At 66.1% G+C, this 113928-nt stretch carries 91 protein-coding genes, 3 tRNA genes, 1 other RNA gene and 2 pseudogenes (1 of these 97 cut by a window edge); 59 read left to right on the top strand and 38 right to left on the bottom strand.

Going from position 1 to position 113928, the window contains the following annotated elements; translation table 11 throughout:
- Positions 1-491 precede the first annotated feature (491 nt).
- The 6 genes from M3I53_RS00745 (at position 492) to M3I53_RS00720 (ending at position 6871) form a co-directional block, all read left to right on the top strand.
- Positions 492-1730: a pyridoxal phosphate-dependent aminotransferase gene (locus M3I53_RS00745; RefSeq protein ID WP_069267526.1), complete on the top strand. Its 1239-nt coding sequence runs from the start codon at positions 492-494 to the stop codon at positions 1728-1730.
- 49 nt (positions 1731-1779) lie between these two features.
- Positions 1780-3111 carry a homoserine dehydrogenase gene (locus M3I53_RS00740; RefSeq protein WP_254314082.1) on the top strand — a complete coding sequence of 444 codons (1332 nt, stop codon included), beginning with the start codon at positions 1780-1782 and terminating at the stop codon, positions 3109-3111.
- A gap of 10 nt (positions 3112-3121) precedes the next feature.
- Positions 3122-4573: a threonine synthase gene (gene thrC / locus M3I53_RS00735; RefSeq protein ID WP_254314081.1), complete on the top strand. Its 1452-nt coding sequence runs from the start codon at positions 3122-3124 to the stop codon at positions 4571-4573.
- Between the two features lie 241 nt (positions 4574-4814).
- Positions 4815-6098: a gephyrin-like molybdotransferase Glp gene (gene glp, locus M3I53_RS00730; RefSeq protein ID WP_254314080.1), complete on the top strand. Its 1284-nt coding sequence runs from the start codon at positions 4815-4817 to the stop codon at positions 6096-6098.
- 13 nt (positions 6099-6111) lie between these two features.
- Positions 6112-6369 (top strand): molybdopterin converting factor subunit 1, encoded by a 258-nt coding sequence (moaD, locus tag M3I53_RS00725; protein WP_254314079.1) that lies wholly within the window; start codon positions 6112-6114, stop codon positions 6367-6369.
- Between the two features lie 19 nt (positions 6370-6388).
- Positions 6389-6871: a molybdenum cofactor biosynthesis protein MoaE gene (locus M3I53_RS00720; protein WP_254314078.1), complete on the top strand. Its 483-nt coding sequence runs from the start codon at positions 6389-6391 to the stop codon at positions 6869-6871.
- Between the two features lie 94 nt (positions 6872-6965).
- Here M3I53_RS00720 and M3I53_RS00715 read toward each other — a convergent pair whose 3' ends face one another.
- Positions 6966-7526 carry a group III truncated hemoglobin gene (locus tag M3I53_RS00715; protein WP_254314077.1) on the bottom strand — a complete coding sequence of 187 codons (561 nt, stop codon included), beginning with the start codon at positions 7524-7526 and terminating at the stop codon, positions 6966-6968.
- Between the two features lie 208 nt (positions 7527-7734).
- On the opposite strand from M3I53_RS00715, the gene M3I53_RS00710 reads away from it, so the two are divergent.
- Both M3I53_RS00710 and clpB read left to right on the top strand, forming a co-directional pair.
- Positions 7735-8235 carry an Rrf2 family transcriptional regulator gene (locus M3I53_RS00710; RefSeq protein ID WP_254314372.1) on the top strand — a complete coding sequence of 167 codons (501 nt, stop codon included), beginning with the start codon at positions 7735-7737 and terminating at the stop codon, positions 8233-8235.
- 253 nt (positions 8236-8488) lie between these two features.
- Positions 8489-11086, top strand: a complete 2598-nt coding sequence (clpB, locus tag M3I53_RS00705) for an ATP-dependent chaperone ClpB (protein ID WP_254314076.1) — start codon at positions 8489-8491, stop codon at positions 11084-11086.
- A gap of 111 nt (positions 11087-11197) precedes the next feature.
- Here the strand turns inward: clpB and M3I53_RS00700 are convergent, their stop codons facing one another.
- The 3 genes from M3I53_RS00700 to M3I53_RS00690 all read right to left on the bottom strand — a co-directional run bounded on the left by M3I53_RS00700 (position 11198) and on the right by M3I53_RS00690 (position 14570).
- Positions 11198-11638: a YidB family protein gene (locus tag M3I53_RS00700; protein WP_254314075.1), complete on the bottom strand. Its 441-nt coding sequence runs from the start codon at positions 11636-11638 to the stop codon at positions 11198-11200.
- Between the two features lie 125 nt (positions 11639-11763).
- Positions 11764-12342 (bottom strand): helix-hairpin-helix domain-containing protein, encoded by a 579-nt coding sequence (locus M3I53_RS00695; RefSeq protein WP_254314074.1) that lies wholly within the window; start codon positions 12340-12342, stop codon positions 11764-11766.
- Positions 12343-12560: 218 nt separating this feature from the next.
- Entirely contained in the window at positions 12561-14570 is a 2010-nt protein-coding gene (locus tag M3I53_RS00690) for a sigma-54-dependent Fis family transcriptional regulator (protein WP_254314073.1), read from the bottom strand.
- Positions 14571-14972: 402 nt separating this feature from the next.
- On the opposite strand from M3I53_RS00690, the gene M3I53_RS00685 reads away from it, so the two are divergent.
- The 6 genes from M3I53_RS00685 (at position 14973) to lipA (ending at position 21169) form a co-directional block, all read left to right on the top strand.
- Complete coding sequence (locus M3I53_RS00685; protein ID WP_302057508.1) at positions 14973-16115, top strand: NAD(+)/NADH kinase; 1143 nt, start codon at positions 14973-14975, stop codon at positions 16113-16115.
- 47 nt (positions 16116-16162) lie between these two features.
- Positions 16163-16939 (top strand): SDR family NAD(P)-dependent oxidoreductase, encoded by a 777-nt coding sequence (locus M3I53_RS00680; RefSeq protein WP_254314071.1) that lies wholly within the window; start codon positions 16163-16165, stop codon positions 16937-16939.
- A 68-nt stretch (positions 16940-17007) separates the two neighbouring features.
- Entirely contained in the window at positions 17008-17985 is a 978-nt protein-coding gene (locus M3I53_RS00675) for a thiamine pyrophosphate-dependent dehydrogenase E1 component subunit alpha (RefSeq protein WP_254314070.1), read from the top strand.
- A gap of 46 nt (positions 17986-18031) precedes the next feature.
- Positions 18032-19036, top strand: a complete 1005-nt coding sequence (locus M3I53_RS00670) for an alpha-ketoacid dehydrogenase subunit beta (protein WP_254314069.1) — start codon at positions 18032-18034, stop codon at positions 19034-19036.
- Positions 19037-19040: 4 nt separating this feature from the next.
- Positions 19041-20162 (top strand): acetoin dehydrogenase dihydrolipoyllysine-residue acetyltransferase subunit, encoded by a 1122-nt coding sequence (locus M3I53_RS00665; RefSeq protein WP_254314068.1) that lies wholly within the window; start codon positions 19041-19043, stop codon positions 20160-20162.
- 2 nt (positions 20163-20164) lie between these two features.
- Positions 20165-21169 (top strand): lipoyl synthase, encoded by a 1005-nt coding sequence (gene lipA / locus M3I53_RS00660; RefSeq protein ID WP_254314067.1) that lies wholly within the window; start codon positions 20165-20167, stop codon positions 21167-21169.
- A gap of 37 nt (positions 21170-21206) precedes the next feature.
- Here lipA and M3I53_RS00655 read toward each other — a convergent pair whose 3' ends face one another.
- From M3I53_RS00655 to trxA, 8 genes are all read right to left on the bottom strand, one after another.
- Positions 21207-22574: an MATE family efflux transporter gene (locus M3I53_RS00655; RefSeq protein WP_254314066.1), complete on the bottom strand. Its 1368-nt coding sequence runs from the start codon at positions 22572-22574 to the stop codon at positions 21207-21209.
- A 7-nt stretch (positions 22575-22581) separates the two neighbouring features.
- Positions 22582-24336, bottom strand: a complete 1755-nt coding sequence (locus tag M3I53_RS00650) for a glycosyltransferase family 39 protein (RefSeq protein ID WP_254314065.1) — start codon at positions 24334-24336, stop codon at positions 22582-22584.
- Between the two features lie 320 nt (positions 24337-24656).
- Positions 24657-24920: a type B 50S ribosomal protein L31 gene (locus tag M3I53_RS00645; RefSeq protein WP_254314064.1), complete on the bottom strand. Its 264-nt coding sequence runs from the start codon at positions 24918-24920 to the stop codon at positions 24657-24659.
- A gap of 116 nt (positions 24921-25036) precedes the next feature.
- A complete protein-coding gene (locus M3I53_RS00640; RefSeq protein WP_254314063.1) occupies positions 25037-25915 on the bottom strand; it encodes a M90 family metallopeptidase in 879 nt (292 codons plus the stop codon).
- Positions 25916-25950: 35 nt separating this feature from the next.
- Positions 25951-27507: an MFS transporter gene (locus M3I53_RS00635; RefSeq protein ID WP_254314062.1), complete on the bottom strand. Its 1557-nt coding sequence runs from the start codon at positions 27505-27507 to the stop codon at positions 25951-25953.
- Positions 27504-28046 carry a MerR family transcriptional regulator gene (locus tag M3I53_RS00630; protein WP_254314061.1) on the bottom strand — a complete coding sequence of 181 codons (543 nt, stop codon included), beginning with the start codon at positions 28044-28046 and terminating at the stop codon, positions 27504-27506. Before M3I53_RS00630 ends, M3I53_RS00635 begins: the two co-directional genes overlap by 4 nt.
- Before the next feature lie 162 nt (positions 28047-28208).
- Positions 28209-29471 (bottom strand): transcription termination factor Rho, encoded by a 1263-nt coding sequence (gene rho / locus M3I53_RS00625; RefSeq protein WP_027818379.1) that lies wholly within the window; start codon positions 29469-29471, stop codon positions 28209-28211.
- 302 nt (positions 29472-29773) lie between these two features.
- Positions 29774-30100 (bottom strand): thioredoxin TrxA, encoded by a 327-nt coding sequence (gene trxA / locus M3I53_RS00620; protein ID WP_027818380.1) that lies wholly within the window; start codon positions 30098-30100, stop codon positions 29774-29776.
- Positions 30101-30555: 455 nt separating this feature from the next.
- Between trxA and ffs the strand changes: the two genes are divergently transcribed.
- The 5 genes from ffs to M3I53_RS00595 all read left to right on the top strand — a co-directional run bounded on the left by ffs (position 30556) and on the right by M3I53_RS00595 (position 35798).
- Positions 30556-30654: signal recognition particle sRNA small type (gene ffs, locus M3I53_RS00615), an RNA gene on the top strand.
- 214 nt (positions 30655-30868) lie between these two features.
- The gene (locus M3I53_RS00610) at positions 30869-33256 is read left to right on the top strand and encodes a DNA polymerase III subunit gamma/tau (protein ID WP_254314060.1); all 2388 of its coding nucleotides are present in this window, start codon (positions 30869-30871) and stop codon (positions 33254-33256) included.
- Positions 33257-33338: 82 nt separating this feature from the next.
- Entirely contained in the window at positions 33339-33665 is a 327-nt protein-coding gene (locus M3I53_RS00605) for a YbaB/EbfC family nucleoid-associated protein (RefSeq protein WP_069267501.1), read from the top strand.
- 185 nt (positions 33666-33850) lie between these two features.
- Positions 33851-34447, top strand: coding sequence for a recombination mediator RecR (recR, locus tag M3I53_RS00600; protein ID WP_028204939.1), 597 nt, complete (start codon positions 33851-33853; stop codon positions 34445-34447).
- Between the two features lie 70 nt (positions 34448-34517).
- Entirely contained in the window at positions 34518-35798 is a 1281-nt protein-coding gene (locus M3I53_RS00595; RefSeq protein ID WP_254314059.1) for a CaiB/BaiF CoA-transferase family protein, read from the top strand.
- Between the two features lie 83 nt (positions 35799-35881).
- Here M3I53_RS00595 and M3I53_RS00590 read toward each other — a convergent pair whose 3' ends face one another.
- On the bottom strand, positions 35882-36853 hold the full coding sequence (locus M3I53_RS00590; RefSeq protein ID WP_254314058.1) for an NADPH:quinone oxidoreductase family protein: 972 nt from the start codon (positions 36851-36853) through the stop codon (positions 35882-35884).
- A 269-nt stretch (positions 36854-37122) separates the two neighbouring features.
- On the opposite strand from M3I53_RS00590, the gene surE reads away from it, so the two are divergent.
- The 5 genes from surE to M3I53_RS00565 are packed head-to-tail and all read left to right on the top strand — an operon-like array spanning position 37123 to position 41820.
- Positions 37123-37884: a 5'/3'-nucleotidase SurE gene (surE, locus tag M3I53_RS00585; RefSeq protein WP_254314057.1), complete on the top strand. Its 762-nt coding sequence runs from the start codon at positions 37123-37125 to the stop codon at positions 37882-37884.
- Positions 37881-38972, top strand: a complete 1092-nt coding sequence (locus M3I53_RS00580; protein WP_254314056.1) for a protein-L-isoaspartate(D-aspartate) O-methyltransferase — start codon at positions 37881-37883, stop codon at positions 38970-38972. The genes surE and M3I53_RS00580 overlap by 4 nt, the downstream gene beginning before the upstream one ends.
- 5 nt (positions 38973-38977) lie before the next feature.
- Positions 38978-39901, top strand: coding sequence for a peptidoglycan DD-metalloendopeptidase family protein (locus M3I53_RS00575; protein WP_254314055.1), 924 nt, complete (start codon positions 38978-38980; stop codon positions 39899-39901).
- 13 nt (positions 39902-39914) lie between these two features.
- Positions 39915-41021: an RNA polymerase sigma factor RpoS gene (gene rpoS / locus M3I53_RS00570; RefSeq protein WP_254314054.1), complete on the top strand. Its 1107-nt coding sequence runs from the start codon at positions 39915-39917 to the stop codon at positions 41019-41021.
- A 19-nt stretch (positions 41022-41040) separates the two neighbouring features.
- On the top strand, positions 41041-41820 hold the full coding sequence (locus tag M3I53_RS00565; RefSeq protein WP_254314053.1) for a 3'-5' exonuclease: 780 nt from the start codon (positions 41041-41043) through the stop codon (positions 41818-41820).
- Positions 41821-41835: 15 nt separating this feature from the next.
- Here the strand turns inward: M3I53_RS00565 and M3I53_RS00560 are convergent, their stop codons facing one another.
- On the bottom strand, positions 41836-42717 hold the full coding sequence (locus M3I53_RS00560) for an endonuclease/exonuclease/phosphatase family protein (RefSeq protein WP_254314052.1): 882 nt from the start codon (positions 42715-42717) through the stop codon (positions 41836-41838).
- 278 nt (positions 42718-42995) lie between these two features.
- Between M3I53_RS00560 and rlmD the strand changes: the two genes are divergently transcribed.
- Positions 42996-44414, top strand: a complete 1419-nt coding sequence (gene rlmD, locus M3I53_RS00555) for a 23S rRNA (uracil(1939)-C(5))-methyltransferase RlmD (protein ID WP_302057517.1) — start codon at positions 42996-42998, stop codon at positions 44412-44414.
- Between the two features lie 117 nt (positions 44415-44531).
- On the opposite strand, the gene M3I53_RS00550 is transcribed toward rlmD, so the two are convergent.
- A complete protein-coding gene (locus M3I53_RS00550; protein WP_375542442.1) occupies positions 44532-45371 on the bottom strand; it encodes an outer membrane protein assembly factor BamD in 840 nt (279 codons plus the stop codon).
- Positions 45372-45469: 98 nt separating this feature from the next.
- Here M3I53_RS00550 and M3I53_RS00545 point away from each other — a divergent pair, with 98 nt between their 5' ends.
- The 6 genes from M3I53_RS00545 (at position 45470) to phaR (ending at position 52889) form a co-directional block, all read left to right on the top strand.
- Positions 45470-46717 carry an RluA family pseudouridine synthase gene (locus M3I53_RS00545; protein WP_254314050.1) on the top strand — a complete coding sequence of 416 codons (1248 nt, stop codon included), beginning with the start codon at positions 45470-45472 and terminating at the stop codon, positions 46715-46717.
- Complete coding sequence (pgeF, locus tag M3I53_RS00540; protein ID WP_254314049.1) at positions 46714-47583, top strand: peptidoglycan editing factor PgeF; 870 nt, start codon at positions 46714-46716, stop codon at positions 47581-47583. The genes M3I53_RS00545 and pgeF overlap by 4 nt, the downstream gene beginning before the upstream one ends.
- Before the next feature lie 509 nt (positions 47584-48092).
- On the top strand, positions 48093-50027 hold the full coding sequence (gene phaC, locus M3I53_RS00535; RefSeq protein WP_254314048.1) for a class I poly(R)-hydroxyalkanoic acid synthase: 1935 nt from the start codon (positions 48093-48095) through the stop codon (positions 50025-50027).
- A 90-nt stretch (positions 50028-50117) separates the two neighbouring features.
- On the top strand, positions 50118-51299 hold the full coding sequence (locus M3I53_RS00530; RefSeq protein ID WP_254314047.1) for an acetyl-CoA C-acetyltransferase: 1182 nt from the start codon (positions 50118-50120) through the stop codon (positions 51297-51299).
- 97 nt (positions 51300-51396) lie between these two features.
- A complete protein-coding gene (locus M3I53_RS00525; protein WP_042269566.1) occupies positions 51397-52137 on the top strand; it encodes a 3-ketoacyl-ACP reductase in 741 nt (246 codons plus the stop codon).
- A gap of 146 nt (positions 52138-52283) precedes the next feature.
- Positions 52284-52889, top strand: coding sequence for a polyhydroxyalkanoate synthesis repressor PhaR (gene phaR / locus M3I53_RS00520; protein ID WP_035514475.1), 606 nt, complete (start codon positions 52284-52286; stop codon positions 52887-52889).
- Between the two features lie 143 nt (positions 52890-53032).
- Here the strand turns inward: phaR and M3I53_RS00515 are convergent, their stop codons facing one another.
- Positions 53033-53236 carry a DNA-binding transcriptional regulator gene (locus M3I53_RS00515; protein WP_254314046.1) on the bottom strand — a complete coding sequence of 68 codons (204 nt, stop codon included), beginning with the start codon at positions 53234-53236 and terminating at the stop codon, positions 53033-53035.
- A gap of 184 nt (positions 53237-53420) precedes the next feature.
- Here M3I53_RS00515 and rimO point away from each other — a divergent pair, with 184 nt between their 5' ends.
- The 5 genes and pseudogenes from rimO (at position 53421) to M3I53_RS00490 (ending at position 58908) form a co-directional block, all read left to right on the top strand.
- Positions 53421-54758: a 30S ribosomal protein S12 methylthiotransferase RimO gene (gene rimO / locus M3I53_RS00510; protein WP_254314045.1), complete on the top strand. Its 1338-nt coding sequence runs from the start codon at positions 53421-53423 to the stop codon at positions 54756-54758.
- Between the two features lie 5 nt (positions 54759-54763).
- Positions 54764-55712, top strand: a pseudogene (locus M3I53_RS00505) (sugar kinase).
- 37 nt (positions 55713-55749) lie between these two features.
- The gene (bktB, locus tag M3I53_RS00500; protein ID WP_254314044.1) at positions 55750-56934 is read left to right on the top strand and encodes a beta-ketothiolase BktB; all 1185 of its coding nucleotides are present in this window, start codon (positions 55750-55752) and stop codon (positions 56932-56934) included.
- A gap of 60 nt (positions 56935-56994) precedes the next feature.
- Positions 56995-57600: a hypothetical protein gene (locus tag M3I53_RS00495; RefSeq protein ID WP_254314043.1), complete on the top strand. Its 606-nt coding sequence runs from the start codon at positions 56995-56997 to the stop codon at positions 57598-57600.
- A 102-nt stretch (positions 57601-57702) separates the two neighbouring features.
- Positions 57703-58908, top strand: a complete 1206-nt coding sequence (locus M3I53_RS00490; RefSeq protein WP_254314042.1) for a cystathionine beta-lyase — start codon at positions 57703-57705, stop codon at positions 58906-58908.
- An 80-nt stretch (positions 58909-58988) separates the two neighbouring features.
- On the opposite strand, the gene serB is transcribed toward M3I53_RS00490, so the two are convergent.
- Positions 58989-59828, bottom strand: a complete 840-nt coding sequence (gene serB / locus M3I53_RS00485) for a phosphoserine phosphatase SerB (protein ID WP_254314041.1) — start codon at positions 59826-59828, stop codon at positions 58989-58991.
- Between the two features lie 534 nt (positions 59829-60362).
- Between serB and M3I53_RS00480 the strand changes: the two genes are divergently transcribed.
- Complete coding sequence (locus tag M3I53_RS00480; protein WP_254314040.1) at positions 60363-60932, top strand: DUF6013 family protein; 570 nt, start codon at positions 60363-60365, stop codon at positions 60930-60932.
- 65 nt (positions 60933-60997) lie between these two features.
- On the opposite strand, the gene M3I53_RS00475 is transcribed toward M3I53_RS00480, so the two are convergent.
- Positions 60998-61810 carry an ABC transporter permease gene (locus M3I53_RS00475; protein WP_254314039.1) on the bottom strand — a complete coding sequence of 271 codons (813 nt, stop codon included), beginning with the start codon at positions 61808-61810 and terminating at the stop codon, positions 60998-61000.
- A complete protein-coding gene (locus M3I53_RS00470; protein WP_254314038.1) occupies positions 61807-62553 on the bottom strand; it encodes an ATP-binding cassette domain-containing protein in 747 nt (248 codons plus the stop codon). The genes M3I53_RS00475 and M3I53_RS00470 overlap by 4 nt, the downstream gene beginning before the upstream one ends.
- Before the next feature lie 131 nt (positions 62554-62684).
- Here M3I53_RS00470 and M3I53_RS00465 point away from each other — a divergent pair, with 131 nt between their 5' ends.
- Positions 62685-65252, top strand: a complete 2568-nt coding sequence (locus M3I53_RS00465) for an AsmA family protein (RefSeq protein WP_254314037.1) — start codon at positions 62685-62687, stop codon at positions 65250-65252.
- Between the two features lie 82 nt (positions 65253-65334).
- On the opposite strand, the gene M3I53_RS00460 is transcribed toward M3I53_RS00465, so the two are convergent.
- Positions 65335-65835 (bottom strand): hypothetical protein, encoded by a 501-nt coding sequence (locus M3I53_RS00460; protein WP_028206958.1) that lies wholly within the window; start codon positions 65833-65835, stop codon positions 65335-65337.
- A 502-nt stretch (positions 65836-66337) separates the two neighbouring features.
- On the opposite strand from M3I53_RS00460, the gene M3I53_RS00455 reads away from it, so the two are divergent.
- The 3 genes from M3I53_RS00455 (at position 66338) to M3I53_RS00445 (ending at position 70712) form a co-directional block, all read left to right on the top strand.
- Complete coding sequence (locus M3I53_RS00455; protein ID WP_254314036.1) at positions 66338-67990, top strand: ATP-binding protein; 1653 nt, start codon at positions 66338-66340, stop codon at positions 67988-67990.
- 77 nt (positions 67991-68067) lie between these two features.
- Positions 68068-68568: a response regulator gene (locus M3I53_RS00450; protein ID WP_254314035.1), complete on the top strand. Its 501-nt coding sequence runs from the start codon at positions 68068-68070 to the stop codon at positions 68566-68568.
- Between the two features lie 146 nt (positions 68569-68714).
- Complete coding sequence (locus tag M3I53_RS00445) at positions 68715-70712, top strand: response regulator (RefSeq protein WP_254314034.1); 1998 nt, start codon at positions 68715-68717, stop codon at positions 70710-70712.
- Positions 70713-70790: 78 nt separating this feature from the next.
- Here M3I53_RS00445 and mscL read toward each other — a convergent pair whose 3' ends face one another.
- The 4 genes from mscL to mfd all read right to left on the bottom strand — a co-directional run bounded on the left by mscL (position 70791) and on the right by mfd (position 77312).
- Positions 70791-71237 (bottom strand): large conductance mechanosensitive channel protein MscL, encoded by a 447-nt coding sequence (mscL, locus tag M3I53_RS00440; RefSeq protein ID WP_254314033.1) that lies wholly within the window; start codon positions 71235-71237, stop codon positions 70791-70793.
- 177 nt (positions 71238-71414) lie between these two features.
- Positions 71415-72425 carry a threonine/serine dehydratase gene (locus M3I53_RS00435; protein WP_254314032.1) on the bottom strand — a complete coding sequence of 337 codons (1011 nt, stop codon included), beginning with the start codon at positions 72423-72425 and terminating at the stop codon, positions 71415-71417.
- 20 nt (positions 72426-72445) lie between these two features.
- Complete coding sequence (argE, locus tag M3I53_RS00430) at positions 72446-73669, bottom strand: acetylornithine deacetylase (RefSeq protein ID WP_254314031.1); 1224 nt, start codon at positions 73667-73669, stop codon at positions 72446-72448.
- 163 nt (positions 73670-73832) lie between these two features.
- Positions 73833-77312 carry a transcription-repair coupling factor gene (gene mfd / locus M3I53_RS00425; protein WP_254314030.1) on the bottom strand — a complete coding sequence of 1160 codons (3480 nt, stop codon included), beginning with the start codon at positions 77310-77312 and terminating at the stop codon, positions 73833-73835.
- A 237-nt stretch (positions 77313-77549) separates the two neighbouring features.
- Here mfd and ispD point away from each other — a divergent pair, with 237 nt between their 5' ends.
- The 3 genes from ispD (at position 77550) to M3I53_RS00410 (ending at position 80100) form a co-directional block, all read left to right on the top strand.
- On the top strand, positions 77550-78269 hold the full coding sequence (gene ispD, locus M3I53_RS00420) for a 2-C-methyl-D-erythritol 4-phosphate cytidylyltransferase (protein WP_254314029.1): 720 nt from the start codon (positions 77550-77552) through the stop codon (positions 78267-78269).
- A gap of 33 nt (positions 78270-78302) precedes the next feature.
- Positions 78303-78782 carry a 2-C-methyl-D-erythritol 2,4-cyclodiphosphate synthase gene (ispF, locus tag M3I53_RS00415; protein ID WP_254314028.1) on the top strand — a complete coding sequence of 160 codons (480 nt, stop codon included), beginning with the start codon at positions 78303-78305 and terminating at the stop codon, positions 78780-78782.
- Between the two features lie 172 nt (positions 78783-78954).
- Positions 78955-80100: an acyltransferase gene (locus tag M3I53_RS00410; RefSeq protein ID WP_254314027.1), complete on the top strand. Its 1146-nt coding sequence runs from the start codon at positions 78955-78957 to the stop codon at positions 80098-80100.
- Positions 80101-80118: 18 nt separating this feature from the next.
- Here the strand turns inward: M3I53_RS00410 and M3I53_RS00405 are convergent, their stop codons facing one another.
- From M3I53_RS00405 to ompR, 3 genes are all read right to left on the bottom strand, one after another.
- Positions 80119-80667 carry a peroxiredoxin gene (locus tag M3I53_RS00405; protein WP_069268103.1) on the bottom strand — a complete coding sequence of 183 codons (549 nt, stop codon included), beginning with the start codon at positions 80665-80667 and terminating at the stop codon, positions 80119-80121.
- 150 nt (positions 80668-80817) lie between these two features.
- On the bottom strand, positions 80818-82167 hold the full coding sequence (locus M3I53_RS00400) for an ATP-binding protein (RefSeq protein ID WP_069268102.1): 1350 nt from the start codon (positions 82165-82167) through the stop codon (positions 80818-80820).
- A 53-nt stretch (positions 82168-82220) separates the two neighbouring features.
- Complete coding sequence (ompR, locus tag M3I53_RS00395; protein ID WP_027814652.1) at positions 82221-82955, bottom strand: two-component system response regulator OmpR; 735 nt, start codon at positions 82953-82955, stop codon at positions 82221-82223.
- 263 nt (positions 82956-83218) lie between these two features.
- Between ompR and M3I53_RS00390 the strand changes: the two genes are divergently transcribed.
- The 3 genes from M3I53_RS00390 to M3I53_RS00380 all read left to right on the top strand — a co-directional run bounded on the left by M3I53_RS00390 (position 83219) and on the right by M3I53_RS00380 (position 86590).
- Positions 83219-83521: a hypothetical protein gene (locus M3I53_RS00390; RefSeq protein WP_254314026.1), complete on the top strand. Its 303-nt coding sequence runs from the start codon at positions 83219-83221 to the stop codon at positions 83519-83521.
- 259 nt (positions 83522-83780) lie between these two features.
- Positions 83781-85289 (top strand): DUF1800 family protein, encoded by a 1509-nt coding sequence (locus tag M3I53_RS00385; protein WP_254314025.1) that lies wholly within the window; start codon positions 83781-83783, stop codon positions 85287-85289.
- Positions 85290-85357: 68 nt separating this feature from the next.
- Positions 85358-86590: a DUF1501 domain-containing protein gene (locus tag M3I53_RS00380; protein WP_254314024.1), complete on the top strand. Its 1233-nt coding sequence runs from the start codon at positions 85358-85360 to the stop codon at positions 86588-86590.
- Positions 86591-86605: 15 nt separating this feature from the next.
- Here the strand turns inward: M3I53_RS00380 and M3I53_RS00375 are convergent, their stop codons facing one another.
- A complete protein-coding gene (locus M3I53_RS00375) occupies positions 86606-87526 on the bottom strand; it encodes a squalene/phytoene synthase family protein (protein ID WP_302057507.1) in 921 nt (306 codons plus the stop codon).
- 344 nt (positions 87527-87870) lie between these two features.
- On the opposite strand from M3I53_RS00375, the gene M3I53_RS00370 reads away from it, so the two are divergent.
- Positions 87871-87957 (top strand) — tRNA-Leu (locus M3I53_RS00370).
- Between the two features lie 132 nt (positions 87958-88089).
- Here M3I53_RS00370 and M3I53_RS00365 read toward each other — a convergent pair.
- Entirely contained in the window at positions 88090-88536 is a 447-nt protein-coding gene (locus M3I53_RS00365) for a MarR family winged helix-turn-helix transcriptional regulator (protein ID WP_254314023.1), read from the bottom strand.
- Between the two features lie 246 nt (positions 88537-88782).
- Entirely contained in the window at positions 88783-89940 is a 1158-nt protein-coding gene (locus M3I53_RS00360) for a glycerate kinase (RefSeq protein WP_254314022.1), read from the bottom strand.
- 415 nt (positions 89941-90355) lie between these two features.
- On the opposite strand from M3I53_RS00360, the gene tig reads away from it, so the two are divergent.
- The 8 genes and pseudogenes from tig to M3I53_RS00320 all read left to right on the top strand — a co-directional run bounded on the left by tig (position 90356) and on the right by M3I53_RS00320 (position 99570).
- Positions 90356-91702, top strand: coding sequence for a trigger factor (gene tig / locus M3I53_RS00355; RefSeq protein WP_254314021.1), 1347 nt, complete (start codon positions 90356-90358; stop codon positions 91700-91702).
- A gap of 159 nt (positions 91703-91861) precedes the next feature.
- Positions 91862-92515, top strand: coding sequence for an ATP-dependent Clp endopeptidase proteolytic subunit ClpP (clpP, locus tag M3I53_RS00350; RefSeq protein ID WP_028213090.1), 654 nt, complete (start codon positions 91862-91864; stop codon positions 92513-92515).
- A gap of 252 nt (positions 92516-92767) precedes the next feature.
- Positions 92768-94039 carry an ATP-dependent Clp protease ATP-binding subunit ClpX gene (clpX, locus tag M3I53_RS00345; protein WP_028216418.1) on the top strand — a complete coding sequence of 424 codons (1272 nt, stop codon included), beginning with the start codon at positions 92768-92770 and terminating at the stop codon, positions 94037-94039.
- 191 nt (positions 94040-94230) lie between these two features.
- Complete coding sequence (lon, locus tag M3I53_RS00340; RefSeq protein ID WP_254314020.1) at positions 94231-96657, top strand: endopeptidase La; 2427 nt, start codon at positions 94231-94233, stop codon at positions 96655-96657.
- Between the two features lie 327 nt (positions 96658-96984).
- Positions 96985-97263 (top strand): annotated as a pseudogene (locus M3I53_RS00335) (HU family DNA-binding protein); the annotation flags it as partial.
- 71 nt (positions 97264-97334) lie between these two features.
- Positions 97335-97410 (top strand) — tRNA-Val (locus M3I53_RS00330).
- A 33-nt stretch (positions 97411-97443) separates the two neighbouring features.
- A tRNA-Asp gene (locus tag M3I53_RS00325) sits at positions 97444-97520 on the top strand.
- Positions 97521-97623: 103 nt separating this feature from the next.
- On the top strand, positions 97624-99570 hold the full coding sequence (locus M3I53_RS00320) for a SurA N-terminal domain-containing protein (RefSeq protein ID WP_254314019.1): 1947 nt from the start codon (positions 97624-97626) through the stop codon (positions 99568-99570).
- Positions 99571-99663: 93 nt separating this feature from the next.
- Here M3I53_RS00320 and M3I53_RS00315 read toward each other — a convergent pair whose 3' ends face one another.
- Both M3I53_RS00315 and M3I53_RS00310 read right to left on the bottom strand, forming a co-directional pair.
- Positions 99664-100011, bottom strand: a complete 348-nt coding sequence (locus M3I53_RS00315; RefSeq protein WP_028206982.1) for a hypothetical protein — start codon at positions 100009-100011, stop codon at positions 99664-99666.
- A 206-nt stretch (positions 100012-100217) separates the two neighbouring features.
- Positions 100218-100853: an arylesterase gene (locus M3I53_RS00310; protein WP_254314369.1), complete on the bottom strand. Its 636-nt coding sequence runs from the start codon at positions 100851-100853 to the stop codon at positions 100218-100220.
- Between the two features lie 144 nt (positions 100854-100997).
- Between M3I53_RS00310 and M3I53_RS00305 the strand changes: the two genes are divergently transcribed.
- Positions 100998-101738: an ABC transporter ATP-binding protein gene (locus M3I53_RS00305; RefSeq protein WP_254314018.1), complete on the top strand. Its 741-nt coding sequence runs from the start codon at positions 100998-101000 to the stop codon at positions 101736-101738.
- Between the two features lie 54 nt (positions 101739-101792).
- Here M3I53_RS00305 and pgi read toward each other — a convergent pair whose 3' ends face one another.
- From pgi to M3I53_RS00290, 3 genes are all read right to left on the bottom strand, one after another.
- Positions 101793-103412 (bottom strand): glucose-6-phosphate isomerase, encoded by a 1620-nt coding sequence (gene pgi / locus M3I53_RS00300; protein ID WP_254314017.1) that lies wholly within the window; start codon positions 103410-103412, stop codon positions 101793-101795.
- Positions 103413-103665: 253 nt separating this feature from the next.
- On the bottom strand, positions 103666-105258 hold the full coding sequence (locus M3I53_RS00295; RefSeq protein WP_254314016.1) for an NAD(P)H-hydrate dehydratase: 1593 nt from the start codon (positions 105256-105258) through the stop codon (positions 103666-103668).
- 120 nt (positions 105259-105378) lie between these two features.
- Positions 105379-106674, bottom strand: a complete 1296-nt coding sequence (locus M3I53_RS00290; RefSeq protein ID WP_254314015.1) for an FAD-dependent oxidoreductase — start codon at positions 106672-106674, stop codon at positions 105379-105381.
- 342 nt (positions 106675-107016) lie between these two features.
- Here M3I53_RS00290 and purL point away from each other — a divergent pair, with 342 nt between their 5' ends.
- Positions 107017-111102: a phosphoribosylformylglycinamidine synthase gene (gene purL, locus M3I53_RS00285; RefSeq protein ID WP_254314014.1), complete on the top strand. Its 4086-nt coding sequence runs from the start codon at positions 107017-107019 to the stop codon at positions 111100-111102.
- A gap of 223 nt (positions 111103-111325) precedes the next feature.
- Entirely contained in the window at positions 111326-112441 is a 1116-nt protein-coding gene (locus tag M3I53_RS00280) for a Fic family protein (RefSeq protein WP_254314013.1), read from the top strand.
- 70 nt (positions 112442-112511) lie between these two features.
- Here the strand turns inward: M3I53_RS00280 and M3I53_RS00275 are convergent, their stop codons facing one another.
- The 3 genes in view from M3I53_RS00275 to M3I53_RS00265 are tightly spaced (at most 60 nt apart) and all read right to left on the bottom strand, a layout consistent with a single transcriptional unit that may run on beyond the window.
- Positions 112512-113291, bottom strand: coding sequence for a peptidylprolyl isomerase (locus tag M3I53_RS00275; protein ID WP_254314012.1), 780 nt, complete (start codon positions 113289-113291; stop codon positions 112512-112514).
- A 60-nt stretch (positions 113292-113351) separates the two neighbouring features.
- On the bottom strand, positions 113352-113660 hold the full coding sequence (locus M3I53_RS00270) for a BolA family transcriptional regulator (RefSeq protein ID WP_254314011.1): 309 nt from the start codon (positions 113658-113660) through the stop codon (positions 113352-113354).
- On the bottom strand, positions 113657-113928 hold the 3' portion of the coding sequence (locus M3I53_RS00265; protein ID WP_254314010.1) for a septation protein A. It continues 262 nt past the right edge of the window; 272 of the gene's 534 nt are visible here — the last part of the coding sequence; its start codon lies beyond the right edge, outside the window; the stop codon is at positions 113657-113659. Before M3I53_RS00265 ends, M3I53_RS00270 begins: the two co-directional genes overlap by 4 nt.

The raw sequence follows: 113928 nt of genomic DNA, 5'->3' as shown, positions 1-113928 counted from the left end.
CGAGAGGGCGCATATCCTGTGCCGACGCCGGCCTCGGCGCGAACTGCCGTGCAGGCCGCCGATCACCCGCTTCGCGACCCGCCTCCTGGCCGATTGCGCATTGCGGAAGTTGGTCAAAATCCGCTAAATTATAGCTTTTTAGCCGCCGCTGCGGCGGCGCCCGCGGGTAGACCGCGCCGGCACGCCGCTACGCGCGCCATCCGCGCATCGGGCGAGGGCAGCCACAAGCTGCCGGGGCGGTGTTGGGTTCTCGGGTTGGCCAACGCAGTCTTCTCTTGCGAAGCGTCGCGCGTGCCCCCCGGCTCCCCATCGCAATCGTGCACGGCTTTTGTCCCGCCAGGGGCGCCCCTCCGGCTCCCTTGCATGTCCTGTCCGCCAAGGCGCCATCCGCCGGCCGGTCGACGGCATTTCAGCCTGTTCCAGCCCTTTTACCGCGTCTTACTCGCTTCTGACGCTCTGACCGCTTCTCTGACCGATACCGATAGCCCGCCGTGAAACCGATTCTCAAATCCAACAAGCTGCAGAACGTTTGCTACGACATCCGCGGGCCGGTGCTCGAGCACGCGAAGCGCCTCGAAGAAGAAGGCCATCGCATCATCAAGCTGAACATCGGCAATCTCGCGCCGTTCGGTTTCGACGCGCCCGACGAGGTCATTCAGGACATGATCCTGAACCTGCCGGGCTCCTCGGGGTATTCGGATTCGAAGGGCGTGTTCGCCGCGCGCAAGGCGATCATGCATTACGCTCAGCAAAAGGGCATCAAGGGCGTCGAGCTCGACGACATCTACATCGGTAACGGCGCGTCCGAACTGATCGTGATGGCCATGCAGGCGCTCCTGAACGACGGCGACGAAGTGCTGCTGCCCGCGCCCGACTATCCGCTGTGGACGGCGGCGGTGAGCCTCTCGGGCGGCACGCCCGTGCACTACATCTGCGACGAGTCGAACGCGTGGATGCCTGACCTCGACGACATCCGCTCGAAGATCACGCCGAACACGCGCGCGATCGTCGTCATCAACCCGAACAATCCGACCGGCGCGCTCTATTCGGACGACCTGCTGCGCGGGCTCGTGGCGATCGCGCGCGAGCACGGCCTGATCCTGTTCGCCGACGAGGTCTACGACAAGATCATTTACGACGGCAAGACGCACACCGCGCTCGGCTCGCTCTCGGAAGACGTGATCACCGTCACGCTCAACAGCCTGTCGAAGAGTTATCGCGCGTGCGGCTATCGCGCGGGCTGGATGTTCCTCTCGGGCATGACGGGGGAAAACCGCCGTCGCTCGAAGGACTACACGGAAGGTCTCGGTATTCTCGCCTCGATGCGCCTGTGCGCGAACGTGCCCGGCCAGTACGCGATCCAGACGGCGCTGGGCGGCTATCAGAGCATCAACGAGCTGATCCAGCCGGGCGGGCGCCTCTATCGCCAGCGCGAACTGGCGTACAACATGCTCACGGCCATCCCGGGCGTGACCTGCGTGAAGCCGGAGGCGGCGCTCTACATGTTCCCGCGCCTCGACCCGAAGCTCTATCCGATCGAGAACGACCAGCAGTTCATCCTCGATCTGCTCCTGCAGGAGCGCGTGCTGCTCGTGCAGGGCACGGGCTTCAACTGGAAGCAGCCGGACCACTTCCGCGTGGTGTTCCTGCCGAACGTCGACGACCTGACCGATTCGATCAACCGCATCGCGCGCTTCCTCGACGGTTATCGTCAGCGGCACGGCACCTGAGCCAGTCACACGCATCCCCTTTTCAAACACTTGGACGAACACACGCTGCATGGATCCGATCAAAGTAGGTCTCTTGGGCTTCGGCACGGTGGGCAGCGGCACCTTCACGGTACTGCGCCGCAACCAGGAAGAAATCAAACGCCGCGCGGGCCGCGGCATCGAGGTGGCGCGCATCGCCGTGCGCAACCCGGCCAAGGCCACGACGGCGCTCGGCAGTGAAGCCGGCAGCGTCGAGCTGACGACCGACTTCAACGCCGTGGTCGACGATCCCTCGATTTCGATCGTCGCCGAAATGATCGGCGGCACGACGCTCGCCAGGGATCTCGTGCTGCGCGCCATTGCCAGCGGCAAGCATGTCGTCACCGCGAACAAGGCGCTGCTGGCAGTGCACGGCACGGAGATCTTCGAAGCGGCGCGCGCCAAGGGCGTGATGGTCGCGTTCGAGGCGGCGGTGGCGGGCGGCATCCCCATCATCAAGGCGCTGCGCGAAGGCCTCACGGCTAACCGCATCCAGTACATCGCCGGCATCATCAACGGCACGACGAACTACATCCTCTCGGAAATGCGTGAGCGCGGGCTCGACTTCGCGACCGCATTGAAGGCCGCGCAGGAACTGGGCTACGCCGAAGCCGATCCGACCTTCGACATCGAAGGCGTGGACGCCGCGCACAAGGCTACGATCATGAGCGCGATCGCGTTCGGCGTGCCCGTGCAGTTCGACCGCGCCTACGTGGAAGGGATCAGCAAGCTCGACGCCATCGACATCAAGTACGCGGAAGAACTGGGCTATCGGATCAAGCTGCTCGGCATTGCGCGCCGCACCGACCGCGGCATCGAGCTGCGCACGCATCCCACGCTGATTCCGGCCAAGCGCCTGCTCGCCAACGTGGAAGGCGCAATGAACGCCGTGGTCGTGCATGGCGACGCGGTGGGAACGACGCTGTACTACGGCAAGGGCGCCGGCGCGGAGCCGACGGCATCCGCCGTGGTGGCCGATCTCGTCGATGTGACGCGTCTGCACACGGCCGACCCCGAGCACCGCGTGCCGCATCTGGCGTTCCAGCCGGACAGCCTCTCGAACACGCCGATCCTGCCGATCGACGAAGTCACGAGCGGCTACTACCTGCGCCTGCGCGTGGCGGACCAGACCGGCGTGATGGCGGCCATCACGCGCATCCTCGCGGACAGCGGCATCTCGATCGACGCGCTGCTGCAAAAGGAAGCGGAGCAGGTCGACGCGCAAGGCAAGGCGGAAACCGACATCATCCTGATCACGCACGAGACGATCGAGAAGAACGTCAACGCGGCGATCGCGCAGATCGAAAAGCTCGCGACGGTGAAGTCGCAGGTCACGAAGCTGCGTATGGAAGGACTGAACTAAGGCAAGGGCTATGAATTACGTATCTACGCGCGGCGCGGGCGCCGGCGAGCATCATTCGTTTTCCGACATCCTGCTGGGCGGCCTCGCGCGCGACGGCGGCCTGTATCTGCCGGCCGAGTATCCGCAGATCAGCAAGGAAGAACTGGCGCGCTGGCGCGGCTTGTCGTACGCGGATCTCGCGTTCGAGATCCTCTCGAAATTCGCCGGCGACATTCCGGCGGACGACCTGCGCGACATCACGCGCCGCACCTACACGGGCGAGACGTACCGCAACGTGCGCCATGGCGAAGATGCAAGCAAGATCACGCCGCTCACCACGCTCGGCGAGGAAAACGGCGCGCCGCTCTCGCTGCTCGAACTCTCGAACGGCCCGACGCTCGCGTTCAAGGACATGGCGATGCAGCTGCTCGGCAACCTGTTCGAGTACGCGCTCGCAAAGGCCGGCCAGGAGCTGAACATTCTCGGCGCGACGTCGGGCGACACCGGCAGCGCGGCGGAATACGCCATGCGCGGCAAGAAGGGCGTGCGCGTGTTCATGCTGTCGCCGCACAGGAAGATGAGCGCGTTCCAGACGGCGCAGATGTTCAGCCTGCAGGACCCGAACATCTTCAATCTGGCCGTGGAAGGCGTGTTCGACGACTGCCAGGACATCGTCAAGGCCGTTTCGAACGATCACGCATTCAAGGCGCAGCAGAAGATCGGCACGGTCAACTCGATCAACTGGGCGCGCGTCGTGGCCCAGGTCGTGTACTACTTCGCCGGCTATTTCGCGGCGACGAAGTCCAACGACGAGCGCGTCTCGTTCACGGTGCCCTCGGGCAACTTCGGCAACGTGTGCGCGGGCCATATCGCGCGCATGATGGGCCTGCCGATCGAAAAGCTCGTGGTCGCGACCAACGAGAACGACGTGCTCGACGAGTTCTTCCGCACCGGCATGTATCGCGTGCGCGGCTCGGCGGAAACGTATCACACGACGAGCCCGAGCATGGACATCTCGAAGGCGTCGAACTTCGAGCGCTTCGTCTACGACTTGCTGGGCCGCGATCCGGCGCGCGTGACGCAGTTGTTCCGCGACGTCGAGGAGAAGGGCGGCTTCGATCTCGTGGCGAGCGGCGACTTCGTGCGCGTGAAGCAGTTCGGCTTCGTTTCGGGCCGCAGCAGCCACGACGACCGCATCGCCACGATTCGCGACATCTACACGCGCTACCAGACGATGATCGACACCCATACGGCCGACGGCGTGAAGGTCGCCCGCGAACACCTGCAGCCCGGTGTGCCGATGATCGTGCTCGAAACCGCACAGCCGGTGAAGTTCGGCGAGACGATCCGCGAAGCGCTGGACCGTGAGCCGGAGCGTCCGGCCGCGTTCGAAGGCCTCGAGGCGCTGCCGCAGCGCTTCGAAGTCGTGCCTGCCGACGCCCAGCGCGTGAAGGACTATATCGCCGCTCACACGGCGGACTGATCGACGCAGCCGGGGCCGGATCCGCTCGCGGTCCCGGCGCGCCGACATCGCATCAGGTTTTACGCGGCGGCGGGTTGCCCGAACCCGCCCGCTGAATCACTTCAGCCGGGCCTGCACACTCGCAGGCATTGCGCGCCAGGGATATCCACGGCACAAGGCACAGCGCGCCGGTCGCGCCGCTACAATAACGGCAGACCAACCGCTGCTGGCGGCCCCGCCGCCCAAGTCCGAGACGACCTCGATGTCCACGCCTACGTCCCCGTCTTCCGCTGCGCCGGCGCCCGCGCCGCGCGCGCCGATGCTCTCCACCGCCGACGCCCTTGCCGCGCTGCTTGCCGCGGCGGAGCCGCTCGCCGGCATCGAAACGATTTCGACGTTCGACGCGCTGAACCGCGTGCTCGCCGCAGACGTCGTCTCGCCGCTCGACGTGCCGCCGATGCATACGAGCGCAATGGACGGCTACGCGGTTCGCGTGGCCGATCTGGCGCAAGGCAGCCGCCATCTGCCGGTTTCGCAGCGCATCCCCGCGGGCCACGCGCCACAACCGCTCACGGCGGGCACGGCGGCGCGCATCTTCACGGGCGCGACGGTGCCGCCGGGCGCAGACGCCGTGGTGATGCAGGAGCAGACCGAGGCCGCGGAAGGCGCCGTCACCTTTCTGCATGCGCCCAAGGCGGGCGAATGGATCACGGCGCAGGGCGCCGATATCCGCAAGAACACGGTGATCCTGCCGGCGGGCACACGCCTCACGCCGGCGGCGCTCGGGCTCGCGGCGTCGGTCGGATGCGCCACGCTCACCGTCGTGCGCCGCGTGAAGGTGGCGGTGTTCTTCACCGGCGACGAACTGACGATGCCGGGCGAGCCGCTCAGGCCCGGCGCGATCTATAACTCGAACCGCTTCACGCTCACGGGCCTCTTGCGCAATCTCGGCTGCGAAGTCACCGACTACGGCATCGTGCCGGACCAGCTCGAGCTCACGCGCGCGACGCTGCGCGAGGCGGCTGCCGCCCACGACCTCATCCTCACCTCGGGCGGGGTCTCGGTCGGGGAGGAGGATCACGTGCGGCCGGCCGTCGAGGCCGAAGGGCGCATCAACTTGTGGCAGATCGCCATGAAGCCGGGCAAGCCGCTGGCGTTCGGCGCGGTGCGCCGGGCGCAGGGGGCGGCGGACGCGGAAACCGGCGAGGCGTTTTTCATCGGGCTGCCGGGCAACCCGGTGTCGAGTTTCGTCACCTTTCTTTTGTTCGTGCGCCCGTTCCTGCTGCGCCTCGCGGGCGCGACCCACGTGAGCCCGCGCGCGCTCTCGCTGCGCGCCGATTTCACCCAGGCGAAGAGCGACCGCCGCAACGAATTCCTGCGCGCGCGCGTCAACCCGGCTGGCGGTCTCGACCTGTTCCCGAACCAGAGTTCGGCGGTACTCACCTCCACGGTCTGGGGCGACGGTCTCATCGACAATCCGCCCAATCATGCGATCAGCGCGGGCGAGACCGTGCGCTTTATTCCGTTCACCGAATTGCTGTACTGAAAAGCCTCGAGCGATGAAGATCCAGTTGAAATTTTTTGCGAGTGTGCGCGAGGCGCTAGGCGTCGCGGACGAAACGGTCACGCTGCCGGACGGCATCGCGACGGTCGGCGACGTGCGCGGCTGGCTGCGTGCGCGCGGCGGAGTGTGGGCCGAGACGCTGGCGGAAGGCCGCGCGCTGCGCATGGCCTGCAATCACGTGATGACGGACCCCCGCACGCGTATCACCGAGGGCTGCGAAGTGGCGTTTTTCCCGCCGGTGACGGGCGGCTGAGCGCCACAGGAGACTCACGATGCCCGTGCGCGTACAAACGGAAGATTTCGACCTCACCACCGAGGTGGCGCAGTTGCGCGCGCGTAATCCGGCGATCGGCGCGGTGGCCTGCTTCGTCGGCACGGTGCGCGATCTGAACGACGGCAGCACAATCGCCTCGCTCGAACTCGAGCACTACCCCGGCATGACCGAGAAGGCGCTGGAAGCGATTGCCGGGCAGGCGCAGCGGCGCTGGCCGGGAATCGAGGTGCTAATCGTGCACCGGGTGGGCAAGCTCGCGCCGCTCGACCAGATCGTGCTGGTCGCGACCACGTCGAAGCATCGAGGCGACGCGTTCGCGTCATGCGAGTTCGTCATGGACTATCTCAAGACCGAGGCGCCGTTCTGGAAGAAGGAAGAGACGGAGCAGGGCGCGCGCTGGGTCGATGCGCGCGAGAGTGACGATACGGCGCTGGCGCGCTGGGGTGTGGCGTCGGGGAATGCTTCGCCGGAATCCAGCTAGGCTCTTGGGGGACTGAGGGGACGGATTTAGCTCGTCCATCCCTATCTAACGCAACTAACCGCCTAGTCCGCCACCGCGCTGAAGGCAGATACGGTCACTCTGCCGGCGTGCTTTCGTCGACATCCATCTGGCGGCCAACGAAACGGGCTGGAAACGGCTCGCCGGTCGGCCGCGTGGGCAAGTCATGGCCGTGCCCAGCGGGGCGCCTGCGAGGCGCTACGCGATCCAGAAGTGCCTGTTGCTCGGGCGGAATCGTGTAATCCCAGCCAAAGCGGCTCAGTTGCAGGCTTTGCGCAATGCGCAGCGCGGGTTCCATGAACTGCACGGCCGCCGCGGGCTCGTAGCGATCCTGCACCGTATCGAGGAAAAGGTAGAGCCAGCGGCTGAAATGCTGCGGCTCGACGCCGGGCACCGGATCGTGTGCCTGCTGCACATTGCCGCGGTAGCTTTTGGTGCCGAGCACGAGGCTCGACCAGAAGCGGCACATCTTGGGCAGATGTTCGTCCCAACGCCCGGCGAGCACGCCGTCGAACACCGAGCCGAGCATGGAGTCGTCGCGCACCCGGTCGTAGAACGCGTAGACGAGTTCCCGGATGTTCTCTTCAGTTGGCTGAGCTTGCAGCGCGGCAGCGGGGCGGGTGTCGGGGCGGGTCATTTGGGGCCTGGTGATGCGTGGAGCGCCTGGAGTGTATTCGGCGGCGGGGCGCCGGTACGATGCGGCAATGGGCCGCATGCAAGCTGCCAGGGACTGCGAAGCGTCCATCGAAGTGGCAATCATACCCAGTCCGGGCAAAACCTGCATGGTACCTGCATGTTATTGTATGGTTTCTGTCACCCGCACCACCCCTGTCATTGCGACCGCCATGAGACTGACCGACTACACCGACTATTCGTTGCGCGTGATGCTTTATCTCGCGCTGCGTCGCGACAGCTTGGCCACGATCCAGGAGATCTCGGACGCCTACGGCGTGTCGAAGAATCATCTGATGAAAGTCGTGCAGCGCCTGGGCGAGCTTGGCTGGGTCGATACCGTTCGCGGCCGCAATGGGGGCTTGCGGCTCGCACCGGCGTCGCTCGATCTCAGCGTCGGCGCGGTGGTCCGTGAGACCGAGAGCGACTTCTCGCTCGTCGGCTGCTTTCCGGACGAGCATGGCGACCGGCGCAGCTGTGTCATCGAGCCGCAGTGCCGGCTCAAGCACGCGCTGGCGGCGGCGCGCGATGCGTTTCTGGCGGAACTTGACCGCCATACGATCGGCGAGTTGGCGCAGCCGGCAGGCGAATTGATCGGCCTGCTCGGCCTGGCACCGATCCAGGTCATGCCGCGCGCGCAGGCGGCTCTCTCCGCGTCTTCGCGCGAGCATTAAAGGGCGCGTCAGCGTCACCTTTTCGTTTTTCTTCTCCTTCGTGCCGTGGCGCTTAGCCGTGGCGCGCTGCCTCTCGCGCTGCGGCCGCCCGCATACTTTCCCTGTTTCTACCGCCTGGGCAGGAACTGGTGGCGACGGACGCTGACCGCGCCTGAATCACAAAAATCGGAAAAAATGACGCCAGAGCGCTTGAAACCGGCGCGTCCCCCCTCAAATTTGGTGACAGTCTAGAAATCTGGAGGTCTCGCATCAAATGAGAATCGACAAACTCACCACCAAGTTCCAGGAAGCCATCGCCGACGCGCAGAGCCTCGCGGTGGGCCACGAGAACCAGTATATCGAGCCCGTTCACCTGCTGGCTGCGCTCGTCGCGCAGCAGGACGGCTCGGCGCGCTCGCTCATGTCGCGTGCGGGCGTGCAGGTCCAGGCGCTGCAGAACGCGCTGAATGACGCCATCAGCCGCTTGCCGCAGGTGCAGGGCACCGACGGCAATGTGCAGATCGGCCGCGAGCTCACGGGTCTGCTCAATCAGGCCGACAAGGAAGCGCAGAAGCTCAACGACACGTATATCGCGAGCGAGATGTTCCTGCTCGCCGTTTCCGAGGACAAGGGCGAAGCGGGTCGTCTCGCTCGCCAGCACGGCCTGACGCGCAAGGCGCTCGAAGCCGCGATCGTCGCGGTCCGCGGCGGCGCGCAGGTGCACAGCCAGGACGCCGAGAGCCAGCGTGAAGCGCTCAAGAAGTACACCGTCGATCTGACCGAACGCGCGCGTTCGGGCAAGCTCGACCCCGTGATCGGCCGCGACGACGAAATCCGCCGTTCGATCCAGATCCTGCAACGCCGCACCAAGAACAATCCGGTGCTGATCGGCGAGCCGGGCGTGGGCAAGACGGCCATCGTCGAAGGCCTCGCGCAGCGCATCGTCAACGGCGAAGTGCCCGAAACGCTCAAGGGCAAGCGCGTGCTTTCGCTCGACATGGCCGCACTGCTCGCGGGCGCGAAGTATCGCGGCGAGTTCGAGGAGCGCCTGAAGGCCGTGCTCAACGACATCGCCAAGGACGAAGGCCAGACCATCGTCTTCATCGACGAAATTCACACGATGGTCGGCGCGGGCAAGGCCGAAGGCGCGCTGGACGCGGGCAACATGCTCAAGCCGGCGCTGTCGCGCGGCGAGCTGCACTGCATCGGCGCGACGACGCTCGACGAATATCGCAAGTACATCGAAAAGGACGCCGCGCTCGAACGCCGCTTCCAGAAAGTGCTCGTCGATGAACCGTCGGTCGAGGCGACCATCGCGATCCTGCGCGGCCTGAAGGAGAAGTACGAACTGCACCACGGCGTGGAAATCACCGACCCGGCGATCGTCGCGGCGGCGGAGCTGTCTCATCGCTACATCACCGACCGTTTCCTGCCGGACAAGGCCATCGACCTGATCGACGAAGCGGCTTCGAAGATCAAGATGGAAATCGATTCGAAGCCCGAAGCAATGGACAAGCTCGATCGCCGCTTGATCCAGCTGAAGATCGAGCGCGAGGCCGTCAAGAAGGAGAAGGACGAAGCGTCGCAAAAGCGTCTGCAGCTGATCGAGGAAGAGATCGACCGGCTGAGCCTCGAATATAAGGACCTCGAAGAGATCTGGACCACCGAGAAGGCCGCGGTGCAGGGCGGCGCGCAGATCAAGGAAGAGATCGACCGCGTGCGTGCGGATATCAATCGCTTCCAGCGCGAAGGCAAGCTCGAGAAGGTGGCGGAACTGCAGTACGGCAAGTTGCCGGAACTCGAGGCGCAACTCAAGCAGGTGACGCTCGCCGAGGCGAACGAGCAGAACAACCCCACGCGTTTGCGCCTGCTGCGCACGCTCGTGGGCGCCGAGGAAATCGCGGAGGTCGTGTCGCGTTCGACCGGCATTCCCGTTTCGCGCATGATGCAGGGCGAGCGCGAAAAGCTGCTGCAGATCGAAGAGAAGCTGCACGAACGCGTGGTGGGCCAGGACGAAGCCATTACCGCCGTTGCCGACGCGATTCGCCGCTCGCGCGCCGGTCTCTCGGACCCGAACCGGCCGTACGGCTCGTTCCTGTTCCTCGGGCCGACGGGTGTGGGCAAGACCGAGCTTTGCAAGGCGCTGGCGGGCTTCCTGTTCGATTCGGAAGATCACCTCATCCGCATCGACATGAGCGAGTTCATGGAGAAGCACAGCGTGGCGCGTTTGATCGGCGCGCCGCCGGGATACGTGGGCTACGAAGAGGGCGGCTATCTGACCGAGGCCGTGCGTCGCAAGCCGTATAGCGTGATCCTGCTCGACGAAGTCGAAAAGGCCCACCCGGACGTGTTCAACGTGCTGCTGCAGGTGCTCGACGACGGCCGCATGACCGATGGTCAAGGTCGAACCGTCGACTTCAAGAACACCGTGATCGTGATGACGTCGAACCTCGGTTCGCATCTCATTCAGGCGATGGCGGGCGAGCCGCAGGAAGCCGTGAAGGACGCCGTGTGGAACGAAGTGAAGCAGCAGTTCCGCCCCGAGTTCCTGAACCGGATCGACGAGGTCGTGGTGTTCCATGCGCTCGATCGCTCGAATATCGAGTCGATTGCGAAGATCCAGCTGCAGCGTCTGCGCGAGCGTCTGGAGAAGTTGGACATGGAACTCATGGTGTCGGACGAGGCGCTGGGCCAGATCGCCAAGGTCGGCTACGACCCGCTGTTCGGCGCACGGCCGCTCAAGCGCGCGATTCAGCAGGAGATCGAGAACCCGGTCGCCAAGCTGATCCTCGCGGGCAAGTTCGGACCGAAGGATGTGATTCCGGTCGGCGTGCACGACGGCAAGTTCGTGTTCGAGCGCGTGGTGCACTAACGCGAGTAGCAAACCTCAGTTGAGACGCGTGCCGGAAGGCGCGCACTGAGCCGAAACGAAAAGGGCAGCGGAGTGATCCGCTGCCCTTTTTTCATTTCTGCCGAGAAGCGCTTAGGCCTGCTTGTTGCCGCCGCCAAACAGCGACGCCAGCCCGCCAAGCGTGCCGAGCACGCTTTCGGTGTTGATCTGGCCGCCTTGCGGCACTTCGCCGTTCGGCGTGCCCACGTTGACCACGTGCGGCAGCACCTGGGCGAGCAGCCCGCTCACCTGGTCAGGCTGCATGCCGACCTTCTGCGCGAGGCCCGAGACGGCGTCCGAGCCGAGCACGTTGTGCAGTTGATCCGCAGAAACAGGCTGGTTCTCGCCGTTGCCGACCCACGACTGCACGATGTCGCCGAGGCCGCCTTGCTGGAACTTCTCGATAAGGCCATTCAGCCCGCCGGGCTGGTTGTTGACGAACTCCATCGCCGCGGCGAGGAGCTGGGCCTGGCCGCCGCCTTGCTGTTGCGACTGCGAACCGAGCAGGGAACCGAGGGTATCTAGCAGACTCATGACGATCTCTCTGGGTGATGGCAGCGCCGGGAGACGCGGCCGGTAAGTCGGACGGCGCACGCGAAGGCGGCGCCGCGTTTTCGAGGTCCGGCGCCCGGATTGCGCGCGCCGGACGATGGCGGCAATCAGGCGCCGGAAGCGGCCGCGGCGGAAGCGGCCTTGTCCTTCTTCGACTTTCTGGGCTGTTTGCCCTTCGTATCGGACGCCGCTGCAGCGGAGCCCGCTTGGGGCGCGCTCGCAGCGGCGGCCGTCTTGTCCTTCTTGCTCTTGTGCTTCGACTTGCTCGCGGCCGTGTCCGAGGCGGCTTGCGCCGTAGTCGCGGCCGCCGGCGTCTGCGCCGTCATCGGATTGGCCGTGGTCGCAGCGGGCGCGGCGCTCGTGGCAGCGGCGCTCTTGCCGCTCTTCGCGCTAGCCGTCTTGCCCGCCGGCGGCGCCGAGGAGCCGTTGATCGTGAGCCCGGCCGCCTCGAGGTTCTGCACCGACTTCGGGCCGATGCCCTTGACGCGGTTCACGAGGTCGTCGGCGTCCTTGAACGGGCCGTTCTTCGTGCGCTCGTCGATGATCGCCTTGGCGTGGACGGGGCCGATGCCCTTGACCGATTCGAGCGCGGTTTCGTCGGCGGTGTTCACTTCCACGGCTGCGGCGAGCACGGCGGACAGCGACAGGCCGATCGCGAGGAACAGCATCAGCAGCTTCTTGAGCATGGCAATCACTCCATTGAGGGCATTTCAGTTAGCCGGGAACGGACGACGCATCCAGCGGAGGGGGCTGCGGTACAAGAATAGGCCAGATGGCGTATCCGTGGCTCGCGAGCGCTCGATTTATACCGGTCGAGGTGTGGCAAGTAAATCGCGCCGCACAATATTTAATACTTCTGTGCAATCTGGCGACGCGAAACGCGGGGTTGTCAGTGCAATCCGGCTCAAACGCGATGAGGCCCGACGATGGCGAGCTTCGCCATGCGCCGGTAGAGCGTCGCGCGCGAGATGCCTAGCGCCTGCGCGGCGGCGTTTGGACGCCAGCGGTGCGCCGTGAGCGCCGCGACGATGCGTGCGCGCTCGTCATCGTCGGAGAGCGGCGACGTCGGCGCAATGCCGGCTGGGCAGCCGCACGCGGCGGGCGCAGCGAGTTCCGGCAGGCGCGCCGCGAGGTCGGCGCTCAGGTGCCGCGCTTCGACCAGCACGGTGTCGCATACGGCGCATGCGTAGCGCATCGCATTGCGCAGCTGCCGCAGGTTGCCGGGCCACGCGAACTTCGCGAGCCGCGCCGCGAGCGTGGCGTCGAGTGCGAGCGGCCGGCCGGCGGCCTGCGCTTCTTCCGCGAAGACCGTGTCGATGAGCATGGCGATGTCGCGCCGCTCGCGCAGCGGCGGCAGCGTGAGCACCGCGCCGCTCAGGCGATAGTAGAGATCGTCGCGGAATGCGCCCGCGCCGGCCATCTGCGCGAGGTCCCGATGCGTTGCGCAGACCACGTCGATGTCGACGCGCACTGGCGTTTCGCTCCCGAGCGGCAGGACTTCGCCCTCGGCCAGCACGCGCAACAGGCGGGTCTGCAGCGCGAGCGGCATGTCGCCGATCTCGTCGAGAAAGAGCGTGCCGCCATCCGCCATCGCGATCTTGCCGCGCGCACCGTGGCGGCGCGCACCCGTGAACGCGCCCGGCGCATAGCCGAACAGCTCGCTCTCGATCAGCGACTCGGGCAGCGCCCCGCAATTGACCGCGATGAACGGGCGATTGCGTCGTGCGCTCGCGTCGTGAATGGCGCGTGCGAACACTTCCTTGCCGGCGCCGGTTTCGCCGAGCAGCAGGATCGGCAGGCGCTTGCCCGCCACGCGCTGCGCGATGCGCGCGTTCTCGGCCACCCGCGGGTCGGCGCTGCGCAGGAAGGGGCCGAGCGCGCTGCGATCGTATTTGTGCGCGTCGGCGGCGTCGCGCCGCAGCGGCATGGCGCCGTGCGCCGCGCTGCCGCCGCTGTGGCCGCTGCGTAAGCTGTGTCCGCCGTAACCGTTCGCCCCGAGCGGAGCGCGAATGCGCGCATACAGCATCGAGCCGTTCGCACGCAGTCGCAGCGCCGCGATGGTTTCGATGCGCCCGATGTCGCGCAACTGCACGTGCGACGAATCGAAGATCTCGTCGATATGACGCGGGCCGTCCAGGCACGGCATGCATTCGCGCGCGCGCCGGTTTGCGGCGACCACGTTGCCGTTTTCGTCGAAGGCGATCAGCAGTTCGGGCTGCGCTTCCACGTAATTGCGATTCTGGTGACCGAAGAGTATCCAGCACGACGCGAGGCGATGCAGGAAATAGCCGTCTTCGATGAGCGCGGCGCTCTGGCGTACGAGCTGGTTGACGATGCGCTGGCTCTCGCGATTGTCGGGCGACTGCACGGCCGATGCATCGAGTACGCCGATCAGCTCGCCGCCCGGCGCGAAAATCGGCGCGGCGCTGCACGTGAGCGTGGTGAACGCGGCGCGGAAATGGTCGGTCTTGTGCACCGTAATGGGCGCGAGATCGGTCAGCACATTCGCGATGCCGCAGGTGCCTTCCTCGCTCTCGGACCAGCACGAGCCGATATAGAGCCCCGCGTGCTTGAAGTCGTTGCGGCGCTCGCGGTCGAGGCGGTAGTCGATCGTCACGCCGTGCGCGTCGGTCAGCATCACGCAGTAATCGGCCTCGCGCACCATGTCGTGCAGCCGCGTGAGGCATTGCCCCGAGGCGCGCAGAAAGGACTCCTCGCGATCGCGGATCTCGCGCAGCTCGGCGGCGCTCAGCACGCGCGGGCCGATCACGGAACCGGGGTCGAGTTGATAGCGCTCGAACGAGCGCTGCCACGACGAGACGAGGCGCGGCGATTCGGACGGCGCGGGCAGCCGGCCTTCTACGGCGCCACGCACGCGCTCGGCGTGCCGGGTAGACGCAAGGGCGTAGGGCATGAGCGGTTCCAGACGACGGCTCGCGGTGAGCGTCGGGGTAACGTCAGGTTACGTCGGACCGGAAAGCGTTCGGCGGGAGTCTTTTGTAGCACATCCTTTGCGCGCGATCACACCGCAGCGCAGCATGCGAGACGGCTGAGACGATCGTCTCAGCGCGTCGTATCGCGCATTCCAGCGCGGTGGCCAGAGGTGCCCAGTCGCCGCTCAGGCAGGCCACGCGGGGCTGTACGCGTTTCCCTTCGCGCGGGCGGCTCTTGGTCCGATAGGCGCATCGCTCACGCGAGACGACGGCTGAGACGCCACGCGCGACGCAACGCGTACTGGCGTCATGGCGTCCAATTGCCTCGGAGCCCCGCCACGCGGCCTTCTGCGCGGACGCGACGCGTCGTCGACGTCATTGGCATGACGCTTGCAGAGTCTGCTGGCAAAAGCGGCGCACGGCCATTTACGGTGCGACGCCATCAGGAGACAAGACCCGTGACGACGCCCGTGACCATAGGCGTGATCGCGAACCCCGCATCGGGCCGCGACATCCGCCGTCTCACTTCGCATGCATCCGTCTTTCCCACGGCCGAGAAGGCGAATATGGTCGTGCGCCTGCTCGCGGGTCTCGGCGCGCTCGGCGTGGCGCGCGTGCTGACGTTGCGCGACAACACCGGCGTAGCCGCGCTGCTCCTGCGCGCGATCGAGACGCACGCGGCGATTGCTGCGCATGAGCCCTGGCCCGAGGTCGTGTTCGTCGATCTGCCGGTGAGCGAAAGCGTTGCCGATACGCACGCCGGCGTCGCTCACATGGTGCGTGAGGAAGTCGCGCTGATCGCGGTGCTGGGCGGCGACGGCACCCATCGCGCCGTCGCGGCGCATTGCGGGGCGACGCCGCTGCTCGCGCTCTCGACCGGCACCAACAACGCCTTTCCCGAACTGCGCGAAGCCACCGTCGCAGGCCTCGCGGGCGCGCTCGTCGCGACTGGCGCGGTGCCGGCCGAGTCGGCGCTCTCGCGCAACAAGCGGCTCGTCGCGCGCTGCGTGGAAGGGCCGTCGCGCGGGCGCGAAGAAGTTGCGCTCGTCGATATTTGCGTGGCACGTCAACCGTTCATCGGCGCGCGCGCGATCTCCGAAAGTTCGGATATCGAATCACTTTTTCTGACCTTCGCGCCGCCCGACGGCATCGGTCTGTCGTCGATCGGCGGGGCTTGGGCGCCGGTCGGGCGCGATGCGGCGCACGGACTGCACATGACGTTCGCTCAGCCGGGTGCGCCCGAGGTCAGCGGCGCCGGCGTGCCGTTGCTCGCGCCGATTGCGCCGGGCCGCGTCGAGCGCGTGACGATGCGCACCTGCCAGCGCCTCGAAGTCGGCGTGGCGCTGCCGCTCGAGGCGGACCACGGCACGCTCGCGTTCGACGGCGAGCGCGAGATCGAACCGGCGCGCGGCGACCGCTATGAAGTGACGCTCGACTGGCACGGTCCGCTGACCGTCGATGTTGCGCGCACGCTGCGTTATGCGGCGTCGCATCAGTTGTTGCGCGAGGCCGCCGCGCGCGCATAGCGACCGGCTTGCTTCCCCCACGCATAACCGAAACAAGGAGACATCGCATGGACACTCCCTTGAAAGGCCAGGTCGCGATCGTGACCGGCGGCGCGCGCGGCATCGGCCGCGGCATTGCGCTCACGCTCGCGCAGGCCGGCGCGGACGTGCTGCTCGCGGATCTGCTCGAAGAACCCCTTACAGCGACTGCGGATGAAATACGGGCGCTGGGCAGACGCGCTGCGTTTGCCAAGGTCGACGTCACCCAGGCCGTTCAGCTCGAAGGGATGGTCTCGCAGGCGCTTTCGGAGTTCGGTGGCTTCGATATTCTCGTGAATTGCGCCGGCGTGATTTCCATTAATACGGTATCCGAATTAACGGAGCGGGACTGGGACTTCGTTATGGGCGTCAACGCGAAAGGCGTGTTCCTCGCCTGCAAGGCTGCACTGCCGCATTTCCGTACGCAAAAGCGCGGGCGGATCATCAACGTCGCTTCGATCGCGGGCAAGGAAGGGTTCCCGAATCTCGCGCACTACAGCGCCTCGAAATTCGCGGTGGTCGGCTTCACCAACGCACTCGCCAAGGAGGTCGCGCGCGAGGGCATCACCGTGAATGCGATTTGCCCCGGCATCGTGCGCACGTATATGTGGGACCGGCTCTCGGACGAATGGAAAACAGAAGGCGAGAGCGTCGAAGAGTCCTGGCAGCGCCATCAGCTCACGCTGATCCCGCAGGGCCGCGCGCAAACGCCGGAGGACATGGGCCGGCTCGCCCTGTTCTTCGCGACGATGGACAACGTCACGGGCCAGTCGGTGAACGTCGACGGCGGTTTCACTTTTCACTAGGAGCAGTGGCATTTCCCGCAGCAGGCTTGAACCAGAGCGGTCCAGCGTCGTACATCCAGGAGACAACCATGTCAGTTCAGTTGAACAAGGAGCAGTTGCTCACCGCGTATCGCTCGATGCGCACGATTCGCGAGTTCGAGGAACGCTTGCACGTCGAGTTCGCGACCGGCGAAATTCCAGGCTTCGTGCACCTGTACGCGGGCGAGGAGGCCTCCGCGGTCGGCACGATGAGCCACCTGAACGATACCGACTATGTCGCCACGACGCACCGCGGCCACGGGCACTGCATCGCCAAGGGCGTGGACGTGCGCGAGATGATGGCCGAGATCTATGGCCGGGCCACGGGTTCGTGCCGGGGCAAGGGCGGCTCGATGCACATCGCCGATCTGTCGAAGGGCATGCTCGGCGCAAATGGCATCGTCGGCGCAGGCGGTCCGCTCACGTGCGGCGCCGCGCTCGCCGCCAGGCAGAAGAAGACGGGCGGCGTGGGCGTGTGCTTCTTCGGTGACGGCGCGTCGAACCAGGGCGTGATCTTCGAGTCGATGAATCTCGCCTCCGTGTGGCGCTTGCCGGTGGTCTTCGTCGCGGAAAACAACGGCTACGCCGAGGCGACGTCTTCCACATGGTCGGTCGCGGCCGACAACATCGCCGACCGCGCGAACGGCTTCGGCATGCCGGGCGTGATCGTCGACGGCTTCGACTTTTTCGCCGTACACGAGGCGCTGGGCGAAGCCATTGCACGCGCACGCAGCGGCGGCGGCCCGACGCTCGTGGAGATGAAACTCTCGCGCTATTTCGGCCACTTCGAAGGCGACGCGCAAACCTACCGCGCCCCTGGCGAAGTGCAGAAGCTGCGCGAAGAAAAAGACTGTCTCAAGCGCTTCGAAGAGCGCGTGGTGCGCGCTGAACTCGCGAGCAGCCACGATTTGCGCAAGGTGGACACCGAAGTGAAGCAGCTGATCGACGATGCCGTGGCGCAGGCCAAGGCCGCGCCGCTGCCGCCGGCCGAAGCGCTGCTCACGGACGTGTACGTGTCGTACCCCTGAGCGCTGCGCACTCAGGTCATCAGGATTCCAGATCAAGGAGACGGAAATGGCACGGAAAATCACCTATTCGCAGGCCATCAACGAAGCGCTTGCCCAGGAGATGGCGCGCGACGAGAGCGTGATCGTGATGGGCGAGGACAACGCGGGCGGTGCGGGCGCGCCTGGCGAGCAGGACGCGTGGGGCGGCGTGCTCGGCGTGACGAAGGGCCTTTACGGCAAGTTCCCCGGGCGCGTGCTCGATACACCGCTCTCGGAAGGCGGCTTTATCGGCACGGCGGTGGGCGCGGCGGCGTGTGGCATGCGGCCGGTAGCGGAGCTGATGTTCATCGATTTCATGGGCGTGTGCTTCGACCAGATCTTCAACCAGGCGGCGAAGTTCCGCTACATGTTCGGCGGCAAGGCGGTCACGCCGGTCGTGATTCGCACCATGTATGGCGCGGGCTTGCGCGCGGCGGCGCAGCACTCGCAGATGCTCACCTCGCTCTTCACGCATATTCCCGGGCTGAAAGTCGTGTGCCCGGCCACGCCCTATGACGCCAAGGGCCTCATGATCGAGGCGATTCGCGATAACGACCCCGTGATCTTCTGCGAGCACAAGCTGCTCTACACCATGGAAGGCGACGTTCCGGAGGAATCCTATTCGATTCCGTTCGGCGAGGCCAACATCGTGCGCGATGGCGACGACGTTACGATCGTCACGTATGGACGCATGGTGCACTACGCGCTCGACGCTGCGCAGAAGCTCGCGAAAGACGGCATCGAGGCGGATGTGATCGACCTGCGCACCACCTCGCCGCTCGACGAGGAAACGATCCTCGAAAGCGCGCGCCGCACGGGCCGGGTCGTGGTCGTCGACGAAGCCAACCCGCGCTGCTCGATAGCGACCGACATTGCCGCACTCGTTGGCCAGAAGGCGTTCAAGGCGCTCAAGGCCCCGGTCGGCATGGTCACCGCGCCGCATACGCCGGTGCCGTTCGCGGCCTCGCTCGAAGACCTCTACATCCCGTCGGCGGAGAAGATCGCCGAAGCCGCGCGCGCAGCAAGGAGCTGAAGTCATGCCGATCCATATGATCACGATGCCCAAATGGGGCCTGTCGATGGAGCAGGGCCAGGTGAACGGCTGGCTCAAGTCGCCCGGGGACAAGGTCACCAAGGGCGATGAGTTGCTCGACGTGGAGTCCGACAAGATCGCGTCGGGCGTCGAGTGCGCGTTCGAGGGCGTGTTGCGGCGGCAGATCGCGCAGGAAGGCGACACGCTGCCCGTCGGCGCGCTGCTCGGTGTGGTCGCCGATGCCGAAGCGGCCGACGCGGATATCGACGCCGCGGTGGCCGAGTTCCAGCGCGACTTCGTGCCGGCGCAGGCGGGCGACGCCGACGCGGGACCGCAGCCGGAAAAGTCGCAGATTGGCGGGCGGACCGTGCGCTACCTGAAACAGGGCGAAGGCGAGGGCGTGCCGGTCGTGCTGATCCACGGCTTTGGCGGCGATCTCAACAACTGGCTCTTCAACCACACCGATCTCGCGGCAGAGCGCACCGTTTGGGCGCTCGATTTGCCGGGTCACGGCGAGTCGGGCAAGGCGGTCGAGAGCGGGAGCCTCGACGAGATTGCGCAAAGCGTGATCGCGTTCCTCGATGCACAGAAGATCGATCGTGCGCATCTCGTCGGGCATTCGCTGGGCGGTGCGGTGGCCATGGCGGTGGCTGAGCAGGCGCCCGCGCGCGTGGCTTCCCTTGCGCTGATTTCGAGTGCGGGCCTCGGCAGCGAGATCGATGGGGCGTATATCGAGGGCTTCGTCGCGGCGGGCAATCGCAATGCGCTCAAGCCGCACGTGACGAAGCTGTTCGCCGATCCCGCGCTGGTCACGCGTCAACTCGTCGAGGACCTCGTGAAGTACAAGCGGCTCGAAGGCGTGCAGGCCGCGCTCGGCAAGATTGCGGGCCAGGCGTTCGAAGGCGGCGCGCAGCGGCGCGTGTTCCGCGAGCGTGTGGCATCGCTCGCGCCGCGCGCGCTCGTGATTTGGGGTGAGGCCGACCAGATCATTCCGGCGCGCCATGCGCAGGGTTTGCCGTCGCAGGTGCGCGTGGAGGTGATTGCGGGCAAGGGGCATATGGTGCAAATGGAGGCGGCGCAGGAGGTCAATCGCCTGCTCAAGGCCTTTTTCGACGAAGGAGCCTGAGCATGGAGGCCGCCACGTCTGGAGTGTCCCGTTCGTCGAGTACGGCGCTGGGCCAGGAGGGCCTGCGCAGCCGCGAGAAGCTCGCGCGGATTCCGGTCAAGATCGTGCCGCCTGCCAGCGCCGACGCGGTCTTGCCGAAGCCGCCCTGGCTGCGTGCGCGTCCGCTCATGAGCGAGACGGTAGCGGGCCTGGCGGCCGTATTGCGCGAGCATCGGCTTCATTCGGTTTGCGAAGAAGCGATGTGCCCGAACATCGGCGAATGCTTTGCCCAGCGCACCGCGACCTTCATGATCATGGGTGGGCTGTGCACGCGGCGCTGTCCGTTCTGCGATGTCGCTCACGGGCGGCCTGCGCCGCTCGACGAGGACGAGTCCGCGCACCTTGCGGCAGCGGTCGCGGCGCTGGGCTTGCGTCACGTCGTCATCACCTCGGTCGATCGCGACGACCTGCGCGACGGCGGCGCGTCGCACTTCGCGCGTTGCATTGCGCAGGTACGCGAGCGCGTGCCGGGGATCGGCGTCGAGGTGCTGACGCCCGATTTCCGCGGCCGCATCGGGCGCGCGCTCGAGGCGCTTTCGCACGCGTGGCCCGACGTGTTCAATCACAACATCGAGACGGTGCCCTCGCTGTATCGCGCGGCGCGGCCGGGCGCAGACTATCGCGGCTCGCTCGACCTGCTTGCGCGGGCGAAAGCGGCGAACGGTGCGCTCGTCACGAAGTCGGGGCTGATGGTGGGTCTGGGCGAAACCGATGAGGAGTTGCTCGCGACGATGCGAGAGCTTCGCGAGCATCGCGTAGAAGTGCTGACGATCGGGCAGTATCTCGCGCCGTCGCGCTTTCATCTTCCGGTCAAGCGCTATGTACATCCCGACGGATTCGCCGCGTTGCGCGCGGCGGGGCTGGCAATGGGATTTAGCGAGGTGGTGGCCGGCCCGCTGGTCCGCTCGTCGTACCACGCGGCGCAGACCGTGGAGGCGGCGCGGCAGGCCGAGGCGGGGGATCTGTAGTTGCAACTAACCGCCTAGCGTCTCCAATGCCACCGGGCTAGGCGCGTGCTCGCACGAAGCGCGTACTCACCCGCGAGAGATAAAACAGCAGTCCAGCACCGGCAATCAGGAGGCTTGTCATGTTGGCGAGCCAGAACCCGCGCGCGCCCGTCGCCCAGGCAGGCATCGTGCCGGTCACGTCGAAGCCCAGCGCGTAGCCGCCGCCGAGGCCCACGCCCCAGAGCGCAAGCGCATAGATGATGGTCGGCACGACCGCGACCCGGTAGGCGCGCAACGCGAAGGCGGTGGTGATCTGCAGGGCGTCGAACACGTGATAGCAGGTGACGATGGCGACGAGGGGCATGGCCGCGACCGCGACGGCGGGGTCCGGCGTATAGCCGCCGATGATGAGCGGCCGCAGCACGAACACGATCGCGCCGTAGCAGCAGGCAATTGCCACGGCCGTCGCCACGCCGTGCCGCGCGAGGGTGCGCGCTTCGGCCGGGCGATTGCCGCCCAGCGCCTGAGCGACTAGCGTCGAGGTGGCCACCCCAATCGAAAGCGGCGTCATATAGAGCACGGCGCCGATGTTGCCGGCGATCTGATGTCCGGCGAGCGTGGTCGTGCCCATGCGCGCGATGAAGATCGCCATGAACGTGTACGACGTCACTTCGATGAGGTACGAAAGCCCCATCGGAATGCCGAGCTTGAGCAGTTCGGACTGACGTTTCCACTCGGGCCAGCAGAAGTGCCTGAAGATTTCGAACGGCGCGAACACGTCCACACGCGTGAGCGCGACGGCCGCGCACAAGGCGAGCGCCCAGTTGATCGAGGTGCTCGCGAGCGCGCAGCCCGGGCCGCCGAGCGCCGGCACGCCGAGGCCGCCGAAGATGAGCCACGTGTTGAGCGGCACCTTTAGCACGAGCGCGCCGACCTGCAGGAACATCACGAGGCGCGGGCGCCCCACGGCATTGGCGAGCGAGCTGTAGATACGAAAGGCCAGTGCCGCGGGCAGCCCGAACGAGAGCAGCCGCAGATAACCGACGGTGCGCTCGCGCAGCGCCTCGGGCGCGTGCGCGAGGTCGAGCAGCGGGCCGGGAAAGTAGAGGATCGCGAAGCCGATCACCATCAGCAAGAGCGCGAGCCAGAACGCCTGGCGCACTTCGAGGCCGATTTCCGTGTCCTTGCGCGCGCCATAGAGCTGCGCCGCAACGGGCTGCAGCGCGCTGAGAATGCCCGTGAGGGCGATATAGACCGAGATGTAGATCGACGAACCCAGGCCGAGCGCGGCGAGATCGAGCGCCGAGTAGCGGCCGACCATCGCGGTGTCGATCACGCCGAACGCGATGATCGCGAGCTGCCCGACCAGCACAGGCCACGCGAGCGCGGCGATGCGCCGCACGTCGCCCGCGAACGTCGTCGTCACCGCGGCCTCAGTCCGGACGCTTGCGCCAGACATGTTTCTTGAGCGGCGGCGTCGGACGGTCGATGCGCACGTACAGGCGGAAGCGCTCGTCGCGGTCGGCGGCTCGGCGGCCTTCCCACACGAGCTTCCACACGTAATCCGGCATCGAGCTCGGCTCGCCGTAGTCCTGCCTGTCCTGGCGCAGGATCACGTCGCAGTCCTCGTTGAACGCGAAGTGCATCCTGCCGAAGTACGCGAAGGTGGCGATCTGCGCGTCGCCGAGGCGTACGGGTGAGATGCACTGATAGTCGGCGGGCAGGTGCGCGGCGATCTGCTCGGCCACGTCCTTGTAGGTCCGGCTGTAGTTGACGACCGGCAGCCAAAGCGTCATAAGCAGCACCCACATGAGCGTGGTGCCGCCGCTCGAGAGCACGACGCTGCGCCACAGCACCTTCGGATGGCGCGCCACGCGCCAGCGCACGAGCAGCATCCAGCACACGGTGACGGCCACCGCGCACACGAACGAGAGAACCTTGAACTCTGGCACGAAGCCGGGTGCGAGGCGCGCGAGGTTGCGCGCGAGCGGCGCCGGGAAACCGGTCATGCCTGCGAGCCACACGAGCCACACAAAGGTGCTGAGAATCGTGAAGCTCAGCACCGCGAACCAGTCGATTGCGTTGATCGCGCCGCGCTTGAGCGTGGGCAGCGCGAAGGTCGCGAGCACCGCCAGGGCGGGCAGCACGAGCATGAAGAGCCGGTTCGATTCGTGGCTCTGCACGACCACAAGGATGAGCAGCGGCACGATCACCGACAGCGGAATCGCGATGTGCGGTTTGCGGCGCAGTCCCGCCCAGCTCACGAAGGCCCAGATCGCGAGGGGCCACGCGGGCCAGGTGAAGAGCGGCAGGTTCTTGGCGGCGTAGCGCAGCACGTAGCCAGGGGGGCCTGCGAAGGCGTTGACGTTGGTGTGCGCCCACTGGTTGAGGAACCAGACGGCGTCGTCGGGATACAGGTGCAGCGCCAGCAGCGGCCATGGGGCCGAGACCACGAGCGCCACGGGCAGGCCCGCCACGAGCAGCCAGCGCGAGCGCGTTTCGGGGGCGATGGCGAGCATGGCGAGCGTGCCGATGAGGAGGGCCCCCACGAGCACCGGGCCGCTCGAGAGCATCACGATGCCGAGCGCGAGGCCCCACCAGAGGGCGCCCTGGACCGGCTTGTCGATGGCGCGCACGACGCCGTACAGCAGCATGGCGATGCCCACGAACTGCATGAGCTGCGGCGTGGTTTCGTGGCCGCGCTCGGCGAGGCCGAAACAGCCCAGCAGAACGAGCAGGGCGCCGTCGCCGAGGGTGCGGCCGTAGTCGCGCGGCTCGGGCTCGCCGCCGAACGCGTACTTGAACGGCTGCACTTCGGGGCGGCGGCCCAGCAGATACGCGCTGTACCAGACGAACGCGCACGCGAGACAGAACAGTACGCCCGTGGCGATGCGCGAGGCGTTGCTGGCGTCGACCCACGGCGCGAACAGACGGATGCAGGCGGCGCCGAGCCAGTAGCCGAGCGGACCGTTCTCGGTCACGTACTTGCCGACGAGATTGGGCAGCAGCCAGTCGTGCGAGGTGCCTCCCGCCATTGTCCACATCACGCCGAAGCCGGCCGCATCCTCGTTCTTCCACGGGTCGCGGCCAAAGAGGCCGAACGCCGCGAAGACGATACAGATGGTCAGCAGCAGCCAGCGCGGCAGGGCGCTGGTGGCGGAGGCGGTCAGTCGAATGGCTGGCTTCATGCAGTACGAAGGGAGACGGATAAACCGGGCGTGTTCGAACGGGTGGTTCACACGCGCAGGTCAAGCGGCCATGCGCGGCAGACGGCACACCCGGCCGTCACCCGCGGCGCAATCCGGCATTCTAGCCGGGCCGGCGACCGCGCGTCACGGCGTTAGCCGCGGGGTAATCCACGGAAACATCTAAAAGGGGCGGTAACTCGCACCGGTCCGGCCGCCCGGGCTGCGCAACGGTGGCGCAGGCAACAAAAAAGGGCAGCGTACGCTGCCCTTTTTGTGCACGTTCAATGCGGGACCGGCCAGCAGCCGGTGCGGCGAGGCGCTTACTTGCCGGCCTTGCCCGAGGCGCGTGCGCCGAACTTCTTGTTGAACTTCTCGACGCGGCCTGCCGTGTCCATGATCTTTTGCGTGCCCGTGTAGAACGGATGCGATTCCGACGACACTTCGATCTTGGCGAGCGGGTAGGTCTGGCCGTTGAATTCGGCGGTTTCGCGCGTCTGGATGGTCGAGCGGGTCACGAACTTGAAGTCGTTCGAAACGTCGATGAACAGGACTTCGCGGTAATTCGGGTGAATGCCTTCTTTCATGATTGTTCCTTAAATCTGGCGGTAGCCAACCCACGTGCCTGCAACACCCATGTTGCCGACTTTGCTCGCGCGAGCCACTTACCCAAGGGTCGAAAAACGGCGATTATGCCAGATAATCAGCCGGTTGGCGAATTTTTAAGGTCCCCGCGCGGCAGGTTTTCAGGCGGCTGGCTGGCCAGTGCGCCCACGCGCGCCGGGTCCTGGCGGTAATAGCGTGCAAGCAGCCGATAAAGCTCGGGATATTCCGCCTCGAACGCCTTCGGCTTGACGAACAGGGCCTCGCTGCACACCGCGAAGAACTCCGAGGGGTGGTCGGCGGCGTAGGGATCGATCAGCGAATCGCGCTCGAAGCGCGCCCAGCGGCGCTCCGGCACAGCGTCCACCTTGTCGCAGAACTGATCGTAGGCGTTGTCGAACACGTCGGCCCAGGCCTGGGCGTCAAGCGGGGCGTGCCAGCGCCGAAAGAGGGGCGGATGCCCGTCGGCCTCGCCGTTGAACATATCGATCTTGTGCGCGAACTCGTGGATCACGACGTTGTACGCGTCGCTGCCATCAGTCATCTGCGCGTCTTCCCACGAGAGGATCACTGGGCCGCCTTCCCACGCCTCGCCGCTCGCGTCGTGCTCCACCTCGTGGACGACGCCGTCCTCGTCCTCGACGGTCTTGCGGATCACGAATTCGCCCGGATACACGACCACGCCCACCCAACCCTTGTAGAGGTCGAGCGAAAGGTTGAGCACCGGCAACGACGCCTGCGCGGCGATCGCCACGGTCATCGGATCGGTCAGCTCGAGATCGTGCGCCGTGGAGAACTCCTTTTGCGCGATGAACAGGCTTGTCAGCTCGCGCAGGCGCACGAGGTCGGCGGCGTCGAGGTGCTTGAGAAAGGGCAGTCCCGCGAGCGTGGCCCGCCAAAGCGCGTCGTCGATCGCGTAGGTGCGCAGCGCCTTTTCGCGGCGGCGCGCGTCGAACCAGTGAGAGAGTTTCGAAAGCATCGCTGGGTGCGTTTTCCCGTGCGTCTGGATGGGGTTCAGTCGATCTGCTTTTGCCACGCGGCGAAGATCCCGCCGCACACCGCCACGCCGATCAGGAAGTAAAACCCGTCGAGGGAACTCAGAAAGCTCGCCTGCTGTGCAACCATGCGGCTCACTTGCGCGAGCGCAAGTCCGTGCGCTTCGCTCGCGGACCGACCCATCAGCTCGAACGAGTGCGTCAGCGCGGCGTAGGTGCTCTGGAACGCCGGGTTGAACGGATTCACGAACTCGGCGAGCCGCGTCTGGTGCAGCGCGAGCCGGTGCTGCTCGACGATGATAACGGTGGCCGTGGCGAACGATATCGTCAACTGCCGGACGATGTTTTTCAAGCGGTAACCGTGCGTGAATTCTTCGATCGCGAAGATGCGGAAGGTGAGATTGGCGACAGGCAGCACGATGAAGAGCAGCAGCAGGCCACGCAGCAGCAGCGGCGGGATGAGCCACGCTTCGCTTGCCTGCGGCGTGAGTCGCGTCATCCAGAACGAGATAAACGCCGAGAGCACGAAGCCGGGCACGATGATCCACTTCTTGTGCGTAATGAGCTTCGCGTAGCGGAAATAGAAAAAGAGCGCGCCGGCCGAGATAAGCGACGTGATGCCGGTGAGTCGGCCGGCGTTTTCGACTGGGTAGTTGAAACCGCCTTCGAGCAGCCGGGAGACCAGATAGCTGAGCGCGGTGCTCAGGTAGTAATAGACCATGTAGAGCAGCAGGCCCACCTGGAACGGCTTCTCGCGCAGCGCGTGAAGGCGCATGAGCGGCTTGGGGTGATGCCACTGGTGCCAGCCAAACCAGGCGAGTGCCGTGATCCCGACGAGCGTGAGCAGGATGATTTCCGGCAACGCGCTGAACAGTTCGAAGCGCACCTGCTGCATGGCGATTTGCAGCGCGCCCTGCGCGAACGCGAAGATGAGGTACGGCCAGAAGTGCGCTTCGCCGCGCTCCTCGGGCAGCAGATGCCCCGTATCGGGCAGCGCGAGCAGGGCCAGCACGGCATAGAGGACGCCTGCGGGCGCGGAAAACGCGAACAGGGCACGCCAGTCGAAATGCGCGACGAGCTGGCCGCCCACGAGCGGCGCGAGCGCGCTGGAGAGCACGATGAGAATGAGGAACGCGCGCGTCGCGACCGGACGCTGCTGCGGCGTGAAGCTGATCTGGATGAGGATGCGGCAGGTGCCCATCATCGGGCCGATGAAGTAGCCCTGGAAGCCGCGCGCGAACGCAAGCTCGATCGACGATTCGCACAGTGCCGCCGCGATCGCGCCGACGGAATAGAGCAGCAGGCAGCTGCCCACGTAGCGGCGGTAGCCCATGCGCTCCACCCACCATTGCTGCTGCAGGATGCCCAGAACGGCGCACACGGCGTAGGCGCTGGACGACCAGACGAGTTCGTCGGGCGAAGCGTTGATGCCGCCCGCGATATGGCTCGCGAAGAACGAAAAGATCGCGTTGTCGTAGTAGTCGAGACCGGTCGCGAGCGCGAGCACCCATGGGAAAAAGTCGCCGCGCAGGCGCGCCGCGCTGAAAATCGGCTCGCGAGGCTGGGCCGTGCTCATGCCGATTCGTCGTCCTCGCCTGCGTTGCCCGCAGGCTCTGCCGGCTTGCCGGCCATGGCCGCCTTGCGGCGCCGCGTGGCGGCGAGGCGCTGCTCGATCAGCTGGTCGGACGGCTCGCCCGCGAGCCGCCGCTGCAGGTAGTCGAGGTCGTCGGCAAGCTCCGCGCGCACCGTCTGTGCTTCCTTCAACTCGCGGCGCACGGCCGCGATGCGCGTGTCGAGCGTCTCGATCTGCTGCGCGAGTGCATCGGCGATCTGCTGGAGCGACTCCTGCGAATAACGCCGGCGGCCTTCGCCGACCTGCTCGAGCGGCCGCTTGAGCATTTCGGTGATGCCGTGCAGCGAAAAGCCGAGCGCGCGCAGCCGCAGAATGCGCGAAAACTGCTCGAGGTCGTGCTCGTCGTAGAGCCGGTAGCGGCCTTCGCTGCGCGAGGGGCTCACGAGCCCACGCTCTTCGTAGTACTTGAGCGTGCGCGGCGTGACGTTCAGGCGCTCGGCGGCGTCGCGCACCGTGAGCAGCGCGGGCGAATCCTTGGGCATGGGGCACTCATATTTCGCCGGGAGGCGACCAGGACACGCCGCGCATTATAGTTCAACGTGAACGTTCACGTACAGGTTGTGGCGCGCAACGATCCGCTGCCGTAAAAGAAAAACGCCCGCGAATTCGCGGGCGTTTTGCGGTGCATCCGGCGGGCGACGGCCTTAGCCGCCGCGGCGCATCATGTCGAAGAACTCGGAGTTGTTCTTCGTCTGGCGAATCTTGTCGAGCAGGAATTCCATGGCCTCGACTTCGTCCATGTCGTGGATGAACTTGCGCAGCACCCAGATCTTCTGGAGGATGTCCGGCTTGATCAGCAGTTCTTCGCGGCGCGTGCCCGACTTGTTCAGGTTGATCGACGGATAGACGCGCTTTTCCGCGAGACGGCGCTCGAGGTGCACTTCCATGTTGCCGGTGCCCTTGAACTCTTCGTAGATCACGTCGTCCATGCGGCTGCCGGTTTCGATCAGCGCCGTGCCGATGATGGTGAGCGAGCCGCCTTCTTCGATGTTACGTGCGGCGCCGAAGAAGCGCTTCGGACGCTGCAGCGCGTTGGCGTCCACACCGCCCGTGAGCACCTTGCCCGATGCGGGCACAACGGTGTTGTAGGCGCGCGCGAGACGCGTGATCGAGTCGAGCAGGATCACGACGTCGTGCTTCATTTCGACGAGTCGCTTGGCCTTCTCGATCACCATTTCGGCGACCTGCACGTGACGCGCAGCCGGTTCGTCGAAGGTCGAGGCGATCACTTCGCCCGCTACCGAGCGCTGCATTTCGGTCACTTCTTCCGGGCGCTCGTCGATCAGCAGCACGAACAGGACTACGTCGGGGTGGTTCTGCTTGATGGCGTGCGCGATGTGCTGGAGCATCACGGTCTTGCCGGACTTGGGCGAAGCGACCAGCAGGCCGCGCTGACCCTTGCCGATGGGCGCGATCATGTCGATGATGCGGCCCGTCACGTTCTCCTCGCCGCGCATTTCGCGCTCGAGCAGCAGCACCTTGTTCGGGTGCAGCGGCGTGAGGTTCTCGAACATGATCTTGTGCTTCGAGGCCTCCGGCGGCTGGCCGTTGACCTTGTCGACCTTCACGAGCGCGAAATAGCGCTCGCCGTCCTTCGGCGTGCGCACTTCACCTTCGATCGTGTCGCCGGTGTGCAGGTTGAAGCGGCGGATCTGCGACGGGCTGATATAGATATCGTCCGTGCTGGCGAGATACGAGGTTTCCGGCGAGCGCAGGAAGCCGAAGCCGTCGGGGAGCACTTCGAGCGTGCCGTCACCGAAGATCGTTTCGCCCGTCTTGGCGCGCTTTTTGAGAATCGCGAACATGAGTTCCTGCTTGCGCAGGCGGTTCGCATTTTCGATCTCGAGGCCATTGGCCATCTCGATCAATTCAGACACGTGCAGAGACTTGAGCTCGGAAAGATGCATACGGAGAACCCGTCGGGGAGGAGTGCGACGAAAAGAATGGGGGAAAAGAAGCGAGCGGAACCGCTCAAGGACTTTTGGTTGAAACTTCGCTTCAAGCTTGCTTGAAACTTTTATAAGGGCGCCGGTAGACGCTTTATGAATTCTAGCATAGCACACGCCAGAAACCGTCGGTGAAGACCGATAGCAAGTTTCGGCGTGTTTTTATGGTGCGTGTTGTCGCGTGACAACACGCACCTTTGCGTGGCTCACCCCTTGCTGGCCGGGCGATGCGCCCGGGCGGACAGGGGAGGCCAGCGAGGACGTTACAGGTGGCTGTCCAGGAACGCAGTGAGCTGCGACTTCGAGAGCGCGCCGACCTTTTGCGCCGCCACAGCGCCATTCTTGAAGAGGATCAGCGTGGGGATGCCGCGCACGCCGAACTTCACCGGCGTCGACTGGTGTTCGTCGACGTTGATCTTCGCGACCTGAAGGCGGTCGCCATAATCCTTTGCGACTTCATCGAGAATCGGCGCGATCATCTTGCACGGACCACACCACTCCGCCCAGAAGTCCAGCAGCACGGGCTTGTCGGATTTCACGACGTCCTGTTCGAACGATGCGTCGCTGATATGCTTGATTTGTTCGCTCATTGTATGAATACCTCTTTCGATTCGAGGCCGAGTAAATTGCTCGCCACGATACACCAAAACTGAAAATTCATCCGGGGCCGCCTTGGCGGCCAGACCCGAACCCGAGTCATACGTCCGAATCACGCGCCATTCGCACGCAAACCGCATGGCCCAGCCGATTGCCGACGCCAGTGTAGCCTAATTCCCTATGCGTTGCCGACGGTGATAGTACTCATGCCGTAAGCAGGGTTTCCGTCCTGCAGGCCACACTCGGCGGCACATTCCGGCCGTGGCGCGGGTAATTGCGCGGGGCCTTTTCGTGCGATATTTCGTGCTTCTGCACGCTATCTGGAGGCGGCGCGGGGCATTGCAAGGGGTGGCTAGCCAAGGCGCGCAACGATGTCTGGAGCGGCCCGGCGCGTCTTTTTGCACCGCAGCAGTCGCATTGGCGCGCGACCGATGTTAGAATGCGCCGTGACGGGCCTCCTCGCATGGAGGGGCGGTCAACCTGGTCAGGTCGGGAACGAAGCAGCCACAGCCGTTTTCCGCCAGTGCCGAGGGTCAGGCTCGTCACCTTCCTCTTTTTCTCCGTTTTTTCTCCAAGTACGACATTGCCTCCGCGCGATTGATTGCGCGCCGCGGCTCTTCGTTCGTCGTATTTACCACGCCTGCATCGCCAATTCATCGTCTGTAATCGCTGGCACGCGCCATTGCGCGGTCGCCGCGAACCGGGCATTGGCCGCCTTTCGATTCATCTGGACGCGCGGGCGTTGCTGATACAATTTCCAGATGACCTATCAAGTTCTCGCACGCAAGTGGCGACCGAAGGATTTCGCTTCGCTCGTCGGACAGGAGCACGTGGTGCGCGCGCTCACGCATGCACTCGACGGCGGTCGCCTGCATCACGCGTACCTCTTCACGGGCACGCGCGGCGTGGGCAAGACGACGCTGTCGCGTATCTTCGCGAAGGCGCTCAACTGTGAGACCGGCGTGACGTCGAAGCCCTGCGGCGTGTGCCGCGCGTGCCGGGAAATCGACGAAGGGCGTTTCGTCGATTACATCGAGATGGATGCGGCGAGCAATCGCGGCGTGGACGAAATGGCCGCGCTGCTCGAGCGTGCGGTCTATGCGCCGGTCGATGCGCGCTTCAAGGTCTACATGATCGACGAAGTGCACATGCTCACGAATCACGCCTTCAATGCGATGCTGAAGACTCTGGAAGAGCCGCCGCCGCATGTGAAGTTCATTCTCGCGACGACGGACCCGCAGAAGATTCCGGTCACGGTGCTCTCGCGCTGCCTGCAGTTCAATTTGAAGCAGATGCCGGCGGGCAACATCGTCGAGCATCTCACGCACGTTCTCGGTGAGGAGAAGGTCGAGTTCGAGCCGCAGGCGCTGCGCCTGCTCGCGCGCGCCGCCGACGGCTCGATGCGCGACGCGCTTTCGCTCACCGACCAGGCCATCGCCTATTCGGCCAACCAGGTCACCGAAGAAGCAGTGCGCGGCATGCTCGGCGCGCTCGATCAAAGCTATCTGATCCGGCTGATCGACGCGCTCGTGGCCGGCGACGGGGCGAACGTGCTCGCCATCGCCGACGAAATGGCGCTGCGCAGTCTGTCGTTTTCCACGGCGCTGCAGGACCTCGCGAGTCTGTTCCATCGCATTGGCTGGGCGCAGTTCGCGCCTTCATCGGTGCTCGAGGAGTGGCCCGAAGCCGACGACATTCGCCGTTTCGCAGAAGCGTTGAGCCCGGAGCAGGTCCAGCTTTTCTATCAGATCGCGACCCTCGGGCGCAGCGAACTCGGCCTGGCACCCGACGAATACGCTGGCTTCACGATGACGCTGTTGCGCATGCTCGCGTTCGAGCCTTCCGTCAGCGCGGGCAGCGTGGGTAGTGCGCCGGCGTCGAAGCCCGCTGCGGCTGGCTCGGGCGGGCGTGCGGCGGCTGCGGTAGTGGCGTCGGCGCGCGGCGCGGCGCCTGCCGCTGCGCAGCCAGTCGTCCCGAAGCCGGCAGCGCCGGTGCCTCAGCCGACTGAAGCCGCACCGGCGAACGTGCCCGTTGCCGAGCCGCAAGCGAGCGCGCCTGAGATTGCGCCGCTCGCGACGCTTGCAGCCGAAGCGCGCGTCGTCCCGCCCTGGGAAGACGAGGGCCAGTCTGCGCCGAACCTGGGCGCAGCGCCGCAAGCTGCGCCTGTGGGCCCGGTCGAGCCGGCTGCGGCCACTGTCGCTGCGCCACAAGAGACGCAACCGGCGCAGAGCGTGGCCGCTGCGCCCGCGCCGCAACTCGAATCCGGTGAGGAAATCGCCGCCGCCGCGTCCGCGCGGGGTGGTGCAACCGCCGCGCTCGACGTGCTGCGCAGCAAGGGCATGCGTGTTGCCACGGGCCGTCCCGCTGCCGCTGCCGCTGCCGGCGCGAGCGCTCCTTCGCCCGCGCCAAAGGCCGCACCGCGCATGGAAGTGAAGGTGCCGACGCCCGATCCGGCTCGCCGCGCCGCCGCCGCGCAGGAGGCGCAAGCGCGACAACCAGGGCGCAACGCAAACGCGCAGCAAGACGCTTCGGGCGCGCCGCCGTGGGACGATATTCCGCCTGACGACTACGTGCCGCTCGGCGCCGATGACGCGTACTTTGCGCCGCCCGACGACGGTTTCGTGCCCGCCTACGACGGCGAGCCGCCAGCGGCGCGCGCCGCCGCTGCGGTGCCGACGCCGTCGCCGGCCGTGGTCGACGTGAGCAAGTTGCCGCCGGGCATTGCGCTCGATGCGATCGGTTTCACGGGCGACTGGCCCGCGCTCGCCGCGACGCTTTCGCTTAAGGGCATCTCGTACCAGCTCGCGTTCAACAGCGAGCTGACGGCGCTCGAAGGCACGCTGCTCAAGTTGAGCGTGCCGGTGCCGCAGTACGCCGAAGCCTCGCAGGTCGCGAAGCTCAAGACTGCGCTCGCCGAGCGTCTTGGCAAAACCGTTGAAGTGAGCGTGGAAGTCGGCCCCGCGCGCCGCACGGCGGCCGCGCTCGACGCCGCCGAGCGCGCCCAGCGCCAACGCGAAGCCGAGCGCGAGATCGGCACCGATCCTTTCGTGCAGCAACTGATTCGCGACTTCGGCGCGAGCATCGTGCCGGGCTCGATCCGGCCGGTCGCGCCGGAAGCCGCATCGGGCGGCACCCAGGCCGTCCACTGAATTGCGCGGCGCGGCGCCGCAAGCGTCGCGCGCTTTTGAGCGCATCGACTCGAACGACTACGATCCAGAAGGAGCAGTGACTATGTTGAAAGGCCAACTCGCAGGGCTCATGAAGCAAGCCCAGCAGATGCAGGAAAACATGAAGAAGATGCAGGAGCAGCTTGCCCAGATCGAAGTCGAGGGTCAGGCTGGCGCCGGTCTTGTCAAGGTCACGATGACCTGCCGCAACGACGTGCGCCGGGTGTCGATCGACCCGAGCCTGCTCACGGACGACAAGGACATGCTCGAAGACCTCGTGGCCGCGGCGTTCAACGACGCGGTGCGCAAGGCCGAGGCCACGTCGCAGGAAAAGATGGGCGGCATGACCGCCGGCCTGCCGCTGCCTCCGGGCTTCAAGATGCCGTTCTAAGGAACGTGGCGAGCGCCGCGTCTGCGTGAGGCAGGCCGGCGCACGCGCGCCCCGCGTGCCGCGCCGCGGCCGGCAGCGCTGCGCGGGCGTCATGGCGTCGAAAGCAGCAAGCAGCACCAGGCAGCAGAAGCACCCCGAAGCCGGTTCCGCTTCAAACCCCGTCGCGCGTCTCGCGCTGAATCCGCATGAAACAACCTTCCGCTCTCGCCGCTCTCGTCGAGGCGCTGCGCGTGTTGCCCGGTGTCGGGCCGAAGTCGGCGCAACGCATGGCCTATCACCTGATGCAGCACGACCGCGACGGCGCCGAAAAGCTCGGCAACGCGCTCCTGTTCGCCACCGGGAACCTGAAGCACTGCGAGAAATGCAATACCTTCACCGAAGCTCAGGTGTGCGAAACGTGCCTCGACGAGGAGCGTGACCCTACGCTCCTGTGCGTCGTCGAAACGCCGGCCGACCAGATCATGCTCGAACAGACCATGACGTACCGCGGTTTGTATTTCGTGCTGATGGGACATCTGAGTCCGCTCGACGGCATCGGGCCGAAAGAGATCCATTTCGACCGGCTCGTGAAGCGCGCGTCGGACGGCGTCGTGAAGGAAGTGGTGCTCGCCACCAATTTCACCAACGAGGGCGAGGCGACGGCCCATTATCTGGGCCAGACGCTCAAGGCCCGCGGACTCGCCGTCACGCGCCTCGCACGCGGCGTGCCGGTGGGCGGTGAGCTCGAATATGTCGACGCCGGCACCATCGCGCGGGCCATGCTCGACCGGCGCTCGATGTAGCGTCCCGCCACGCTTCGTCGCGGCGCACTCGATGTGGTGCCGCTCGCCGAACAGAACGAAAGGAGACACCATGAGCGCAGCCGCCCCTTCCCACGATTCCCCCGATACCCAGTCGAACGCATCCGCCGCGAAAGGCGCGGGTCCGCTTGCGGGCGTCAAAGTCCTCGAACTCGGCACGCTGATCGCGGGCCCGTTCGCGGCCCGCTTTCTCGGCGAGTTCGGCGCCGAGGTCATCAAGATCGAAGACCCCAAGGGCGGCGATCCGCTGCGCAAATGGCGCAAGCTCTACCCCGAAGCGGGCGGCACGTCGCTCTGGTGGGCCGTGCAGGCGCGCAACAAGAAGTCCGTCACGGTGAATCTCAAAGCCGAAGAGGGCAAGGAGATCGTGCGGCGGCTCGCGAAGCAAGCCGACATCGTCATCGAGAATTTCCGGCCAGGCCTGCTCGAAAAGCTCGGGCTCGGCTACGACGTGCTCTCGAAGGAGAATCCCGGCCTCGTGATGGTGCGGCTCTCGGGCTACGGCCAGACCGGCCCGTATCGCGACCGTCCGGGCTTCGGCGCGATCGCCGAATCGATGGGCGGCCTGCGCCACATCACCGGCTATCCCGATCTGCCGCCGCCGCGCATCGGCATTTCGATCGGCGACTCGATTGCCGCCCTGCATGGCGTGATCGGCGCGATGATGGCGCTCCATCATCGCAACACGAACGGCGGCAGCGGCCAGATCGTCGATGTCGCGCTCTACGAGGCCGTATTCAACATGATGGAGAGCGTGGTGCCCGAGTACGGTGTGTACGGCATGGTGCGCGAGCGCACCGGCGCGTCGCTGCCGGGCATCGTGCCGTCGAATACGTATCCGTGCCGGGACGGCAGCATCGTGATCGGCGGCAACAGCGATCCGATCTTCAAGCGCCTGATGATGGCCATCGACCGCGCTGACCTCGCAAACGATCCGCAACTCGCCCACAACGACGGCCGCGTGCCGCGCACGGCGGAGATCGACGGCGCTATCGCAGCGTGGCTTTCCACGCGCACCATTAACGAAGCGCTCGACGTGCTCAATGCCGCCGACGTGCCCGTGGGCCGCATCTACAGCGTGGCCGACATGTTCGCCGATCCACAGTTCGCGGCGCGCCAGATGATCCAGCAGTTCCGCTGGCAAGCGCCGGGCGAGAAAGAAGGCGAGGGCGTGGACATCGCGCTGCCCGCGGTCACGCCCAAGCTTTCGGCGACGCCCGGCAACACGCGCTGGCTTGGTCCCGCATTGGGCGAACATACCGACGAAGTCCTGCGGACACTGGGCTATGACGCGGACCACATTGCACAGTTGCGCGAGCAACACATTGTCTAAGGCGGCTTGCCTCATGCAAAACGGCTCGCTGGTGAACAACCGGCGAGCCGTATCCGTTCTTCGTCCTGCGTGACAGGAAACGTTCAGGGCTCGATCACGATCTTGCCCGTGACCTTGCGCGAGGCCATGTCCTTGAGAGCCTGCGCGGTGTCGGCGAGCTTGTAGCGCTTCGAGACGTATGGCTTGAGCTTGCCTTCGCCGATCCAGCCGACCATCTGCGCGAACGCGGCCGCGTTGCGTTGCGGCTCGCGACGCGCGAAATCACCCCAGAACACGCCGACGAGGCTCGCGCCCTTGAGCAGCGCGAGATTGAGCGGCAGCTTGGGAATCTCTCCATTCGCGAAGCCGACCACGAGATAGCGCCCGCGCCAGCCGATGCTGCGGAACGCCGGCTCCGCATACTCGCCGCCCACCGGGTCGTAGATCACGTCGGGGCCTTTGCCGTCGGTGAGCACCTTGATGCGCTCGCGCAAGTCCTCGGTGCTGTAGTTGATGGTGGCGTCCGCACCGAAGCGGCGGCAGACTTCGAGCTTCTCCTCGCTCGAGGCGGCGGCGATCACGCGCGCGCCGAGCACCTTGCCGATTTCAACGGCCGCGAGGCCCACGCCGCCTGCCGCGCCGAGCACAAGCATCGTTTCGCCTGCGCGCAGCGCGGCGCGATCGACCACGGCGTGATGCGACGTGCCGTACGCGAGCGTGAAGGCGGCGGCCGTCGCGAAATCGGCGGCCTCGGGCAGCGCCACGCACGCCGATGCGTCCGCAAGCGCCTGCTCGGCGAACGCGTCAGTGCCCACATACGCGACCACGCGCGTGCCGGGCGCGAGCTTCACGCCTTCGCCCACCGTGCGCACGACGCCCGCGAGTTCGGCGCCGGGCGTGAAGGGCAGCGGCGGCTTCATCTGATACTTGTTCTCGATGATCAGCACGTCGGGAAAGTTGACGGCCGCGGCCTTCACGTCGATCACGACCTGACCCGGGCCCGGCACGAGGTCGGGCGAGTCTTCGAGCGTGAGCGAGTCGGGTGGCCCGTACTGGTTGCAGCGGATTGCGCGCATCGTGTCTCCTGTCTTTTCCGGTTCGGTGGCTTGCAGTGGCGTCGGTCATGCGTTCGCTACCGCGGAACAGTGTACGGCAATCCGCCGCAATGCGAACGATCGTGCGATTTATTTCACGTCGATGACAGGTGCCTTTCGGGCCGTGCCGGGGGTGCGAATACGCCCCTGGCCGGCTCGTGATTTCGACGTGCAGCCAGGTGGCAGACACGCACTGGCGCAAGGCCCGGGCTGTCGTTCGCGTGCCTTCTTTCCTCGGTTACAATCGCTCGATGCGAATACTACTCAGCAACGACGATGGTTATCTCGCCCCCGGCCTTGCGGCGCTTTATGAAGCGCTCAAGCCGCTCGGCGAAGTCACGGTCATGGCGCCCGAGCAGAACTGCAGCGCCGCATCGAACTCGCTTACGCTGTGGCGCCCGCTGTCGGTGTTGCGATCGGCGAGCACCGGCTTCTATTACGTGAACGGCACGCCGACCGACTCGGTGCACATCGCGCTCACGGGCATGCTCGACCAGCAGCCCGACCTCGTGGTCTCCGGCATCAACAACGGCCAGAACATGGGCGAGGACACGCTGTACTCGGGCACGGTGGCCGCGGCGACTGAAGGCATCATGTTCGGCTTGCCGGCCATCGCGTTTTCGCTAGTCGACAAGGACTGGGTGCATCTCGATTCCGCCGCGCGCGTTGCGGCCGAGATCGTTGCACATTACCTTGCGAACCCGATGCCGGGTCATCCGCTGCTGAACGTCAACATCCCGAACCTGCCATACGACGAGCTTGGCGACTGGCGCGTCACACGCCTCGGCAAGCGTCATCCTTCGCAGCCCGTGATCCGCGAGACCAACCCGCGCGGCGAGCCGATCTACTGGATCGGGCCGTCGGGCAGCGCACGCGACGCGAGCGAGGGCACGGACTTCCACGCGGTAGTGAACGGCCACGTGTCGATCACGCCGCTGCAACTCGATCTCACCCATACGCAAATGCTGTCCGCGACGCACGACTGGGCGCGCAAGGGCGGCAGTGCTTCATGACGGGCGAGCGCACGAAGCGTTTTCCGCTGGGGCTCGCGGATCTCGTACGCGAGCCCCGCCGGCGCGACGCGCGCCCGGGCGATGCACGCACGTCGCTCGCGAGCGCGGGCAACAGCGGCCCCTCGAAAGCGGGCGTCGGCGCGCTCGCGAAGCCCGCCGCGAAGGCAGGTAGCCCGGCTGTTGCAAAGTCCGTCGCGAGCACGCCGTTCAAGGCGCCGCCTGCGAAACCGGTCAATGCAAAGCCGGTCAATGCGAAGCCCGTGAGCCCGAAGCCGGTGAGCGCGAAGCCGGCGAACTCGGTCAAGCCTGCCCATCCGGCCGGCAACGCAGCCGCGCCGCGCGCCGCCGTGCCGGGCGGCGCGAGTGTGCCGCGTGCCGCGATGGCCGTCACGGGCGCGCCCGCCGTTGCGCTCAACGGCGCGCATGCGCTGACTTCGGAACGCGTACGCGAACGCATGGTCGAACGCCTGCGTGCGAACGGCATTGCCGATGCGCGCGTGCTCCAGGCGCTCGCGGCGGTGCCGCGCCACATGTTCATCGACCCGGGTCTCGCGACCCAGGCCTACGAAGATGCGGCGTTGCCGATCGGTCATCACCAGACCATCTCGAAGCCTTCCGTGGTCGCGCGCATGCTCGAGCTCGCGGGCGCGGGCCGTGTGCTGGAGCGCGTGCTCGAAATTGGCACCGGCTGCGGCTATCAGGCAGCGGTGTTGAGCCAGATCGCACGCGACGTGTATTCCATTGAGCGTATCAAGCCGTTATACGAGCGCGCGAAGACGAATCTTCGTCCGCTGCGTATCCCGAATATCCGCTTGCACTACGGCGACGGACGGCTCGGTTTGCCGTCGGCGGCGCCGTTCGACGCGATCGTGATCGCTGCTGCGGGCTTCGACGTGCCGCAGGCGCTGCTCGAGCAACTCGCCATCGGCGGGCGGCTCGTGGCGCCGGTAGCGGTGTCCGGCACCCAGAGTGCCGCCGGCGAAGCGACGCAGGTCCTCACGCTCGTCGAGCGTACCGGGCCGGCGCAGTGGCGGGAGTCGCGCCTGGATCGCGTTTTCTTTGTCCCCTTAAAATCTGGAGTGATCTGAATCCGATGAGTATGTTGCGCGCGATCAAAAGAAACCGCCCGAATGTCGACCTGCCCGAAGCCACGCTGATCGCAGCCCAGCGCGGCGCCGCGGTCGCCGCGCTCTGTCTTCTGGCCGCCTGCGCCACGCGACTCGATCAGGCGCCCGTGGTTGACCGCACCGCGCCGCTCGGCACGGCGGCCGCACAGCCGCCGGTGCCGCTCGGGCCGCCGCCTCCGGGATATTACCGGGTGAAGCCGGGCGACACTCTCTATAGGATTGCGCTCGAAAACGGCCAGAATTATCGCGACATCGCGACGTGGAACAATCTCACCAATCCGAACCAGATTGAGGTGGACCAGTTGTTGCGCGTCGTGCCGCCGGGTGCGAATCCGTCGGCCTACACGCCGGGTGTCGTGACCGCGCCGGTGCCGGGCGTGGGCGCCGCGCCGGGCGCTCCCGCAGCGGAGACGCCGGCGCAGCCGCCGATCTACGGTTCGGGTGCGAACGCAGCGCCGCCGACGGCCGCCGTGCCGCCGCAGCCGGGTGCAAGCGGCGGTGACATTGCCGCGGCGCCGGGCGGCAACATCGCGCTCGCGTGGCCGGTGCGTGGTCCGGTGCTCAACGGCTTCGACGATACGAAGAACAAGGGCATCAATATTGGCGGTGCGCCGGGCGATCCTGTCAAGGCAGCCGGCGATGGACGCGTGGTTTATGCCGGAAATGGGCTGCGCGGTTACGGCAATCTCATTATCATCAAGCATGACGCGACGTTTTTGACCGCGTATGCACACAACCGGACTTTGATGGTAAAAGAAGGGGATGCGGTCACCAAAGGTCAGAAGATCGCCGAAATGGGCAATACCGACTCGGACCGGGTGATGCTGCATTTCGAAGTACGCCGTCAGGGTAAGCCCGTCGACCCACTGAAGTACTTGCCGCCGCAATAAAAGCGAGCCGACCATGCCGAAATCGAAGCGCCGTCTGCAGCAATCCGAGTCTGACAGCCAAGCCGCCCAGGTTTCGGTGGAGGACGGCGCGCAGGCGGCCGACGACGACGCGTCGCCCGACGTCGACGGCGGGCGCGATTTTGAGGAGCGCGAGGACCGTGAAGAGCGCGATTCGCAGGCCGACGAAGGCGGCTCGGGCGAGGGCGCCGAAACCGCCGAGGCCGCGCCAGACGCTGACGATTTCCGCGCCATGCTTCAGGCCGAACTCACGGCCGACACCATCCAGCATTATCTGAACCGGATCAGCGTGAAGCCGCTCCTCACTGTCGAGGAGGAGCAGCGTTATTCGCGGCTCGCCAAGGCCGGCGAGTTCGAAGCGCGTCAGGTCATGATCGAGCGCAATCTGCGCCTCGTCGTCAGCATTGCCAAGGGTTACCTCAATCGCGGCGTGCCGCTGCTCGACCTGATCGAGGAGGGCAACCTCGGCCTCATGCACGCAATCGAAAAGTTCGATCCCACGCGCGGCTTCCGTTTCTCGACGTATGCGACCTGGTGGATCCGCCAGAGCATCGAGCGCGCGATCATGAACCAGGCGCGCACCGTGCGTTTGCCGGTGCACGTGATCCGTGAGCTCAACCAGGTGCTGCGCGCGAAGCGACATCTGGAGAAGAACTCGCTCAACGCGGATTCGGCCTCCGAGCGGCGCGACGCGAGCATCGACGACATCGCGTATCTCACGGGCAAGACCACCGAGGAAGTCACCGACATTCTCGCGCTCAACGAACACACGGCCTCGCTCGACGCTCCGCTCGACCTCGACCCGGCCAGCAGCCTGCTCGACCTGCTCTCGGACGACCAGAGCCAGTCGCCCGATGCCGAAGTGCAGCATCGCGAACTGGAAACGCTTACACGCGCGTGGCTCGGCCGGTTATCCGATAAGCATCGCCATGTCATCGAACGGCGCTTCGGGCTGAACCATATCGAGCCCGCCACGCTCGAAGAGCTGGCCGACGAAATGGGCCTCACCCGCGAGCGCGTGCGGCAGATCCAGCAGGAAGCGCTGGTGCGCCTCAAGCGCTTTTTCGCTTCGAACGGCGTGCGCAAGGACGCCGTACTCTAAACCCTCGCAGTCCATCTGAATGACAGTTCCTGTACTCGTATTCGACATCGAGACGATTCCCGATGTCGACGGCATTCGCCGTCTCGACGATCTGCCCGCCACGCTCACCGACACCGGAGTCGCCGAGCACGCTTTCGCCGCGCGTCGCGAGAAGACCGGCAGCGATTTCCTGCCGCATCACCTGCAGCGCGTTGCCGCGATCTCGTGTGTGTTTCGCGACGGCCAGGGCTTTCGCGTGCGCTCGCTCGGCACGCCCGAAGACGGCGAGGCGCGCCTGATCGATTCGTTCTACCGCACGATCGAGAAGTACTCGCCGCAGCTCGTGTCGTGGAACGGCGGCGGCTTCGACTTGCCGGTGCTGCACTATCGTGCGCTCGTGCACGGCATTCGCGCGGTGCGCTACTGGGAAACGGGTGAAGAGGACCGCGAGTTCAAGTGGAACAACTACCTTAGCCGCTACCACACGCGTCACACCGACCTGATGGATGTTCTCGCGATGTATCAGCCGCGCGCTAACGCACCGCTCGACGCGCTCGCGAAGCTCTGCGGTTTTCCGGGCAAGCTCGGCATGGACGGCGGCCAGGTGTGGACCGCGTTTCAGGAAGGCCGCATCGAGGAGATTCGCAATTACTGCGAAACCGACGTGGTCAACACCTATCTGCTTTATTGCCGGTTTCAGATGATGCGCGGCGGATTCACAGAGCGCGAATATGCGGATGAGATCGAGTTCGTGAAGCAGTCGCTCGGCGCGGAAACCGCACCGCATTGGGGCGAGTATCTCAAGGCGTTCGCGAGCTAGGCACGGCGTAGTCTCTCAGCCCAGTTCGAGCACGATCGGCTGATGATCGGAAGCCCGGGTCGCGCCGTCTATCTCGCAGCTTCGCAAGCGCGGGCGCAAATCCTCCGTGACAAAGACGAAGTCGCACGCGAGCGGACCGTCCGACCATTGCTGCGTGTCGTAGACGCCCGCCGTCGGCGGCGGCGTCGCGCCCGCATGCAGCGCGGTCCACGCGTCGACGAAGGCAGGGCTGCCCGCGAGCGGTTCGAGCATGCGGGTGTACGCTTCGCTGCCCCACGCGCTGTTGAAGTCGCCGCAGACGATCGCGGATAGCGGGCGCGCGGTGCGGGCGAACGGGCCGACATCGTTTTCGGCGGGCGCGGGATGCGCCGCGTGATCGGCGGCTTCCTGCTGCAGGCGCCGCAACTCGTCCACTTGCGCGAGCCGCTGGCGCAGCGAATAAAACTCCAGATGCGTGACCAGCACGCGCAGCGCGCCGCCCGGCGCGTCGAGCACGACTTCGAGCGCCACGCGCTGCATCGAGGGTGCGGTGGAGTCGGCGGGCCACGGCAGGGCGTGGCGAAACACCTGCGCGAGCGGCAAGCGCGTGGCGAGCGCGTTGCCGAACTGCCGGCGCGGCATCTGCGCCGTGGCTTGACTCGAGGCTTGCGCGACACGCGGCGCAGGCAAGTCGGCGCCGATCGCCTCGATGACCGTATAGCCGGGCAGCAGCGAGCGCAGTTCGGCGAACTGATCGTCGCCGGGCCCACCCGGCAGCGCCCGGAAGCCGCGCGTGATTTCCTGCAGGCATAGCACGTCGAAGTCGGCGAGGCGTTGGGCCTCGCGCATCGTGCGCGCGAGATCGACGACGCCAGAAGCGTCGCGGCCCCACTGCACATTCCAGCTCACGAGTTTCATCGCCACGCTCCTCCCATGGCGCGGCGGCGGTTGCCGCGCGCACGGTTAACCCTAGCCTGTTTTCTGCCGACGTGTCGTATGACGAATGCGCGGGCAGAGGCGCATACGCGGCGCCGCGCGCACGATCGCACCGGTTCGAAAACTGCAGCGACGGAGCGCGGGCGCCGACTTCGACTACAATCTCGCCTTCGCCCACAATTCACTCATCGTCAGTCAGGAATCCGCTGGTGTCTCAAGCTGCCCCCGACCCTCAAGCCGAGCCTGCCCAGGCCGAGCCCATGCCGTCCACGCCCCCCAAAAAGCGCAGCAAGCGCGAGCGCCGCGCCGAAAAGCGCGCCGCCATTGAAGCTTCGGTCGCTCATGCCCCCATTCTCGAGATCGAGTCGCTCGACATGGAGGCCCGCGGCGTTGGCCGCACCGTGACCGAGACGGGCGAGCCCGGCAAGGTGATCTTCGTCGAGGGCGCGTTGCCGGGCGAGCGCGTGACTTACCTCAGCTACCGCAAAAAGCCCACGTTCGAACAGGCGCAGGTGGTCGACGTGCTGCGCGAGAGCGCGATCCGCACGAGGCCGCAATGCGCGTTCTTCGGCACCTGCGGAGGCTGCTCGATGCAGCATCTCGACGTGCGAGCGCAGATCGCCGTCAAGCAGCGCGTGCTCGAAGACAACCTCGTGCACCTCTCGAAAGTGCGCTCGGAGACGATGTTCCGGCCCATTCACGGGCCGTCGTGGGGCTACCGCTATCGTGCGCGCCTTACGGTGCGCAATGTGCCGAAGAAGGGCGGTGTGCTGGTCGGCTTCCACGAGAAGAAGAGCAGCTACGTGGCCGACATGACGAGCTGCGAAGTGCTGCCGCCGAACGTCTCGGCGATGCTCGTGCCGCTGCGCCATCTGGTGGCCGCGCTGTCGATTCGCGATCGCATGCCGCAGATCGAACTCGCCGTGGGTTCGAGCGTGACGGCGCTCGTGCTGCGTATTCTCGAGCCGCTCACGGCCGCCGACGAAGACCTGCTGCGCGCGTTCGCGGACGAGCACAACGTCCAGTTCTGGCTGCAGCCGAAGGGCCCGGACACGGTGTTCCCGTTCTATCCGCTCGACAAGGAACTGGACTACACGCTGCCCGAATACGGCATTCGCATGCCGTTCAAGCCGACGGACTTCACCCAGGTCAATCACCAGATCAACCGCGTGCTGGTGGGCCGCGCGCTGCGCCTGCTCGCGCCCGAGGCGGACGACCGCGTGCTCGATCTGTTCTGCGGCATCGGCAACTTCACGCTGCCGCTCGCGCGTCTCGCACGCGAAGTGGTGGGGATCGAAGGCAGCGATACGCTGACGGCCCGCGCGCTGGAAAATGCCCGCGCCAACGGCGTGGACGGCCACACGTCGTTTGCATGCCGCAATCTGTTCGAAGTCACCGCCGACGACATCCGCGCGCTCGGCCACTTCGACAAGTTCCTCGTCGACCCGCCGCGCGAAGGTGCGTTCGCCGTTTGCCAGGCGCTCGCGGAAATCGCGCAGAGCGGCAATGGCCCGCTGCCCAGGCGCATCGTCTATGTGTCGTGCAGTCCCGGGACGCTGGCGCGCGATGCGGGTGTGCTCGTCAACGAGGCCGGCTACCGCCTCAAGGGCGCGGGCGTGGTCAACATGTTCCCGCACACGTCGCACGTGGAGTCGATCGCGCTGTTCGAGCGCGATTGAGCAAATCTGCGGCAGCGCAGGCGCGTAGCCTGCACTGCCGCCGCTGAGGCCCAAAAAAAACGCCACGGAAACCGTGGCGTTTTGCTTTCAGCGTGCCTCAGGCTGGAGGCGCGGCGATCACCAGATCTGCCACCAGGACTTGTTTTCCTTGCCGGGACGCGCGTGACCGGTGATGTACGGGCTGTCCGGGAAGGTGCCGGCAAGCACGCGGCGCGTGTCTTCGGCAAGCTGCGGCTGATCGAGCTTCTGGTACGACAGGATCATGATGTGCAGCGCGTCTTCGATTGCCGGCGCGCTCTTGTAGTCCTGAATCGCGAGTTGCGCGCGGTTGATGGCCGCCACATAGGCGCCGCGGCGATAGTAGTAATCGGCCGCGTGCACTTCGTGCGAAGCTAGCGCGTTCACGATGTAGCGCATACGCTGGGCGGCGTCCGGCGCGTACTTGCTCTGCGGATACTTGTCTACCACCATCTTGAACGCGTCATACGACTCGCGCAGCGACTTCGGGTCGCGCTCGCTCATGTCCTGGCCCGAGAAGCGGCCGAACAGACCCAGGTCGTCGTTGAAGTGGATCATGCCCTTGAGGTAGTACGCGTAGGCGATGTCCGGGTGATCCGGGTGCAGCTGGATGAAGCGGTTGATCGCCTGGTCGGCGGCGTCGTTCTCGTTGTCCTTCCAGTTGCAGTAGGCCACGTTGATCTGCGCCTGCTGGGCGAAGTGGCCGAACGGGTCGCGGCCCTGGAGTGCTTCGAAATATTTTGCGCACTTGCCCCAGTCGCCGCCGGAGAGCGCGTCCTGGGCCTCCGTATATAATTTGTTGTTGTTCCACGCTGCCGTTTCGTCGGTCTTTTCCGGCAGGCCGTGGCAGGCCGCGACCACGGCGAGCGCCGCGCCGCAAGCAGCAAGTCGAATGATGTTGCCAATCTTGCCGAGCGTGTTTGCTCGCGTCGCGCGCATTGCGTTTCGGGCCACCGCGTGTTGGGCCAGTTTCGTAATCGTGTTCAAGGCTCGCATTTATCCAGTCCAGCTTCAGGTCCACAGGTGACCCAGACTCAATGACCCGTACAGTTATTCCGGGGGCCGGCGCTCCCGGCGCCCAAAACAGCATCAGAGATTATAGCCTGGGCGATGCGCCCGATGACGCAGCCGCCAGTGAGGGGCTCGACGACGAACTCGCAGCCGAGGACGCCGGCGGCGCCCCGCGTGCGCGCGGGGACGAAGCCCCGCGCTCGGTTCAGGTGCCAGATGAGCTCGCGGGCGAGCGCCTCGATAAGGTGCTCGCCAAAGTATTTCCGGAATTTTCACGCAGCCGTTTGCAGGGTTGGATCGAAGAGCAGCGCGTGCGCGTGGACGGCAAGCCGGCCAAGGTGCGCCAGCCGGTGCCGCTCGGCGCGACCATCGAGCTCGTGCCGGACCTCCTGCCCGAGCAGCTCGCGTTCGCGCCCGAGCCGGTGCCGCTCGACATCGTCTACGAGGACGACGCCATCGTCGTCATCAACAAGCCCGCGGGGCTCGTCGTGCATCCGGCCGCAGGCAACTGGAGCGGCACGCTCCTCAACGGTCTCCTGCATCGCTATGGCGATGCAGCGGGCCTGCCGCGCGCGGGAATCGTCCATCGGCTCGACAAGGACACGTCCGGGCTGATGGTCGTCGCGCGCACGCTAGAGGCGCAGACCGACCTCGTGCGCCAGCTGCAGGCGCGCACGGTCAAGCGCCGCTATCTCGCGCTCGTGTGGGGCAACATGGCCGACGAAGGCACCATCGACGCGCCCATCGGCCGCGACCCGCGCGAGCGCACGCGCATGGCGGTGGTGAAGGGCGCGTCGGGCAAGCCCGCGCGCACGCACTTCCGGCGCATCGACAAGACGCTCTGGCACAACCAGCCCGTGAGCGCGATTCATTGCGACCTGGAAACGGGGCGCACACACCAGATTCGTGTTCATTGCGCGCACATCGGTCATCCGCTGCTCGGCGATCCCGTGTACGGCCACGCGCGCGGCAAGCGCTCGGTCGCGGCGCTGCCAGACGGCTTCGCGCGCCAGGCGTTGCACGCGTGGCGCCTCGGCCTCGTTCATCCGGTCACGGGCCGCGCGATGCAATGGCGCGCCGAAGTGCCCGACGACCTCGACGCGCTGATCGAGGCGCTCGGCTTCGGCGGCAAGGAAGACGAGGACGAAGCCGGCTTCGATGAAGATATGTTCGACAGCGCCTACACCGACGAAGGCTACGTGATCGGCAGCGACGAGGAAGATCACGAAGACGACGACGAAGACGACGAGCAAGACGAGGACAAGCACGCATGACGACCTGCCCGGAACTGACATCCGACGATTTGCTGCATCCCGACTGGCAGGTTTCGCCGCGCGTGCGGGCGCTCGTGACGACGCGCGACGGCGGCGTGAGCGAGCCGCCCTTCGGGCGCTGGCAGGCGGCGCAGGGCGGTGAGGGCGTGGATCTCCCGGGCGGCCTGAATCTCGGCCGCGGCTCCGGCGACGATCTCGCGCACGTCGAGGCGAACCGCGCGCGGCTCTTCACGCATGCGGGCGTGCCGGCCGCGTGGCTCAAGCAGATCCACGGTCCGGTCGTGGTCGACGCCGCGCAGGCGCTCGCCGCTGCTCGCGCGGGCGCTCCGCTCGAAGCCGATGCGAGCGTGACCGCCGAGCCCGGCATAGCCTGCACGGTGATGGTGGCCGACTGCATGCCCGTTCTGCTGTGCGATGGCGAGGGCCGTGCCGTGGGCGCCGCGCACGCGGGCTGGCGCGGGCTGGCCGCGGGCGTCATCGAGCGCACGGCCGAGCGCGTCGCGGCGCTCGCGGGCTGTGCGACGGCCGACCTGCATGCGTACCTCGGCCCCGCGATCGGGCCCACGGCCTTCGAGGTCGGCGCCGACGTGCGCGACGCGTTCATGACACATGTGGAGCAGGTCGACGCTGCGCGACGCGATGCCCATCGCGCCGCCACCGCGGCAGCCTTCGTGGCGCGCCCGGAGCCGAACGGCAAATACCTCGCCGATCTTCCCGCGCTGGCGCGGCTGCGGCTCGATACGCTCGGCGTGCGCCACGTGAGCGGCGGCGACCTGTGCACGGTTACGCTGCGCGAGCGCTTCTACTCGTACCGGCGCGATCGCGTCACCGGCCGGATGGCCGCGCTGATCTGGCTCAATCCCTGACCTCGCTGCGCCGCGCCGCCGTCGTGAAACGGCGCGGCGGCGCGTGGCGAGTCAGACGATTTTTGTTGCGCTGCAGCTATTCCCGCAACGTACTGTGCTCCTCTCACGGCGCATTAGCTCCCCGATTGCCGCATTGCACTGCAAACGCTTGCCGCGACGGCGGATTTTCGTGCGCGCGGCCGCACAGCAATGTGTCGCGGCAGTTAAACAATTGATTACATCGGGAAAACGATAATTAAAAAAATATCGCAGCGCGGCAAAATCGGGCACAAGCATTGACACGCTTTGCAATGGGGAGCAAGAATGTCCTTCACCCACGGGACAGGTCGTGACGAGCGCCGCAACGGCGCCCGTATGCGTACCACCTGCCTCTCAACCAGTCCTTCGGGACACATCGGTCAAAAGCAGGCATGACGGCATCTCAACGTTCCAAGACTGCCCCGGGCACGGGCGCCTCAACTGATGGTGCAACGCGCGGCAACCCGCCTTTTGCTCCCGACGCAGCCGGCATGCAGCAGTATCTCGACGCGTGGACGAACGCTTGGAAGAGCGCCCTGAATGCTGCGCAGCAAACCGGCGGCGCGGCGCAGCAAGCGCCCTTCGCGGGACTCGCGGCCAACTGGTGGCCGCCGGCGGGCAACGGCGCGCCGGGCAATCCTTTTGGCGCTGGCAATCCTTTCGCCGCAGGCAATCCTTTCGCTGCGTCCAATCCCTTTGCTGCAGGCAATCCATTTGCAGCCGGCAATCCGTTCGCCGCGGGCAATCCGTTCGCCGCCGGCAGTCCTTTCGGCGCAGCCAATCCGTTCGGTGGCGCGAATCCTTTCGAAGGTTTCAAGCTGCCCACGGCATCGATTGAACCCACCCGGCTGCAGCATCTGCAGGCGGAGTATTCGCGCGACGCGCTCGACTTGCTGCGCCAGGCCACAGATACGACGCCCAAGGCGCCCGAACTCAAGGATCGGCGCTTCAGTTCCGACGCCTGGAGGGCCACGCCCGCGTATGCGTTCACGGCGGCGTGGTATCTGCTCAACGCGCGCTACCTGCACGAACTCGTCGACGCGATCGATACCGATGCGAAAACGCGCGAGCGCATTCGCTTCGCCGTGCAGCAGTGGACCGCGGCGGCTTCGCCCAGCAACTTTCTCGCGCTCAATCCCGACGCCCAGAGCGCCTTGCTCGAAACCCACGGCGAGAGCCTGCGTCAGGGCGTGATGAACCTGCTCGGCGACATGTCGCGCGGCAAGATCTCGCAAACCGACGAGTCGCGCTTCGTGGTGGGCCGCAATCTCGCGACCACCGAAGGTTCGGTCGTGTTCGAGAACGCGCTGTTCCAGCTGATCCAGTACAAGCCGCGCACGGCCACCGTGCGCGAGCGGCCGCTTCTGATCGTGCCGCCGTGCATCAACAAGTACTACATCCTCGACCTGCAGCCCGAGAACTCGCTCGTCGCCTATGCGCTGGAGCAGGGGCAGCAGGTGTTCCTCGTCTCGTGGCACAACGGCGACGCGTCGATCGCGGACCGCTCCTGGGACGACTACATCGAGGAGGGCGTGCTCACGGCCATCGAGACGACGCGCAGCATCAGCGAGCGCGAGCAGATCAATACGCTCGGTTTTTGCGTGGGCGGCACACTGCTCGCCACGGCACTGTCGGTCGCGGCGGCGCGCGGCGAACATCCCGCTGCGTCGATGACGCTGCTTACCGCGATGCTCGACTTCGGCGACACGGGCGTGCTCGATGTGTTCGTCGACGAAGCCCACGTACAGATGCGCGAGCAGACCATCGGCGGCAAGAATGGCGGTACGCCGGGGCTCATGCGCGGCGTCGAGTTTGCGAACACGTTCTCGTTTCTGCGGCCCAACGATCTGGTCTGGAACTACGTCGTCGACAATTACCTGAAGGGCCGTACGCCCGCGCCGTTCGACCTGCTGTTCTGGAACAGCGACTCGACGAGCCTGCCGGGGCCGATGTACGCGTGGTACCTGCGCAATACGTACCTTGAAAACAAGCTGCGTGAGCCGGGCGCGCTGACGGTGTGCGGCGAGGAAGTGGATCTGTCGCGCATCGACGTGCCGACCTTCATCTACGGTTCGCGCGAGGATCACATCGTGCCCTGGCGCACGGCGTATGCATCGGTGCCGTTGCTGTCCGGGCCGCTGAAATTCGTGCTTGGCGCGTCGGGCCACATCGCGGGCGTGATCAACCCGGCATCGAAGAACAAGCGCAGCTTCTGGAGCATCGAGGCCGACGCAAAGCATCTGCCCGAAGAGGCCGACGACTGGTTCGCTGCTGCCGAGGAAAAACCCGGCAGCTGGTGGCCGACCTGGGCCGAATGGCTCGATCAGTACGGCGGCAAGAAGGTGAAGCCGCGTGCGCAAGCCGGCTCGGCGGAATTCCCCGAGATCGAGCCGGCGCCGGGGCGTTATGTGCAGCAGCGCGATTGAGGCAATTGAAACGCTTGCTGCGGAATTCGGATTAACAACTTGAGGGGCGGGGCGCATGGCGCGCCATCGAACCGCCCGAAGGATCTGGAAATGACTGACATTGTGATCGTTTCGGCCGCACGTACGGCGGTAGGCAAATTCGGCGGCTCGCTCGCGAAGGTGGCGGCGCCCGACCTGGGCGCAATCGTCATCAAGGCTGCGCTCGAGCGCGCGGGTGTGAAGCCCGAGCAGGTGAGCGACGTGATCATGGGTCAGGTGCTGACGGCCGGTTCGGGCCAGAACGTGGCGCGCCAGGCATCGATCAAGGCGGGCCTGCCCGCGGCCGTTCCCGCCATGACGATCAACAAGGTGTGCGGCTCGGGCCTGAAGGCGGTGATGCTCGCGGCCAACGCGATCATCGCTGGCGATTCGGACATCGTCGTGGCCGGCGGCCAGGAGAACATGAGCGCCGCGCCGCACGTGCTGCCGGGCTCGCGCGACGGCTTCCGCATGGGCGACGCGAAGCTCATCGACAGCATGATCGTCGACGGCCTGTGGGACGTGTACAACCAGTACCACATGGGCGTGACGGCGGAAAACGTCGCGAAGGAATACGGCATCACGCGCGAAGAACAGGACGCGTTTGCGGCGCTCTCGCAGAACAAGGCGGAAGCCGCGCAGAAGGCGGGCCGTTTCGACGAAGAGATCGTCTCGGTGGAGATTCCGCAGCGCAAGGGTGAGCCGCTGCAGTTCAGGACGGACGAATTCGTGCGCCACGGCGCGACGGCCGAATCGCTCGCGGGCCTGAAGCCGGCGTTCAACAAGGAAGGCACGGTGACGGCGGCGAACGCGTCGGGCATCAACGACGGCGCAGCCGCGGTGGTGGTGATGTCGGCGAAGAAGGCCGAGGCCTTGGGGCTCACGCCGCTTGCGCGCATCAAGGCGTACGCCAGCGCCGGCGTCGATCCGAAGGTGATGGGCATGGGTCCGGTGCCGGCGTCCACGCGTGCGCTGGAGCGCGCGGGCTGGTCGGTGAACGACCTCGATCTCATGGAGATCAACGAGGCATTCGCGGCGCAGGCGCTGGCCGTGAACAAGCAGATGGGCTGGGACACGTCGAAGATCAACGTGAACGGCGGGGCGATTGCGATCGGTCACCCGATCGGCGCGTCGGGCTGCCGGATTCTCGTGACGCTGCTGCATGAAATGCAGCGCCGCGACGCGAAGCGCGGCCTGGCCTCGCTGTGCATCGGCGGCGGCATGGGCGTGGCGCTCGCGCTCGAGCGCGTTTGATGTCACTGCCGGAGCGGACCGCTCCGGCGCTCGTGACCAGCGGGGCGACCAATAACCGCGAACGGCGCAGCCGGAAAACGATAATGGAGTGTGGTTTATGTCAGAGCGTATTGCGTATGTAACGGGCGGGATGGGCGGCATCGGCACGGGCATTTGCCAGCGCCTCGCCAAACAGGGTTTCAAGGTGGTCGCCGGCTGCGGCCCGCATTCGCCGCGCCGCGTGAAGTGGCTGGAAGATCAGAAGGCGCTCGGTTTCGACTTCGTGGCCTCGGAAGGCAATGTGGGCGACTGGGATTCGACGCGCCAGGCGTTCGACAAGGTCAAGGCCGAGGTCGGTGAAATCGACGTGCTCGTGAACAACGCCGGCATTACGCGCGACGTCGTCTTCCGCAAGATGACGCGCGAAGACTGGACGGCCGTGATCGACACCAACCTCACGAGCCTCTTCAACGTCACGAAGCAAGTGATCGACGGCATGGTCGAGCGCGGCTGGGGCCGCATCATCAATATTTCGTCGGTGAACGGCCAGAAGGGCCAGTTCGGGCAGACCAACTATTCCACGGCCAAGGCCGGCATTCACGGCTTCACGATGGCGCTGGCCCAGGAAGTGGCGACCAAGGGCGTGACGGTCAACACCGTCTCGCCGGGCTATATCGGCACGGACATGGTGAAGTCCATCCGTCCCGACGTGCTGGAAAAGATCGTCGCGACGATTCCCGTGCGCCGTCTCGGCGCGCCCGAGGAAATCGCGTCGATCGTGGCGTGGCTCGCGTCCGACGAGTCAGGCTTTGCAACCGGTGCTGACTTCTCGCTGAATGGCGGGTTGCACATGGGCTGATCCTGAGCGCAGCGCGCCTGCAGGGGCGCGAAGCCGGGATCGAGGACGGCAGCTGGCCTGTTTGCTCACCGGGGCAGGCCGTTTCCGGGCTAGACCAACGCGCGACGGCAATGGCCGCCGCGCGTTGGCGCTAACAAGGGCGACACATGACGACTACAAAGAAAACCGCCGAACGTCTCATCAAGAAATATCCGAATCGTCGGTTGTACGACACGGAGACGAGCACGTACATCACGTTGACGGACGTGAAGCAACTCGTGCTGGAGCAGGAGGAGTTCAAGGTCATCGACGCGAAGACCAACGAGGATCTGACGCGCAGCATCCTGCTGCAGATCATTCTCGAAGAGGAAAGCGGCGGTCTGCCGATGTTCTCGTCATCGATGCTGTCGCAGATCATCCGTTTCTATGGTCATGCGATGCAGGGCATGATGGGCACTTACCTGGAAAAGAACATCCAGGCATTCATCGACATCCAGAACAAGCTTGCGGATCAGTCGAAGAGCCTTTACGAAGGCAACGCGATGAATCCCGAGGTCTGGTCGCAGTTCATGAACATGCAGGCGCCGATGATGCAAGGCATGATGACGAGCTACATCGAGCAGTCGAAGAACATGTTCGTGCAGATGCAGGAGCAGATGCAGAACCAGGCGAAGAACATGTTCAGCAGCTTCCCGTTCAAGCCCGTGCCGCCGGGCGGCGCGGCGGCGCCGGCGCAGGGCGCGCCCGAGGGCGGCGAGGAAGAGAAGAAGTAAGCGGCGCGGCGCACACGGCGGGTGGCGCGCGCCGCCAGGTCGCGGCGCGCTCTCGCATACCCAGCGCGCCGTGGCGGCGCGTTGCCACGCGGGCGCCACGCTTTGCGAGGCAGCGGGCGCAATGCCGCCGGCCTCATTTGTTTTCAGGCGCTTTGCAGGTCGCGCAAGGCTTCGGGGTGCGCCACGGCCACCCGCAAAAGCGATTGTGCGGCTCCGGTGGGCTGGCGCCGGCCTTGCTCCCAGTCCTGCAGCGTGCGCGTCGAAACGCCAAGCAGTGCCGCGAACGCGCTCTGTGAGAGGCCGGCGCTCGCACGCGCTAGCGCCGCGGCGGTCTGTCCAGATCCCATCCGACCCCGCGCTACGGACGCGCGCACCCACCATGCTGCGCCGCAGGATACGCCAACCGGTTAAAATGGCGGATTGGCTTGACCCTTGCGCGGCGCTACCTCGCCCTGCGCCCCACATCCGGACGTACACGTGAAAAACCCTGTTGAATCAACGACCTCCCGCAATCCTGCTCCGCGCGTCGGGATGGTTTCCCTCGGCTGCCCGAAGGCGCTTGTCGACTCCGAGCAGATCATTACCCAGCTGCGCGCCGAGGGTTACGAGATCTCGGGGTCTTACGACGGTGCGGATCTCGTGGTCGTCAACACCTGCGGCTTCATCGACGAAGCGGTGCAAGAGAGTCTCGACGCCATCGGCGAAGCGCTTTCCGAAAATGGCAAGGTGATCGTCACAGGCTGTCTCGGCAAGAAAGCGAGCGCGAGCGGCTCGAACCTGATCGAGGAAGTTCATCCGAAGGTGCTCGCCGTGACGGGCCCGCACGCCGTGGGCGAGGTCATGCAGGCCGTGCACAGCCACCTGCCTAAGCCGCACGATCCGTTCGTCGACCTCGTGCCGGCTGCGGGCATCAAGCTCACGCCGCGCCACTACGCGTACCTGAAGATCTCCGAAGGCTGCAATCACCGCTGCACGTTCTGCATCATCCCGTCGATGCGCGGCGACCTCGTGTCGCGCCCGGTCGCCGAGGTCATGCTCGAAGCGGAAAACCTCTTCAAGTCCGGCGTGAAGGAGCTGCTCGTCATTTCGCAGGACACGAGCGCTTACGGCGTGGACGTGAAGTACCGCACCGGTTTCTGGAACGGCAAGCCGATCAAGACGCGCATGACCGACCTCGTCGCCGCGCTGGGCGAGCTGGCCGCGCAATATGGCGCCTGGGTGCGCCTGCACTACGTCTACCCGTATCCGAGCGTAGACGAAGTCATTCCGATGATGGCCGAAGGACCGTTCAAGGGTCACGTGCTGCCGTATCTCGATGTGCCGTTCCAGCACGCGCATCCTGAAGTGCTCAAGCGCATGAAGCGTCCCGCGAACGCGGAGAAGGTCATGGAGCGCGTGAAGGCCTGGCGCGAAATGTGCCCCGATCTCACGATCCGCAGCACGTTCATCGCCGGGTTCCCCGGCGAGACCGAAGCGCAGTTCGAAACGCTGCTCGACTTCATCCGCGAGGCCGAACTGGACCGCGTGGGGTGCTTCGCCTATTCGCCGGTCGAAGGCGCAACGGCGAACGAACTCGACGGCGCGTTGCCCGACGACGTGCGCGAGGAACGCCGCGCGCGCTTCATGGAAGTGGCGGAGCAGGTCTCGGCCAAGCGCATCCAGCGCAAGGTGGGCAAGACCCTCAAGGTGCTGATCGACGAGATCAACGTCGATGGCGGCATTGGCCGCACCGCGGCGGACGCCCCCGAGATCGACGGCGTGGTGTATGTCGCGCCGGCGACCAAGGCGTCGAAGCGCTACAAGGTCGGCGATTTCGTTTCAGTGAAGATCACCGGCGCGGACGGCCACGATCTCTGGGGCGAGGTCTGAGCGGCATGACGAGCGTCGCTGCGCAAGTCCTCGCTTATGGCGAGGCCATGGTCGAGTTCAACCAGGCGTCGAAAGACCGTCCCGAGTACTTGCAGGGCTTTGGCGGCGACACGTCGAACTTCGCCATCGCGGCGGCTCGCCAGGGCGCACGTACGGGCTTCGTCTCGGCCGTCGGCGACGATCATTTCGGACGTCTCCTGATCGACCTGTGGACGCGCGAAGGCGTCGATACCTCGACGGTTCGGGTGGACGCCACGGCGCCCACGGGCGTCTACTTCGTCTCGCATGGCCCGCCCGGCCATGCCTTCGACTATCTGCGCAAGGGCTCGGCCGCGAGCCGTTACACGCCGCGCGACCTGCCGCTCGACATCATCGCGGCTGCGCGTATGCTGCATCTTTCGGGCATCAGCGTGGCGATCAGTGACAGCGCCTGCGACGCGGCGCTCGCCGCCGTCGAGCATGCGCGCGCCAACGGCGTGCGCGTGAGCTTCGACACCAATCTGCGCCTGAAACTGTGGCCGCTCGCGCGAGCGCGCGCTGTGATGAACGAGGTGCTGCGACTGACCGATATCTGCCTGCCCAGCTGGGACGACGTGGCGGTGCTCACAGGCCTCGACGACCGTGATGCGATCCTCGTACCTGCTCGCGCGCGGTGCCCGGGTAGTGGCGTTGAAGCTGGGCAAGGACGGCGCCTATGTGGCGACGCCCGACGAGCGGCGCGTCGTGCCGGGGCATGTGGTCGCTGCCGTGGACGCCACGGGCGCGGGCGACTGCTTCGGCGGCGCATTCGTCGCGCGGCTCGCGGCCGGCGACGATCCGTTCGCGGCCGCGCGCTATGCGAACGCGGCCGCCGCGCTTTCGACGCTGGGTTTTGGCGCGGTTGCACCGATCCCGCATCGCGAGGACGTCAAGCGCTTGCTTGCCACGCAGCGCGCAAGCGAAGCGCATCAATAACAAGATTCATCCATTCAGGAAGACGAGGAGCAAGACCATGGAACGCGAAGTAGTGGTGGCAAGCGGTGTGCGCACGGCAATCGGCGACTTCGGCGGCAGCCTGAAGGACTTCTCGCCGACGGATCTCGGCGCACGCGTGGTGCGCGAAGTGCTCTCGCGCGCGAACGTGGAAGGCGACGCGGTGGGCCACGTGGTGTTCGGCAACGTCGTGCACACGGAGCCGAAGGACATGTACCTTGCCCGCGTGGCCGCCATCAACGGCGGCGTTGCCCAGCACGCGCCGGCGTTGACCGTGAACCGCCTGTGCGGCTCGGGTCTGCAGGCGATCGTTTCGGCGGCGCAAACCATTCTGCTCGGCGACGCTGACATCGCGATCGGCGGCGGCGCGGAAAACATGAGCCGCGCGCCGTACTCGATGCCGGCCGCGCGTTTCGGCCAGCGCATGGGCGACACGCAACTCGTCGACATGATAATCGGCGCGCTGCACGACCCGTTCCAGACGATCCACATGGGCGTGACGGCGGAAAACGTCGCGAAGAAGTTCGGCATCACTCGTGAGGCGCAAGATGCGCTCGCGCTCGAATCCCATCGCCGCGCCGAGCGCGCGATCGCCGAAGGCCGCTTCAAGGATCAGATCCTGCCCGTCGCGATCAAGTCGAAGAAGGGCGAAGTGCTGTTCGACGCCGACGAGCACGTGCGCCACGGCGCCACGCTCGAGGACTTCTCGAAGCTCAAGCCCGTGTTCGCGAAGGAGAACGGCACGGTCACGGCGGGCAACGCGTCGGGCATCAACGACGCCGCTGCCGCGGTGCTGCTGATGAGCGCGGACGCTGCCCGCGCGCGCGGCGTGAAGCCGCTCGCGCGCCTCGTCTCGTACGCGCACGCGGGCGTCGATCCGGCGTACATGGGCATCGGCCCCGTGCCGGCCACGCAGAAGGCGCTTGAGCGTGCGGGTCTCAAGGTCAGCGACCTCGACGTGATCGAAGCCAACGAAGCCTTCGCGGCGCAGGCCTGCGCGGTGTCGCAAGAGCTTCGGCTCGACCCGGCCAAGGTTAATCCGAACGGCTCGGGCATCTCGCTCGGCCACCCGATTGGCGCGACCGGTGCGCTCATCACCGTGAAGGCGCTTTATGAACTGCAGCGTATCGGCGGCCGCTACGCGCTTGTGACGATGTGCATCGGCGGCGGCCAGGGTATTGCGGCCATCTTCGAACGGATTTGACGCCGACTCGTGACGCGCGGCTTTGCGCAAGACCGCTGCGCAAGTGAAGGAAGGATGCAGATGGAAGTATTGACGCAAGCACAGCGGCCGCCGCGCGCGGCCGCCCGGCGGGGCAGCGCCAGCAGGGCGCGCGGCTGGATCGTGGCTGCGGCAGCGGCGGCCATGGTCCTCGCGCTGCCGCTCGCGGCGCACGCGCAGGACGCAGGCACGCAGCCGCCGCTCAAATCCGCGCTCAAGCCGAACCCCGAGTTCGCGAAGCTGCCGCAATACGTCGGCACGCTCGGCAAGCGCCAGATCGTCATGCGCCTGGGCGCCAAGGCCGGCGACGACGACCCGACCGGCGTGCATGGCGAATACCAGTTCACGGACACCGGCGAGGTGATCCTGATCGCCGGCGACCGCGCCGACGCGACGCTCGAAGCCGAGGACTCGAACGACGGCACGCACATCACCGGCAACTGGGTGGGCACGTTCGCCGAGGACGGCTCGCTTTCGGGCGACCGCATGGACCCGGACGATTCCCATCCGGTGCCGTTCGATCTGAAGCCGCTCGCGGCGGGCGCCGCGGCTCCGGCCGTGTCGACCGGCGCGGCGAGCGCGAGCGCGTCGACTCCGACCGGGGCGCACGCCGTGAACGGCGTGAGCAATCTCGTCATCGGGCAGTAAGCGCCGCTGCGGGTGTTACTCTTCGGTATGCGGCGTTGAACGCGCCCTTGCGCAAGCCGGGCGCCGCAACGTCATTGCGCCTTAATCCGAATTCGCTCCGACATGACCAAATCCGACTCCAGCCGCGCATTGCAGACGCGCATCGTTCACCCGCAAGACGACCTCACGCCCGGCTTCGAGTCGTTTGCCGCGCCAGTCACGCGCGCGTCGACCGTGGTGTTTCCCGACCTCGCTTCGGTGCGCGCGCTCGACTGGCGCAACGACGCGCAATGGCGCTACGGCCTGCATGCCACGCCCACCTCGGCCATGCTGCAAAAGCGCCTCGCCGAGATCGAGGGCGGCGAGCATGCGCTGCTGCAGCCCTCGGGCCTCTCGGCGATCTCGAACGTCTACTTCGGACTGCTGAAGTCGGGCGACGACGTGCTGATTCCCGATAACGTCTATTCGCCGAACCGCGACCATGGCGACTGGCTCGCGCGAGACTTCGGCCTAACGGCGCGCTATTACGATCCGATGATCGGCGCGGGCATCGCGGAGCTGATCCAGCCGAACACGAAGCTGATCTGGCTGGAAGCGCCCGGCTCGGTGACGATGGAAGTGCCCGACGTGCGCGCGATCACGACGGCGGCGCGTGCGCGCAACATCGTGACGGCCATCGACAATACGTGGTCGGCGGGCCTCGCCTTCAGGCCGTTCGAGCACGGAATCGACATCTCGGTGCAGGCGCTCACCAAGTATCAGTCGGGCGGCAGCGACGTGCTGATGGGCGCGACCATCACCGCCGACCGCGATCTCTATCTCAAGCTCAAGGCCGCGCGCATGCGGCTTGGCATTGGCGTGTCGGTCGACGACTGCTCGCTCGTGCTGCGCGCACTGCCGAGCATGAAGGCGCGCTTCGAGGCGCACGACCGCACCGCACTCGCACTCGCAGGCTGGCTCAAGACGCGCCCCGAAATCGCGGCGATGCTGCACCCGGCGTTCGAAGACTGTCCGGGCCACGAGTTCTACAAGCGCGACTTCACGGGCGCGGGCGGTCTCTTTTCCGTGGTGTTCGACGAGCGCTATAGCGCGGCGCAGATCGACACGTTCTGCGAGTCGCTCGAACTCTTCGCGCTGGGCTGGAGCTGGGGCGGGGCGCATAGTCTGGCAATGCCGTACGACGTCGGTTCGATGCGCACGGTTGCGAGCTGGCCGCATCGCGGCACGCTGGTGCGTTTCTACATCGGCCTCGAAGACGAAGCCGATCTGCGCGCCGATATAGAGCGCTCGCTGGCAAGGCTCGCGGAAAAAACAAGCACGCCTGAATAATCCGCCCAAGCCACAACGGCCGCTCGCGTCCACAAGGACACGAGCGGCCGTTGGCGTATCTGCCCGCTGCGAAACCCGAATCAGAAAAGACGCAGCAGCCCGTCGAGCCCGACGAAGTTGAACGCGACGCTCGCCGCCTCGCGCACCACCGGCTTGGCGCGGAACGCGACCGACAAACCGGCCACGCCCATCATCTTGAGGTCGTTCGAGCCGTCGCCGATCGCGATTGCGCGGCGCGGATCGATGCCGATTCCGGCACAGGTTTCGGTGAGCGTACGCGCCTTCAGGTCGGCGTTGACGATCTCGCCCGTCACGCGGCCCGTGAGCTTGCCGTCGACGATTTCGAGCGTGTTCGCACGCGTGTAGTCAAGCCCGAGCCGCGCTTTCAGGCGCTCGGTGAAGAACGTGAAGCCGCCGGAGACGAGCAGCGTCTTTAGCCCCGCGGCCTTCGCGCCCGCGAGCATCTGCTCGGCGCCCGGCGAGAGCTGGAGACGTTCCTCGTACACACGCTCCAGGGCGCTCGCGTCGAGCCCCTCGAGCAGCGCCACGCGGCGCGTGAGGCTCTCGTTGAAGTCCTTGATCTCGCCGCGCATCGAGGCTTCGGTGATCGCCGCGACCTCGGCCTTCAGGCCACAGAAGTCGGCGATTTCGTCGATGCATTCGATCGTGATGAGCGTCGAGTCCATGTCCATCGCCAGCAGGCCGAAATCGGCCAGCTTGCGGCCGGCGTCGACGAACGCATAGTCGAGCTGATGCGTGCCGCAGTAGACCTCGAGGTCGGCGCGCTGGGCCGGCTCGGCGTTCTCGACGCGCAGCGCGTGGGCGTCGATCGGCGCGAGGCGGCTGCCGCGGGCGAGGCCGAGGAGCGGCTTGTGATGGACGGTGTCGAGCGGGGCGGGACTCTGGATGACGAGGTTCATGGCAGGACGGGCAAAGCCGACGCACGGCGTCGTCGGATCGATCGGATGAAAAAGGGCGCAGTCGCGCGCTTGCGTGCAAGACCCCGCAGTGCTCCCCGCAGTGCTCCCTGCAGTGCTCCCTGCAGTGCTCCCTGCAGTGCGCGGCAAAGCTCGTCATTGTAACGTCCCGCCGGCCGCTGCGGTCGGATGTGATATCGGTCGCGCTAGAGCGCATGGCGGATGTTTCCCCGGTTTTGCCTAGGTTTGCGAATAGCTCGAACCATGGGCTCTGAGCACCGCAAAAGGAGATCTTCGTCGACTGCAACCGCTCGCTGTCGCACGGCAAGCAAATTGCTGGCGATGACAAGCAGGATAAAACCTGGTCCGTTCGATGCATGTGCTCGGCGCAAGGCAACGCGCAGCGCGCTAGACTGCTAGCAGACCATCCGCCGCACGCGAGCGGAGCGTCGTAGCTGGCGTTTCGCGGCTCGCCGCGTTCGTTGCGTACGCCGCTTTTCGCTCGCGGGCGCGGCCGTTCCCCCCAGGAGGTGACGCATGCCTTGCCGCAGCTCCCGCCATACTCGCCGCCGCCACGCGGCGCTCGTGCAGTTTGTCCTCGCCGCTTCCTGCGCGATCGCGCTGCCGGCACTCGCGGCCACGCCGATCACGGTGACTTCGAAGGCCGCAACGGACGGCCCGATCCGCTACACGGTGCGGGTCGCGTCGAAGGCGTTCGGCGACGCCCAGGAGACCCGCACGCTACGCTCGGGCGATACCGACGACTTCACCTGGCGGACCACGCCTCCGGGCGGAGCGGTCGCGACGCCGCAAGGCTGCCCGGACTACGCCTCGTTGCCGCTCGACGCGAACGGCGCGATGGTCCGGCAGACCCAGGTGCGTCTCGCGCCGATCGTCGCGAGCAATGGCACCGCCACCGTGCAGGTGAGCTTTCGCGCCCAGGCGCCGCACGGCACGCAGTCGGTGTCGAGCAACGGCGCAGCGCTCACGTGCCCGGCCGTGGTCGCGCATAGCGAGGTCGCGCACCTCACGATGCCCACCAATGGCACCGCGAAGACGCTCAAGCTCAGCGACGGCACACAAATCACGATCTCGGCGCAGCGCTAGCGCGCCGCGAGCGCGAGCGCCGGCGCGGCGCTCAAGGCACGCTGGCCGCTCATGCCGCCGAGGCGTCAAGCGCGCGTCTTGCGCTCGATGAGCCGCGCAACGAGAAAGCGATGCTCCGGCGCGAAGAGCCGCCGGTACGCGAGCAGCACCGCGCCCACTGTGCCGAGCGCCGACGAGGCCGCGATCAGGAACATGATCACGATCTGATAGCGCACCGCCTGTAGCGGCGATTGCCCCGCAAGCACCTGGCCGGTCATCATGCCGGGCAGGCTCACCACGCCGACCACGGCCATCTGGTTGAGCGTCGGAATCATGCCGGCGCGCACGGCCTCGCGGGCGCTTGCCTGTGCGGCTTCCCAGCGGGTGGCGCCCAGTGCGAGCGCGCTCTCCACACGATCGCGCCGCGCGGTCAGCTCCTGCATCATCCGCTCCACGCCGAGCGACACACCCGTCAGCGTGTTGCCGAGAATCATGCCGAGGATCGGAATCGCATATTGCGGCTCGTACCACGGCCGGATGCGGATCACCACGAAGAGCCCGACTGCCGCCACGAGCCACGCGCTCACCCAGATCGACACGATGCTGTCCGCGCGCTGCCCGCCATAGGTGCGTGCGCCGCGCTGCGCCCCCGCGAAGCCGGCGATCAGCGTCATCAGCGCCATGAGGGGCAGCACGACATACCAGCGGTCGAACGCGAACACCCAGCCGAGGACGTAACCGATCGCGAGCAGCTGCACGACGGTGCGCACCGCCGCCCACGCCAGCTTGCGTTCGAGGTCGAGCTTGAGCAGCACGGAGACCGCGCCGTTGACGAAGACGAGCAGCGCCGCGATGGCGACGTCGCCGATGCCCAGGTTCTGCAGCACGCCGGGGCTCATTGTGCGGCTCCCTGCGCGAATGTCGTGCGCGTGGCGGGTTCTTCGAGCACACCCGCGCGCATCGTCAGATGCCGCGCGCCCACGCGCTGTGCCTGGGCGGGATCGTGCGAGACCCAGACCGTGGCGCGCGCGGTGCGCGCCTCCTCGAACCAGCCAGTCACGAGCGCTTCGACGGCGCGCGCCGATTCCGGGTCGAGAGACGCGGTCGGTTCGTCGAGCAGCAGTGCTTCGGGGTCGAGCTGGAGCACGCGCACGAGCGCTACGATCTGCGCTTCGCCGCCCGACAGCTGGGCGGTGTCGCGCGCGAGGAAGTCGCTGGAACGGCCGGTGGCGGCGAACAGCGCGCCGGCGCGCGCCGGGTCGAATCGCACATCGCGGTACACCGCCAGCGTGTAGGGGTAGCGCAGATTCTCCTCGACACTGCCGTCGAGCAGGGCAGGCCGCTGCCGCAGGTACGCAATATGCCGCCGATAGTGGACAATGCGCCCGCGCGTAACCGCTTCGCCGTGCCAGCGCACGTCGCCGCCATCGAGCGGGTCGAGCAGCGCGAGCGCGCGCAGGAACACACTCTTGCCGGAGCCGGACGATCCCGTCAGCACGGCGCGCTCGCCCGCCTGGAGCGCGAAATCGGTGGGATGCAGCAGCCACTGGCCGCGTTGCGCATCGCGCCGGGCAATCCGCTGCGCGTCGACGAGCGGCGCGCCATCGGCGTGGGGCAGGGAAAGTGGGTTGTGCTTTACCATTGAAAGATTGCAAACAGGGCCGGAATACAGGTCGTGCGACGCAGTTTCATGCCGATGTCACCGGGCACGCTGACTGCTCTTGCGGTATTGCAACATAGCAGGGATACAACAACGCATAACGTGGAGCAGGCATGACGTCACCGCAGCCCAAGCACTTCAGCCTTGGCCGCACGCTCGCCAGGATCATCGCATGGCTCGTCGCGGTTGTCGTCGTGTTGATTGCCGTGCTCGTCGTCTTCATCCTGACGTTCGACTGGAACCGCGCCAAACCCTACGTGAACGAGAAGGTCACCGAGGCCATCGGCCGGCCGTTCGCGATCGAAGGCGATCTGAAGGTGGGCTGGCAGCGGCCGCCCGGCGAAACCGGCTGGCGCGCGTGGGTGCCCTGGCCGCGTTTTTCCGCCACGCAGATCGAGATCGCCAATCCCGACTGGACGAAGTCCCCGCACTTCGCCACGCTCGACGAAATCGACTTTGAAGTGGCCGTGCTGCCGCTGCTCGCGCACGACATCGTCATTCCGGCGATCAATCTCGTGAATCCGTCGATCGACGTCGAGCGCCTCGTCGACGGACGCAACAACTGGACCTTCAAACTGCCCGCCTCGAGCGGGCCGTCGACATGGCGGCTCAATCTGCACGACATCACGTTCTCGACCGGCAATATCGCCGTGAGCGACCAGCAGACGAAAACCGACGTGAAGATCGGGGTAAGTCTGCTCGGGCACGGCATCCCGATCGGCAAGGTGATGGAGGAGCAGGAAGCGGCTTCGCGCCAAGGTTCTGCGCAGGTGATCGGGCGGGCGGGCGCGAACCGGCTGACGCAGCAGGCCAACAAGGTGCAGGCTTCGGAGGCGGCGGCCGCCAGCGCGGCCGAGGCTAGCGGCGCGTCGGCTTCGGGCGTGCCGGCTGCCGCGAGTGTTGCCGGCACAAACACGGGCACCTCGAGCGCAACGAGCGCGCCTGCAGCCGGCTCGCCGACGCTCTCTGCGAGCGGTGCCAGCGGCGCTGTGGCGGGCTCGGGCGCGGCGTCCGCGCAGCCGCCCATGAAACAGCCGTTCTACGCAATCGGTTGGACGATCAAGGGCACGTATGGCAAGACGGCGCTCTCTGGCGACGGCAAAATCGGCGGCGTGCTCGCCCTGCAGGACGCGAAGCGCCCGTTCCCGATCCAGGCCGACGTGCGCGTGGGCGACATGCACATCGCGCTGGTCGGCACGCTCACCGACCCCATGCATCTGGCCGCCGTCGATCTGCGCCTGTGGCTGCAGGGGCAAAGCCTGGCGCATCTCTACAACCTCACCGGCGTGACGCTGCCTGAAACGCCGCCCTACGCCACCGAAGGCCGCTTCGTCGGCAATTTCAAGCGCGGCGCGAGCGTGTTCCGCTATGAGAACTTCACTGGGCGCGTCGGCGGCAGCGATCTGAACGGCACGGTGGTCTACAAGCAACGCACGCCACGGCCGCTTTTGACCGGCGAACTGGTTTCGAACCTGCTGCAGTTCTCGGACCTCGCGCCGATTATCGGCGCCGACAGCGGTGCGAGCAAGAAAAAGCGCGGCGACGCCGCGGCCCAACCGGCCGATCGCGTCATTCCGGTCGAGCAGTTCCGCACCGACCGCTGGAACGCCATCGACGCCGACGTCAAGTTCACGGGCCGGCGCATCATCAAGCAGGGCAGCCTGCCAGTCCAGGACCTGTACACGCACGTCATGATGACGAACGGCGTGCTCGTGCTCGACCCGCTGCAGTTCGGCGTGGCGGGCGGCACGCTCGGCACGCGGCTGAACCTGGACGGCAGCGGCGCGCCGCTCAAGGCGCGCGGCACGCTCGAGGCGCGCCACCTGAAGCTCAAGCAGCTCTTCCCGAGCTTCAAGACGATGCAGTCGGCGCTCGGCGAGATCAACGGCGACGCTTCGCTCACGGCGACCGGCAACTCGCCGGCGGCGCTCGCTGCGACCTCGAACGGCGAGGTGAAGCTGCTTGTCACCCAGGGCACGATCAGCATGCTGCTCATGGAGGCGGCGGGCCTGAATGTGGCGAACGTGGTCTACGAAAAGCTGTTCGGCTCGCGCGACGTGAAAATCAATTGCGCCGCGGCCGACTTCGTCGCCACCAACGGCGTGCTAGATCCGCGCGTATTCGCGCTCGACACCGACGACGCCGTGATCGACATCGACGGCCCGATCGATCTGCGCGACGAGTCGATGAACATGAAGGTCCATCCGCATACCAAGGGCTTCCGCATCTTCACGTTGCGCTCGCCTCTCTACGTCAAGGGCACTTTCAAGAACCCGCACGTGGGCGTGGATGCGACGGCGCTTGCGCTGCGCGGCGGCGCCATGATCGGGCTCGGGCTGATCAACCCGTTCGCCGCGCTGATTCCGCTCATCGCGCCGAGCAACAACAAGCCGCTGCCGTGCGATGCGCTGTTCGCGCAGATGCATCAGCATCCCGTGGCGCCGCCGCCGGGCCAGAAAATGCACGCGCTGCCAAAGCCCGACCTCGGCAGCGCAGGCACGGGCGCGAGCGCGGCTGCGGCGACTGACAAGGCCGGCAAGGCTGATAAGGGCGATAAGGGCGATAAGGGCGATAAGGCCGACAAGGGCGCGAAAGCGGGCCCGGCAGCGCGCAGCGCGCCGTCGCCGGCCTCGGCGGGCAAGCCGACGCAAGGGCAGGAGCCCCTCTACAAGGGAAGCTGATTCGGGAAGCGGACGTGAAAAACACTGCGCCGGGTCAATCGACCCGGCGCAGTGGCGTCGTGAACTTCGTTGGAAGCGCGCCCTAGCGCAACGACCGCGGCGCCGTGTCGCCGGCGGCGTCCTGGCGGCGCGTCACGCGCCGGGTGGTCATGGTCGGACGCGCCGCGCCGAACTCGGGCAGGACCCGGCCGCGCGCGCGGCTCGCGAACACGAGGAAGCCGAAGCCGTCCGCCTCGTACCAGTAACCGCCGTTCTCGAGGCCTTCGATCGGCTGCTCGAGCGCATGAGCGATCGATTCGATGCAGCGCTTGCGTAACTCGCTCGTGCCCGGATAGGGCGGCTGCGCACCGCGCACGCTGCACAGGAGCACGTCGAGCCCCGGCAGGATATGCGCATAGAGCACGGGCTCGTCCTGCGCGCGCGCACGCGCGATCTTGGTATCGAGTTGGCCGAACGGTTTGAAGTGGCTCAGCACGGCGAGAAATGACTCATCGCCGTCTGCCTTGACGCGTTTGCGCTTTTTCGGGAAGGACATAAAAATTCGCCTGAAAAAGGTGGATTGCAGTACACGCAGCGTTCCCATGCGACCACTCCCGGACTGGTGCGCCGCACGTCGATCCTTTATAGCACACGGATTTGCTGTCTTCATGAGGATAGAGATAGGGACGGTCCGCTTTAACGGCGCGCGGACCGCCTGAAGCGATCCGGCCTGCGCGGCGCGGCTTGCTGCCCCTGTTTCAAAACCCTCATCGCGTTCGCAAACGCCATGCCGGATCGCACGTCGCGCTCATGTAGATATCCCGGCGCTCTCTCGCTTGTCTCCGTCTCAATAATAGACCTGTGTGTGCGCTCGGTGTGGCGAATTGCCGCAAAAAAGCGGGTTTTCCACGACGCGAGGTGTGGGGTGTCACATACATTGTCATCCTCAAAAATCGCGCAGATAATGTTGCGGTTCTGGTGTCCGCGGTTGCCCGAGGCGCCTCCAGCTGGCTGGTTTCGCGAGGGCGGACGCGGCGCGAGAGCTTGCAAAACGCATGGCGAAAAGCACGGCGCGCCGCCCAGACCCGCCACCCAACCAGACCGACATGAAACTCTTCGCCAAGGGGCTCTTGCTGATCGCGATTCCGAGCGTCGTCGAACTGGCGCTGCTCGGCGTCGTATTCGACACGCAGGGAAAGGCCGCGCTCGCGGCCAAACGCGCCGAGAACACGCAGCAAATCCTTTGGCAAGCCAACAGTCTCGTCGACCCGTTGCTGCGCGAAGCCGCGCGCGTGCGCACCGGCATCGTGCTCGAAGACCCTTCCTTCATCGATCGCCACGCCGTCTGGACCGAGTTCTCCGACCGCATCACGCTGCTCGCGCGCATGGTCGCCGACAATCCGCCCCAGCTCGCGCGCGTCGAGCGCATGCGCGACGCCGCCTATGCATGGCGCAAGGAAGCGGGGGATGTCGCCGATGCGCTGCGCACGGGGCATAGCGCGCCGTTTGCGCGTGCGGCGGCCAACGGCATGCCGCCCGAGATCGAGACGGTGCGCGAGGTGCTCGGCGAGTTCATCGCCGAAGAGACGCGGCTCGACGAGGCCCGCGCGGCGATGCTGCGCGAGACGCGCGAGCGCCAGCAGGACGCGCTGATTTTCGCCGTGGTGGGCTCGATGCTGATCTGGGCGTTCACGGCCATGGCGTTTGCGCGCAATGTGGGCGTGCGCCTCGCCGCACTCGGCGCGAACGCCCAGCGTCTGGGCGATGGCGCGCCGCTCGCGCCGCCGCTCTCCGGCGGCGACGAAATCGCGGCGCTCGATGCGGTGCTGCATCAGACCAGCGCGCGGCTGCGCGTGGCCGAGCGCGAGCAAGCCGCGTTGAAGGCGCAACTGCAGGCGCGCGCCGCGGATCTCGCGAGCGCCAACGAGCATTTGCGCCAGGAGAGTCAGGACAACGAGATGTTCATCTACAGCGTCTCGCACGATTTGCGCTCGCCGCTCGTGAACCTGCAGGGCTTTTCGAAGGAACTGCAGGTATCGTGCGACGACTTGCGCGCGCAGGTCGACGCGGCGGGGCTGCCCGAACACGAATATCGCGCGATGGCCGAAGTGCTCGACGGCGATGTCGACGAATCGCTGAAATTCCTGCGTCAGGCCGTGGCGCGCGCGGCCGCCATCATCGACGCGCTGCTGCGCATCTCGCGCGCCGGACGCCTCGAATACCGCTGGCAGCGCGTCAATGTCGCGCGGCTCGTCGAGCGCGTGCTCGGCGGCCTCGCCGAGGAACGCGCGAAGGCCGCGCGCATCGAAGTGGGAGAGTTGCCGCCCGCGTGGGGCGATCCGGCCGCGCTCGAGCAGATCTTCGGCAACCTCATCGAGAACGCGCTGCAGCATCTCGATCCCGCGCGCCCGGGCCGGGTCGAGATCGGCGCGCTGGAGGCCGGCGCGCAATCCGCTGGCGAACCCGGCAAAAGCGCGGGAAAGGACCCCGAAAAAACAGCGGGCGGAGAGCCTGGCGAACGTACGCGGACTTATTTTGTGCGCGACAATGGCGTCGGTATCGCGCAGGCGTATCTCCCGAAGCTGTTTCGCGCCTTTCAGCGGCTGCACGGCGGCGAATCGCCGGGGCAGGGCACCGGCCTCGCGCTCGCCAGGCGGATAGCGGAGCGGCATGGCGGGCGCGTCTGGGTCGAATCGACCGAGGGCGCGGGCTCGACGTTCTTCGTCGCACTGCCGGACCAACCGTTGCGCACCGCATAGCGGGTATTCAGGCGCGCGCTGCGCGGCAAGCTTTCAACAAGTCTTAAAAAGTTCATGCAGGACGTAGGAGAGTCGAGATGACGAACGGGGAACAGGTCAGCATCGTGCTGATCGAAGACGACGACGGGCATGCCACGCTGGTCGAGCGTAACCTGCGGCGGTCGGGGATCTCGAATGGCTTTCTGCGCTTTCGCGACGGCCAGGACGCGCTCGATTACTTTTTCGGCACGCCGGGCGATAACCCGGGTGCGGCCGCGCACTGGCCGTCGCGCGACGCGCTCGGCAATTTTGTCGTGCTGCTCGACCTGCGCATGCCGCGCGTGGACGGCTTCGAGGTGCTGCGGCGCCTGAAAGCGGAGCCCGCCACGGCGTCGGTGCCGGTGATCGTGCTCACGACCACCGACGACCCGCGCGAAATCGAACGCTGCTATGAGCTCGGCTGCAACGTGTACATCACGAAACCGGTCGAATATGACGCGTTCATCGAGGCCGTTCGCCGGCTCGGCTTCTTTCTCCAGGTCGTCAAGCTGCCGCCGGGACATCGCCTGGTCCAGGCGCGGCCGGCCGGCGCCCAATAACGCATTACGCATGCATCACGCATGGATTCATCACCCATTGGCAATCGAATGGAACAACGGCGGGAACAACGGCGGGAACAACGGCGGGAACAACGGCGGGAAGAACGGCGACGAACGGGACCCGTGCCCAAAGGGATGCTTCGCGCATGACCGAGGAACCCACGATGCTGGACGGCGCGCGGGTGCTGGTCGTCGACGACGACGAAGGCATCCTGCGCCTCGCCCGCAAATCGCTGCTGCGCGCCGGTGCGCGCGTGGACACCTGCACGGGTGTCGGTGAGGCGCGCGCGCTGCTCGCTGTGCAGACGCCCGATGTGCTCGTGCTCGACTATCAGCTCGATGGCGCGGAAACGGGCCTCGACTTCTTCCGCCGCCTGCGTGCCGACGACGTGCGTGTGCCGGCCATTCTCGTGACCGGCTTCACCGACGAATCCCGCGTGATCGCCGCGTTGCGCGCGGGCGTCTCGGACGTGGTGCCGAAATCGGGCGACTATCTCGACTATCTGCCTGAAGCCGTCGCGCGCGTGCTCTCGCAGGTGGCGCTGCAGCGCGCCTCCGACGAAGCGCTGCTGCTGCGCGACCGCGAAGAGCACTACCGCACGCTCTCCGAAGCCTTGCCGCACCTCGTGCTCACCTGCGGCTCGGACGGCAATTGCGACTTCGTCTCGAAGCAGTGGCTCGACTACACGGGTCTCGACGCGGGGCAGTCGCACGGTCTCGCCTGGCTCGACGCCGTGCATGCCGGCGATCGCGAGGAGATTCGCCGCACGTGGCTCAAGGCCGTGAGCAGCGGCGCCGCCGATTATCGCCACGAGTTGCGGATTCGCCGCCACGATGGTCTCTACCGATGGTTCGATGTCCGAATTGTTCCGATGCGCGACCCGCGCGGCGGCGTCAACAAATGGTTCGGCAGTTGCACTGACATCGATGCACAGCGCGAAGCGACCGAGGAGCGCGAGCGCCTGCTCGCCTCAGAGCAGGCCGCGCGGCAGACCGCCGAAGAAGCCAACCGCGCGAAAGACCGCTTCCTCGCCATGCTCTCGCACGAACTGCGCACGCCGCTTACGCCGGTGCTCGCGGGCACGCGTCTGCTGGAGCAGATCCCGGGCCTGCCCGATGCGGCGCGCGCGGGCGTGCTGATGATCCGCCGCAATATCGAGCTCGAGGCGCGTCTGATCGACGACCTGCTCGATCTCACGCGCGTGGCCAACGGCAAGCTCAGCCTTGCGCTCGAGACCGTCGACGTGCACGAGGTGATCGAGGCCGTGCTCGAACTCTTCCACAGCGAAATTCAGATCAAGCAGCAGGACGTCCACGTCGATTTGCGCGCGCAGCAGCATTACGTGCGCGGCGACCGCGCGCGCCTGCAGCAGATGCTCTGGAATCTCGTGCGCAACGCCGCGAAGTTCACGCCCGACGGCGGCCACATTTATGTGCGCACGCGCGACGAGCGCATGCAGGTGGAAATCGAGGTCGAGGACACGGGCATCGGCATCGCGCCCGAGCAGATTGGCAAGCTCTTTCATGCCTTCGAGCAGGGCAGCCACAATCTCACGCGCCAATTCGGCGGACTCGGTCTGGGCCTTGCTGTGACGCGGGCGCTGACCGAGGCGCACGGCGGGAATGTGAGCGCCAAGAGCCCCGGCGCGCATTGTGGCGCGACCTTCACCATCGTCCTGCCGACTGCGGCGCGGGGCGAGGGGGCCGCGGCGACCGCCGAGCCGCGCGGGCCGCAGCGGGTGGGCGCGCTGAGCATCCTGCTGATCGAGGATCACGAGGACACCGCCGAAGTGATGTCGCAGCTGATGCGTGCGGGCGGCCACGAGGTGGCGGTGGCGGGCAGCGTGGCCGGCGCGCTCGCGCTCACGGCCAGCATGGCCTTTGACCTCGTGGTGAGCGACATCGGCCTGCCGGATGGCTCGGGCATCGACTTCATCCGGGCGTTTCGTGCGCAATCAACGGCGCCCGCCGTTGCGCTTACCGGCTTCGGCACCGACGACGACGTGCGCCGCAGCGTCGAAGCGGGCTTCACCGCGCATCTCACGAAACCCGTCAACTTCGAGCAGCTCGAACGGCTCATTGAAGAGGCCGCAGCCGCGCGCAGCACGGCGGCCGAGCCCGATTCCGCCGCGCCGCGTCCCTGACCCTGCGTGGATCCGGGCACAAAAAAGCCCGCGCGGCCTTGCGGCGGCGCGGGCTTTTGTCCGGACGCTGCGTGCGGATCAGCGCGGATTGTTCTGCAACGAGTCGCGGATCTGGCGCAGCAGCAGCACGTCTTCGGGTGTGGGCGGCGGCTCGGCGGGCGCGGCGGCTTGCGGCTGGCGCAGCTTGTTGATGAACTTCACCATCAAAAAGATGATGAACGCGAGAATGACGAAGTTGATCACCGCGGTGATAAACGAGCCATAGCCGAACACGGCCACGCCCGCGGTCTGCAGATCCTTGTACGACTCGGGGTTGCCTTTGTAGCTGGCCGGAATGTGGCCGAGTCGCACGAACATGTTCGAGAAGTCGAGGCCGCCCGTGATCACGCCGATGACCGGCATGATGAGGTCTTTCACGATCGAGTTGACAATGCTCGAAAACGCGCCGCCGATGATCACACCCACGGCGAGATCCATCACGTTGCCTTTGACGGCGAATTCCTTGAACTCCTGGACGATGCTCATGAGCGGGCTCTCCCTGAATGGCGCAGCACGGGGCTGGGGTCAATACGGCGTATTGGCGCAATCATAGCGAACGCGTCCGTATCGCGGTAGCAATTTGACATTCCCTGACGGTTTGCCGGGGACCGGCGACGAAGTCCCCGCGAACGCACGAGGCGTGCCCACGGCGCGTGCGCCGCGTTAGCGCGCGAGAGAGATCTGCTGGTGGAAGGTCGCCGGGTCGGTGTTGGTGCCACACAGCAGCACGCCTACGCGCTTGCCTTGCAGCGTGTCGCGCAGCGGTCCGAGCAAGCCCGCCGTGGCGGTGGCGCAAGCGGGCTCCACGGCGAGCTTGAGTTGCTCGAAGAGCACGCGCATGGCGCTGCGCAAGGCGTCGTCGGTGACCGTGACGACGCGCTCGAGATGGCGGCGGCACAGCGTATAGCTGTATTGCTCCGCATGCGGCGCCATGAGCGAGTCGGCGATCGAGTGCATGTGGGTCAGGCGCACCGTGTGGTTCGCGGCGAAGCTGCGGCTCATCACGTCCGAGCCCTCGGGCTCGACGCCATACACGCGCACGCGCGGATTCGCGAGCCGCAAAGCGGTGGCGACGCCCGCAGCGAGCCCGCCGCCGCCGATGGGCACTACGACCGCGTCGAGATCGGGCGCCTGGGTGGCCCATTCGTAGCCGAGCGTGGCCGTGCCAAGTACCGTGCGATAGCCGTTGAAGGGATGCACGAAATAGCGTCCCTCGTCGGTCTCGATGCGGCGCACGATCTCGAACGCCTCGCTGCTGTTGCCCGCCACGACGATTTCCGCGCCAAAGCGCCTGCACTGCGCGACGCGCGCCGCGCTCGCGGTGCGAAAGAGCACGACCTTCGCGCTGATACCGAGGCGCATCGCCGCATAGGCCACCGCAATCGCGTGATTGCCGCCCGAAACGCACGTGACGCCGGCGCTGCGTTGCGCGGCGTCGAGTGCGAGCAGATGCGTGAACGCGCCGCGCACCTTGAAGCTGCCGCTCGACTGCAGCAGCTCGAACTTGAAGTTCACGAGGGTCGCTTCGAGCGTGGACAGATCGTGACGATCGAACACCGGCGTGCGCAGCACCCACGGCGCGAGCGCGAAATGCTGCGAGGCGATCTCGTCGAGCGTGGGGATCGCCTCACCGTCGATCGTGTGACTGGTGGGCAGCGGCGCGGCGGTGGACATGGTGGCGCGCGTCCGGATGGTTACTGTGCCCGGGCTTCGACGGACATGCCGTGCACGAGCTTGCGCAGGAAGCCTTCGCAGGCCGCGAGCTGTTCGAGCGAGACGTATTCGTTGGGCTTGTGCGCCTGCTGGATGTCGCCGGGCCCGCATACCACGCTCGGAATGCCGGCGCGTGAGAAGAGGCCCGCCTCGGTGCCATAGGCCACCTTGCGGCGCGCCTGGTCGGCGGTGAGCGCGCGCACGAGCTGCGTGATCGCGGCCTGCTCGGTGGCGTCGAGGCCTGGTGCGGCGGCGATCTTCGTGAACTCGATCGCGCCCACTGCGTGCTCGCGCTGCATCTTCGGCACGAGCGTTTCGCGCGCGTACTGCTCGATGCGCGCGAAGATCGTCTCGGGGTCGAGCGTCGGCAGATTGCGGAACTCGAACGCGAAGCGGCATTCGGCCGGCACCGTGTTGATGGCGTTGCCGCCTTCGATCGTGCTCGTCTGCGCGGTCGTGAACGGCACGTCGTAAAGCTCGTCGAACGGACCGTTCGCGCGGAACTCGTCGGCCATGTCGCGGATGTAGCAGATGAGGCGCGCCGCGTACTCGATCGCGTTAAGGCCGCGCGGCGTGAGCGACGAATGGGCGGCCTGGCCGCGCACGCAGCACTGGTACGCGTTAATGCCCTTGTGCGCGACGATGGGGCGCATGCTGGTGGGTTCGCCCACGATGCAGCCTTCGGGCTTCACGCCGCGCTTCACGAGCTCTTCGATCATGAGCGGCGCGCCTACGCAGCCCACTTCCTCGTCGAACGAGAGCGCGAGGTGCAGGGGCTTCGCCAGTTTCGTCTGCTGGATCTCGGGCAGGAGCGTCAGCGCCGCGCCGATGAAACCCTTCATGTCGCAGGTGCCGCGGCCATAAAGCAGGCCGTCACGAATCTCGGGCTTGAATGGGTCGCTGTCCCATTTCTGGCCGTCCACGGGCACGACGTCCGTGTGGCCCGAGAGCACGATGCCGCCGTTGGTCTCGCCGTCGTGCGCGGGGATCGTCGCGAACAGGTTGGCCCATTTGCCGTCGCGGCCATAGGTGAGCGTCGACTCGATGCCGCGCGCGCGCAGATCGTCGCGCACCGTCTCGATCAGGCCGAGATTCGGATGGCGGCTGACCGTATCCATCGAAACCAGGCGGGTGACCCAGGGGAGCGAGGCGGGAAGCGAGGCGCAAGGCGTGGACGTTTGCGCTGTTTCAGCGGCGAGGGACATGTTGGACTCCAGCTTGCTTGTATTCTTCATCTTACCCAAAAAGAATGCGGCAAGCCAAAGCGCCTGAAGCCGGCAAGCGCAACGCTCCATTGCGCTTGCCGGTCGTTAACAGGCGATGCCGCGTCGCAGCATCGCATCTGCCGCGACCCCGCTGTTGCAGCGTTCAGCGCGATGCGCCAGCGCGGTTGGGCGCGCCGAGCGCGCGCAACGTTTCCTTCACGGTCGCCACGCGCACCGCGAGATCGGGGCTGCGCGTTTCGATGCGCAGCTTGTCCTGTCCCGCGAGCTTGATGTGCTTGTGCTTCTGCACCATCTCGATGATGCGCATGGCGTCCACTGGCGGATTCGGCACGAACTGCAGGCCAATGACCGCTTCGCCCGCATCGATCTTCGTGATGCCGAGCGGCTTGGCCGCCAGACGCAGGCGGTGCGTTTCGATCAGCGCATGCGCCTGCGCCGGCATCTTGCCGAAGCGGTCGATCAGCTCTTCCTGAATGCCATCGATCGAATCGTCGTGCTCGCAGTTCGCGAGCCGCTTGTAGAGCGACAGGCGTTCCTGCACGTCGCCGCAATAGTCGGCAGGCAGGATCGCGGGCGCGTGCAGGTTGATCTCGGTGGTCGCCGCGAGCGGCGCGTTGAGATCGGGCTCGCGGCCGTCTTTGAGCGCCTTCACGGCGTCGTTGAGCATGTCCGTATACAGCTGGAAGCCGATTTCCTGGATCTCGCCCGACTGCTTGTCGCCGAGCACCTCGCCCGTGCCGCGAATCTCGAGGTCGTGCATCGCCAGATAAAAGCCAGAACCGAGTTCCTCCATCTGCTGAATGGCTTCGAGCCGGCGTTGCGCCTGCTTCGTTAGGCCTTGCGGATCGTGCACGAGCAAATACGCGTACGCCTGGTGGTGCGAACGCCCGACGCGGCCGCGCAACTGGTGCAGCTGCGCGAGACCGAACTTGTCGGAACGGTGGATGAGGATCGTGTTCGCGGTCGGCACGTCGATGCCGGTCTCGATGATCGTCGTACAGAGCAGCACGTTCGCGCGTTGCGCCACGAAATCGCGCATCACGGTTTCGAGTTCGCGCTCGTGCATCTGGCCGTGCGCCACGGCGATGCGCGCTTCCGGCACGAGCGCTTCGAGCATCGCGCGGCGGTTCTCGATGGTCTCGACCTCGTTGTGCAGGAAGTACACCTGGCCACCGCGCTTGAGTTCGCGCAGCATGGCCTCGCGAATCACGCTGTCTTCCTCGCGGCGCACGAACGTCTTGATGGCGAGGCGCTTTTGCGGCGCGGTCGCGATCACGGAGAAGTCGCGCAGGCCTTCGAGCGCCATGCCGAGCGTACGCGGAATCGGCGTGGCGGTGAGCGTGAGCACGTCGACTTCCGCGCGCAGCGCCTTGAGCGCCTCCTTCTGGCGCACGCCGAAACGGTGCTCCTCGTCGATGATGACGAGCCCGAGGCGCTTGAACTGAACATCGGACGAAAGCAGTTTGTGCGTGCCGATCACGATATCGACGGTGCCTTCGTTGATCTGCTGGATCGCGCCGCTCACTTCCTTCGCGGACTTGAAGCGCGAAAGCTCGGCGATGCGCACGGGCCATTCAGAAAAGCGGTCAGTGAAGGTTTGCGTGTGCTGCTCGGCGAGCAGCGTGGTGGGCGAGAGGATCGCCACCTGCTTGCCGCCCATCACGGCGATGAACGCCGCGCGCAACGCCACTTCCGTTTTGCCGAAGCCCACGTCCCCGCACACGAGGCGGTCCATCGGCTTGCCGCTAGTCATGTCGCCGATCACAGCGGCGATCGCGGCGGCCTGGTCGGGCGTTTCCTCGAAGCCGAAACTCTCCGCGAACTTGACGTAGTCGCGCGGCTCGAGCGCGAACGCGTGGCCCTCGCGCGCGGCGCGGCGTGCGTAGAGGTTCAAAAGCTCGGCGGCCGTGTCGCGGATCTGCTGCGCGGCCTTGCGGCGCGCCTTTTCCCACTGGCCCGAGCCGAGCGCATGCAGCGGCGCGCTGTCGGGGTCGGCGCCGCTGTAGCGCGAAATCACATGCAGTTGCGATACCGGCACGTAGAGCTTGCTGCCGTTTGCGTATTCGAGGTGCAGAAACTCGGTGTCGCCTTCGCCGAGGTCCATCGTCACGAGGCCGTGATAGCGGCCGATGCCGTGCTGCGCATGGACCACCGGATCGCCCACTTTCAGCTCGGAAAGGTCGCGCACCATCGAATCGACGTTGCTCGCCTGTTCCTGGCGGCGGCGCCCGGCACGGCGCGCGAGCGGACCGTAAAGCTCGGTCTCGGTGATGACCGCGAGTTCCTCGCCCGGCAGCGCGAAGCCCGTGGTGAGGGGCGCCACGCCCATCGTGAAACGCTCGTCGCTGGTGAGCCAGTCCTCGAAGCTGTCCGCGCCCGCGGGGCGCAAATGGTTGTCGGCGAGCAGCTGCGCGATGGTTTCGCGCCGGCCCGCCGATTCCACCGCGAACAGCACGCGGTTCTTCGTCGTGTCGAGATACGCGCGCAGCGATGCGAGCGGGTCGTCGGCGTGACGGTCGATCGCGAGGTTCGGCAGCGCCGTGGCCCAGCCGCCCGCGCTCGTGGCGGGCAGCACGAGGCGCGCGAAGGGCTTCGCGAACGTGAAGAAGTCCTCGTCGGTCAGGAAGAGGCGCTGCGGCTCCAGGATCGGCCGCTCGCGGTCGTGCGAGAGGAAGTTGTGGCGCTGCTTCGTGTCGTTCGTGAAGCGGCGGATCGAGGCATCGAGGTCGCCCGTGAATACCAGCTGGGCGTTTTGCGGCAGATAGTGGAAGAGCGTCGCCGTCTCTTCGAAAAAGAGCGGCAGGTAGTATTCGATGCCCGCCGACGGCACGCCGTTGCCCATGTCCTTGTAGATCGTCGCGCGGCTCGGATCGCCCTCGAACACCTCGCGCCAGCGGCTGCGAAATGCCGTGCGCGCGGCTTCGTCGAACGGGAACTCGCGGCCCGGCAGCAGGCGTACGTCCTTCACGGGATAGAGGCTGCGCTGGCTGTCCGGATCGAACGCGCGGATGGAGTCGACCTGGTCGTCGAACAGGTCGATGCGGTAGGGCAGCGGCGAGCCCATCGGAAAGAGGTCGATGAGCGAGCCGCGCACGCAGTATTCGCCCGGGCGCACCACCTGGCTCACGTGCTCGTAGCCCGCGAGCGTGAGCTGCGACTTGAGCTTCGCTTCGTCGAGGCGCTCGCCCTGCGAGAACGAGAACGTGTAGGCCGCGAGGAACGAGGCGGGCGGCATGCGGTAGAGCGCCGTGGTGGCCGGTACGATGAGAACGTCGCAGCGGCCTTCGCCGAGATCGTGCAGCGTCGCGAGGCGCTCGGAAACGAGGTCCTGGTGCGGCGAGAACGTGTCGTACGGCAGCGTCTCCCAGTCGGGCAACAGCCGTACGCGCGCCTCGGGCGCGAAGAACGGAATCTCCTGGGCAAGGCGCTGCGCGTCCACGGCGCTAGCGCAGATCACGGCCAGCAGCGGCGCACGGGCGGCGCCGGCGCGCGCGGCCTCGCGGTAGCGGGCGATCAGGAGCGCGTCGGACGAGCCGTGCGTGCCGTCGAACGCGTAGCGCTGCCCCGGCTTGACGACGGCAACGGGGGACGGAGATTGCGAGGAAGCGGCGATATCGGACATGGGCAACAGGGTGGCCGGCGATTATGTCGGCGCTTGTGTCGGTGTGGTGGCCAGTTCAGTTAGGGCACGGTGCAACGCCGGAATATGGGGGCCGGTTTGCGGTCTTCAAGTGAATCCGGCGCGCTTTTCCTTACGTTGCGCGGGCGTTCCAGGGCCGTTTTGCGGGCGTCCGGCGTGCGGGTAAGGGACCTATTATAAAATCCGTCCTTTACTTTGACTCATGCGGCTCGCGACACCGTGACTTCACGCCTCTTTGCCCTGATTCCGTGCGCCGGCACCGGCAGCCGTTCGGGCTCGGCCATGCCGAAACAATATCGAATCGTTGCCGGACGCGACCTCCTGCACTATACGCTTGCCGCTTTTGACGCCTGCAACGAATTCTCGCAGACGCTCGTGGTGCTTTCTCCCGACGATACCCACTTCGACGCCCGGCGCTTCGGCGGCCTGCGCTTTGCGGTGCGCCGCTGCGGCGGCGCCTCGCGCCAGGCTACGGTCTACAACGGCCTCGCCGCGCTCGCCGAATTCGGCGCAACGGGCGACGACTGGGTGCTCGTGCACGACGCCGCGCGCCCCGGCATCACGCCTACGCTGATCCGCGCGCTCGTCGAGGCGCTCAAGGACGACCCCGTGGGCGGCATCATGGCGCTGCCGGTTGCCGACACGCTCAAGCGTGTCGCCCCGAAGGACCCGGCGGCGCCCGGCGCGCATATCGCGCGCACCGAAGCGCGCGACGGCCTCTGGCAGGCCCAGACCCCGCAGATGTTCCGCATCGGCATGCTGCGAACGGCCATCGAGCGCGCCCAGCAAGACGGCCACGATCTCACCGACGAAGCAAGCGCGATCGAATGGCTCGGCCACGCGCCGCGGCTCGTGCAGGGCAGTCTGCGCAACTTCAAGGTGACGTACCCCGAAGATTTCGCGCTCGCCGAAGCGATCCTCAGCCGGCCCGCAGAGTAAGCGCGCCGCAATCCCTTTACCGGAATCCCAAACATGGACATCAGAATCGGACAAGGCTACGACGTGCACGCGCTGGTGCCTGGCCGCCCGCTCGTGCTCGGCGGCGTGACGATCCCCTACGATCGCGGCCTGCTCGGACACTCGGACGCCGACGTGCTGCTGCACGCCATCACCGACGCGCTGTTCGGCGCCGCCGCGCTCGGCGACATCGGCCGCCATTTCCCCGACACCGACAAGCAGTTCTACGGCGCGAACAGCCGCGTGCTGCTGCGCGAATGCCTGCGCCGCGTGCAGGAGGCGGGCTTCACGCTCATGAACGTCGATACTACGGTGATCGCTCAGGCGCCCAAGCTCGCGCCGCACATCGAATCGATGCGCCAGACGATCGCCGAAGACCTGAGCCTGCCGGTCGAGCGCGTCAACGTGAAAGCGAAGACGAACGAAAAGCTCGGCTACCTCGGCCGCAGCGAAGGGATCGAAGCGCAGGCGGCGGTACTGCTGCTGCGCGCGTGAGCACTTCGTCAACCGTCGTTTTGAAGGGCAGAACGGCGCGAGCAGGGCGCGTGCCCGCACCGTACCCGATGGCGATGATTGCAGCTGCAATCATCGCCATTGCTTTTCTTGCGGATTAATTTTCGTTTTTTTTCGTCCCATACTGAACCGGTAACCGGAAGTGGGGAGGACGATGGCTGCAGTTGAAAGACGCGTGAAAGGCCTCGACGGCCTGCGGGCGCTGGCAGTGGTGCTCGTATTCCTCTCGCACAAGGCCCACGTCGACGCGATCGATGCGGGCAAGATCGGCGTCTGGCTGTTCTTTCTGATCAGCGGCTATCTGATCATCGGTGAATTGCATCGCAATCGGGTCCGCATCGAGCAGCACGGCGCGCGCACGGCCGCGCTGCTGTACGTCTTTTTCATGAAGCGCACGCTGCGCATTTTTCCCGTGTATTACCTGCTGCTCGTGGCGCTCACCATCGCGCATGCGAGCTTCTATCAGCGCGATGTCGATCTCGGGCTCGCCTGGCATTTCGTATTCCTCTCCAATTACTGGATCGGCGTGGTGCACGACGGTTGGCCCGGCACCGTGTCGCACTTCTGGAGCCTCGCGGTCGAGCAGCAGTTCTACCTCGTCGCGCCATTCGCGCTACTGTTCGTGCGCGCCTCGCGCCATATGGCGCTCTGCGCGGTGGTCATCGCGGCGGCGGCGTTCGCGCATCTCGCGCTCTACGACGAAGGGGCGATCGCGCCACTCATCTACGCATTCTCGCCGTGGAATTTCGCCATGCTCTCGCTCGGCGGCGCACTCGCGATTGGCGGCGCGCGTGTGCCGTTGCGCCCGGGGGCGTTGAGCGCGGTGTGGTTCGTCGGCGCGTGTGCCGCGATCGCCGGCTTCGCGCTGGCGCGCGCCGATTGTGCTGACTGCGCCGAAGGCGCGACGTGCGCGACGATGCTGCCGGGCTGCTTCGACATCGGGCTCGCGCTCTCGCTCGGCGCGCTGTTCCTGTGGCTCGTGCGTCGTCAGGACAGCGTAGTGGTCGCGGCGCTCGAACTGCGGCCGCTGGCGTATCTCGGCACGATCAGTTACGGCTTCTATCTGTTTCACAACCTCGTGCCGGCGCGCCTTGGCGTGGCGCCGGGGCTCTATGCGAGACTCCATGTACCCGAGGTGGCGCAGCAAGGGCTGGCGCTCGGGCTGCAGTTCGCGCTGGCCGTGCTGCTCGCGCATCTGTCGTGGCAGGTGCTGGAAAAGCGCGTGATCGAGTGGAAGCGACCGCTCGAAACGGCGATACGCAACCGCCTGCCCACCCGCGCGCCGGCGAGCCAGACGTGATGCGCCACGGCGCGAGGCCTATAGCGTCCCGCCGCCGACTTCGCGCCCGTCCGGACACAGCTCGCCGGTCTGCAGCCCGTCGAGCACCCGCAGCACTTCTTCGGCGCTGCGCCCGACGTTGAGATTGTTCACCGTTACATGCTGGATCGTGTTGTCGGGATCGACGATGAACGTCGCACGCAGGGCCACGCCCGCTTCCTTGTCGCGTATGCCGAGCTGATCGATGAGTTCGCCCTTCACGTCGCCGAATGAATAATGATTGAGGCGATCGAGCGTCTTGTCCTCGCGTCGCCACGCGAGCTTCACATACTCGTTGTCGCAGCTGCCGCCCATCACGACCGTTTCGCGGTCATCGAATTCCTTGATGAGCCGTGCGAACGCGACGATTTCGGTGGGGCAAACGAGCGTGAAATCCTTGGGATAGAAATAGATGACCTTCCACTTGTTGGCGAAGGTCTGCTCGGTGATCTCCGTGAACGCCGATTCGCCGTTTTCTTCGGGATGGTTGAAGCCGGGCTTCGCGGCCGTGACGGTAAAAGCTTCGAGTTTGTCGCCGACGGTTTTCATGGCGGAGGTCCTCAGACGAGAGACGGGCCGGGCGGCCCGCTTTGACGCCACGCGCTGCGTGGCGCGCCCACGAAAACGATTGTCGCAGGTGCGGGCGGGGCGTGGTGCGACGGTGCCCCGCCGCCGGGTCTCGCTCAGGAGGGAAGACGCTCAGGCGCCCTTGGCGAGCGGGAACTCGATCGTCACTTCGAGGCCCGGGCCTGGCAGCCGGTTGCGCAGGCGCAGCGCGCCGCGATAGCGGCCCACGAGGCGCTGCACGATGGCCATGCCGAGTCCCGTGCCGTTGGCCTGCGTGCGGGCCGTATCGACGCGGTAAAACGGCCGCGTGACGAGCGGGAGCTGATCCTCGGGGATGCCCGGGCCTTCGTCGACCACCGAGAGCTCGACGCGCGAATGCGAGACGCGCGTTTCGAGCATGATGTGCGGAATGCCGTCGGTTTCGCTCGCGCCGTACTTGCGCGCGTTCTCGATCAGGTTGCCCACGACGCGGCGCATGTCGGTGTCGTCGGCTTCGATCATTGCCGAGGGCGCGAGTCGCGTGATGAGACGCACGCCGTCTTCGCTCGCCATGCGCGCGGCCATCTCGCCGGCAATGACCGAGAGGTCGACGCGCTCGGGCATGCGCTGGGTCGGCCGTGCGTAATCGAGGAAGCGGCCGATGATCATGTCCATCTGCTCGATGTCGTCGATCATCGCGTCCTTGGTGGCCTGGTCGGACGGACTCATCTCCGTCTCGAGCCGCAGGCGCGCGAGCGGCGTGCGCAAATCGTGGGAGATGCCCGCGAGCATCAGCGCGCGGTCGGCCTCCAACTGCTCCAGGTCGCGCACCATCTGGTTGAACGAGCGATTCGTTTCGGCCGCGACGCCCATGCCGCTCTCGGGCAAGGGGGCCGGCGGCTGCCCCGAGCCCAGCATGCGCGCGGACATGGCAAGACGCGCGAATGGCCGGTTCACTAGACTCGTGATGAAGGCCGCCCCGAAGAGAGAGAGCGCAAGCGCAGAGACACCCCAGCCAACCCACTGCAAGCCTGTGACGTTGTCGAGCTGGTCGCGGTCGAGCGCGACCCAGTAGTCGTCTTCGTCGATCTTGAAGCTGATCCACACGCCCGGAATGTCGTTCACGGACTGCGCGATCACTGTGTCGTCGCCAAGCCGCCCGCGGATGTCGTGCTCGATCAGGCGATTGAGCGACTCGTCGGGCTGGAGCTTGTATTTGTCGGTGGTTTCGCGCGGGTACACGCGCACGCCCTCATTGCTCTCGAGATCCTGCAGCAACGCGCGGCGCAGATCGGGATCGGAGTAGAGGAGCGCCGTGCGCGTGAGCTTCACGATCGCGACGAGCTGGAGCGCCACGCGCTGCGCGCGCGGCTCCCGCTCGATCACGCGAAAGCTCTGGAACCACGCGGCGAGACTCACAGCGATGAGAAGGGCGATCAGCAGGAAGGTGCGCCAGAACAGATCGCCGAACGCGAGCGTGAGCAAACGCCGGTCAATCCGCATGGGCCCTTCCCGTTTCAACAGAGGCAGTGCAGACAACTAGACACCATTGAGGATCAGGCGGCGCCGTCGGGAATGAACACGTAGCCGAGGCCCCAGACCGTTTGAATGAAACGCGGGCTGCCCGGATCGGGTTCGATGAGCTTGCGCAGGCGCGAGATCTGCACGTCGAGGCTGCGGTCGAACACTTCGTATTCACGGCCGCGCGCCAGCTCCATGAGCTTTTCGCGTGAGAGCGGCTGGCGCGGATGACGCGCGAACACCTTGAGCACCGAGAATTCGCCCGTGGTGAGCGGAATTTCCTGGCCGGCCTTGGTGAGCGTACGCGTGGCGAGATTCAAGGCGAATTCGCCGAACTCGAACACTTCGGTGGTTTCCGAGGGCGCGCCCGGCAGTTCGGACGGCGCCTGGCGGCGCAGCACCGCGTGAATGCGGGCGACGAGTTCGCGCGGGTTGAAGGGCTTGGGCAAATAGTCGTCGGCACCCATTTCGAGGCCGACGATGCGGTCCACGTCCTCGCCCTTGGCGGTGAGCATGATGATGGGCGTGCGGTCGTTGCTGCCGCGCAGACGTCTGCAGATCGACAGGCCGTCTTCGCCTGGCAGCATGAGGTCGAGCACCAGCAGGTCGAAACGCTCGCGCACCCACAGCTTGTTCATGGCGGGGGCGTTTTCGGCCACATAGACATTGAAGCCTTGCTCGCCGAGGTAGCGGCGCAGCAGGTCCCGCAATCGGGGATCGTCATCGACAACGAGAATTTTGGACGGGTTTTTGGTTTCCATGCCTGGCATCTTAGCGCGATTGGATACTGGTGCGAGTTTGCACCAATTATCAGGTTACAGTCAGTTACAAAATTTACCCGTGCTGTGCCACGACCGCAAGCACCGACAGATAGACTTCTTTACGTAAAGCGGCAGTTCGGTAGATACTTCATTCGACTTTAAAATTCATGCCCGCGCCGAGCCGGGTTCGCACATGTATTCGAGGTAGCCGTTTGCCGCGTCAAGAAGGGAACAAAACGATGGGAGGGGTCAGGCCGACAATGCGCCACACCATGCTTGCACTGGCGCTGGCCGGTGGCGTGGTGGCCGCACTGGAGTCGGTGCCGGCCCGGGCCCAGCCCTCCGCAGACCGCTACGAGAACTCGCAGTCCTCCGCTCGCTCGCCGGGCGGCAAACCGTCGATGCGCCGCGTACGCAGCGACACGATCCCGCGCCCCGCATCGGACATCAACCAGCGTCCCGCAGTTCCCGCCGATCTCGATCAGCGTCGCCGCGACGGCCATATGACGCCTGATGAACGGCGCCTCCTGCGCCAGCACATCGAAGACGCCGTGCGCGAACTGTACAAGCGCTGAACCACGGCGCGCGTAAATGCCGCTCTGCTGCGAAAGTGCTGCGATAACGCTTACGCGATTTTCTCCTCGTACCTCGCACACGCCTTTCTCGTGGCTTTCATGATTATATCGGCATCGAAGCGCGCATTCGTGCACTCGCGCGGCCGAAACGCCCTGAAAAATATCGTAGCAATTGCGCCGTCAACATCCGTTTCATCACAGCCGTTAAGCCGGTACATTTAATGACTGCGCCGGCGGATTCGTCGTGCGCCCATTCATCATGAGCGACTCCAGACGGTCGAGGCCGAACGCGCAGTCTACCGCCCGCGCAGCGGCGCTGGACGACGGCGTGGATGCGCTGCTCGACGCCGACGACGCCCGCCATCTTCTCGTGCGCACGGGCTTCGCGCCGCGCGACAGCGAGGTCGGGTCCTATGTGGGGCTCACGCGAGAGCAGGCTGTCACGCGGCTCGTTGGCAGCGCGCGCAGCGAGGCGCTCACGCCGCTTCCCGCATGGACCGCCGAAGTGCCGCCGAGCCGTGCACAGCGCAGCGCGTGGACTCCCGAAGAACGCCAGCAGGCGCAGCGCCAGCGCGGTGCGCGCTATGACGAATTGCGCGCGTGGTGGCTGCGCGAAATGCTCGTCACGCCTTCGCCGCTGACCGAGCGCATGACGCTCTTCTGGCACAACCACTTCACCTCGGGTCAGGACAAAGTCGGCGAGCCGCAGTTGATGGCCGCGCAAAACGCGCTGTTGCGGCGCGATGCGCTGGGCAGTTTCGCGAGCATGCTGCACGCTGTCGCGAAGGACCCCGCGATGCTGCTTTACCTCGACGGCGCGAGCAATCGCAAGGGCCGGCCCAACGAGAATTTCGCGCGTGAAGTGATGGAACTGTTCACGCTGGGCGAAGGGCAGTACTTGCAGCGCGACGTTGCCGAAGCGGCGCGTGCCTACACGGGTTGGAGTCTCGATCCCGACACCCAGGCGTTCGTCTGGCGCGCCGATTTGCACGACGATGGCGAGAAGACCGTGCTGGGTCGCAGCGGTGCGTTCGATGGCGACCAGGTGCTCGACATCCTGCTCGCGCAGCCGCAAACTGCCCGATATGTGTCGGCGAGACTTTGGCGCGAGTTCATCTCCGCGACGCCCGACGATGCCCAGCTCGCAAGCGTCGCCGATCGTTTTCGCGCAAGTGGCTATGAAGTCGGCGCGGCGCTTCGCGCGCTCTTCACCACTCCTGCGTTCTGGGATGAACGCAATCGGGGCGTGCTCGTGAGTTCGCCGGTGGAGTTCATCGTCGGTACGATGCGGCGCTTCGATGTGGCCTATGGCGATACGCTGCCGTTCGCGCGCCGCTCGGCCGCGTTGGGCGAGAACCTGTTCTATCCGCCGAACGTGAAGGGCTGGCCCGGCGGGGCGTCGTGGATCAACAGCTCGACGCTGCTCGCACGCAAGCAGTTCGTCGAGCAGCTGTTTCGTGCGACGGAAGCAGGGCGCCCGCATGCTGCGACCGCGGCGACGAAGATCGCGGCAAGCATGCCGCAAAACGCGCAGAACCCGCCGAATGCCATGCGGGGTGACGCGTTGCAAGGCGGCATGCGCTTCGATCTGGATGGCTGGCTCTCGCGCTACGGTCTCACCGCCGATGCCACGCCCGGCCTGTCCGCGCAGTTGCAGATGCAGCATGCAGTCCTGCCGCTGGCGCCCGTCGATGCGATTGCGGTTGGCAGCCGTGCGGGTTCATATCTCCAGGCACTGCTGATGGATCCGGTGTATCAGTTGAAATGAAGCATGAACACGAATAGCCGAATCCCCGGCGGCAATGTGCGCCGCCGCACTGACGAGCGAGGCAAGCCATGAAGCGACGCGACTTTCTTGCAGCCGGTGCGACGGCGGCCGCGGTGGCGGGTACTGCGCTATGGTTGCCTCGCACTGCGCGCGCGCAAGGCGCGGCGCCCATGCACCCCGGCACGGCGAGCGGCTACGGGAACCTGCTGATTCTCGTCGAGCTGAAGGGCGGCAATGACGGCCTGAACACTGTCGTGCCGTTTGCCGATCCGCTCTACTACAGCTACCGGCAGACGATTGGCGTGCCGCGCACACAGGCGATACAACTGGACGAGCGCACGGCACTGCATCCGGCGCTCGCGCCGCTCATGCCGATGTGGCGCGCGCAGGAACTCGCCATCGTGCAGGGCGTGAGCTACCCGCAGCCCAATCTTTCGCACTTTCGATCGATCGAGATCTGGGACACGGCTTCGCGCTCCAACGAATATCTGCGCGAGGGCTGGCTCACGCGCGCGTTCGCAAGCGAGCCGGTGCCGCCCGGTTTCGCCGCCGATGCGCTCGTGCTCGGCAGCGCCGAGATGGGGCCGCTCTCGAACGGCGCGCGCGCCATCGCGCTCGTGAATCCGGCGCAGTTTGCGCGCGCGTCGCGCCTCGTCACGCCGGTCTCGCTCAAGGAACGCAATCCCGCGCTCGCGCATATCCTCGACGTCGAGAACGACATCGTGCATGCCGCCGATGCGCTGCGGCCGCGCCCGGGCAATTACGCGCTGACGGCTGCGTTTCCGGCCGGTGCATTCGGCGCCTCGATCAAAACGGCAATGCAGGCGCTCGCCTCGAGCGACAGCCCGCAAGGCGCGCCGGTGCCGGGACGCGGCGTCGCGGTGATTCGTCTGACACTGAACGGCTTCGATACGCACCAGAACCAGCCGCAGCGTCATGCCGATTTGCTGCGCCAGTTCGCCTCGGGCATGGCGGCGATGCGCTCGGCGCTAGTGGAGCTCGGGCGTTGGGACCGCACGCTAATCGTGACGTATGCGGAGTTCGGGCGGCGCGTGCGCGAGAATCAAAGCCGCGGCACCGATCACGGTACGGCTTCGGCGCACTTCGTCGCGGGCGGTCGGGCGGCGGGCGGCCTCTATGGCCAGGCGCCGCAACTCGCGCGGCTCGACGGCAACGGCAACCTGCCGGTGGGGGTCGATTTCAGGCAAATCTATGCGACCGTGCTGGGCCTCTGGTGGGGCCTCGACGCGCAGGCCGTGCTGCAGCAGCGCTTCGAGCCGCTGCCCTTGCTGCGCGCATAGCGCGGGCGCGAGCCCTCAACTGCGCCGCGCGGCGCGCCAGGCAATCCAGAGCTTGCGCACTGGCGTGAGCACGATCTGCTGATGCAGCACCTGGTAGCCTTCGCGCTCGACTTCGTCGAGCAGAGCGAGTTCGAGCGCCGCGAGCGCGCGCAAGGTGCGCTGGTCGCGCCGCGCCGAGGCGGGAATCGCGTCGAGCGCGGCCTGTACCGATTCGCGCGCACGCGAGGTCTGGAACTGCATCAACTCCGCGAACTCAGCGCTGTAGCGCCGGTTGATGAGATCGGCGGCCGTGACGTTGTAGCGCTGCAGTTCGTCGATGGGCACGTAGATGCGGCCATGGCGCGCGTCGTTGCCGATTTCCGGCACGAACTGCGCGAGCATCAGCGCATTGCCGAGCGGCGCGGCCCAGCGTGCGGCGTTTTCGCGGTCCTCGTCGGTGCGCGCACTGAGTTGCGCGACGAGCGAGGCGAACGTGCCGCCCACGCCTTGCATATAGCGGCGCAGATTCGGCAGATCGAGATAACGCGCCTGCTCGAAGTCCATCTCGAAGCCGGCGAGTAGCGCTTGCAGATCGGGATAGACGGCGCTTGCATCGCCGAGATGCGCGGCGAGCGCCTGGGTGACCGGATGCGCGGGATTGCCCGCGGCGAGCGCGGCCAGTTCCTTTTGCCACCAGGCGAGCTTCGTGCGGCCGACGGTGGGATCGCTCGTTTCTTTCGCGGTTTCCTCGAGTTCGCGGCGCAGCGCGAAGAGGGCGGTCAGGAGCGGCTGGCGTGCAGCGCGGGCCTGGCGCAGCGCATAGTAAGTGCTCGAACCAGGGGGAGCCGCCTTTTGCAGGCAGTAGTCGTCGAAGTTCACGGCGTTCGGAGATGTGGGGCGAAGCGGCTTGCGCGGCGGCCAGTGCGTGCCGCGACGGTAGAGCCGCGATTCTAGCATTGGCGCGGTTTGCGGCCGGCCCGGCGGGGCGGCCCGGCCCTTTGGCCGATGCGGTGTCGTGTCCGTCGCGCACCGTTTTCCGGATGCAGACAAGCGCGAGTCAATCGGTTAGAATCTCGCGCTTGCGCTTTCTGGCGCTTAGCTGCAAGCGCGCAGCCGGCCCAAAATGAAGTATCGCTGCCGGCGGCCACAGTCAGAAAGCAGGCTGGATTGCGGGCGAGGTGGACAACACCGCGCCCGGCGTCTCACGAGGACTCGATCAGTCGGCATGTCGCACAGGGTTGTATCGCACGCGGTGTTCGCAGCGGTCCTGCCGGGCGCAAGAAGACAAGCGCAAAGAATTCGCGTGAGTGGCGAAATTGGTAGACGCACCAGGTTTAGGTCCTGACGCCCGCAAGGGTGTGCCGGTTCGAGTCCGGCCTCACGCACCAAAGTAAAAAGGCCATGTACCTTCCGGTACATGGCCTTTTTGTTTATCCACGCCTTGCGCGAAGCACTGGCGATGACGGCTAGACGCTGCCCGCCATCTGTTTGACTTATTGCCTCTGCCCGTTCGGGCTGCCTTACAGTTCGCTCTGCATGGCTTCGATCACCTTGTCGAGCGCACGTGCGAGTGCGTCGCGTTCCTTGTCGTCGAGGCTCGCGAAGAGATCGACATTCCACTTGCGCGCGATGGGCATGACCTTGCGATACAGCGCGCGTCCGTCGGTTGTGAGCGAAACGAGCACGAGGCGTCCGTCCTCCTCGCTCGTGTCGCGCTGCATGAGGCCTCGGCGCATCAGCGCCTCGGCTGCACGGCTTGCCTGGCTCTTGTCGAGATTTGCGTGACGCGCAAGCTCCATCACGGAAAACGGGCCGAACGCCCCCACAGCTGCAATGAGCCGAGCTTCCGGAAGTGTGATGCCGAGCTTCGCCTGGTAGCGTTCGCTCGCGCCACGTTCGGAGAGTTTGTTCAGGACATGCAGCCGATAGGTGAGGAATTGTTCGAGTCCGGCTTTGCTTGCCTTCATGGGAGTCCTGGTCTGGTCGCTTGGGAAGGGCGCGACACGTGTCGCGATTTCATGATTGTTGCCCCATCTTGCGCGCGGGTCAACGCATCCTAACCCTTCTCCAGCGCATCCGGTGCGGTGCACGAATCTATTAATCGCTTACTGCGGAATGCGTGTTGCGCCGAGGTCATGAATCTGGCGCGATCTGGCCACGCGGATTCCGGCAACGAAGCCGGGGCGGCGGGCCCCGGACGGTTTGCCTGGAACTCAGTTGGATGTACGCGCAGCGTATTTGAGGCGGGCGAGCTGCTCCGCTTCGTTGGCGAGCAGGCGAGCGGCGTCGCGGATCGCGGTTTCGAGCGTGATGGGGCCCGGCGCGGGCGAGAAGCAGCCGCTGAAATGCTCCGCGAGCCGCGGCAGGGCGGCGGCGTCCACGGCGCCCGAAAGCAGCGTGGCCGGCACTCCGAGGGCCGCGGCGTGGCGGCAGGCGATGAACGGCGCCTTGCCGTGCAGCGTTTGGACGTCGGAGCGGCCTTCGCCGGTGATGAGCCAGTCCGCGCGATCGAGCGCCTCGTCCAGACCGATGGTGCGTGCAACGACTTCGGCGCCGGGCTCGAAACTCGCGCCGAGCATGCGCAGCGCGAAACCCAGGCCGCCGGCCGCGCCGGAACCTGCTTCGTCGCGCACGCGACGGCCCAGCGCCGCTTCGAGCAGATCGGCGAAACGGCCGAGCGCCGCGTCGATCGGCGCCACCTGTTCGGGCGTCACGCCTTTTTGCGGGCCGAACACGGCGGTTGCGCCATGCTCGCCCGTGAGCGGATTGTCCACGTCCGACATGCCGACGAACGATGCCTCGCGAAGCCGCGCGTCGAGGCCGGAAACGTCCACTCGCGCCACGTGCGCGAGCGCTTGCGGCGTGGGCTCGAGGGCCATGCCGGCGGCGTCGAAGAGTTGCAGGCCGAGCCCCGCGAGCAGGCCCGCGCCGGCGTCGTTGGTGCTGCTGCCGCCGAGCGCCACGTAAAAGCGCCGCACGCCTTCGTCGAGCAGTGCACGGATCGCTTCGCCCATGCCTCGCGTGCTGCGCGCGTCGACCGGCACGCCCATGCCCACGGGGTCCGTGATGCCGACGATCTCGGCGGTCTCGACGATCGCGCTGCCGTCGTGCAGCAGGCCCACTGCGGCGTCGCGCTTCGGGCCCGCTGCGCCTTCCACGGTGAGGACGCGGCGCTCGCCGCCCATCGACAGCATCGCGTCGAGCGTGCCTTCGCCGCCGTCGGCCATGGGGCGGATGCGGATGTCGGCGTCGGCGCACGCGCGGCGGATGCCCTCGGCGATCGCCGCGGCGACCCCGTCCGCGCTAAGCGAGCCTTTGAAAGAATCGGGAGCAATGACGATAACGGGAGCGTCAGGCGACGAATTCGGCATGGTGTCTCTGCTGGAAGAATTGTGTTGGGAGCGGCTGCGGCCGGCGGGGCGTCCGGCGAGCGTTAGCTTAACAGCCGCGCCGCATGGGCTGGATAACGGCGTTGCAATAGCGCGCATCGGAGCGCATTTCAATCTCGCAGCGGCTCGAAAGCAGGCCGAAACCGGGTCAAAAACAGCCACATAGCACACCCGAACGGCAATTCCAGTGGGACCGGGAAATAGTTTGCTAAAATACTTGGCTCTTTTGACGCAACCGCACCGCAAGCCGCCCGTTTCGGCGCTGTTGAGCGGCGCACGAGGCGCCTGCATTCAGCTCCAAAGCGGGTTGCTGGACCACTTCGGATCCAGGCGGACCGGGGCTCGCAGAGACCACAGATTACTGATTCGCTCGAACAATTTTAGGACGATTGAAGCCATGGCTAACGTTGTTGAAAACCTCGGCAAGCTCGAACGCCGCGTGACGATTTCCCTGCCGAAGGACGCCGTGCAGAAAGAAATCGATTCGCGCATCCGCAAACTCGCGAAGAACGTTCGCATGCCGGGTTTCCGCCCGGGCAAGGTGCCGCTCAAGATGGTCACGCAGCAGTATTCGGGCCAGGTCGAAGCCGAAGTCCTGAGCGACAAGGTCGGCAAGGAATTCTTCGACATCAGCCGCGCCGAGAACCTGCGCGTTGCCGGCCAGCCGAGCTTCGCACCGAAGTCGGAAGCCGCTGAAGGCGACTACGCGTTCGACGCGACTTTCGAGGTCTACCCGGAAGTGAAGCTCGGCGACGTCGCAACGGCCGAAATCGAGCGCACGACCACGACCATCACCGAAGCCGAAATCGACCGCACGCTCGACATCCTGCGCAAGCAGCGCGTGCACTTCCATGCTCGCGGCGAAGCCGGCGAGCACGGTGACGGCGGCGCCGACACCGCAGCAAAGGAAGGCGACCGCGTGACGGTCGACTTCGTCGGCAAGATCGACGACGTCGCGTTCCAGGGCGGCACCGCGGAAGGCTTCGCGTTCGTGCTGGGCGAAGGCCGCATGCTGCCGGAATTCGAAAAGGCGGCGATCGGCCTGAAGAAGGGCGAGTCGCGCGAATTCGACCTCGCATTCCCCGAGGACTATCACGGCAAGGACGTCGCCGGCAAGACGGCGAAGTTCACGATCACGATGCAGCAGATCGAGTGGCCGCACCTGCCGGAAATCGACGCTGAATTCGCCAAGTCGCTCGGCATCGCCGACGGCGACCTCGTGAAGATGCGCGCCGAAATCAAGGACAACCTCGAACGCGAAGCGAAGCGCCGCACCCAGTCCATCGTCAAGAACCAGGTGATGGACGCGCTCCTCAAGATTTCCGAACTCGACGTGCCGAACGCGCTCGTCGAGCAGGATCAGGAACGCCTCGTCGAAATGGCGCGCGCCGACCTCGCGCAGCGTGGCGTGCCCAACGCCAAGGACGCACCGATCCCGGCCGAAATGTTCAAGGAACAAGCCGAGCGCCGCGTGAAGCTCGGCCTCGTGCTCGCCGAACTCGTGAAGGCCAACAGCCTCGAGGCGAAGCCGGAGCAGATCCGTGCTGAAGTCGACGAATTCGCGAAAAGCTATGAAGACCCGAAGGAGGTCGTGCGCTGGTATTATTCCAACCAGCAGCGTCTGGCCGAAATGGAAGCCTATGTCGTCGAATCGAACGTCGTCGACTTCGTGCTCGGCAAGGCCAAGGTGACGGACAAGCAAGTTAGCTTCGAAGAACTGGCAAGCGCGACGGCGCAGGCTTAAAACTGCCCGCTACGGCGTGCCGGCTGTCGGAGCGACCGACGGCCAGCACGCCGTTTTTGCATCCGCAGGTTTTAGCCATGCTGTCCGTGTGGTTGATTTGACCGGGGTCCGTCGCCATACGGGTATATAGAAGAACTTTTCCAGACAAGGATGCACCGCATGACCATTCGCGCTCAATCGCTGGATACGTTGACCTCCCACGCGTCGCGGGACTTCGACCCGCAGGCGCTCGGCCTCGTGCCGATCGTCGTCGAAACGAGCGGCCGCGGCGAACGTTCCTACGACATCTACTCGCGCCTGCTCAAGGAACGCGTGGTGTTCCTGGTCGGCGAAGTGAACGACCAGACGGCCAACCTCGTGGTCGCCCAGCTGCTGTTCCTCGAAAGCGAAAACCCGGACAAGGACATCAGCCTGTATATCAACAGCCCGGGCGGCTCGGTATCGGCCGGCATGGCGATTTACGACACGATGCAGTTCATCAAGCCGGACGTTTCGACCCTTTGCATGGGCCTCGCGGCCAGCATGGGCGCGTTCCTGCTGGCGTCGGGCGCCAAGGGCAAGCGTTTCGCGCTGCCGAACTCGCGCGTGATGATTCACCAGCCGCTCGGCGGCGCGCGCGGCCAGGCGTCGGACATCGAAATCCAGGCCCGCGAAATCCTGTACCTGAAGGAGCGCCTGAACCAGTTGCTCGCGCACCATACGGGTCAGCCGGTCGAGCGCATTGCGCGCGACACGGATCGCGACAACTTCATGTCGGGCGACGACGCCCAGGCCTACGGTCTGGTCGACCAGGTCCTGCACAAGCGTCCTTGATCTGCGCGAACGGTTTTGCGCGTCCGACCCTGCGAAGGGCGCGCAAGCCGTGACAGAGGCAACATAAAGGACAGCTCGGCCCCCGTACAAAAGGGGATAGCCGACGCCGCGCAGACCTTGTGAAATAATCGGCAAACGCGCTTCGCGGCCTGCGGCCCCCAACGCCGTCACAGCAAGCGGTTCACGCACCCTCCGGCCTCGCCGGGGGAAACGGCGTATCATGTAACAGAGTGTCCGGAGGCTCATTTATCCATGGCGGACAAGAAAGGTTCTAACAGCGAGAAGCTGTTGTATTGCTCGTTCTGCGGCAAGAGCCAGCATGAGGTGAAAAAGCTCATCGCTGGTCCGTCGGTATTCATCTGCGATGAATGCATCGACTTGTGCAACGAGATCATTCGCGACGAAGCCGCCGGTGCGGGCGTCGACGCGGCGCTGTCGCGCTCGGACCTGCCGAGCCCGCAGGAGATCCGCGACATCCTCGACCAGTACGTGATCGGGCAGGAACGCGCGAAGAAGATTCTCGCGGTGGCGGTGTACAACCACTACAAGCGTCTGAAGCATCTCGACAAGAAAGACGACGTCGAACTCTCCAAGAGCAACATCCTGCTGATCGGGCCGACGGGTTCGGGCAAGACGCTGCTCGCGCAGACGCTCGCGCGCCTTCTGAACGTGCCGTTCGTGATCGCCGACGCCACCACGCTGACCGAAGCCGGTTACGTGGGCGAAGACGTCGAGAACATCATTCAGAAGCTGCTGCAGAACTGCAATTACGAGGTCGACAAGGCCCAGCGCGGCATCGTCTATATCGACGAAATCGACAAGATCAGCCGCAAGTCGGACAACCCGTCGATCACGCGCGACGTCTCCGGCGAGGGCGTGCAGCAGGCGCTGCTCAAGCTCGTCGAGGGCACGATGGCTTCGGTGCCGCCGCAGGGCGGTCGCAAGCATCCGAACCAGGATTTCATCCAGGTCGACACGACCAATATCCTGTTCATTTGCGGCGGCGCGTTCGACGGTCTGGAAAAGGTCATCACCGACCGTACGGAAAAGACCGGCATTGGCTTCGGTGCGAGCGTGAAGAGCAAGCAGGAGCGCGACACAGGCGAAGTGCTGCGCGAAACGGAACCGGAAGACCTGATCAAGTTCGGCCTGATTCCCGAACTGATCGGCCGTCTGCCCGTGGTCGCCACGCTCGGCAAGCTCGACGAAGCCGCGCTCATGAAGATTCTGGTCGAGCCGAAGAATGCGCTCGTCAAGCAGTATCACAAGCTCTTCAACATGGAGCGCGTGGAGCTGGAAATTCGCCCGGCTGCGCTGCAGGCCGTCGCCCGCAAGGCGATCCGCCGCAAGACGGGGGCTCGTGGCCTGCGCTCGATCCTGGAACAGGCATTGCTCGACGTGATGTACGAGCTGCCGGCCATGAAGGGCGTGAGCAAGGTCATCATTGACGACAACGTGATCGACGGCGACGGCAAACCGCTGTTGATCTACGAAGACGCTCCGAAGGTTGCAGGGTCGAACTGATGGTGGTGATCGGCTAAAGAGTTCCGGAAAAGAGCCGTTCATACAATGGGATGAACGGCTTTTTCGTTTAATCTTGTGGTCGATGGCGCACTATTTTGGAGTCACTGAACTTTTCCCACACGCGCGAGGCTTGCAATCGGTATCTCAGGCCTCAATTACCGAACAATTGATTCCACTCATGGGGAAATGAAATGTCAGGAACCCAACTCCTCCCGCCGGAACGCACCACGCTCCCGCTGCTGCCGCTGCGAGACGTTGTAGTCTTCCCGCATATGGTGATTCCCCTTTTCGTGGGCCGGCCGAAATCGATCAAGGCCCTCGAAGCGGCTATGGAAGGCGGCAAGCACATCATGCTCGTCGCGCAGAAAACCGCCGCGAAGGACGAGCCGACCGAAAAAGACATGTATGAAGTAGGGTGTGTCGCCAACATCCTGCAAATGCTCAAGCTGCCCGACGGCACCGTGAAGGTGCTCGTGGAAGGCCTGCAGCGCGCGAAGACGCTTTCCATCGAAGAGCAGGAAACGCAGTTTTCGTGCGAAGTGATGCCGCTCGAACCGGACCACGCCGACAGCGCAGAAACTGAAGCGCTGCGCCGCGCGATCGTCTCGCAGTTCGACCAGTACGTGAAGCTCAACAAGAAGATCCCGCCGGAGATCCTGACGTCGCTGTCGGGCATCGACGAGGCCGGTCGTCTTGCCGACACCATCGCCGCGCATCTGCCGCTCAAGCTCGACCAGAAGCAGCACATCCTCGAGATGTTCCCGGTCGTGGAGCGTCTGGAGCATCTGCTCGCGCAGCTCGAAGCGGAAATCGACATTCTCCAGGTGGAGAAGCGCATTCGCGGCCGCGTGAAGCGCCAGATGGAAAAGAGCCAGCGCGAGTACTACCTGAACGAGCAGGTCAAGGCCATCCAGAAGGAACTGGGCGAAGGCGAAGAGGGCGCGGATCTCGAAGAACTCGAGAAGCGCATCACGGCTGCGCGCATGCCCAAGGAAGCCAAGAAGAAGGCCGACGCCGAGCTCAAGAAGCTCAAGCTGATGTCGCCGATGTCCGCGGAAGCGACCGTCGTGCGCAACTACATCGACACGCTGATCGGCCTGCCGTGGCGCAAGAAGAGCAAGGTCAATAACGACCTCTCGAACGCCGAAGCCGTGCTCGACGAAGACCACTTCGGTCTCGAGAAGGTGAAGGAACGCATTCTCGAGTATCTCGCAGTGCAACAGCGCGTGGACAAGGTCAAGGCGCCTATCCTGTGCCTCGTCGGGCCCCCGGGCGTCGGCAAGACCTCGCTCGGGCAGTCCATTGCGCGCGCAACGAACCGCAAGTTCGTGCGCATGGCGCTGGGCGGCGTGCGTGACGAAGCCGAAATTCGCGGTCACCGTCGTACGTACATCGGTTCGATGCCGGGCAAGATCCTGCAGAGCCTGGCTAAGGTCGGCGTGCGCAATCCGCTCTTCCTGCTCGACGAAGTCGACAAGATGGGCATGGATTTCCGCGGCGATCCGTCGTCGGCGCTGCTCGAAGTGCTCGATCCGGAACAGAACCACACGTTCGCCGACCACTACATCGAAGTCGATTTCGACCTCTCCGATGTGATGTTCGTCGCCACGTCGAACTCCCTGAACATTCCGCCGCCGCTGCTCGACCGGATGGAAGTCATCCGTCTGTCGGGTTACACGGAAGACGAAAAGGTCAGCATCGCCCAGCGTTATCTGCTGCCGAAGCAGAAGAAGAACAACGGGCTGAAGCCGGGCGAGATCGAGGTGACCGAAGGTGCGATCCGCGACATCATTCGCTACTACACGCGTGAAGCGGGCGTGCGTTCGCTCGAGCGCGAAGTGTCGAAGATCTGCCGCAAGGTCGTGAAGATGCTGCTGCTGAAGAAGGCCGACAAGGCCGTCACGGTGGACAGCGCCAACCTCGACACCTTCCTCGGCGTGCGCAAGTACGACTTCGGTCTGGCAGCGAAGGAAAACCAGATCGGTCAGGTCACGGGTCTTGCGTGGACGGAAGTCGGCGGCGATCTGCTGACGATCGAAGCGGCGGTCATGCCCGGCAAGGGCAACGTGATCCGCACGGGTTCGCTCGGCGACGTCATGAAGGAATCGGTCGAAGCGGCACGCTCGGTGGTGCGTTCGCGTTCGCGTCGTCTCGGTATCAAGGACGAGGCGTTCGAGAAGCAGGACATCCACATCCACGTGCCGGAAGGCGCGACGCCGAAGGACGGTCCGTCCGCAGGCGGTGCGATGACGACGGCGCTCGTGTCGGTGCTCACGGGCATTCCGGTGCGTGCCGACGTGGCGATGACGGGCGAAATCACGCTGCGCGGCGAAGTGCTGCCGATCGGCGGGCTGAAGGAGAAGCTGCTCGCGGCGCATCGCGGCGGCATCAAGCTCGTGCTGATCCCGGAAGAGAACGTCAAGGATCTCACCGAGATTCCGGACAACGTGAAGAACTCGATCGAAATCGTGCCGGTCCGCTGGATCGACAAGGTGCTCGAACTCGCGCTCGAACGTGTGCCGCAGCCGCTGCCGGAAGAAGAAGTGAAGGCCGAGGACGCCAAGGCGCCCGTGGCCGAATCGAAGGATGCCGGCGCGACTGAAGTCGTCAAGCACTAAGCCTTCGGTACACCTTCAGTACGCCTTCAACAAGCCGCGCTCCCGCGCGGCGCGTTGGACCCCAAAAAGCCCGCGGCATGGTCCGCGGGCTTTTTGCTTGGGTCAGATTCTTGACGTTGTGATGACAACCAGCGGTCTTTTCCGCCTTTTCCCATCTGTTCGAGTGCTCACTCGAATATTTCCTCGAATCCCGCGCCGAATCAGGCTCAACACCGCTTGACACGGCATTTGCGGCCCCGTTAAATGAGCGGGCCCCGCGCCATGGCGGGGACGTCTATCCAATAAGTTGACCTTCTTGCTTACGTTTGCCCAAACACATTCTCGGGGGCTGGAATGAATAAAACGGAACTGATTGACCATATTGCGCAACAAGCCGACATTTCGAAGGCGGCTGCGGGGCGCGCGCTCGACGCCGTGATCGGCGGCGTCAAAGGCACGCTCAAGAAAGGCGGCTCGGTTACGCTCGTCGGCTTCGGCACGTTCGCCGTCGGCAAGCGCACGGCGCGCACTGGCCGCAATCCGCGGACTGGCGACGCGATCAAGATCAAGGCGGCGAAGGTGCCCAAATTTAGGCCTGGCAAAGCGTTGAAGGATGCGCTAAACTAGCGGGCTCGCTACCTGATGGGTAGCGCAGCAGAAGTCGCACTACAGGAAGCAGCGCAGGAAAGCATGAAGCTGGGTGCTTAGCTCAGTTGGTAGAGCGGCGCCCTTACAAGGCGTAGGTCGGGAGTTCGAGCCTCTCAGCACCCACCACAGCTTCAGTTCCGGTACGTAGCGCACCCGCACGGAGCGGTAGTTCAGTTGGTTAGAATACCGGCCTGTCACGCCGGGGGTCGCGGGTTCGAGTCCCGTCCGCTCCGCCAAGGATATCTCGACAAGAAGGCGAACTCCGGTTCGCCTTTTTTGTTGGCCGCTGTTGTAATATCGGGCGTTCCGTTTTTTGGCGCCCTCAACGTCTGGTCACGCATGCTCGACTTTTTCCGCAATCACAAACGCCTGATGATGTTCATGCTGCTCCTGGTCGTCCTGCCAGGGCTGGGCTTCGTCGGTATTCAAGGTTTCCGCGGCTTCTTCGATGAAAGCGCGAACGTCGCGAGCGTCAACGGGCACAAGATCACGCGTGTCGAATACGACAACGCCGCGCGCCAGCAGCTCGACCAGGCCCGCCATGTCCTCGGCGCGCAATTCGATGCGAGCATGTTCGACACGCCCCAGCACCGCAAGGACATCCTCGACGGTCTGATCCAGCAGCGCGTGCTCGTGGACGAAACGCAGCGCCTGCACCTGACCGCCTCGGACGACGCCGTGCGCCGCGCGCTGCTCTCCGACCCGGTGATCTCGTCGCTCAAGAATCCTGACGGTTCGATCAACCTCGACCAGTACAAGCAGCTGCTCGCCATGCAGGGTATGACGCCGGAGCAGTACGACGAGCGCGTGCGCTATAGCCTCGCCATGCAGCAGCTGCCGGCGTCGATCATCAGCAGCGCGTTCACGCCGAAGGCGCTCGCGCAGCAGCTCACGGGCCTCTCGGAGCAGCAGCGCAAAGTGCAGGGCCTCGCATTCCACGCGAGCGACTATGCGGCGAAGGTTCAACCGACCGACGCGCAACTGCAGACGTACTACGACGCGAACAAGAACGCGTTCGCCACGCCGGCCACGGCGCAGATCCAGTATCTCGTGCTCTCGGCGGCAACGGTTGCCGCCGGCGTGCAGCCGAGCGACGCCGATCTCAAGAAGTACTACGACGACAACATCGCGCACTACCGCACGCAGGAAGAAGTGCGCGCGAGCCACATCCTGATCACGGTGCCGAAGGACGCGAGCGCCGACGTGCGCAACGCCGCGAAGCAAAAGGCCGAATCGATCCTCGCCGAAGTGAAGGCCCATCTGGATCAGTTCGCGCAGATCGCGCAGAAGGAGTCGCAGGACCCGGGTTCGGCCTCGAAGGGCGGCGACCTCGGCTACTTCGGCCCCGGCATGATCGCGGGCGGCCAGGCGTTCGACGCCGCGGTCTTCAAGCTCAAGAAGGACGAGATCAGCGATGTGATCCAGTCGGACTTCGGCTATCACATCGTCAAGGTCACGGACCTGAAGCCGGCCGTCACGAAGCCGTTCGACGACGTGAAGGCGCAGATCACGAACGACGTGAAGGCGCAGCAAGCCGCGAAACTGCTCGCCGACGCGAGCGATGGCTTTACGTCGGTGGTCTACGAGCAGGCCAAGAGCCTGCAGCCGGCCGCGGATAAGTACAAGCTGGCGATCCAGACAGCCACGGTCACGCCGAAGCCGAACGCGGCGCTGCCGCCGGACAGTCCGCTGAACAACCAAAAGTTCCTCGATGCCGTATTCGCGAGCGACTCGGTGAACCAGCACAACAACACCCAGGCGATCGACGTCGGCAACAACACGCTGATCTCGGCTCACGTGACGAACTACCAGCCGGCCGCCGTGCCCGCGTTCGCCGCGGTCAAGGACGCCGTGCGCCAGAAGGTGGTCGCGCAGCAGGCCGCCGACATCGCGCGCAAGGACGGCGAGGCGAAGCTCGCGGAACTGCAGAAGTCGAAGTCGACCGAGGGTTTCTCGTCGGCGCTCAAGGTGTCGCGCAACGACGCACAGGGCCTGCCGCCCAGCGCGCTGTCGGCCGTCTTCAAGGCGGATTCGCAGAAGCTGCCCGCTTACGTGGGCGTCGATCTCGGCAATGACGGCTATGCGATCTACCGCGTGAACAGCGTGACCAACGGTCCGGCCGCAGAAGGCCCGCGTCTGGCCGCCGCGCAGCAGCAACTGGCCCAGGTCGACGGCCAGTCGCAGGTGCAGGCGTACCTCGACGCGCTGCGCGAGCGCGCGAAGGTGAAGCTCTACGGCTCGCTCAGCTCGGCTGGCCAGTCGGGCGACGGCGACGGCGCCCAGTAAGCCGAACCCGCATCAGGCCGCCGGCGCCGAGAGCCGGCACAAAAAAAGCCCCGCGAAACACCGCGGGGCTTTTGCGTTCTGGCGAGCGCGAAATCAGAGGCAGGCGCTGATGTCGCTGGTTGCGTCTCCACCGGCGCCGCCGCCGGAGCGGAAGCCGACCCACGTCTTCGCGCTGGCGCTCCATGCCGGGCGCACCGTTGCGGCTGCGCCGTTAGGCGGCTGCTGGCCAGGGACATAGACGTCGACAGCCTGGCCGTTGGCGAGCACGGACTGTGAGACGACTTGCTGCTGCGACTTGTCGGCCCATTTTTGCGCGATGCATTGGGCAACCGTCGCAGGCGGTTGCTGGCTCGTGCCGACGGACTGCGCTCCGCTCGGCATTGGCTGATTGGCGCAGGCAGCAAGGGCCGCCGTAACGACAATGAGAGGTAAATATTTCACGCTTCTTCCCTCCAGTCAGGGTCGGTCGGATTCAGGCAGCGAAGCTTCGAGGGCTCGCGTGTCTGACGCAAAGATGGCCAATGGCGCGACGCGGTTGCCCGCTGCCACGCTGGCTGAGAGGTTCGAGCGGGGTTAGACGCGCCGAGGGCGAGGCCCTGAGAATAGGCGCCCGGTGAGGGCGCCCGCACGTTAGTCCCGCTGCCGCCTCACCGCCGCACGCCGCTGCCGAGCAGCGGCTTGAGCGTTGGCCACACGTTGTCGAGCAGCAAAGGCTGTGCCTGCTGGATGGGATGGATCTGATCGGCCTGGAAGAGTTCGGGCTTGTCGGCGAGGCCGGCGAGCAGGAAGGGCACGAGCGGCACGTTCAGTTCTTTCGCCAGCCGCTCGTAGATGGCGTGAAAGTCACGCGTATAGTCGACCCCGTAGTTGGGCGGTACGTACATGCCGATGAGCACGGGTTTCGCGCCGCCCTTGCGGATCTGCGCGACGATGGCGCGCAGATTGCTCTCGGTCGTCGTGAGCGGGACACCGCGCAGTGCGTCGTTTGCGCCCAGTTCGACGATCACGATCGCGGGCTTGATGCGCTGCATGACGAGCGGCAGGCGCGTGAGTCCGCCGCTGGTCGTGTCCCCGCTGATGCTCGCATTCGCAACGTTATAATCGATCCGCTCGCTGGCGAGCCGCTGGCGCAGCAGGGCCACCCAGCCCGTATCGCGCGGCAGGCCGTATTCGGCGGAAAGGCTGTCGCCGAGCACGACGACGTTCGGTTTTGCCGTGGCAGCGGGGTTCGTCGCCGCGTTGGCCGTGGAAACGGGCGAGGCCGCGAGCGCGGTGCCGGTCATGCCACATAAGGCGCCGAGCAGGGCAGCGGCGGTCAAGGTCGCGATAGCGGCAAACGCGCTGAAGCGGGACGAAGCGCGGGAAAGGGCGGCGCGCCGCGCGGCGCGCTTCTGGTTCACGGCTAACGTGTGCGTCATCATGTGCGAATGAATAGCGATCCAGTCATCGAAGTACGGGGTTTGAGCAAGCGGGTCACCGACGCCACCGGCGAGCTGACGATCCTCGACGGCATCGACCTCACCGTGCAGGCGGGCGGGAGCGTGGCGATCGTCGGCGCGTCCGGCTCCGGCAAGTCGACGCTGCTCGGCCTGCTGGCCGGCCTCGACAGCGCGAGCGCGGGTTCGGTGCGCCTGCTAGGCCATGAGCTTACCGGCATGGCCGAAGATCAGCGCGCGGCGCTGCGCAACGGCTCGGTGGGCTTCGTGTTCCAGTCGTTCCAGCTGATGCCGCATCTCACCGCTTTGGAGAACGTCGCACTGCCGCTCGAACTGCAGGGCGGCATGTCGACGCGTGATGCTTTCTCCCGCGCGCGCGCGCTGCTCGAGCGCGTAGGTCTTGCCGAGCGCACGGGCCACTACCCGAAGCTGCTCTCGGGCGGCGAGCAGCAACGCGTGGCGCTCGCCCGCGCGTTCGTGACGAGCCCCGCCGTGCTGTTCGCCGACGAGCCTACCGGCAGCCTCGACGCCGCCACGGGCCACGCCGTCATCGACCTGATGTTCGAACTCAACCGCGCCAACGGCGCGACGCTCGTGCTCGTCACCCACGACGTCGATCTCGCGCAGCGCTGCGACGCCATCATCACGATCGAGGCGGGCCACCGCGTGCCCAACGCGCCGCATGGCGCGGCAGCCTCGCGCGACGCGAGCAATGTCGAAGCCGGGCGTTAGCGCCTGACCATCGAACGGCGTGCGCAGCGCATGCGCACGCCGGTTTCCCGCGAGTTAGCGCTTGAGCGCCGCGCGGGCGCGCGCGATCAACGCGGCCGTGGACGAATCGTGCGGCTTCACATCGGCGCTTGCCGCGTTCAGGTCGGCTTCCACCACCTTGCCGAGGATCTTGCCGAGTTCCACGCCCCACTGGTCGAACGGATTGATGTCCCATACGGAAGCCTGCACGAGCACCTTGTGCTCATAGAGCGCGATGAGCGCGCCGAGCGAGCGGGCCGTGAGCGCATCGACGAGCAGCGTCGTGGTCGGGCGGTTGCCGGGGAACATGATGTGCGGCACGAGTTCGGGCTTGTCCGGGCCGGCAATCTTCTTCGCCTCTTCCTCGGTGCGTCCAAGCATCATCGCCTCGCTCTGCGCAAAGCAGTTCGCGAGCAGCTTCGGTTGATGGTCGGCCAGCGGATGCTCGGGCGTGAGCACGGCGATGAAGTCGATCGGCACGATCGTCGTGCCCTGGTGCAGCATCTGGAAGAACGCGTGCTGGCCGTTCGTGCCCGGCTCGCCCCAGGTGATCGCCGAGGTCGCGTAATCGACGAACTTGCCGTCGAGGCGCGCCGACTTGCCGTTGCTCTCCATTTCGAGCTGCTGGAGATACGAAGGCAGGAAGTGCAGTGCTTCGGAGTAGGGCGCAACGAGATAGCTCTGCGAGCCGAAGAAGTTGCGATACCAGATGCCGATCATGCCGAGCAGCACGGGCAGGTTCTTCTCCAGCGGCGCTTCGCGGAAGTGCTTGTCCATGTCGTGCGCGCCGGCGAGCAGTTCGTCGAACTGCTGCGGTCCGATGGCGATCATGATCGAGAGGCCCACGGCCGACCACAACGAATAGCGGCCGCCGACCCAGTCCCACATCTCGAACACGTTTTCTTTGGCGATGCCGAACTTCACGACTTCGGCCGGATTCGCCGAGACGCCCACGAAGTGCTTCGCGAGTTCGCCTTGCGGACAGCCGTGCTTGACGAACCAGTCGCGCATCGACAGCGCGTTGGTCATGGTTTCGAGCGTCGTGAACGTCTTCGAAACGATGATCGCCAGCGTCTCTTCCGGATCGATGTTTTCGATCGTGCGCCACAGATCCGCGCCGTCCACGTTCGAGACGAAATGCGAGGTGATCTCGGGCAGCTCGAGATGCTTAAGCGCGTGCACGACCATCTTCGGCCCGAGGTCCGAGCCGCCGATGCCGATATTGACGACATGGCGGATGCGCTTGCCCGTGTAGCCGGTCCATGCGCCGCTGCGCACCGCGTCGGCGAACTTCGCCATCTTCGCGCGCTCGGCGGCGATCTGGGCGTGGAACGGGGCGTCGGCTTCGGTGGCGCGCAAGGCGGTGTGCAGCGCCGCGCGGCCTTCAGTCGGGTTGACGACTTCGCCCTTGAACATCGCATCGCGGCGCGCTTCCACGCCGGCCTCGCGAGCGAGCTGCACGAGCAGCTTGAGCGTGGCGTCGGTGATGCGGTTCTTCGAGAAGTCGGCGCCGAGACCGGCGCCTGCGAACGTGAAGCGTTCGGCGCGCGTCGGCGCAGGGTCATTGGCGGGGGCGAACCAGTCGCGCAGCTTTTCGTCGCGGATCTGTTCGTAATGCGTCTGTAGCGCGGACCAGGCGGGGAGCGGATTCGTCATGTTCGTCTAGCGAGGGATCACGAATGGAGGGCGGCAGGTGCGGTTCGCCGGTCTGGCCGAACGCGCGCTTCGCGCGCCGCGGGCAAGCACGGGCCGCCTCGGGTGAAAGACGGCGTGCGGAGGATCAGTATAGCGGCCTCGCGCGACACTGCGCAGCGTTGTGATGCCTGCAGCCGTGCCGGCGCGGGAGGCCGGGCGGGCGTCGCCGTCAAGCAAGCCGCGTGCCGTACGAACGGACGTGCGGCACGCGGCTTCAGGCTGCATAAGACGGCGCGTAAAAGAGCCGGTTCATGAGCTTGCGCACCGCTGGCGCGAGTTCGCCCGCCGTGAGGCCCGCGGGGCCGTCGCCTTGTGCGCACAGCGTGTCGGCCGCGAGACCGTGCAGGTAGACGCCCGCGAGCGCCGCTTCATAGGGCGGCACGCGCTGGGCCAGCAGCGCGCCGATCATGCCGCCGAGCACGTCGCCGGTGCCGCCCGTGGCGAGGCCCGCGTTGCCGGTGGGATTGACGGCGACGCGGCCGTCCGGCGCGGCGACCACCGTGCCGCTGCCCTTGAGGACGGTAACCGCCGCATAGCGGTCCGCAAGTGTTCGCGCAGCGGCGAGGCGATCGCGCTGCACCGCGGCTGTGTCGCAGCCGAGCAGGCGCGCCGCCTCGAGCGGATGCGGTGTGAGCACGCAAGGCGCGCCGCGCGCGGCGGCCGACTGCGCGACGTGTGCCGCTAGCGCCTCGTCGCGCGCGACGAGATTGAGCGCATCGGCATCGAGGAGCACCCGGGCGTGAAGGCGCAGGATGGCGTCCACGAGCTGGCGCGCCGACGCGCTGCCGCCCATGCCGCAGCCCGCGGCGACAGCGTCCATCGCGTCGAGCGCGAGCCTGGCCGCCGCGTGCAGCATGAGTTCGGGGTGCGGCGCGTCGTAGGGCGGCGCGTCGCTGCCGAGAAAGCCCACGTGAACCTTGCCCGCGCCGGTGAGGAGCGCCGCGCGCGCCGCGAGAATCGGCGCGCCGCACATGCCGGTATCGCCGCCGACGACGGCGAGCGTGCCGAACGTGCCCTTGTGGGTGGCGAAGTCGCGTGCGGGCAGCGCGGCGGCGAAGAGCGCGGGCGCGTTCAGGTGTGCGGCGCCCGGCGTGCCGGAGGTGTCGATGCCGATCGGCGCGACCGCGACGGCGCCCGCGTAGTCGCGCCCGACGCCCGTGTAGAGGCCGGGCTTGGCGCAGATGAACGTCACGGTGTGGGTCGCGCGCACAGCGGGGCCGCTGCCGACCACGTTGCCGGTGTCGCCGTCGAGGCCGCTCGGCACGTCGAGCGCGAGCACGTGGCCATGGCTGCGCGCGCGCGCCGAGAGCGTCTCGGCGAATTCGGCGAATACGCCTTCGAGCCCGCGCGCTAGACCGATGCCGAACATGCCGTCGACGAGCCAGCCGTAAGAATCGAACGACGCGGGCGCCGACGCGGCGATGGGCACGCCTGCCGCGCGTGCTTCGGCGAGCGCCCAGCGCGCGTCGTCGGGCTTGACCTCGACGGGCATGCAGACTTGCACGACGACGCCCGCGCGATGCAGTTCCGTGGCGACGACGAGCGCGTCACCCCCGTTGTTGCCGGGCCCGGCGGCCAACCAGACCGGCTTGTCGCTCGCCCACGAGGGCGCATGCGCAAGCTGCTCGCACAGGAAGTGAGCGGCGGCGGCGCCTGCGCGCGCCATCAGCGTGTGGGCAGGCAGGCCCGACTGCGCGGCGACTTCGGCGTTGCGCAGCTGTTCGACGGTAAGCAGGGGGACGGCACGATCGTGCGGGTAGACGAGCACCGGTTGCCCGGCGCCAAAAGAGTGGGGAGCGTGCGTCATGGCGATGCGGTCCTGGGAGGCGACATCGCAACGATACCCGAGCACGCCCTCAGACGGCACGCCCCAGGCGCGCGGTGGACCGGGACGGCGGCGCGGCAACGCCGCACGGCCGCCCGCCCCTCAATCGCGGCCCGGGGAGAGCGCCTTGATGGTATCGGCCGGCAGGTCGGGCGCCTGGTTGGAGATCTGCTGGGCGATGAGACGCGCGGAGCCGAGCGAAAGCGCCCAGCCCGCCGGCCCGTGGCCGGCGTTGACGAAGAGGCGCGGATGGCTCACGCTGCCGACCGCCGGCAACCCGTCGGCGGAAAGCAGCTTCATGCCCTCCCACCCAAGCGCGGCCGAAATGCGCGCGGCGCCCGGCGCCCAGTCGCGCGACGCCTCGCCGAGCAGCGCGAGGGCGTCTTCGGTGAGCGCCTCGGGCAGCGCGTCGTCGACTTCCTGCGCGCGCAGCAGCACAGCGGCGCCCGAAATGCGCAGCCGGTGATTCATGCGCGCGATGGCGATGCGCTTGCCGGCATCGACGATCGTGGTCTGCGGCACGCATTCCTCGTGCGCCACCGGCGAATTGAGCGTGTGCATGCGCAGCGGATAAAACGGCATCTTGAGGCCGAGCGGCGTCAGAAGCTGCGGCGTTTGCGCGCCCGCGGCGACCACGACGGCGTCGCCCGAGATCACCTCGACGTCGCGCGAGCGGCCCGCTTCGTGCGCAGGCGGCGCGAGTTCCACGGCTGCGCGCCGGTCTTCCAGGCGGATCGCGCTGACCTCGCGGCTCATCTCGAACTGCACGCCGCCCTGGGCGTCGAGCACCTGCTTGAGCAGCTTCACGAAGAGCGGGCAGTTGGCGACCCGGCCGGTCTCGAAGCGCACGCCGCCCGCAAACGGCGGATCGGCGGGGATGGCATGGTCGAAAGCCACGCATTCCGCGGGCGAAAGCGCGTGGTGCGGCGTCTCGAAGCGGCGCAGCAGCTCGAGGGCCGGTTGCGTGAGTGACCATTCGTCGTTGCCGCGCACGAGGTAGAGCAGGCCGTCGCGCTGCTCGTAATCGAGCTGGAAGCGCGCGTCGATGTCGGCGAGCGCCGCTTGCGCCGAGTCGATGAGCGGGCGCAGCAGCGCATAGCGCTCGGCGAACGCCTCGGAGCCGTGCAGCGTGGCAAGGCGCTTGGCGAAACCGTGCGCCTGGCCGCGCCAGCCTGTCTTGCTGATCACGCCGCCGGACGACTGACGGCCATTGCGCAGGAAGGTGGGGCCGAACCAGACGTCGAGCGGCGTGGGCAGCGCAATGCCGCTATGCCCGTAGGTCGCGCCTTGCGCGACAGTGGCGTGGCGTTCGATCACGCAGACGCGATGCCCGGCCGCGCGCAGCTGCCAGGCGGTAGCGATGCCGGCGATTCCGCCGCCGATGACGATGACATCCATGACGATACGATCTGCAGGCAGGTGGCGCTCGCTCGGGTGAGGGCGTCCTGCCGAAGGTGGGGCGTGCGGCGCGCCGAAGCGATGCCCGGGTGCGCCGATCAGACGAAACGCGCAATCATAGCAGCGAAAGCGTGCGCATCGCCATGCGCGAGGCCGGCTTGCCACCCGCGTTGCGCGCGGCCGCCGGGACGGTCAGGACAGGCCTTCCGGGTTATAATCGCGGTCTCCCTTCGCCTGACCGTCGCCATCCCCCGCGCGACGCATCGCCACCTTGCGACGTGTTTCGCGCGAGGCGAAGCCGCGACGCAACTCTGACGCAACCTCGACGCAACGCCCCAGTCCATGGCCCACTTCTCGTGTTTCCCCGGCGCTTCGGCCCTTTCCGACTTCCGTCAGACCCGCCTGCTCGAGACGCTTCAGCGTATCGACGCCAACATCGTCGGCGTGCACGGCCAGTATCTGCATTTCGTCAACTCGGCTGCGCAGCTCACCGCCGAAGACAGCGCGAAAATCGAAGCGCTGATGCACTACGGCGCGCCGTTCGCGGCCCCGCAGGAGCGCGGCAGCGCGCTCACGTTCCTCGTCGTGCCGCGCTTCGGCACGGTGTCGCCGTGGGCGAGCAAGGCTACGGACATCGCGCACCATTGCGGCCTCGAGCAGGTGCGCCGCATCGAGCGCGGCGTCGAATACACCGTGGTGCTCAAGTCGGGGCTGCTCGGCGGCAAGAAGACGCTCCCGGATGAGGCGCACGCCGCTGTTGCCGCGGCGCTGCACGACCGCATGACGGAAAGCGTGGCGCCTTCGCGCGACGTGGCGCTGCATCTGTTCGACGAGCTGCCGGCCCGCCCGATGCAGACGGTCGACGTGCTCGGCCACGGCCGTGCGGCGCTGGAAACGGCCAACGGGGAACTGGGCCTCGCGCTCGCCGACGATGAAATCGACTACCTCGTCGAAAACTTCAAGAAGCTCGAGCGCAACCCGACCGACGTCGAGCTGATGATGTTCGCGCAGGCCAACAGCGAGCACTGCCGCCACAAGATCTTCAACGCGAGCTGGACGATCGATGGCCAGGAGCAGGATATGTCGCTCTTCGCGATGATCCGCAACACCGAGAAGATCAGCCCGCAGGGCACGATCGTTGCCTACTCGGACAACTCGTCGATCATGGAAGGTGCGGTCGCGGAGCGCTGGTTCCCGCGCAAGAGCAACGCCGACGGCATGCCTGGCGAGCCGGGTGAACGTTACGGCCGCCACACCGAACTCACGCACACGCTGATGAAGGTGGAGACGCACAACCACCCCACGGCGATCTCGCCGTTCGCGGGCGCGGCAACGGGCTCGGGCGGCGAAATCCGCGACGAAGGCGCGACGGGCCGTGGCGCGCGTCCGAAGGCCGGCCTCACGGGCTTCACGGTTTCGAACCTCGATCTGCCCGACGCGCGCGAAGCGTGGGAAGACGCCCGCGACGCGGCTGTGCCGCTCGCGCTGCGCAATCCCGCCGACACGCAGGGCGCCTACGGCCGCCCGGACCGCATCGCTTCGCCTCTGCAGATCATGATCGACGGCCCGCTCGGCGGCGCCGCGTTCAACAACGAATTCGGCCGGCCGAACCTCGGCGGCTATTTCCGCACCTACGAGCAGAACGTGGCGGGCACCGTGCGCGGCTATCACAAGCCGATCATGATCGCGGGCGGCCTCGGTAACATCAGCGCGCAGCACACGCACAAGCACGACCTGCCGGCCGGCACGCTGCTGATCCAGATCGGCGGCCCGGGCATGCGCATCGGCATGGGCGGCGGCGCGGCCAGTTCGATGGCCACCGGCACCAACACGGCCGAACTCGACTTCGACTCGGTTCAGCGCGGCAATCCGGAAATCGAGCGTCGCGCGCAGGAAGTCATCAATTCGTGCTGGCAGCTTGGCGAGCGCAACCCGATCCTGAGTATCCACGACGTCGGCGCGGGCGGCCTTTCCAACGCCTTCCCCGAACTCGTCGACGGCGCCGACAAGGGCGCGCGCTTCGAACTGCGCAAGGTGCAGCTCGAAGAGTCGGGCCTTTCGCCGCGCGAAATCTGGTCGAACGAATCGCAGGAACGCTACGTTCTCGCGATCGCACCCGCCGATCTGGCGGAGTTCCAGTCGATCTGCGAGCGTGAGCGCTGCCCGTTCGCCGTGGTGGGCGTCGCGACCGACGCGCGCGACCTGAAGCTCATCGACACCGACGAGCACGCGCTCGCAGCCAGCGGCGGCCACCAGCCCGTCGACATGCCGATGGACATCCTGCTCGGCAAGCCGCCGCGCATGCACCGCAACGTCGAGCACGCGAGCATGCCGCTCGCGCCGGTCGAAGTCACGGGCGTCTCGCTCGACGAAGTCGCGAAGAGCGTGCTGCGCCACCCGACCGTGGGCAGCAAGTCGTTCCTCATCACCATCGGCGACCGCTCGGTGGGCGGCACGACGGTGCGCGACCAGATGGTCGGCCCGTGGCAGGTGCCGGTGGCCGACTGCGCGATCACCGCGCTCGACTACGCGGGCTACAAGGGCGAAGCGATGACGATGGGCGAGCGCACGCCGCTCGCCGTGATCGATGCGCCCGCATCGGGCCGCATGGCCGTGGGCGAGGCGATCACCAACATCGCCAGCGCGCCCATCCTCTCGCTCGACAAGCTCAAGCTCTCCGCGAACTGGATGGCCGCGTGCGGCGCACCGGGCGAGGACGCGGCGCTGTACGACACCGTGAAGGCGATCGGCATGGAGCTGTGCCCTGCGCTGGGCATCGGCATTCCGGTCGGCAAGGATTCGCTCTCCATGCGCACGAAGTGGAATGAGGAAGGCGTGGCGAAGGAAGTGGTCGCGCCGGTGTCGCTCATCATCTCGGCGTTCGCGCCGGTCGATGACGTGCGCCGCCACCTCACGCCGCAACTGCGCCGCGCCGACGAAGTGGGCGAGTCGGTGCTGATCGCGATCGACCTGGGCCGCGGCAAGAACCGTATGGGCGGCAGCATCTTCGCGCAGGTCACGCAGCAGGTCGGCGACGCGGTGCCCGACGTGGACAGTGCCGAAGATCTCAAGCAGTTCTTCACGGCCATCCAGCAGCTGAACGCGAACGAGCAACTGCTCGCGTACCACGACCGCTCGGACGGCGGCCTGTGGGCGACGGTCTGCGAAATGGCCTTCGCGGGCCACACGGGCGTGTCGCTGAACGTGGACATGCTCGCGCTCGACAGCGAGCACGAGTCCGACTATGGCGACGCGAAGGACTGGGCGAAGCAGACGAGCGGCCGCCGCGAAGACCGCACGCTGCGCGCGCTCTTCTCCGAAGAACTCGGCGCGGTGATCCAGGTGCCCGCACAGCAGCGCGACGTCGTGATGGGCGTGCTGCGTGAGCATGGCCTCTCGGTGTGCTCGCATGTGATCGGCACGCTGAACAATCGCGACTCGATTGAAATCTACCGCGACGCCAAGCGTATCTACGAAGCGCCGCGTGCGGAACTGCAACGCGTGTGGAGCGAAGTGAGCTGGCGCATTGCGCGTTTGCGCGACAACCCCGCCTGCGCCGATTCGGAATACGACGCGCTGCTCGACGCCGCCGATCCGGGCATGCAGCCGCATCTCACGTTCGATCCGGCCGAGGACATCGCCGCGCCGTTCATCGGCCGTGGCGCGCGTCCGCGCGTGGCGATCCTGCGCGAGCAGGGCGTGAACTCGCACCTCGAAACCGCGTACGCGTTCGACCGCGCCGGCTTCGACGCGCACGACGTACACATGAGCGATCTGCTCGAAGGCCGCGCCACGCTCGCCGACTTCGCGGGCGCGGTGGCCTGCGGCGGCTTCTCATACGGCGACGTGCTGGGCGCGGGCGAAGGTTGGGCCAAGACGATCCGCTTCAACGCGAAGCTCGCGGACATGTTCGCGGCGTTCTTCGCGCGTCAGGACACGTTTGCGCTCGGCATCTGCAACGGCTGCCAGATGATGTCGAGTCTCGCCTCGATGATCCCGGGCGCCGAAGCCTGGCCGAAGTTCACGCGCAACAAGTCGGAGCAGTTCGAAGCGCGCTTCTCGCTGGTGGAAGTGCAGGGCTCGCCGTCGATCTTTTTCAACGGCATGGAAGGCTCGCGCATTCCGGTGGCGGTCGCGCACGGCGAAGGTTTCGCGGACTTCTCGCAGCAGGGCGACATCTCGAAGGTCGCGGTGGCGATGCGCTATGTCGACCATCGCGCCCAGGCAACCGAAGCCTACCCGTTCAATCCGAACGGCTCGCCGCAAGGCATCACCTCGGTCACGACGCCCGATGGCCGCTTCACGGTGCTGATGCCGCACACCGAGCGCGTGCAGCGCACAGTGACGATGAGCTGGCATCCCCAAGCCTGGGGAGAGGCGAGCCCGTGGATGCGTGCGTTCCAGAACGCGCGCAAGTGGGTGGGCTAACGCGCCTCGCGCAACTCGCGAATTTCGCGGACGGTTGACGCCAGGGCGGGGCAACTCGCCCCGGTGGAAAGCCCCGGTCCTGCCTCGATTGCGAGTGCCGGCCGGGGTTTTTGCCTCTTGGGCGCCGACCGGCGCGGGCGCTGCGGCGAATAGCGGCGTTAATCGCCGCATATTTTGCGGTGATTGATTTGCGCCTGCGGTGAATATCGCTCATAATCGCCGCATGAATAGCGGCGAATACACCTACATCTGGCAAGCCGGCGACTGGCCTCAGTGGCGCTTCGATCTCGCGGCGCTGGCCGAGCCCATGGCCGAGGTGAGCCGCGCCCAGGGCCTGCTGGTGGGCAGGCTCGCCGATGTAGGCCTGGCGCTGCGCGATCAGGCGAGCCTCGCGGCCCTGACGGAGGACGTGCTCAAGACCAGCGAGATCGAAGGCGAACAGCTCGATGTTGCCTCCGTGCGTTCGTCCATCGCGCGTCGCATGGGCGTTGACATCGGGGCGCTCGCGCCGGTGGACCGGCACGTGGAAGGGGTGGTGGAGATGGTGCTGGACGCGACCACCAACAGCCGCGCGCCAGTCACGCGCGAGCGCCTGTTCGGCTGGCACGCCGCGCTGTTTCCTACGGGTTACGCGGGCCTGTCGCGGATTAACGTCGGGGCATGGCGCGACGATGCGAGCGGGCCCATGCAGGTGATCTCCGGGCCGATCGGCCGTCAACGCGTGCATTTCGAGGCGCCGCCCGCGAACCGGCTGGAAGCGCAAACGCGGCGCTTTCTCGACTGGCTCAACGGGCCGCCGCAAGAGCCGCCGCTGATCAAGGCGGCTCTCGGCCACTTGTGGTTCGTCACGTTGCACCCGTTCGACGACGGCAATGGCCGCGTGGCCAGAGCCATCGGCGACTTGCTGCTCGCGCGCGCGGACGGCAGTGCGCAGCGCTTTTATAGCCTCTCCGCACAGATTCAGCGGGAGCGCAAAGGCTACTACGACATTCTGGAGCGCACGCAGCGCGGCTCGATGGACGTCACGCTGTGGCTCGCCTGGTTCTTCGACGCGCTGCATCGCGCGGTCGATCAGGCGCAAATCACGTTGGACGCCGTGCTCGCCAAGGCGCGCTTCTGGCGCGAGTGGGCCGCGACGCCGTTCAACGAACGCCAGGTCAAGCTTCTGAACCGCCTGCTCGACGGCTTCGACGGCAAGCTCACGAGCGGCAAGTGGGCGGCCATCGCCAAATGCTCGTCCGACACGGCGTTACGCGACATCAACGACCTGGTGGCGCGCGGTGCGCTGCGCAAGGCGGAGGGTGGCGGGCGCAGCACGAGCTACGAGCTCAACGCGTAGCCGCAAACAAAAACCCCGCGCCTTCGAAAGGTCGCGGGGTTTTTTGCGGCACGCAAAGCCGCGTGCGGCCTTACTGAATCTTCGCCTGCTTGCGCAGATTCTCTTCGAACGCCTGCAGCTTTTCCTGCTGGATCTGCTGGACGATCTGCGGGCGCACCTGCTCGAGCGGCGGCGGCGTGACCGGGCGGATGTCGTCCACGCGGATGATGTGCCAGCCGAACTGCGTGTGCACCGGCGTATCGGTCATCTGGCCTTTCTGCAGGTGCGTGGCCGCAGTCGCGAATTCCGGCACGTAGGCCTTCGGATCGGACCAGTCGAGGTCGCCGCCATTCTTCGCCGAACCCGGGTCCTTGGAGTACTGCTTCGCGAGGTCTTCGAAACTGGCGCCGGCCTTGATCTTCGCGATCAGGTCCTTGGCCTGCTGCTCGTTGTCCACGAGGATGTGGTGCAGGTGGTATTCGCTGCCGCCCGCATCCTTGGTCAACTGGTCGTAGCGCGCCTTGACTTCGGCGTCGCTCGGCTGGTTGTTCTTCACGAAGTTCTCGATCAGCGCGCGCAGCACGACGGTCTGCTGGGCCACGGCGATCTGCGCCTTCACGTCCGGCTTGTTCGGAATGCCTTCGCGAATGGCTTCCTGCATGAGGATTTCGCGATTCACGAGCTCTTCACGCACGGCCATCTGCAGCTGCGGCGAATCCTGCTGGCCTTGATGCACGAGCTGGTCGATCAGCGCATCGGCGCGCGCTTTGGGAATCGGCGTGCCGTTCACGACGGCGATGTTCTGCGCAAAGGCGGGAGCCGCCGCAAACGCAGCCAGCAACACCCAAAGATGGGTTTTCTTCAAGGTCATCGGAAAGTCCTAACGGGGCGAACCAAAATGGCGAACAAAAAGAACGAAATCTAACGTGGGCTAGCGGGGCAGCGCCGCGGCTTCTTCGGGCGTGAGCGCCGTGATCGCGAGAGCGTGGATGCCGCGCTGCATGGCCTCGGCCAGCGCATCATACACCATGCGATGCCTTGCCACGCGGGCTTTCCCCGCGAATGCGCCCGCAACGATCGTGACATGATAATGACCGCCGGCAGCGGCGCCCGCGTGTCCGGCATGCTGCGCGCTGTCGTCGCGCACGTCGATCGAAATGGGGGCGAGCGCCGCTGTGAGCCGCGTTTCGATGAGCGCCATGCGCTCGGCGGGGCTGGCGTTGAGAAAGACGTCGCTCATTCTTCTTCCTTCATGTAACGCGAAAGCCACAGGCTCTGGCCGACGATGAACACCACGAGAATGCCGGTCGCGCCGAACAGCTTGAAGTCGACCCACGCGTCGGTGGAGAAGTGGAATGCCACGAAGAGATTGAGAATGCCGAGCAGCGCGAAGAAGATCGACCAGACGAAGTTCAGTTGCGTCCAGATGCGCGTCGGCAGGGTGATCTGCTTGCCCATCATCGCTTCGATGAGGTTCTTGCCGAATGCCACTTGCGAGACGAGCAGCA

This window comes from Paraburkholderia sp. CNPSo 3272, from assembly GCF_024206495.1.
Lineage (GTDB): Bacteria > Pseudomonadota > Gammaproteobacteria > Burkholderiales > Burkholderiaceae > Paraburkholderia.
This window is presented reverse-complemented; position numbering and strand designations above follow the sequence as displayed.

What these genes read in the sequence shown, in the direction of transcription:
- rimO (WP_254314045.1), top strand. Translation starts at nt 53,421, where the DNA reads ATGGTTTCCCTCGGCTGCCCGAAGGCGCTTGTCGACTCCGAGCAGATC.
- M3I53_RS00360 (WP_254314022.1), bottom strand. Translation starts at nt 89,940, where the DNA reads ATGCCGAATTCGTCGCCTGACGCTCCCGTTATCGTCATTGCTCCCGAT.
- M3I53_RS00495 (WP_254314043.1), top strand. Translation starts at nt 56,995, where the DNA reads ATGGAAGTATTGACGCAAGCACAGCGGCCGCCGCGCGCGGCCGCCCGG.
- recR (WP_028204939.1), top strand. Translation starts at nt 33,851, where the DNA reads ATGAAACAACCTTCCGCTCTCGCCGCTCTCGTCGAGGCGCTGCGCGTG.
- M3I53_RS00470 (WP_254314038.1), bottom strand. Translation starts at nt 62,553, where the DNA reads ATGGTAAAGCACAACCCACTTTCCCTGCCCCACGCCGATGGCGCGCCG.
- mscL (WP_254314033.1), bottom strand. Translation starts at nt 71,237, where the DNA reads ATGAGCATCGTCCAGGAGTTCAAGGAATTCGCCGTCAAAGGCAACGTG.
- M3I53_RS00550 (WP_375542442.1), bottom strand. Translation starts at nt 45,371, where the DNA reads ATGCGCGCGACGCGAGCAAACACGCTCGGCAAGATTGGCAACATCATT.
- M3I53_RS00460 (WP_028206958.1), bottom strand. Translation starts at nt 65,835, where the DNA reads ATGGGAACGCTGCGTGTACTGCAATCCACCTTTTTCAGGCGAATTTTT.
- M3I53_RS00650 (WP_254314065.1), bottom strand. Translation starts at nt 24,336, where the DNA reads ATGAAGCCAGCCATTCGACTGACCGCCTCCGCCACCAGCGCCCTGCCG.
- M3I53_RS00465 (WP_254314037.1), top strand. Translation starts at nt 62,685, where the DNA reads ATGACGTCACCGCAGCCCAAGCACTTCAGCCTTGGCCGCACGCTCGCC.
- M3I53_RS00675 (WP_254314070.1), top strand. Translation starts at nt 17,008, where the DNA reads ATGTCAGTTCAGTTGAACAAGGAGCAGTTGCTCACCGCGTATCGCTCG.
- ompR (WP_027814652.1), bottom strand. Translation starts at nt 82,955, where the DNA reads ATGCCAGGCATGGAAACCAAAAACCCGTCCAAAATTCTCGTTGTCGAT.
- M3I53_RS00645 (WP_254314064.1), bottom strand. Translation starts at nt 24,920, where the DNA reads ATGAAAGAAGGCATTCACCCGAATTACCGCGAAGTCCTGTTCATCGAC.
- M3I53_RS00685 (WP_302057508.1), top strand. Translation starts at nt 14,973, where the DNA reads ATGACGCTTGCAGAGTCTGCTGGCAAAAGCGGCGCACGGCCATTTACG.
- glp (WP_254314080.1), top strand. Translation starts at nt 4,815, where the DNA reads ATGTCCACGCCTACGTCCCCGTCTTCCGCTGCGCCGGCGCCCGCGCCG.
- M3I53_RS00280 (WP_254314013.1), top strand. Translation starts at nt 111,326, where the DNA reads ATGAATAGCGGCGAATACACCTACATCTGGCAAGCCGGCGACTGGCCT.
- lon (WP_254314020.1), top strand. Translation starts at nt 94,231, where the DNA reads ATGTCAGGAACCCAACTCCTCCCGCCGGAACGCACCACGCTCCCGCTG.
- M3I53_RS00450 (WP_254314035.1), top strand. Translation starts at nt 68,068, where the DNA reads ATGACGAACGGGGAACAGGTCAGCATCGTGCTGATCGAAGACGACGAC.
- M3I53_RS00310 (WP_254314369.1), bottom strand. Translation starts at nt 100,853, where the DNA reads ATGACCGGCACCGCGCTCGCGGCCTCGCCCGTTTCCACGGCCAACGCG.
- tig (WP_254314021.1), top strand. Translation starts at nt 90,356, where the DNA reads ATGGCTAACGTTGTTGAAAACCTCGGCAAGCTCGAACGCCGCGTGACG.
- M3I53_RS00405 (WP_069268103.1), bottom strand. Translation starts at nt 80,667, where the DNA reads ATGAAAACCGTCGGCGACAAACTCGAAGCTTTTACCGTCACGGCCGCG.
- M3I53_RS00665 (WP_254314068.1), top strand. Translation starts at nt 19,041, where the DNA reads ATGCCGATCCATATGATCACGATGCCCAAATGGGGCCTGTCGATGGAG.
- clpP (WP_028213090.1), top strand. Translation starts at nt 91,862, where the DNA reads ATGACCATTCGCGCTCAATCGCTGGATACGTTGACCTCCCACGCGTCG.
- rpoS (WP_254314054.1), top strand. Translation starts at nt 39,915, where the DNA reads ATGCCGAAATCGAAGCGCCGTCTGCAGCAATCCGAGTCTGACAGCCAA.
- M3I53_RS00590 (WP_254314058.1), bottom strand. Translation starts at nt 36,853, where the DNA reads ATGCGCGCAATCCGCTGCAACCAGTACGGGCCACCCGACTCGCTCACG.
- M3I53_RS00580 (WP_254314056.1), top strand. Translation starts at nt 37,881, where the DNA reads ATGACGGGCGAGCGCACGAAGCGTTTTCCGCTGGGGCTCGCGGATCTC.
- M3I53_RS00710 (WP_254314372.1), top strand. Translation starts at nt 7,735, where the DNA reads ATGAGACTGACCGACTACACCGACTATTCGTTGCGCGTGATGCTTTAT.
- M3I53_RS00680 (WP_254314071.1), top strand. Translation starts at nt 16,163, where the DNA reads ATGGACACTCCCTTGAAAGGCCAGGTCGCGATCGTGACCGGCGGCGCG.
- lipA (WP_254314067.1), top strand. Translation starts at nt 20,165, where the DNA reads ATGGAGGCCGCCACGTCTGGAGTGTCCCGTTCGTCGAGTACGGCGCTG.
- rlmD (WP_302057517.1), top strand. Translation starts at nt 42,996, where the DNA reads ATGCCGTCCACGCCCCCCAAAAAGCGCAGCAAGCGCGAGCGCCGCGCC.
- M3I53_RS00525 (WP_042269566.1), top strand. Translation starts at nt 51,397, where the DNA reads ATGTCAGAGCGTATTGCGTATGTAACGGGCGGGATGGGCGGCATCGGC.
- serB (WP_254314041.1), bottom strand. Translation starts at nt 59,828, where the DNA reads ATGAACCTCGTCATCCAGAGTCCCGCCCCGCTCGACACCGTCCATCAC.
- M3I53_RS00605 (WP_069267501.1), top strand. Translation starts at nt 33,339, where the DNA reads ATGTTGAAAGGCCAACTCGCAGGGCTCATGAAGCAAGCCCAGCAGATG.
- M3I53_RS00295 (WP_254314016.1), bottom strand. Translation starts at nt 105,258, where the DNA reads ATGACGCACGCTCCCCACTCTTTTGGCGCCGGGCAACCGGTGCTCGTC.
- M3I53_RS00385 (WP_254314025.1), top strand. Translation starts at nt 83,781, where the DNA reads ATGAGCGACTCCAGACGGTCGAGGCCGAACGCGCAGTCTACCGCCCGC.
- M3I53_RS00670 (WP_254314069.1), top strand. Translation starts at nt 18,032, where the DNA reads ATGGCACGGAAAATCACCTATTCGCAGGCCATCAACGAAGCGCTTGCC.
- M3I53_RS00690 (WP_254314073.1), bottom strand. Translation starts at nt 14,570, where the DNA reads ATGCCCTACGCCCTTGCGTCTACCCGGCACGCCGAGCGCGTGCGTGGC.
- M3I53_RS00390 (WP_254314026.1), top strand. Translation starts at nt 83,219, where the DNA reads ATGCTTGCACTGGCGCTGGCCGGTGGCGTGGTGGCCGCACTGGAGTCG.
- M3I53_RS00290 (WP_254314015.1), bottom strand. Translation starts at nt 106,674, where the DNA reads ATGGATGTCATCGTCATCGGCGGCGGAATCGCCGGCATCGCTACCGCC.
- M3I53_RS00320 (WP_254314019.1), top strand. Translation starts at nt 97,624, where the DNA reads ATGCTCGACTTTTTCCGCAATCACAAACGCCTGATGATGTTCATGCTG.
- M3I53_RS00700 (WP_254314075.1), bottom strand. Translation starts at nt 11,638, where the DNA reads ATGAGTCTGCTAGATACCCTCGGTTCCCTGCTCGGTTCGCAGTCGCAA.
- M3I53_RS00480 (WP_254314040.1), top strand. Translation starts at nt 60,363, where the DNA reads ATGCCTTGCCGCAGCTCCCGCCATACTCGCCGCCGCCACGCGGCGCTC.
- thrC (WP_254314081.1), top strand. Translation starts at nt 3,122, where the DNA reads ATGAATTACGTATCTACGCGCGGCGCGGGCGCCGGCGAGCATCATTCG.
- phaR (WP_035514475.1), top strand. Translation starts at nt 52,284, where the DNA reads ATGACGACTACAAAGAAAACCGCCGAACGTCTCATCAAGAAATATCCG.
- M3I53_RS00740 (WP_254314082.1), top strand. Translation starts at nt 1,780, where the DNA reads ATGGATCCGATCAAAGTAGGTCTCTTGGGCTTCGGCACGGTGGGCAGC.
- M3I53_RS00530 (WP_254314047.1), top strand. Translation starts at nt 50,118, where the DNA reads ATGACTGACATTGTGATCGTTTCGGCCGCACGTACGGCGGTAGGCAAA.
- trxA (WP_027818380.1), bottom strand. Translation starts at nt 30,100, where the DNA reads ATGAGCGAACAAATCAAGCATATCAGCGACGCATCGTTCGAACAGGAC.
- M3I53_RS00695 (WP_254314074.1), bottom strand. Translation starts at nt 12,342, where the DNA reads ATGCTCAAGAAGCTGCTGATGCTGTTCCTCGCGATCGGCCTGTCGCTG.
- mfd (WP_254314030.1), bottom strand. Translation starts at nt 77,312, where the DNA reads ATGTCCGATATCGCCGCTTCCTCGCAATCTCCGTCCCCCGTTGCCGTC.
- M3I53_RS00400 (WP_069268102.1), bottom strand. Translation starts at nt 82,167, where the DNA reads ATGCGGATTGACCGGCGTTTGCTCACGCTCGCGTTCGGCGATCTGTTC.
- M3I53_RS00435 (WP_254314032.1), bottom strand. Translation starts at nt 72,425, where the DNA reads ATGTCCACCGCCGCGCCGCTGCCCACCAGTCACACGATCGACGGTGAG.
- M3I53_RS00490 (WP_254314042.1), top strand. Translation starts at nt 57,703, where the DNA reads ATGACCAAATCCGACTCCAGCCGCGCATTGCAGACGCGCATCGTTCAC.
- M3I53_RS00610 (WP_254314060.1), top strand. Translation starts at nt 30,869, where the DNA reads ATGACCTATCAAGTTCTCGCACGCAAGTGGCGACCGAAGGATTTCGCT.
- phaC (WP_254314048.1), top strand. Translation starts at nt 48,093, where the DNA reads ATGCAGCAGTATCTCGACGCGTGGACGAACGCTTGGAAGAGCGCCCTG.
- M3I53_RS00270 (WP_254314011.1), bottom strand. Translation starts at nt 113,660, where the DNA reads ATGAGCGACGTCTTTCTCAACGCCAGCCCCGCCGAGCGCATGGCGCTC.
- M3I53_RS00445 (WP_254314034.1), top strand. Translation starts at nt 68,715, where the DNA reads ATGACCGAGGAACCCACGATGCTGGACGGCGCGCGGGTGCTGGTCGTC.
- argE (WP_254314031.1), bottom strand. Translation starts at nt 73,669, where the DNA reads ATGTCCCTCGCCGCTGAAACAGCGCAAACGTCCACGCCTTGCGCCTCG.
- M3I53_RS00455 (WP_254314036.1), top strand. Translation starts at nt 66,338, where the DNA reads ATGAAACTCTTCGCCAAGGGGCTCTTGCTGATCGCGATTCCGAGCGTC.
- M3I53_RS00635 (WP_254314062.1), bottom strand. Translation starts at nt 27,507, where the DNA reads ATGAGCACGGCCCAGCCTCGCGAGCCGATTTTCAGCGCGGCGCGCCTG.
- rho (WP_027818379.1), bottom strand. Translation starts at nt 29,471, where the DNA reads ATGCATCTTTCCGAGCTCAAGTCTCTGCACGTGTCTGAATTGATCGAG.
- M3I53_RS00475 (WP_254314039.1), bottom strand. Translation starts at nt 61,810, where the DNA reads ATGAGCCCCGGCGTGCTGCAGAACCTGGGCATCGGCGACGTCGCCATC.
- M3I53_RS00410 (WP_254314027.1), top strand. Translation starts at nt 78,955, where the DNA reads ATGGCTGCAGTTGAAAGACGCGTGAAAGGCCTCGACGGCCTGCGGGCG.
- M3I53_RS00365 (WP_254314023.1), bottom strand. Translation starts at nt 88,536, where the DNA reads ATGAAGGCAAGCAAAGCCGGACTCGAACAATTCCTCACCTATCGGCTG.
- M3I53_RS00630 (WP_254314061.1), bottom strand. Translation starts at nt 28,046, where the DNA reads ATGCCCAAGGATTCGCCCGCGCTGCTCACGGTGCGCGACGCCGCCGAG.
- pgeF (WP_254314049.1), top strand. Translation starts at nt 46,714, where the DNA reads ATGACGACCTGCCCGGAACTGACATCCGACGATTTGCTGCATCCCGAC.
- clpX (WP_028216418.1), top strand. Translation starts at nt 92,768, where the DNA reads ATGGCGGACAAGAAAGGTTCTAACAGCGAGAAGCTGTTGTATTGCTCG.
- M3I53_RS00595 (WP_254314059.1), top strand. Translation starts at nt 34,518, where the DNA reads ATGAGCGCAGCCGCCCCTTCCCACGATTCCCCCGATACCCAGTCGAAC.
- moaD (WP_254314079.1), top strand. Translation starts at nt 6,112, where the DNA reads ATGAAGATCCAGTTGAAATTTTTTGCGAGTGTGCGCGAGGCGCTAGGC.
- bktB (WP_254314044.1), top strand. Translation starts at nt 55,750, where the DNA reads ATGGAACGCGAAGTAGTGGTGGCAAGCGGTGTGCGCACGGCAATCGGC.
- M3I53_RS00720 (WP_254314078.1), top strand. Translation starts at nt 6,389, where the DNA reads ATGCCCGTGCGCGTACAAACGGAAGATTTCGACCTCACCACCGAGGTG.
- M3I53_RS00380 (WP_254314024.1), top strand. Translation starts at nt 85,358, where the DNA reads ATGAAGCGACGCGACTTTCTTGCAGCCGGTGCGACGGCGGCCGCGGTG.
- M3I53_RS00565 (WP_254314053.1), top strand. Translation starts at nt 41,041, where the DNA reads ATGACAGTTCCTGTACTCGTATTCGACATCGAGACGATTCCCGATGTC.
- M3I53_RS00275 (WP_254314012.1), bottom strand. Translation starts at nt 113,291, where the DNA reads ATGACCTTGAAGAAAACCCATCTTTGGGTGTTGCTGGCTGCGTTTGCG.
- M3I53_RS00515 (WP_254314046.1), bottom strand. Translation starts at nt 53,236, where the DNA reads ATGGGATCTGGACAGACCGCCGCGGCGCTAGCGCGTGCGAGCGCCGGC.
- ispF (WP_254314028.1), top strand. Translation starts at nt 78,303, where the DNA reads ATGGACATCAGAATCGGACAAGGCTACGACGTGCACGCGCTGGTGCCT.
- M3I53_RS00305 (WP_254314018.1), top strand. Translation starts at nt 100,998, where the DNA reads ATGAATAGCGATCCAGTCATCGAAGTACGGGGTTTGAGCAAGCGGGTC.
- M3I53_RS00575 (WP_254314055.1), top strand. Translation starts at nt 38,978, where the DNA reads ATGAGTATGTTGCGCGCGATCAAAAGAAACCGCCCGAATGTCGACCTG.
- M3I53_RS00545 (WP_254314050.1), top strand. Translation starts at nt 45,470, where the DNA reads ATGACCCGTACAGTTATTCCGGGGGCCGGCGCTCCCGGCGCCCAAAAC.
- surE (WP_254314057.1), top strand. Translation starts at nt 37,123, where the DNA reads ATGCGAATACTACTCAGCAACGACGATGGTTATCTCGCCCCCGGCCTT.
- clpB (WP_254314076.1), top strand. Translation starts at nt 8,489, where the DNA reads ATGAGAATCGACAAACTCACCACCAAGTTCCAGGAAGCCATCGCCGAC.
- M3I53_RS00375 (WP_302057507.1), bottom strand. Translation starts at nt 87,526, where the DNA reads ATGCTAGAATCGCGGCTCTACCGTCGCGGCACGCACTGGCCGCCGCGC.
- M3I53_RS00715 (WP_254314077.1), bottom strand. Translation starts at nt 7,526, where the DNA reads ATGACCCGCCCCGACACCCGCCCCGCTGCCGCGCTGCAAGCTCAGCCA.
- purL (WP_254314014.1), top strand. Translation starts at nt 107,017, where the DNA reads ATGGCCCACTTCTCGTGTTTCCCCGGCGCTTCGGCCCTTTCCGACTTC.
- pgi (WP_254314017.1), bottom strand. Translation starts at nt 103,412, where the DNA reads ATGACGAATCCGCTCCCCGCCTGGTCCGCGCTACAGACGCATTACGAA.
- M3I53_RS00640 (WP_254314063.1), bottom strand. Translation starts at nt 25,915, where the DNA reads ATGCTTTCGAAACTCTCTCACTGGTTCGACGCGCGCCGCCGCGAAAAG.
- M3I53_RS00560 (WP_254314052.1), bottom strand. Translation starts at nt 42,717, where the DNA reads ATGAAACTCGTGAGCTGGAATGTGCAGTGGGGCCGCGACGCTTCTGGC.